Here is an 86,620-nt window from a genome sequence, read left to right on the forward strand (position 1 = left end):
CGGTGAGGGTGTCGAGGACACCGGTGAGGGTGAGGGCTTTACGGACGTAGCCGCGGGGTTGGATAGCGGTGAACACGATGCCCTGGGTCTGGGCGGCGCGGCGGGCGACGATCAGGGCGCTGATGCTGATGGAGTCGATGAACGTCAGGCCGAGCAGGTCGACGGTGATCCGGGCGGGCCGGCCGGCGGTGGCGTCGGCGAGGGCGGCGCGCAGGGCGTCGACAGTGGCGAGGTCGGCGTTGCCGGCGAGGGTGACGGTCACCTCGCCGGCATTGTTGGTAACAGCGCAGCTCAGGTGCACGGCCGGATCGTTTCCTTGTGTTCGGGTGGCAACGATTATGCGATGGCGGGTGACGCCATCGGTAGGACCGCCACCCAGAAGGGCTGGTCGTCGACCCGCGGGCAGCTTTCGATCCTGCCGGGAACGGCCGTTTCCGACACCCACGAGACCCTCGTCATCCGCACCCGTTTCGGCGGCCGTCCGATCGCGATCACGGCGGAGATCCTGTGCGCCGCGAGGGATATGCTGCCCAACCTGGATATCAGCGTGACCGCGATCGCCAGGCTGATCGACGTCAACCCCGGCACTTTCCGCAACATTCCCGACCTGCGGGACTGCGGGCGGCCGACCATGCCCGGGCAAAGGCACCCGAGGTGCGGTCAGCCCTAAGCAAAATCATCGCCGTTTGCGGCTGGTGATGCGTTTCTAACCGGAACCCCGAGGGCGGCGGACACGTGGCACACCAGCCGCCCGCCCGGCGTGGTGGCGTTGAGGTCCTCGTGCGGCGGGGTGACCCCGACGCCGCGGTGGCGCAGCTCCCCGACCTTGGCGACCAGGTCTTGCAGGCAGCGCGGTAGCCGGCCCCGGCCCGGGACGACGAGGCCGACGTCAAGGTGTCGGGTCGCGTCACAGTCCCAGGTGTGCGAGCAGGCCGCAGATGTCGAGCACCCGGTACACCGCGCGTTGCGGACGGACCACCCGCAGCCGGCACCCCGCCTCGACGGCCGCCCGGTGCGCGCGGAGCAGCGCGGCTATTCCGCTGGAATCGATGAACGCGACCTGGTGGAGGTCGACCTCGACCAGGTCGGGCCGTTGGGCGAGCGCGGCGGACAGCGCCTGGGCCAGCGGATCGACGGTGGCGACGTCGACCTCGCCGGAAACTCGGACCCGGATCGTGTCATCCATGATCTCGGTGTCGATGATCAGCGGCTCGGGTACGGACTGGGTCGCGAAAAGCTGGTGGGAGTGCATGGGCACTGCCTCTCCCCCGGTGTGCGGGGTGGAATCGGACCGCGCGGCTGGCGTCGCGTGGTGCCGGGAAGGCAAGACCCTAGGAAAGTTCCGATTGCTCGGTATGCCGCCTCGACGTGGTTCTCGTATCGGCCACGCTACACACATCGTCAGCGTCGCCCCACAGCGCAACGGGGTAAAACTCCTCAAACAGGACCCGACCGGGATGGGTCTCACCGGCGAACAAACCCGTCCCGGCGGCGAGTTCGGCCTCACGCGGCGAGACTGCGCAGGGCCCCCTGCGGGGGGCCTGTTTTCATCGACGGCAGTCGGGGTAGTACCGGGCCATGGTTGGACTGATCATCGCGCTTCTCGTGATCTGGTTGATTCTGGCCGTGCTCGGACTGGCACTCAAGGGCCTGTTCTGGCTGTTCGTGATCGGCGCGATCTTGTTCGTCGCCACGGCTGTCCTGGGCTTCATCCGGCGCAGGACATGAGCCCGAAGATGCGCCGGTCGTGACGGTCAAGCGGTGATCCGGCGTCTGGTGCGCCGAGAGGAACGCGCTACCAGCCGCCAACGCAGACGATCTTGCTTGTCGGGATACCGGTAAGAAGCGCGAGCCCGGTCGCACGCACGGCTGATCTCGCCTTGGGGCCGCGTGGTGCCGGGCAGCGCCGCGCGGACACGGCCAGCGGTGGGCGGCTGGCAGGGCCCGACAATGCGGTGACACGGCGTCGGGTTGCCAGGCGGTTGTGGTGGGTATCGGCAGGCAACGACTACCGGAAGGGACCGTCGTGACCGACTCCGCTGGAACTGCCGGTCGGCGGCTGCACGTCCTCGAGATCGCCGTGCTGGCCGACGACCAGGAGTTGAAAGATCTTCGGGACAGGATCGACGCACTGCTGCATGACCAGGCGAACCGCGGCGACACGCCGCCGGCGGCGATCACGTGCTACGACGGCGCCACCCTGCCCCGGCCGATGCAGGCCGAGCTCCTCGACGAGATCCACACCGCCCAGGCGGTCGAGGAGGATCGGCCGGTGCCGGACGGGTACCACGCCTGGCCGGTGGCGGTCCAGGCGAGCGCCTGACCAGCGACCACGCCTGTGCCCCGAGGCGCCACGCGGGAATACGGCTCCGCGGAGCGGCAAGCCCATCCATTGACGAGGGCCTATTCTACAGATCATGTAGAACTCCATCGATGGTGTGGTCGTGGTCGGCCGGGGCCAGTTGACGGACAAGGCATGGGCGGTGACCGAGGCGCTGCGGCCGCTGCCGGGTGGCCGTTACGGCCGGTGGCCGCTAACGACGGGCGCGTCCGCTCATCGTCACCCATGCTGGGGAGGTGGCGTTCGGTTGGCCGACCATGCGGCGCGAGATCAGCGCCGAGGGTCCACGTACCGCTGACGACGTCTGGGACCGCTACCTCCGGCCGCGGCGGTGGCCGGAGTGGTCCCCCCAGATCCGGTCGGTCGACTACGCCAGGGAACGCCTGGCGCCGGGAACCTCCGGCGTGGTGCGCGCACCGGTCGGGCTCCCGGTCCGGTTCCGGGTCGTCGACGTCCACGAGTCCGGGCCGGTGCGCACCTGGTCGTGGACGGCGTCGGCGATGGGCGTCGAACTGGCCCTGCGGCACACCGTCGAGGCCACGGCGGCCGGTACGCGCACCGTGCTAACGGTCGAGGGCTTCGCTCCCGTGGTGGCCGGCTACCTACCGGTCGCCAGGTGGGCGCTGCACCGCCTGGTGCACTGACCGCCGCACCGCGCGGTGCGCCGAGACACGCGCGGGTCACGCATGCGCCGTCGACAAGGTCCTACCCTACCGACGCGGCAGGGGTCTCGGTGTGAGGCGCGGTGTACGGGTCGGTATGCCTGTGAGATGTCGGAAGATACCGACGCGGGACAGGACCCGGTAGGCGTCGAGGGCGTGGCCGGGTTGGCGCTGCTGGTGGGGCGTTGGGCGTGGTGTTCGGCGATATCGGCACCAGCGGGCTGTGGACGTGCCCGCCATTGAGCCCGCAACTCGGTCCCCGTTGCCGGTAGGCCGGCCGAAATGGCACGCCGATACCGACGAAACTGATTGCTGACCCCAGTTTTTGGGGGATTTTCGGGGGGCGGTTTAAAATCCAATAGACATACGGTCGAAGCCCTGACCGGCGTTTCCGCTGGTCAGGGCTTCTTTGCCGTTGGGACGGCCGGATTTGAACCGACGACCCCTTGACCCCCAGCTATATAACGATTCTGCTACGCCATGTCGGGCAGTGTTGATAGGTACACAGAAGCGGACAGAACGGCAGTCTTCGACTCTTCGCTGCCTCTCCATGCCATCGCGCCCGCCACTTATCGATCTTTGTTGTTACCACGCCTGTGACCATGACCAGTCAAGTGCGGTGCCTGTCGTCCAGTCCGACCGCTCCCCTCGGAGCGGCCCGGGGCCATGTCCAACAATCTGGCCGGTCCCGTCCTCTCGCGGGCCGGGGTGAGGTCGATGATCGCCGTAACGTACTTGTCTCCGAAGCGAGTGTGACGCCAGGCATGCTCGTCGACGCCGATCACGCGGACTCCGTCGAACCGGGCGGGGTCATCGATCAGGCGCCGACGTCCTTCGGCGATGACGGCGTCATTCGCGGCGCTCCAGGACACCCCGAGACCGGCCGCGACGCAAAGACCGTAAGGTGGCTGATCACGAGCGCTTCCAGTGCCCAGCGCAGCCCGGTCCGGGAGATCTTCGCCCGTGGTTGGGCCGCCGTGGTGGTGTCCTGCCGCGAGACGCGCCCGCAACCGGTGCGCTTGTAGCGACGCACGCGGATCAGCAGCGTGGTCGGCCGGCGACCGTACGGCGCATGGGCCAGACTCCGCGCGACCGTTCCTCGCGGCACTCCCTCGGCGCCGCAGTGAGAGCACCACTCGTCCGGCTCGACGACGCGGCACTCGATCACCGCCCGGCCCGGTTCAATACACTGCTCGACAGCCCGGAGGCCGAGCTCCTCGATGCGGCAGAACGTGGTCAGGTCAGGAGCCTGGAAGGTAGCGTGGAGCACATCGAGGGCTTTCGACGGAAGGCGTAGGAACCTCCATCGTGGAAGACCTCGACCCCTACCCGGCAACCGGACTCACCCCACCGCTACACCCCATTTGTGAAGAGCTTGACACAGCAAGGGGCCAGGCGTTGACTCAAGGCTATGGGCCCCGCCTCAGCAGAAGAACAAGAATCGTTCGCCCGGTCGAATGTGGCTGACCGACAGATTGTCGTTCCGTGGTGGTACTACGCGATAACCGGAGTAATCGCAGGCGCTGCAGTCGTGGCAACTGCTTTTCTGCCGCAGCAGATCGCGGGTCTCTTTTTCGTCGCCGCAGCCCTATTTGTGGGAGTGACTAGCCGTATCGCGGGGAAAGCCTCGGGAACTCGTCTGCGTATTCCGGCCAGCGCTGTCGGCGTCGGTTATCTGGTTGCCCTGGCGGTCGTGCTGATCGGGTCCGTGATCGTTGTATGGACCGTGGTGCGTCCTGGCGGTCCTTCCTGGCTCGCCTGGATGCTTGCCGCTCTCGTGTTTGTGGTCACACTCAGCGGGACATGGGTGGCGAAGACGGGGCGTGCGGCATAGACCTTGAGCCCGTTGAATAACGAGGTGATCGGCGCGCCGACTCGTCACGCCGGCCACGGTCATGCGTTGGCACTGGCGGCTGGTCGCCCGCCATTGGACCTACCCCCACCGGTCCGGCCGGCCACCCATCGACCCGGCCATCACCGCCCTGGTCGAACAGATGGCCCGGAACAATCCCGGCTAGGGCTACCAGCGCATCCAAAGCGAACTACGCGGCCTCGGCCACCGCGTGGGCGCGTCCACGATCCGCCGGATCCTCAAACGCCTGCGCATACCACCAGCCCCGGTGCGCCGAGACCACACCACCTGGCGACAGTTCCTATCCACCCAGGCATCGACCATGCTCGCCTGTGACTTCTTCCATGTCGACTGCACGCTCACCCTCAAGCGCCTGTACGTGTTCTTCGTGGTGGAGGTCGGCAGCCGCTACGTGCACATCCTCGGCGTCACCACCAACCCCGACGGGCCCTGGACCACTCAGCAAGCCAGAAATCTGCTCATGGACCTCGGTGAGCCCGCTGACCAGTTCATATTCCTCATCCGCGACCGGGCCGGGCAGTTCACCGACGCCTTCGACGCCGTGCTGATCGGGGCCGACGTCACCGTGTGCAAGATTCCTCCGCGCAGCCCGCGGGCGAACGCGTATGCCGAACGGTTCGTGCTCACCGTCCGCACCGAGGTCACCGACCGCATGCTCATCTTCAACGAGCGACATCTACGCCGAACACTCAGCGAATATGCCCGTCACTACAACGGCAGGCGTTGAGGTGTACTAAGGATCTTGGACACGTCCTCCGACCTGAGAGGATGAGTCCATGCCCGAGCAGCGTCGCCGGTACAGTCCACAGTTCAAAGCCGAGGCCGTGCAGATGGTGATCGAGACCGGCAAGCCGATCGCCGTGGTGGCCCGTGACCTGGATATCCACGACGGCACCCTGGGCAACTGGGTGAACGCGTGGCGCCGCGAACACTCCGAGCCCGACCAGCCCGTCAATCCGGTGGAGCGTGCCCGCATGAAGGAAATGGAAGAAGAACTCCGCCGGCTGCGGATGGAAAACGAGTTCCTGAAAAAAGCCGCGGCCTTCTTCGCCCGGACGCACCCGTAGCGGTGCGGTGCGCGTTGATCGACGCGGAGAAGGCCACCTATCCGATCGTGTGGATGTGCCGGCTGCTGGGCGTGCCCCGGTCGACGTTCTACGCCTGGCGCAGCCGGGCCGAGACCGCCACCGCGGCTCGCCGCCGGGAGCTGGCCGCCCACGTGCGGCGCGTGTTCGATGCCTCGCGGGGCACCTACGGCTGCCGGCGGGTGGCCGCCGCGCTCAACCGTGCCGACATCGCCTGCAGCGTCGGCCTGGTCGCCGACCTGATGCGAGAGCTGGGCCTGCGGGCCTGCCAGCCACGCGCCTACAAGCGCACGACCGTGCCCGGCGACCAGCCGGTGGCAAGTCCGGACCTGATCGGACGCGAGTTCGCCGCCGACCGACCGGGCACCCGGCTCGTCGGCGACATCACCTACCTGCGCACCGGCGAGGGCTGGCTGTACCTGGCCACCGTCATCGACCTGGCCACCCGCATGGTCGTGGGCTGGCAGACCGCCGACCACCTGCGCACCAGCCTCGTCGTCGACGCCCTCGCGATGGCCAAACGGCACGGACACGTCCGCCCGGACGCGGTTTTTCATAGCGATCGCGGCTGTCAATATACGTCGGCCGAGTTCGCCCGGTTCTGCACCCGCAATCAGGTGCGCACCAGCGTCGGACGCACCGGCGTGTGCTGGGACAACGCGGCCGCCGAATCGTTTTTCGCCACCCTCAAAAACGAGATGTATCACCGGCAGCGCTTCGATACCCGCGCCCGCGCCAGGTTCGCCGTCGCCGAGTACATCGAAGTCTTTTACAACCGGCAGCGGCTGCACTCTGCGCTCGACTACCGCACCCCAGCCGAAGCCCTCACCGACTACCAGATCCGCATCGCCGCCTGACCAGCAAACCCACGAGGACCTGTCCAAGATCCTTGACACAGCTCAGCGTCCCCATCGGGCCCTGCAGTTGCAGCCCCCGCGCTCCGACCGTCCCGTCGTTGACCTCACCCACGAACGGATCAAACGCCGCCCCGTCCTCGGCGGGCTCATCACCGAGTACGAACGAGCCGCGTAGAAGTCCAGGTCACTACCGGTTCAGGGCTTTTGGAACCCCACACGCCCCGCAGCCGGCGGACCAGCAGCCGTGCCAGGCCGGCCAGCACCGCTCGGTCGGCCCAGTCCACCCCGGCCGGGCGACCTGCCGCCGCAGCACCGCCACCTCATGCCGCAGCACCAGCAGTTCGACGTCTTTGGCCGCCGAGTCCCGCGCCAGCAACACCGCCCACTGCATCAGCCGCGAGAACAGCAGGTAGGCCAGTCGTAGCGCCACTCACCGATCATCCCGGCAGGTATCGGCCCACGAAACCCCAGCCCGGCCGCGACGGGCGACTTTCCGGCACCCACAGGGTTCGCGCTTCAAGCGAGGCCAGCGGCCGGGGGTGGATCAATCCCCTGGGACCGCCGGCGGTCAGGCAGGAACGCCAGAACGACAGCGACTAGTTGGCAGGCGACACCGAGCGTGAGGAACCCGCGCAAGACGATCACCATGTAAGCGGCCCACGGCGCGGTCATTGCGGTATCTGTCCCCCCGCTTATGAGGTAGTTGCCGGTGATCACCGCCGTCAGTGCCGTCACCGGCAGCATCAGCACCAACCCGAGGCTGGCGATGATCGCGATCAACCGGCACCTGGCCGCGGACCGGATCGTGGCCATCCATGCAAGCATGGCCGCACCGAGCCAACCGACCAAGAGCCCGATCAACCCGCCGGCGGCGATCGGTAGCCGAGTGCCAGGAGCCGGCATGCGGTGAATGGAAGCGGCGACGGCGGGCTCGTAGCTGCCTGGAAGCACCCCGTCGGCACCCACCTGGTTGGTGATAGTCAAGGACAGCGCCAAGTCGCCGTGGGCAGCCACCAGTTGGCTGCCGTAGCGGTCCGTTTCGCGCATGCCGACACTCCAGCCCGCTGATCGCAGCAGAACGCTTGCACGGCCTAGTGCCGCTGACGGGTCGGCGACCGGATTGAGCGTGATGTCGACGGCACCGGGGCCATAACCTTCGCCACCCAGTACCGGCACCAGCCAGCGGTCGGCGCCCTTGTCTGCGGGTGGGTTGTAGCCGAACGCCACATCCCGACGGGCCAGCAACACCACCGGTTGCCCAGGCAGCGCGGATGCCACAATCGCCTTTGCCTCCTCATCGGTCGGCAATGGCCCCCCACGCCAACCGAGTCGGCCACCTACCGCTGCGCCGACCGCGCCGACGGTCAGTGCGGCCAATACGGCGAGAACGGCTACGGCCCTGCCGGGCGGCTGACCCAGCCTGCGCCATGAGAGTCCTGGACGCTGCCTGGGCCTCCCCGGCGGAGGCATCTCCGCCGAGGTGGCTCCCTCGGTCATGCCCTTCCCTTCCCTCAAGAAATACGGGCGTTCGGTCGCGGCGAAATCAGGACCAGCCCCACCAGGGGATCGTCACATTCGAGGTCCGGCCGTCCCATACGATTATCCATCTGCCGAAGTAGCGGTACGAGTCCGTGTCGCGCCAGAAACGTCGTGACGACTGGCCGGGATACAGCCACCGCAACGGGCTTGTGGGGCTCGAATACTCGGTTCGGCCGTCTGAAGTGGAGTTCTGTGCATGCTCGAGCCCTACGCAGCCGTCATGCTCGTGGCCATGAGCGCATCAAGACCCCGCCGCGGGCGCCCCGAGCGAACTCATTCGCGGAGCGCTGGGTGGGCACCGTACGCCGCGAACGCACCGATCGGATGCTCATCATCGGCGAGCGACACCTGGCGGCCGTACTTGCCGGGGACACCTCGCACTACAACGGCCACCGTCCACATAGCTCACTGGGACAACGGCCACCGAACCCACCAACGAGAATCGTTGACCTGAACGCCGCCCGCGTTCAACGGCGACCAATCCTGAGTGGGCTGATCAACGAGTACTCGCAGGCCGCGTAGCCCGAACCGACTTTACGAGCCCCACACGTCGCGACCGTCTGGCCGCGCACGATCGTACAAACCTGCGTGGTCCATCTGCTGCGCAACTCGTTTCGTTACGCGGCCCGCCAGGATTGGGACAAGATCGCCAAGGCGTTGCGGCCGGTTACACCGCCGCGACCGAGGACCCGATGACCGAACGGTTCCTCGAGTTCGCCGAGACCTGGGGCAAGAGGTACCCGGCGATCGTGAAGCTGTGGGAGAACGCCTGGGCCGAGTTCGTGCCGTTCCTGGACTACGACGTGGAGATCCGCAAGGTCGTCTGCTCCACGAACGCGATCGAGAGCGTCAACGCGCGCATCCGTAAGGCCGTCCGCGCTCGCGGGCACTTCCCGAACGAGACTGCTCCCTTGAAGTGCGTGTACATGGCGTTGATGAGCCTGGACCCCACCGGTGCCGGCCGCCGCTGGCGGACCATGCGCTGGAAAGCACCGTTGAACGCGTTCCAGCTCGCCTTCGAAGGCCGGCTCACCGCGGCCAACCACTGACCAACTCGACAACCAAGATCAGCCGTTAACTTGACACTCCCTCGCCGGGCGCTACGCCCCGCGGGTCAGGCCGGAAACACCATTAGATCCACAGTCCCTCAGCGGGCCACCACGTGGAGTGAAGGGACACGGACGGAGGGCATCGACGTTTATAATAGCTGGGCCCGCCTCGGCCGTGGTCCTGAGCCCGGCTGGCCGTCGTTGACGCCTAGGGGAAACAACGGTGAATGTCGTGTCAGTCGATCGTGCCCGGCTGCTGCGTGCGCGAGTTGCCACCTCGGTGGCCTTCTTGTTGTTCGGGACCGCGCTCGGAGCTTGGACGTCGCGGGTGCCGGCGGTCAAGGAGCGGCTCGGGCTGAGCGATGGGCGGCTCAGCTTCGCGCTGCTGGCGTTTGCGGCGGGGTGCATCGTCGGGATGTCCGTGCTCGGGCGGCTCTCCGATCGGTTCGGCAGCGATCGGGTCATGGTGCCGACGGCGCTCGGTGAAGGCGTCCTGCTGGTGCCGGCGGCGTTCGCGCCCAACCTCGCGGCCCTCTGCCTCGCGCTGTTCGTGTTCGGCACCGTGCACGGCACGCTCAACATCGCGATGAACGCCAACGCTACCGAGGTGCAGCGGGTCTGGGGCGCGCCGATCATGTCGTCGTTCCATGCGGCGTACAGCATCGGTGGGTTTCTCGGGGCCATCGTGGGCGGGATGTTCGCGCGGGCGGGGCTGGGGGCGGGGCCGACGTTCATCGGCGTGGGGGCGGCGGTCGTGGTCCTGGCGCTGTGGGTGACCTGGTGGCGGCTGCCGGCCTCGGCGGCGCCGCCGGGTGAGCCGGCCGCGACCGCGGACGGTGACGACGACGGGCGGTCGATGCGGTCCTTCGCGCTGGTCTTCCTCGGCGTACTGGCGATGTTCGCGCTGGTCGGTGAGGGTGCGGCGGCAGACTGGAGCGCCGTCTACCTGCGGGACAACCTGCACAGCAGCGCCGGGTTCGCGGCGTACGCCTATGCCGCCTTCTCCATCGCGATGACGGCCGGGCGGCTGTGCGGCGACTGGCTCACCCGGCGGCTCGGGCCGGTGCCGCTGATGCGGGTCAGCGGCGTACTGGCCGCGGTGGGGCTGGGCACGGCGCTGCTCGTCGCCGAGCCGATCGCCGGGGTCATCGGCTTCGGGTTCCTCGGCGGGGGCATGGCCTGCGCGGCGCCGCAGATCTACTCGGCCGCCGGCAACCGGGACCCCGCCCGGGCCGGGCGGGCGCTGTCGCTGGTGGTGACGATCGCCTATCTGGGGTTCGTGCTCGGGCCGATCCTGATCGGCGCCGCCAGCACCGTGGTCGGGCTGCCGGCCGCGCTGGGCATTCCGGTGGTGCTCGCCCTGGTCATGTCGGCCAGCGCCGGCGTACTGCGGCCGCGGCCGGCCGGGACCGGCAGCCATCCGGAGCCGGCGTCCGTGCCGGCGCGCCGGGCGGACGAATCCTGAGCGGGGGGAAGAGCAGGCGTGCACATCGTCGAGTGCCACTTCGAGTTCAGCGGCTACGACGATCATCTCGTGAAGGCGGGCACCTCCGTCTACCTGTGGAACCTGGTGCGCCAGTTCCGCGACCGCGGGCACCGGGTGACGGCGGTGACCGCGTCCCACGGACTGCTGCCGCGGCTGCGCGGGACGCACGAGCTCATCGACCTCGGCTGGGAGCGCACCGAGCGCATCCCGGTGCGGCTCGACCCCGCGGTGTGGCCGTCCCATCCGGGCGAGGTCACGCTCACCGTGACCGCGCGGGCCTGGCGGATGACCATCGACGGCATCGACATCGTGCTGCTCGACGGCGACCTGCTCAGCAACCACCCCGACTCCTTCTACCCCCCGCGCCGGCTGGAGGGCGAGGACCTGGCCTACCTCAAGCCGCTCGCCTTCCAGGTGCTGGCCGCCCGCTACCTGACCGACCGCGTCGAGTCCGACGCCGTGGTGCACCTGCACGAACCCGTCTACCACTATCTACTGCCTGCGGCGCTCTCCGCCCGCGGCTTCACCGTGGTGTCGACGGTGCAGACCAATCTGCCGGTCAATTCGCAGGTGTACGGCCCGCAGACCCGCCGCCTGCTCGCGCACCTCGGCGTCGATCCGGGCGCGGCCGACGGGCTGGCCGACCCGCCTCTCGACGGCGACCTGCACCGGGCGATGCGCGCCTACCTGCCGCGGACGCTGCTCTACAGCGATGGCCCGGGCGGCCCGGGGGCGGACTACGTCAGCGTGCTGGCGCTGGTGGTGCGCACGGCGGCGGCGATGGACTTCCTGTCCGAAGGGCAGCTCGAGCACGCCGTCACCCAGGGCGGTACACCGTTCGAGCAACTGTTCCGCGAGCTGGCGGTGCGCCGGGAGCTGGTGGCGCACCGGGACCGGCTGGTGGTCGGCGGCTGCGCGATCGGCGACGAGTGGCACACCGTCGAGCGCAGCCCACGGCGGCGGTGGGCGACGCTGACCGGGCTCGGGCTCGATCCGCAACTGCCCACCGTGTACCACAACGGGCGGTACCAGATCGAGCACAAGGGCATCCGGGAACTGCTGCGCGGCCTACGCCTGCTGCTCGACGGCGGCGTGCGGGCCAACGTCCTGGTGCACCTGCTGTCCCCCGGGCCGATCGTCGACGAGGACCTCGCGGCGCTGACCCGCGACCATCCGGACCTGGTGCGCACCAGCGATGCCCCCATGACGTCGGCCGAGCTGATGGACTGGGCGACCGCCGCGGACGTGTGCGTGTTCCCGGCCAAGTTCGAGATGGACACCTTCCTGATGGCGCAGGGCGAGGCGATGGCGGCCGGCGCGATACCGCTGGCCACCGCCCAGCTCGGCACGCGCCACTTCGGGCACGCGTTCGACCTTGCCGACTCGGCCGCGACCGGGCTGGCGCTGCCCCGCTCGTTCCGGGTCGACGACCGACTGCTGGCCGCGGCGATCCACGACGGGCTGCGGCGGCTGGTCGACCTGGTCGCGGCCGACGACCCGCTGGCAGCGACGCTGCGGGCCCGCTCGGTGGCGACGGCCCGGCAGTTCACCTGGGGCCGGGTGGCGGAGCGGTTCCTGGCCGTCTTCGCCGCCTGCCTCGACGGCCGGCGGCCGGCCGACGCCACGCCGCTGGACCGGCCGCCGGTCCTGGGCGAGGCGCCCGAGCCGATCGGCCGGGCCGTGCTGCGGGCGGCGGCGGACGGGGCGACCGTGGTCTGGTCCGGTCCGCCGGTGGGCACTGTCGAGGCGGTCGTGCCGACCGCGGACGGCGGCGTGGAGGTGATAGCGCTGACCGTCGGGCCTGACTCTCAGTACACCGGAAACGTGACGGATCCGCGCGGGCCGGTGGCGGTGCTGGTCACCGGCCGCGACGGGCGCTCGGTGTGGGATCAGGCGCTGGACGAGGGCGGGGCCGCCGACGGTGGCGGCCCCGCCCGGGGATTGCAGGTCAGGAGAACGTCGGCGTCAGCGTGACGCCCACCTTCTCGAGGATGTTCTCGCCGGCGATGACCGGCTCCATACCTGCCCCGCCGCCCGTCGGCGACGGGAGCGGCTCGATGCGCGCGTCGGGGTCGGCCTCGAAGAAGAACACCAGCGACACGAGTTCCTCGTCGGGCGCACTAGCCGGCGGGGCGAGCACGCGGTGGCGCAGGGCCTGCCAGCGCCCGTCGGTCCACCGGTTCATCAGGTCGCCGAGGATGACCGCCAGGGTGCCTTCGATGTACGGCGGGGTGAACCAGCCGTCCCGCTCGTTCCACACCTGCAGGCCGCCGACGCCGGGCTGCCGGTCGAGCAGGCTGAGCGTACCGAAGTCGGAGTGCGGGCCGACCCGCATCTGGCCCTCCTCCACCGAGCCGACCCGGTTCAGCGAGGGGTACCAGTTGACGTTCTGGGTCCAGGTGGCCCGCTGCGAGCGCTCCGAGAAGTACGTCTCGGGCAGGCCGAGGACGGTGGCGAACACCTCCTCCATGGCCAGCGCCACGCGGGTCATGTGGCCGGTGTACTCCGTCGCGGTCGCCTGGAACTCCGGGATCTCCCGCGGCCACTTGTTGGCCGGGTAGTAGGCGTGGTCGAAGGCCGCGTTGCCGGTCCGGTGCTCGGGGCCCATGTGGAACGCCTCGTGCAGGTCGGGCGACATCGTCACGCCGTCAACGGCGCTCGCCTGCAGCGCGCCGAGGCCGCGCCAGCCGTTGTCGTACGGCCGCTCCACCTGATACTGCTGCTTCTGCTCCTCCGGCAGCTGCATCAGGGCGTAGCCCTGGCGGCGCATCCGGCCGGTCAGCTCGGCCGGGACGCCGTGGTTGCGCAGCAGCAGGATCCCGGTGAGCCGCAGCGCCGCGTCGAGCGCGGCGGCGAGCTCACCGCGCCGCCGCGCGTCGGCCGACGCCCACTCGGCCAGGTCGAAGACGGGTACCGCGTCGTTCATCTCTTTTCCTCCCCACTCGTCGGACGGGTCACACTCCCGCCGGGGCACCGGCCCGGCGCGCGAAGCGGTGCAGATCGCCGATCGGCCCGTCGGGTCGCCAGCTCAGCGCCGGGATGTGTGCGTTGATGAGCTCGCCGTCCTCGCGCAGCGCGGAGGACGACGGGTGGTACATGTGGAACAGCGGGTCGTCGTAATGGTCGAACGCCGAGTTGATATCCATGCGGTAGGCGAAGTCGTTGTCCTCGCCGCCCCAGCCCTCGAAGCGCTCGTCCATGCCGCCGATGCGGTGGTACGCGCTGGTGCGCACCCAGACGCAGCAGCCCGGCGGCCGGCGCAGGACGAACGCCCGCAAGTGCGCCGGATCGACGGCGCCCTCCCCGCGGCGCAGCCGGGCGTCGATCGCATACGCCGTGGACGGCTCGTCGAGGCACCACATGTCCCGGTAGCTGAGGTGCCCCATCGCGCCAGGCCGGCGGAACCGGGCGGCGTTGCGGCCGATGAAGTCACGGTCGACCAGGACGTCGGCGTCGAGGATGCAGATGACCTCGGCGTCGCCGGGGCAGTTGACGACGCCCGCGTTCACCGCCCACGCCTTGTTGAACAGGCCGCCCTTCTCGGCGAAGAGGTAGTGGTCGGTGTACGGCTCGATGACCTCCCGCCACCGCGGCACCTCATCGCTCTCCACCACCGCGACCTGGTAGGAGGCGCGCGGCGCGGACTGGTCGCGCAGCGCGGTCAGGCAGGCCAGCAGGTTGCGCAGCCGGCTGCGGCTGGCCGTCTGGTCGCGGAACGGCACCACGACCAGGACCTCGCAGTCCCCGCCCGCCTCCCGCGCCGGACCGGCCGGCAGGCCGCGCAGCGCGTCGGCGTCGACCGGGTCGACGTCCGACTCCGTGCGGTAGCGGGCGCCCAGGTGAATGCCGAGGCGGCAGTTGGACTCGGCGTCCCAGGCGCGCACGAACAGCGGCTCGGCCGCCGCGGCCGGGTCGGCGGCGACGATGTCCACCAGCGCGGCCCGCAACGCCAGGTAGGCGGCCGGGTCGCGGGTGTCGGCCATCAGCCGCGCGGCCAGCGCGGCCACGGCCGGGTCCGGGTAGGCGCGGGCCGCCTTCGCCACCGCGCGCAGGTACGGTCCGCCCCGGTCCCAGTAGAAGATGCTCGCCTCGGGGGTCTGTGGGTCGGTCGCCAGCACCAGGCTGTCCACCACGGCACCGGCGAGGGTCAGCGGATCGGACGGATGGATGAGCGACATGCAGCAAGCTCCCTTCCGGTCAGCGGTCGATCGCCGCGACGTGTGGTTCGACCATCTCGGCCCGCCGCAGCAGGCCGCGGATGACCCGCATGAGGACGACTCCGGCCAGCGCGAGCACGCTCACCGCGCCGAGCGCGGCCGGCAGCCCGATCAGCTCGGCCAGGAAGCCGATGATCGGCGGCAGCAGGATCGGGCCCAGGCCAGCGACGCTGGACACCAGCGTCACGCCGGCGCCCGCGCTGTCGCCGCCCAGCCGGCCGGCGAGCGAGAACGTGACCGGGACGACGAGCGACAGCCCGAGGCCGAGCACGATGAAGCCGGCGATAGCGGCGGCCGGGTCGTCGGCGAGCAGGGCGGCGGCGAAGCCGAGGCCGCCGGCCGCGCTGGCGGACATGATGACGGCCCATTCGCCGTAGCGGGCGACGAACCGGTCCCCGGCGAGCCGGCCGGCGACCATCGCCAGGGAGTAGACGGCGAATCCGCTGGACGCCACCCCGACACCGGCGCCGAGGTTCTCGTGCAGGTAGACGGCGCCCCAGTCGCCGACCGCGCCCTCGCCGGCCAGGCTGAACAGCCCGACGATGCCGATCAGCAGCAGCGGCAGCCGGTACCGGGGGTCGAGCCGGCCGCTGCGAGCCGGCTCGGGGCCGCCGCCGGCCGGGTGCGGGACGGTCGCGGGCGGCAGCATCCACAGCGTGGCGGCGACGGCCAGCGCGCCGAGGACGAGCGCGGCGAACGCGTAGTGCCGCAGCGGCGACAGGCCCAGCCCCGCCGCTCGGCCGCCGAGCACCGCGCCGAGCAGGCCGCCCATGCTGTACACGCCGTGGAACGCGGACATGACGGGCCGGCCGTAGGCCGCCTCGACCGCCACCGCCTGCGTGTTCATCGCGATGTCGATGGAGCCGAGCATGGCGCCCAGCACCGTGAGGGCGATGCCCAGCTCGACGGCGTTGCGGGCCAGGGCCGGCAGCACCAGCGCCAGGCAGCAACCGGCGGCCGCGCCGCGGGCGACGACCCGGCTGCCCCACCGGTGCACCAGCCGGCCGCACGGCGGCCGGGCCAGGATCGCGCCGACGGCGATGCCCAGCAGCGCCGCGCCGAGCGGCCCGGTGCCGGAGCGGATCTGGTCCTTGATTTCAGGCACCCGCGACACCCAGGTGCCGAACACCATGCCGATGCTCATGAAGACGACCGCGGTCGCCACCCGGGCCGCGACCGGGACCGTGCGGGCCGGACGTTGCGCCGTCGGGGCCGTCACCGTTCGGTCCACCGCAGGTTGCCGGCCGCGCGGCGCCGGCCCGCCGACTCCCGCTCGTAGGGCAGCGCGCCGTCGGGCATCCGGACCAGCTCAATGTGCAGGCCCAGCGGCGAGCGCACGTAGACCCAGCGGTCCCCGGCGATCGGGCCGTCCTCAATGGTCTCCGGGGTGCCGAGGACGGCGAAGCCGGGCCGGGCGGCCAGGTACGCGGCGGCGGCGTCCACGTCCTCGACGTGGATCGCGAGGTGCCGGCCGCCCACGTCGCTGTTGCGGGGCGGCTCGCCGGCCGCCCCGGCAGGCGACCACAGTTCGACGTTGTCGGTCGGGCCCATGCGCAGTGCGGCGTGCGCCACCGGCCGGCCGGCGTCGAGGCCCGGCTCGTCGTCGACGCGGTACAGCAGCTCGGCGCCGAGCACGCCGGTCCACACGGCGAGCGCCGCGTCGAGGTCGGCGACCGTGTAGCCGACGTGGTCGACGCAGTGCAGCCCCGGCACGGGCGTCGGCTCGGGCGGCCCGTCGTCGTGGTTCGTCCAGTACGGCGCCGGGCTGTGCCGGCGGGCGGCGGTGTCGCGCTCGTACGGCAGAGGCTCGGGGGTGGTGCGCAGCTCGATCGGCAGGCCCCACGGCGCGACGAGCCGGGTCCAGCGGGTGCCGGCCCGCGGCGAGGAGGGTGGCGCGGTGACCACCGGCCCGGCCGCCCGCGCGCCGCCGGCGACGAGCGCGGCGGCGGCCGTCTCGACGTCGTCGACGGCCAGCCCGAGGACCTGGCAGCCGGGCCGGGACGGGGGCGGCGGCACCGGGTCGTGGTCGGGCGCGGTGTACTCGAACAGCTCCAGGTTGGTCACCGGGCCCAGCCGGACCAGCGCGATCGTCGCCGACGCACGCGGGTGCACGTCGAGCTTCTCGCGCATCCAGTCGTCGTCGCGGGTCAGCGGCGGCAGCCGGTACGCCACCTGCCCGCCCAGCGTCTCGACCGCGAAGGCGACGGCGGCGTCCAGGTCGGGCACGGTCAGCGCGATGTGGTCGACCCGCTGGGCGCCGGGGATACCGGCCGTGGCCCACGCGGTCAACGGTTGTGTGGCGCTGGTCAACCGACGCTCCTTTCCCGAGGGGTATGCAGGTCGTAGAGGGCTAGGGCGGCCAGCGACGCCGCGTCGGTCATTCGGCCTTCGCGCACGAGCGCATCGAGCTCGGCCCGGCTCACCAGCCGCTGCCGCATGTCCAGCTCGGTGGCCTCGCGCTCGGCCGGCCCGGCGGCGAGGTCACCGGCCAGGAAGACGTGGCAGCCCTGGGAGGCGTAGCCGTAGGCGACGTGGATTCGTCCGAGCCGGCGCAGCCAGCCGGCCCGCAGCCCGGTCTCCTCCCGCAGCTCCGCGGCGGCCAGCCGCAGCGCATCGGCGCCCTCCTCCTCCGCCGGTGCCGGGCCGGCCCAGGAGCCCTGCGGGAATTCCCAGAACCGACCGCCGACCGGGTAGCGGTACTGCTCGACGAGGTGGAACCCACCGTCCTCGACCGGGACGACGAGCGCGAAGTCGGGCTTGTCGACGACGCCGTAGGTGCCGGTGCTGCCGTCGGTGCGGCGCACGTCGTCCTCCCGGACGCTCATCCACGCGTTGCGGTAGACGGTGCGGCCGCCCAGCCGTCGCACCGCCGGCTCCGCGGTGACCGGGTCGGGGATCACGGCGCGACCTCCGTCGGCTCGGGCTGGGCGGGTGCCAGCAGCGCCCGGGCGCCGGCCGCCACGCCGTGCACCGCGACGCCGGCCGTGGCCGGGTGTCGGTGCAGCAGCGTGCTGGCCAGGCAGCTGTTGCGGGGCCGGTCGGCGTAGCGGCCACCGGCGCGGGGAACGCCGGTCACCAGGTCGGCCGACGCGCCCAGCCCGGCGGCGATGGTCCGGGCCCAGTCGGCCCGGGACAGCCGGTCCGGGCCGCCCAGGTGCAGCAGCGGCAGGTCGGCCGCGCCGAGCACCGCTGCGGTGACCGCAGCCACGTCGTCGACGAGCACCGGCGTGGTCCACTGGTCGTGTGGCGCCGCCACCGGCTCGCCGCGGCGCAGCCGGTGCGCGCAGGCGGCGAAGAAGTTGAGCCACTTCTCGCCGTCCGCTGGCTCCCAGCCGTAAATCAGGCTGACCCGCAGGACCGTGGCTCCGGGCACGCCGGCCAGTGCCTGTTCGGCGGCGAGCTTGGCCCGGCCATAGGCGTTGGCCGGGGCCGGCGGGGTGGCCTCGACGGGCAGCTCGGCCTCGCCGTCGAAGACGTTGTCGGTGGAGATCAGCACGAGCCGCCGGCCGGCCGCCGCGCCGGCGAGCCGTTCGGCCGCGCCGGCGTGTACCCGCAGCGCCTCGTCGGGGTTGGCGGTGCACCACGTGACGTCGGAGGGGCCGTGCACCAGCACCATGGCGTCGGCGCCGGCCCGGTCGGGGGCGCGGCGGCAGGCGTCGGCGTCGGTCACGTCCAGCGGCGTCCACGGGATCGGGGTACCGCCGGGGGCGGGTCGCGCCGGCGGCCGGCGCGAGGCGAGTACGGCCTCGCCACCGGCGCCGACGAGCCGTGCGGCCAGCGCCCGCCCGACGAACCCGCTGCCCACGATCAGCGTCCTCATCCGGCCGCCCCCGCGGTCTGCGCCGTCAGCCGGTGCGCGAGCAGCCGGCCCATGCCGATCAGGCTGTGGTCGTCGTCGGCGGCGCCCAGGGCCAGCATCGCCCGGATCTGCGCCGCGGTGAGCCCGAAGCAGCCGGCCTGGACCAGGTGGTCGCCGAGCACCTCGATGAACCGCGGGCCGACCGCGACGGCGAAACCGCCGATGAAGAGGTACCGCCGGATGCCGATCGCGGCGAAGACGGACCCGACCGCGGTGGCGAGCGGGCGCAGCGCCGCGACGAGCACACCGGTGGCGAACGGGTCGCCGGCCCGGATGGCGGCGGCGAGGTCCTCGTTGGCGATCCGTTCGGGCCGGCCGCCGGCGCCGGTCCACAGCGCGGATCCGGCGAAGTCGTCCGGGCGCTCGGCCGCGGCGCGCCGGGCCGCGGCCAGCACGCCCCGGCCCGAGGCGATGCCGCCCAGGTGGCCGCGGCCGCCGCAGTCGCACCGCGGTGCGGTGGCGGCCGGGTCGACCTGCCAGTGGCCGAGCTCCCCGCCGTAGCCGCCGGCGTCGACCAGCACCTCGCCGTTGCGAAACACCTTGCAGCCGATGCCGGAGCTGACCGTGAACAGGCAGAACGGCTGCGCCTCGGCGTCGGCGTAGCGCCAGGCGGCGGCGGTGATGTCGTTGGCCACCACGACCGGCACGCCGACGGCCGCTTCGAGGACCGGGCCGACGTGCAGCGGCGCCCCGCCGGCGCCCCAGATGGTGGGTGCGGCCAGGGCTACGCCGTCGGCGGACATCGGCCCCGCGAAGGACAGGCCGACCGCGCGGGCACCGTCGCCGGCCGGTGAGTCGAGGTAGGCGCGCAGCTCGCCGGCCAGCTGTGCGACGACCCGCCGCTGCAGCTCGCCCGCGCCCGCGTTGGGGTGGCGGCCCAGCCCCTCGGTGGGCACGCGGCGGGGGTCGGTGACCGCGGCGGCGCCGCGCTCCAGCCGGGCGATGCGCAGCGAGGTGCCGCCGATGTCCGCGACGACGTCGAACTCGGCGCTCATCGCCCGGCCCCCAGCACGGCGGCGGCGTGCTGGACGAAGCCGTCCTCGAGCACGATCGCGCCCTCGATGTCGGCGCCGGGTGGCACCTGCGCGCCGGGCAGCAGTACGGCGTCGCGGACCCGGGCGCCGGCGCCGACCCGCACGCCGGGGTACACCACACAACACTCGATCCGGCCGTCGTTGACCAGGTCGGCCGGGACGATGCTGGCCCGCACGCCGTCCTCGTCGGCGACCCGCCGGCGGGCGACCTCGGGCCGCAGGGTCCGGGGCAGCGCGTCCAGCCCGATCGACGGCGGGTCGTCGAGCAGCAGGCCGTGTGCGCGGTGGTACCGGTCGACGGTGCCGATGTCCTCCCAGTACCCCGGCACGAGGTGGCCGCGGATCCGCTCGCCCGCGGCCAGCATCGCCGGGATCACGTCGCGGCTGATGTCGTGCTGCCAGTCGGTGCCGTCGAGCCGCTCCAGCCAGCGGTGCAGGATGCCCGCGTCGAACAGGCAGAATGCCGCGAACACCAGGTCGCTGGTTGGCTTGTCGGGCTTCTCGACGAACTCGGTGAGGTTGCCCGCGGCGTCGAAGCGCACCATGCCGAACAGGTGCACGTAGCGCATCTCGATCCGCTGGTACGCGATGGTCAGCGCCGCGCCGGACTCCCGGTGCTCGCGCAGCATGCCGCGGTAGTCGAAACGGTAGACGTGATCGGCGTGCTGCACGAGCACGTCCCGCGCGTCGTCGAACACGTACCTCGCCTTGCTGATCAGGGCGTCGGCCGTGCCGCGCTCGGCCGGCCAGGTGCGCTCGGGCAGCTCGGCCGGCAGCCGCCCGGGCGGCGCCGAGCGGTAGGCGGCGTCGTACGGGCCGAAGTGCGCCCGGAAGCCGGGCTGCGAGTTCCACACCGTCTGCAGGTCGTCCATCAGGCGGCGCTCTTCGTACTGCGAGAGGATAAGCACCTCCCGCAGGCCCGACGAGCGCGCGTTGAGCAGGCTGAAGTCGATCAGCCGGGCGGTGCCGCCGAACGGCACCAGCGGCTTGAGCCGGCCCTGGCCGAGCCGGCCCATCCGGCGGCCCTCCCCGCCGGCCAGCAGTACCGCGCGCACGCCTTCCATCACGCCTCCAACTGGGCCGGAACGACTGCCGGACGGTCGAGCTCCGGCCCGGTCTCGGCGAGCTCGGCCAGGGCTCGCTCGATCTCGGCGGGGGTGACGTCGTCGACGAAGCAGGCGGCGCCGATGCCCGCGGTGAGCGGCATGAGCTGGCGGCCGTCGCGGTGGCGCACGGTGTCGGCCAGGGCCGCCACGAGCAGCTCCGGCGAGCAGACCCGGTGCCAGGTGGGCAGGCCGAGGGCGGCCATGACGTCCCGGACCCTGGCCGCCTCGTCGCCGGACAGCAGCCCGCGGTTGCGGGCGATCACAATCGTGAGCGCCATGTCGACGCAGACCGCCTCGCCGTGCAGCAGCTCGGGCAGCGCGGCCATCTCGACGGTCGGCGAGAACGAGTGGCCGTAGTCGACGACCCGCTGCAACTGATGCTCCCACAGGTTGGGCTGCAACTCCTGCAGCATGCAGTGGATGGCACCGTGCATCACGGCCATCGCCACCGCCCCACCGTCGGCGGAGTCGCGCCGCTGCATGCGTTCGGTCACCAGCCGCGGCCCGTGCTCGGCCAGGAGCCCGAACAGGCCGGCATCCTTGACCAGAGCGATCTTGAGGATCTCGGCGAGGCCGTTGCGCAGGTGCCGGGCCGGCAGGGTGGACAGGAACGAGGGGTCGACCAGGGTCGCCTCGGCCGGATGATAGGTGCCGAGGCGGTTCTTGTACTCGTGGAAGTTCACGCCCGTCTTGGCCCCGATGCCGGCGTCGACCATGCCGATCAGCGTCGTCGGCACCCGCACGTACGGGGTGGAGCGGCGGTACAGGCTCGTGGCGAGCCCGACGATGTCGGTCAGCACGCCGCCGCCGACGGCGATCACCGGCTCACGGCGCCGCCCGACGCCGAACGCGTCCATCGCCGCGACCACCTTGAGCACCGAGTCCATGGTCTTGACCCGCTCGTGCGCGTCGACCAGGCAGAGCTCGTAGGTGACGCCGTGCGCGTCCAGGTAACGGCGCAGCCGGGCGCCGAACAGCACGCCGACCCGCTGGTCCACGACGACGAGCCGACGCCGCGTCGCGTCCGGCGTGCCGGTCGCCAGCAGGGTGGGGTTGTCGAGGTGCAACAGGTCCTGGCAGAGCCGTACCTCGTAGCTGACCAGCCGGCGTGCGGTGACCCGCCAGTGCGGATCGCCGCCGTCGCCAGAGGCGAAGAGTCCTTCGGGCGCCGTCTGCGCCGGTGACAGCATCGAAATGGCCATATTGGTTTCGGTCTCCTCCCCATGGTTGATGTCGGTCTCCTCCCCATGCCCACGGCGAGGCCCGCCGCGCACCGGCCGACGTGCAGCGTCATGGTTGCCGTGTCGAGAACATCGCTCGGTGGAGCCGGGATGATGGCCGGACGGACGCGCCCACGGGCCCGTACGAGCCACCGCCGTACACCCGCGACCCGGCCGGAGGTCAGGACGGCCGTTCCCGATCTTCACGTGATCGATTACTTCTGACTTAAATAGCCTCCTGCGGTGCTCGCTTGAGACGGAGGTTTCGCCCGGGCAACACTCGCGCGGCCCCGTGTTACGGCACCCCGTCCAGCGCGCGGAGCAGGTGGATCTCCACACTTGTCGGGTCCAGTGACGGCGACATCCGGAAGCCCGCCCGCCGCTCGTCAAAGACCCGCATCGTGTCGTCGATGTCGTCGGACTCGATCGTGTAGACCGCCGCGAAGCGGACCGGATCTTCCGTGGCGTACCGTCCGGCGGCGACGAAGCCCGGCACGCCGAGCACTTCGGCGAGATGGACCTCGTCGTACCAACGGTGGTAGTCGGCCTCGAGTCCGGAGACGGGACCGGTGTAGATCAGCATCTGGTGCACAGCCATGTGACGATCAGGCTCCATCTCCGTTGAAATCTGCGGCGTGGTCGTGGGCTCACGGCGCTCCCGCACCGTGTCCGTCACCGACTCCGGGCGTGGCGACCGGCGAGGTCCAGCAGGCAGGGCGACGTCGGCGGACGAGGGGTCGGTCTTCGGGCATGCACCGTCACCCCCGGCCGCCTGCCCGACCACCCACCCGGTCCGGCGCGGCGCTCAGCGGTGTCCGAACTGGAAGCCGACGCCGCGGACCATGATGATCCAGCCACCTGACCCCGGTTTGTGCCACGAGGCTGTTGAGGTGGGTGTCGAGCGTCCGGCCGGCCGGGCCGGGCGTCGACCATTCATACAGTCAGCATTTCACGTGATCCTCCCCTTGTAGCAATTAACGGCCGGTCGAGCCGGCAATGCTCTTTCCCCGTAAGGTCAGGCATGGCGGCGACGCTGTGCGGACGTTTCGAAATGCTGGCGCCCAGTCAGCCTGAGATTCGCGGATCGGGCGAGCCGTCGATGTGGGCTCCTCATTAGTTTCGAGCAATCCCAACTGCAACTTTCGTCGATCACCGTACATTTATACCCTCGAATGTACCGGCGGCGCTACTCCCGGAAGCGCAGCACCTCGAACGCCACGCCGTACCTGCAGCCCAACCGGGAACCGGCCGCCCACAACAAAGCGTCGAGGAACTCCTCCTGGTCGAACGTCGTCGACAACCCCGCAGGTACTCCCGATGCTTCTCCAGGGATCGCACCCACCTCGAAGGTCTCGGTCACGTCGACACCATGGGTCGACTGCGGCGAGTTCACCGCCCACACCTGACGCACTCCGCTCCACGGTTCGAGATCCTGAACGAGCAGGTCGGTGAAGACCCAGCGGTTTCCCGCGTCACGGACGGCATCGAGGACGGCCCGTCCCGTAGCAATGTGGTCCGCCTGGTTGAGCGCGATCCCGTTCCCGATGTCCCGGAAATTGTTCGTAATGACAATCTCCGGTCGATGACAGCGAATCGCGGCGGCCAGGAACCGGCGCAGGCTGGAGCGTGCGCCAACGCAATCGTGCGTCGGCGACCGCCGCGGGTGCTATGCGGTTCCGGTCGCGAGGTCGTCACGCCAGGCGACCCAGTCCTTCAGTACGCCGAGGTCGTAGTCGGGCCCGTGGGCGCCCACCGTGAACAGGGAGACGCCCAGCGCGCGCATGCGTTCGCCGAGGACGTCGGGTGTTCCGGGCGGGGTGGGGCCTCCGGCAACCGCCGTGGAGATCTCGATGTCGTCGATGTCGCGGCCGATGTCGGCGCAGTGCCGGCGCAGCACGGTGATCTTGTGTGCGAGCGTTTCGACGTCGCCGAAGCAATGCCATATGTCGGCGTGCTCGGCCACCAAGCGCAACGTCTTGCGTTCGCCGCCGCCACCGATCAGAACGGGAATCGGTCGCGTCGGCGGCGGGTTGAGCCGGGACCATCGCGATCGGATGCGGGGCAGATCTCCGGCCAGGGCGTCCAGGCGCTGTCCCGCCGTGGCGAACTCGTAGCCGTACTCCAGGTAGTCCCGCTCGAACCAGCCCGCTCCGATGCCAAGCACCAGGCGCCCCTCACTGATGTGATCCACCGTGCGGGCCATGTCGGCGAGCAGATCTGGGTTGCGGTAACCGGTGGAGCTGACCAACGTGCCGATCTCCACCCGAGACGTCGATTCCGCCCAGGCGCCCAGCATGGTCCACGCCTCGAAGTGCCGTCCGTCCGGGTCGCCGTCGAGGGGGAAGAAATGATCCCAGTTGAAAACGATGTCGACGCCGAGTTCCTCGGCTTCGGCCGCGGCGCGACGTATCTGGCGATACTCCGCATGTTCCGGCTGAATCTGCAAACCAATCCGTACGGGTGTATCAGTCATGGTCTCTCCTAGACATGCTGCCGGTGGACCGGGCCGCCTTCGGGCGACCTCTGGACGAACCGCTCTAACGGCGTCGTCCCGGCAATGGCGAACAGATTTCCGGCGAGTGCTGCTGCGCGCGTGTAGTCGCGGGCGAGGTCGCTGCCGGAGCCGTTGGACAGGTAAACCGTCAGGGGGCTGGAGGGCAGGTCGACGGTAGGCCGGATCCGTCCGCCGCGAGCGACCTTCGGCGTCAGCGAGCGGACCGATTCGATGGCATTGAGCTCGGCCAGCAGTGCGCCGTTGAGCCGGGTCACCGTGCCGTTCAGGCCGGTGGCTACGTGAAAGACGTACGCCTCTCGGTGCTGCCGGTATCTGCGGCCCGCGAATTGGGCAAGGAACTGGTCCGGGCGCAGGTAGGCCAGCGCCGTTACGCTGGCCTGCTCCGCGCCGCAGCACTCTGCGTCGAACTCGGGGTGCATCACGCCGTTCAGACGGGCGCCGATCTCGACCAGGGCCGGCCCGTCGGCGGTCATCATGACCTCGGCGTGGGACGCGCCGAACTCGATGCCGAGTGCGTCGAGGACACGGTGTACGTACGCGGTGAGCACGTCGACGGCCGGGTCGCCGGGCGGAACCAGCACATTGCGGTGGTAGACGTTCGGGTTTCCCTGCCGGCGCTCGTCCTTGCGCCACACGGCGCAATCGTAGCGCTGCCCGCGGCATGACACTGTATCCACAATGTACTCGGTGCCGCAGAGGTATGACTGCACCAGCACGCTGGTGTTGGTCTCCGCGTACATCGTCGTGGTGTTGAGGACGGCCTCGGCGGCGCGGCGCAGCTGCGCGGCGTCCGAGCAGATCGAGACGCCTTGGGAACCCGAAGCGGCCAGGGGTTTGACCACCACGGGATAGGTGCCGCGGCGCTCCGCCCACGCTACGAGCGCGGCGGGCTCACTGGAGCAGAACTGGGCTGCGCAGGAAAGCCCGGCCTTGCGCACGGCCTCGATCATCAAGTACTTGTCGCGGCGTGCCGCGGACAGCGCTGAACCGTTGGTCGGCACGTGCAACAACTCGGAGAGGATGTCGGCGAGCGTCACCCCCGGCTCCTGGCCGGCCACCACAGCGACCGGGTTCAGCGCAGCCAGCTCCGCCGCGGTCTCCGCCGGGTTCGTGCACACCAGGCTCGCCGAGTATGCGCTCAGGTCGGGGGCCGTCATGCTTGGCAAGGGTTCCGGCGTACTCGACACGTGCACGACGTCGGCGCCGAGGTCGGCGAAGGCGGCCCGCAGATGCCGCCCGGTGCCGTAGGCGTCGACGAGGACGACCACCGCTCGATCAGTGCGCATCATGGCCCCTTCGCGCCGACGGGGAGCGTGGACAGCGAGGACGCTCGGCCGGACGTTCGCTCGGCCAGTGTGACCAGCGGCAGGCTGATCACCCCGACCGTGAACAGGCCGGCGCCGATCAGCAGCCAGCCCCACACGCCCCCATGCAGGCATATCGTGAGCACCAATGGCCCAAGCGCCTCGGCGACGCCCGTGCCGAGGCCGAACACGCCGGAATACTGTCCCTGGGCGTGGGCGGGTGCCAGTCCGAAGGACCACTCCATCTCGGCCGCGGCCTGCCACAGCTCGCCGAAGGTGTACGCAACCATGCCCGCGATCAGCAATCCCACCGCCGCCCATTCGCCCGGCCGGCCGGCGGCGGCCATCAGGGCGAGTCCCGTGCACAGCGCCGCACCGGCCCAGCGCATCCGCATGCCGGCGGCCCGATGGTCGTTCACCCCGCGGCTGACTGGAACCTGGAACATGACGATCAGTAACGTGTTGATCACGAGTATTCCTGACACGAGCCACCGGGGTGAGTCCGTGTGGCCCACGATCCACAACGGCAGCAGGAACGTCGGCACAGCCATGTGCAGCGTCATCACGCTGCTGAGCACGGCCGCGGTCAGATACGTCCGATCGCGCACCGCCGCCCATCGCCCCTGTTGGGCCGGAGCGGGGATCGGGGGCAGCTTGGGCAGGCGCCACTGGATGAGTGCGCTGCCGAGGAATGCAGCGACCCGCGCGGCGATCAGGGCCCGGTAGGCGGCCGGCGTGTCGAGCTGGATGCCGATGCCCGCGGTGAGTGCGCCGCTAGCCAAGGCGAGGTTGATGACCGACCGGATGTAGGCGCGGTAGACGGTCGGATCGTCGCCGGCAAACCGGCGGATCAGCGGCGCCCTGCTGGCCTGCCCGGCCGCGTAGGTCATGCCGACGCACACGCTGACCAGCACGAACGGCACGAAGGAGCGAACCAGCAGAAAGCAGGACATCGATGCGGCGCCGAAGAGCATGACCCCGACCTGAGTCTCGCGGGGCCCGTGGCGATCGGCGATGTGTCCGAAGACGATACCCACGAGCAGGCCCGCCATGGACCCGATGGACAGCCCGAGCGCAACCTGGCTGGCGGAGAACTTCACCACACGCGTGAAGTAAAGCGTGCTGCTCGCGACGAAGATCCCGCCGCCGAAGCTATTGACGAACAGGGCGGCCGCCAGCATGCGCTGCGGGCCGGTGGCGGGCAGGAGCCGCTCACTCAGCGCCACAGCCGGTCCCCGAAATCGTCCTGTGGCGCGGTCCGGCGTTGCCAGGCGCGCAGCTCCCGTGGGCGCGCGCTCTCCGGCACGGTGACCACCCGGTCGGTGAACCAGGTGCGGACCTCGGCCAGCCTGGCGTCGAGCTCCTCAGGGGAGTCGGCGGCAATGAGGACCTGGCCGATGCGCTGGTTCGTGCTGGCGAGGTCGTCCGCGATCCGGGTGCCATACGGAAACTCGATGCGGGCGAACTCAACGCCGGGGAGTTCGAGCAACTGATCAGGGGTCGGACACCGGATGAGGATGCCCGGGCTGCCCGTGAGGAATCCAGAGCCGATCACGCCGGGGCGTTGCTTGACCACCAGCTCGGGCGTCCTGCCGAGCGCGCACTGCAAAGTGGCCTCGCCGAGGTTGACGTCGAACTTCGCCTGGACCTCCTCGTGTACCAGGCCGCCGCCACGCCGCGCCGCGCACTCGCCGAAGGTCAGCGCGCCTGTCCCGGGGTCGTAGAACAGCTCCATGTGGAAGACGCCGTAACGCAATCCGAGTGCCTCGATCGCGGCCGCGGCGAACGGCACCGCTTTGTCGTACGCCCACTTGTCCGTCTCGGTGTCGAACCGCCGCATGGACAGCGGCATGTCCTCGTCCACCGTGGTCAGGCAGGGGGCGCCGTAGGCGGCCAGCGCGGCGAACACCAATTTCCCGTCGAACAGGACCCCGTCGACGATCCATTCCTGCCCGACGACGAACTCCTCGAGCAGGAAGGTCCGGTCCGCCACTCCCTCGGCCGTGTAGGCGCGGCTGCGCTCGCGCAGCTTGTCGATGCTGTCGACCACGCTCGTCCGCGTGGTGGCGGCACCGGCGATGGGCTTGAGCACCGCGCGTTCGTACGGCAGCTCGGCAAGGCCGGACACGTCGTAGATATCGTCGATCACGGTGTGGCGTGCGGTCGGGATTCCGGCCGCAGCTACCGTCCGCTTCTGCACCGCCTTGTCCCGGAAACGCACCGCCGTCTCCGGGCCGATGCTTCGGCAGCCGAGGTGCTCGGCCAGGAGGGCGACGACGACCAAGGCCCACTCGTCGCCGGTGTGCACGGCATCCCAGGTGACGTCGCCGAGTCCGGCACGGGACAGGGCGGCCAGGATGTCCTCTACGTTGGTCTGGTCATCGACCCGCAGTACCCGCAGCTGTTGCGGCACCTGAATCAACCCGTTGTCCCAGGCCGCCGATCCGACCACGACGACCGCATCAATGTCCAGACGCGCACACGCCTCCACGAAGTACCGGTCGGTGCCGATCACCAGCACCTTCGGCCGTCCGCCCGTGTCCATGCCCCTCACCTCTCCCTTGCCAGCTCCACCCGACCTTGTCACAGTGCTGGCAATTTTGGCAATACGCGGTCGTCGCCCGAGTCACCGACAGCATGGGATCGGGCGTGGCCCGGCCGGCGTGGTCCCTTTGGCGGGCAGGCAGACGTCACCGTGCGCTGGGCGAACTTTCGCCGAGCCGCTGCGGGTTCCGGGTAACCGCGCGGCGCGGCCGCGGCGGTGTTCCCGCCGCGACGGCCACGCTGGCGTCCGGCTTCGGCCCTGCGGCCCAGGACCTCCAGGCGCTGCGCACCATCTCGGACATGCCGTGACGGGCGCGCCAGGCCAGGTCCCGCCGGATCTTGTCGACGGCCGCCACGACCTCCGGCGGGTCACCGGCTCGACGCGGGCCCGCGGTGACCGGCACGGCCAGGCCCGTCTCGTCGCGGACCGCCGCGATGACCTCGAGAACGGAGTGCCCCTTCCCGGTGCCGACGTTGTAGACCTCGGCGATGGGGCCCCGCTGAAGACGCCGTACGGCGGCGGCATGCGCGTCGGCGATGTCGGTGACGTGCACGTAGTCGCGGACGCCGGTGCCGTCGCGGGTCGGATAGTCGGCACCGGTGATGACAACGGGCCGGCCCGTGCTGATGTTCTGGAACAGCTTGGGGAACAGGCCGCTGCCATTGCGCTCGGCGAGCTGCGCGTCCTCGCTACCCACCACGTTGAAGTACCGCAGCGCGATCCACGAGATGTCGTGTGCCGCCCCCGCCGCGCGCAGCATCCACTCGCACACCAGCTTGGTTTCGCCGTACGGGTTGATCGGCGCCGCCGGGGTGTCTTCGGTGACTTTCGGCTGCCGCGGCATGCCGTACACCGCGGCGCTGGAAGAGAACAGGATCCGGGACACTCCGGCGTCGACCATCGCCTCGAGCAGCACCCGAAGCCCGTCGACGTTGTGCCCGTAGTACCGCAACGGATCCTCGACCGACTCCGGCACCGATTTGACCGCGGCCAGATGCACGACGCCGTCGACATGATGCGTGCGCAGCGTACGCGCCACCGTGCGGCGGTCGGTGTCGGCTCCGACCACGAGCGGCACGTCGGGAGGGATCCGGGTCGCCATTCCGGTGGACAGATTGTCCAGCACGACCACCGGTAGGCCTTCGGCGCGCAGATGCCGCACCACATGCGATCCGATGTATCCGGCACCGCCGACAACCAACCACGTCATCGGTGCTCGGACATCGTGATCGCTACGCAGGTCTGTTCGAACGGTCACGACACACCTCTCGCCGGGCGTCACGCGGACCAGGCAAGTGTGCACGCCTTGGCAAAGATAGGCAATGCGATGTACCAAAACTTTGGCAATTCGATCGCCGCCCGCTGCGACCGAATCGCGGTTGACGAGAGCCCCGGCGGGCAACAGAGTTGTCATGCAGTTCCTCACACCGCCATCACGTCCGGTCCACGTGACAGACAACGAGGCCGTATGCGCTACCTGAATCTCGGCGTCCTCGCGCACGTCGACGCCGGCAAGACCAGTCTGACCGAGCGGCTGCTGCACACCGCCGGGGTCATCGACGAGGTCGGCAGCGTCGACGCCGGCAACACGCAGACGGACTCCCTGGAGCTGGAACGCCGGCGTGGGATCACCATCAGGTCGGCGGTCGTCTCGTTCGTCGTCGCCGACACCGTGGTCAACCTCATCGACACGCCCGGGCATCCCGACTTCATCGCCGAGGTGGAGCGCGTGCTCAGTGTGCTCGACGGCGCCGTTCTCGTGATATCCGCGGTGGAGGGCGTACAGGCACAGACCCGGATCCTGATGCGGACGCTGCAGCGGCTGAAGGTCCCCACACTGATCTTCGTCAACAAGGTGGACCGCGGTGGCGCCGATGTCGGCCGCACCCTGCACGACATCGCGGAGCGGTTAACTCCGGCCGCGGTGGCCATGGGCACGGTGACCGAGCAGGGTGCCCGTGCCGCCGCCTTCGTCCCGTGGCCGCCCACCGGGGTCGCGTTCATGTCCCGGATGGCAGACGTGCTGTCGGTCAACGACGACGCGTTGCTCGCCGCGTACGTCGACGATCCGGACTCCTTGCGCCCGCGCCGGCTCTACCGGGAATTGCGCAAGCAGACGGCGAGCGGGCTGGTGCATCCGGTGTTCGCCGGATCGGCGATCACCGGTGCGGGCGTGGAGGACCTGGTGGCGGCATTGCCCGAGCTGCTGCCCGCGGCCGCCGGCGATGCCGATGCCGCCCCCGCGGGGCGCCTGTTCAAGATCGAGAGGGACGCCGCAGGCGAGAAGGTCGCCTATGTCCGGATGTTCGCCGGCGCGGTCCGCACGCGAGATACCCTGACGTTCGGGACATCCGCCGGCCGGATCACCGGCATCAAGGTGTTCGACAACGGCGGGGCGATCGCCTCCGACTCGGTGGTGGCCGGCCAGATCGGCACGTTGCGGGGGCTCACCGGCGCCCGGGTCGGCGACGCCTTCGGCATGGCCGGCCAGGAGGCCGACGGGCACCGGTGGTTCGCTCCGCCGACGCTGGAAACCGTCGTCGAGCCGGTGGCCGCCGGCGACCGTGGTGCGCTGCACGCCGCGCTGACCCAGCTCGCCGAGCAGGACCCGCTGATCAACGTGCGGCAGGACGCCGTCCGGCAGGAGATCTCCGTCTCGCTCTACGGGGAGGTGCAGAAGGAAGTCCTGCAGGAGATGCTGCGCAACGACTTCGCCGTGGACGTCCGATTCCGCGAGACGACCACCATCTGCGTCGAGCGGCCGGCGGGCACCGGCGCCGCCGTGGAATTCATCGGCAAAGGCGACAACCCGTTCCTGGCGACCGTCGGACTGCGGGTGAACCCCTGCCCGCCCGGCACCGGCGTGCGGTTCGGCCTAGAGGTGGAGCCCGGCTCGATGCCGGCAGCCTTCTTCAAGGCGGTCGAGGAAGCGGTCCGCGAAACGTTGCACTGCGGTCTGCACGGCTGGCAGGTGACCGACTGTGCCGTCACCATGACCCACGCCGGCTACTGGGCCCGGCAGAGCCACTCCCACGGCACGTTCGACAAGAGCATGTCGAGCACGGCCGGCGACTTCCGCAACCTGACACCGCTGGTGCTGATTGAGGCGCTGCGCGGGCCCGGCACCCGGGTGTACGAGCCGATCGAGCACTTTCGCGTGGAAGTTCCCGCCGACACGCTGGAGTTCGTCACCTCGGCGGTCACCCGGCTGGCCGGGGTCATCACCATGACGACGCCGCAGGGGCGTTCCTATGTGGTGCGCGGCGAGGTCCCCGCGGCCCGGGTACACCGGCTGCACCGGCACCTACCGGCGTTGACCCGGGGCGAAGGCGTGATGGAGAGCAGTTTCGGCCATTACCAACCCGTACGTGGACCCGTCCCGAGTCGTCCGCGTACCGATGCGAACCCTCTGAACCGCAGGGAATATCTGCTGCACGTGGTGCGGCGGGTGTGAACGTGCGCTGACGTACGGTTTGGCCGTGGTGGCGGTCTTGGCGCTCGCCGAGATGACGTTCCAGCCGATGATGAGCACCGCTTTCGCGGCACTGCCCATCCTGTCGCGGATAGAGTCCTTGGCCGTACGCCAGATCGCCTGGACACTCGGCTCCGCGCTCGGCTCGTGGTGCGGCGGCGCCGTGTTCCTCTCGTGCCACCACCGCGGTCACGACCGGCTCTACTGGCTGGTACTCGCCGCTGTCACCTCGCTCAGCACGACGTTGTTCATGGCGCAAGCGCGTCGGTCCGCGCCACAGACGGCATGAAGAAGACGCCCATGGCCGCAGCGCCGTACGTCGTGATCATAGGTGGCTACTCGGCCGGCAATCACCTGCCGTCGGCGTTCGCGCAACTCGGCGTGCAGGCCGTCCACCCGCAGCGCTCCCCCGCCCTGCACGATGCCCGCCGAGCTGCCCGAACGCACCCGCCGAGACGTGGAGACACAGGTCATCGCGGCGCTGCGGGCACTGAACCTGCCGTTCGGCGTCTTCCATGTGGGGCTCTGGGTGACCCCACGCGGCCTGGTGCTCGGCGAGGTGCACGTGCGCCCGGGTGGTGACTGGCTGCACCGGCTGCTCGCCCACGTGATACCCGGCCTGGAACTGTTTGGCCTAGCCGGCCCCGGCGATCGCCCGGGACATGTAGACGGCGCCCGGACCGTAGCCGGCCGGCAGCGAGATCTCCGGATGGGGATGGTAGCCCCGGGCGGACCAGAAGCCGGCCGTCCCCCCGACCGCGACCAGGGAGATGCGTTCGAAACGCAGGGATCTCGCGGTGTCGGTGAGGTAGCGCAGCAGCCGTTTTCCCCAGCCGCGGCCACGCAGGCCGGCACCGACGACGATGTCGTGCAGGTGCAGGTTCGAGGATGCGAAGACGGTCTCCTCGGGACGCGCGGGCTCGGGGAACCGGAACCGCGGATACGGCAGCGCGAGCAGGTAACCGCCGACCTGCTCGCCGGCATCCAGCACGAACGAGGTCGCCGGCGAGACGCGGCCGCGCGACTCCAGCACGGCGTGGCCCTCGGAGAGCCCGAGCCTGGCGTACGCGCCGGCCTCCAACTCGGCGATGCCGGCCCAGTCGTCTGCGGTGATCGGGCGGACACGCTCCAGTCGGACGGTGACGCAGGGCAGCGGGTCGTAACCGTTGAACCCGCGGGTGGTGTAGCTGGTGGCGTAGGCGCCGGCGGAGTGGATCCATACCGGATCGCCGGAGGTCAGGTCCGCCGGTACGGCGACCGGCGCGCTGCCCAGCCTGTCATCGCTATCGCAGGTCGGGCCCGCGATCACGGCGCGGACGCTGCGGCCGCCGGCACGGGTCGGGAACTCCAGCCGGTAACCGAGCTGGTCTCCCTCGAACAGGCCGTTGAACCGGCCGCAGCTCAGGTAGAGCCAGGTCTGCCCGCGCCGGGTCAGCCGGGTGACGTGTGCCCGGATCGAGCCGTGGTCGGCCACCAGGTAGCGACCCGGTTCGATGACGAACTCCAGGTCCCCGTGGGACGCCTTGCGCAGCCGGCGCATCCCGGCCCGGATCGCGGCGAAGATCTCCGCGGTCGGCGGTCGGAGTGGGCGGCCGGCAGTGTCGAGGTAGCCGTGCGCGGGCAACCCGCCGCCGAGGTTGATCAGCTCGAGGTGGATACCGCGCGCCCGCAGGTGGCCCAGGGCGGCGGCAAGCGCATCGAAGGCCCGCTGCCACGTGCGAACGGTCATCTGCTGCGATCCGACATGGATGGACAGTCCCGCCGGTACCAGCCCGTGCCGGCGCGCCGTGTCCAGCACGGCGACCGGATCGTCCGTGCCGCATTTGCCGGTGAGCCCCCACAGGGCGCCCTCGCCGCTGGTAGCGACGCGGCAGAACACCCGGGCTCCGGGGGCGTGCCGGGCGATGGCTTGCACGTCCTCCACGCAGTCGGTGGCGAACATGGTGATGCCCAGCCGGTGGGCGGCGGCGATGTCGGCGTCCGACTTGACGGTGTTGCCGTAGTGCACCTTCCGCGGCGCCGCCCCGGCGCGCAGAGCCTGCCGGATCTCGCCGGGGCTGGCCGCGTCGAAGCCGGCACCGAGGTCGGCGACGCAGGTGAGCACCTCGTCCACCGGGCATGCCTTCATGGCGAATCGCACCGCGACGCCCGGCAGCTCGCCGCGCAGCGTTTCGTACTGGCTCTCGATGCCGGTCAGATCGTAGATGATCCGGTCCCGTTCCGCCGCGGCGAGGGCGGAGCGTACGTGCGCCGGCTCACCCATGGCGGACCTCCGTGGCGCGAGCGGCTTCGACCAGCGGCGCCCAGGCGTCGATGAGCAGCGCGAAATCATCGACGTCGCGGCGGGCCTCGAGCAGCAAACTCGTCCGGCGGTCCCGGATCCGGTCCGCGACGCCGGCGAACCGGCCGCCGAGGCGGCGGTACGCGCGCTCCAGCTCGACGATCTTCGTCGAGCTGGGTTCGTCGGCCCGTCCGGCGCTCTCCCGCACGATCGCGGCGATCGCGGCCGGGTCGTCGTCGGTCATCCGCTCGTAGATGAAGTGCAGGTACGGCATGGAGAGAATGAACTTCGCGAACCGCATCTGATACGCGAGGAATCCGGCGTCGGTCTTGCGCTCCTGGGTGTGGAAATTGACGATGTGCCGGTTGTGCATCACGCCCGGCAGGTGCGCCCGGTGCGCGACGTGGATGAGGAAGTAGTCGCTGCCGATGGTGTCGGTGGCCGGCGGCAGCGGGACCCGCTCGTGCAACCCGTGGAAGCTGATGTTGTGCATGTCCACGCGCATCGGGTCGACCACGGTGAGCACGGAGTGGTCACCGGTGAACGGTTGGCCGCCCATGAACGAATCCGCGACGAGCGCCCGCCTGTCCGCCTCCGGCAGGCCGTCGGCGGCCCACAGGCTCACCAGGTCGTAGTAGGCCTCATGGTCACGGACCTCGCCGAGGTCCACGGACATCTCGCCGACGAACGACCCGCCGACCATGGCCACGGTGGCGTTCCGCAACGCCGGGTCGAGCCGGTCCTCCACCGCCACCGCGCGGTGCGCGGGCTTGCCCAGCGCGAGCAGCTCCGCGTAGATCGGGAAGATCTTATTTCCCAGGTACGTCTGGAAATAGCTGTCCGAGTCGCGGCGGTGCACCGACTCGCATCCCAGCGCCGCCGCGATCAGGAAGGCGCGGTTGGTGCACGCGCCGTAGGACAGGGCCGACGGAAGCATCAGGTCGGCGATCAGGTCTGGCTTGCCGACGCCGGCGCGCCGGATCACACGATGCAGGAAGTCCCGCTGGGCCGGTTCGTCCAGGTGCCAGACGTTGTCCGCTCGGCTCAGCACGCGCGCGTGCGCCGCGAAGTCAGCCGAGGAGTCCAGTACCAGCAGGCACACCTCGACGCCGAAGCGCTCGGTGGCGTAGGCCGCCTCGGACATCACCTCCGCGAGCGTGGCGGTGCACTCGCGGTTCGTCGGCACGGTCAGGCATACGCGGCGCGCGTCCGGCTGAGGTTTCATTCGCATCACATCCGTACGGGGTCGAACGCCGGGGCGGTGGACCGGCACGGTGTCACGGGCGGCGGTACTCGGCGAAGTGCTCCTCGCGGAACAGCTCCGGCCACCGGCCGCGATCGAGGCCGAGCTCGCGGCCGAGCCGCAGCATGTGCCGCCAATACGGCTTGACCGGCGGCCAGATGCTGCCGGCCTGGCAGTACGAGGTGTCGATGAAGTAGCGGTCCCTGGTACGGCCGTCCGGCCGAGGCCGCCGGGCGTGGAAGAGCGCGGAGTGCAGCACGACAGTCGACCCCGGCGGAAGCTGCTCGAGGTTGACCTCACCGGGTAGTTCGGCGGTGCCCAGGTTGGCCCGGGCGGTCTTCGTGACACGCTCGCGATGCGATCCGGGCAGCACCACCAGGCTCGACGTCTCCTCGTCGAGACCGTCCAGGTAGTGCAGCGTGTGGATCATTCGGTGGGTCGGGTCGACGCTGGGCCCGTACTCGTAGTCGTGATGCCACGCCTTGCCGGGAAGTCCGGGCGCCTGGCGGTCGGTGTGCAGGTGGTGGAAGGCGAAGGCCGGCCCGAGCAGCTGGGTCAGGATGTTCATCAGGGGCGGGTGGGCGATGAGCTCACCGTGCGCCGGCATCTCGAGTTCCATCAGCGGCGGCAATCCGTGTTTGTCGGGGTCGACGCAGCAGTCGATGGAGCGGGCGCGCAGTCCCTCGTCCACCCATCGGTCCACTTCGGGCCTCAGCCGGTCGGCCAGGTCACGCGGGAGGAATCCGGGCAGGACCAGGTATCCCAGTTCGTCGAACTCGGCCAGCTGTGCCTCGGTGAGCACCGGCAGTTGCGGATCCGCCTCTTTCGCCAGTACGTGGGTCTGCGGGGTCACGTCGTTGACTCCTTTCTGTGCGCGCTGCGCGTCGTGCCGCGACGCGGCATCGCCGGGATTCGCGGGCCCGGTCGCGCGGCACACTTCGGGCTGGAGGTTGATGCGACCTCGCTAGTGTGCACACGTTTGGCAATATTCGGCAAGGCCATCTGCCCCTTGAGGCAATAATCTTGCCAAGAATCGGAGCCGCACTCCTGTTGCCGGTGCCTGCCAAGTTGGGCAACATGCCGGGTATGGGCTCTCCAATGATCAGCATCGTGATTCCCTACGGGCAGCGCCTCGACAACGTACGGCTGGTGTTCGCGTCGCTCGCGGAGCAGACGCTGGACCGCGACGCCTTCGAGGTGGTCGTCGGCGCTATCGGATACGACCCCGACTACCTGCGGCTGTGCCAGGAGTACGCCGACCGCCTGAGCATCGTGTCGGTGATGGTGGAGCGCGACTGGAACACCAGCCACGCTCGCAACCTTGCGTTGCGGCAGGCTTCCGGCGACGTGATCGTGCTCCTCGACGCGGACGTCATGCTGCCTCCACGGTGCCTGGAGTCCTTGCATCGGCGGTACTTCGCCGACGGCTCGGCCAGGTGCGTCGTCGGCCAGTTGATCGGATACGACAACTACGCGACGACCGAAGCGGTGGACAGCACCCCGTTCAGCCGCCATCGCGACGCGCTCGCCCGGCTCGAGGCTGTCCGGGGACTGCGAGAGGACCAGCGCTGGCAGTTCGAACCAGTGAACTTGCCGTGGACGCTGGTGTGGACCGGTTTCGTCGCAGTCTCCGGCAACGTCGTGCGCCGGCACGGACTCTACTTCGACGAGAACTTCCGCGGCTGGGGCGCGGAAGACCAGGAGTGGGGCTACCGCGTGGCCGCCACCGGCACCCCGATCGTGCTCGGTGAGGACCTCTACGGCCTGCACCTGCCGCACGTGCGCAATGCGGAAGGCAACTTCGCGGCGTTCGCCGCCAACAAGGGATATTTCTTGTCCAAGTGGCCCCGGCCGGACGTGGAACTGTTCCGGGCCGGCGACTCCTGGATCGCCAACCGGGAGATCCCTGCGCTGCGTGCCGCGCTGCGCGCGGCGCTCGACGGAGAGGGGCACACGCTGGGCGTCGCCCGCGGCACTTCGGACGGCGTCGACGTCCTCGTGGTGGGCCTCGCGCTGGACGAGGCCGGCAACCTGCCAGAGAGCGAGCAGGACCCGGTCGGCGCCGGGACACCGTGCCAGGTGCTGCCGTTGATCGGCCTCGCTTTGCCGTACGCCGACGGCGAGGTGGCCGAGTGCCGGGTGCTCCCACGCGTCCTGCGGCTGACCGAGAACTTCCGGGCAATGGTGCTGGCCGAGGCGGCCCGGGTCGCCCGCCGGGTGGTGGCACCATCGCCGGCCCCGCACGGACATTGACGGAGTAGACAAGGCTTGGCAATCATTGGCACACGCATGACGTCGTACTGAGAGGGGCTTCCCGATGTCGCCAGACTCGATCGGTGTCGTGACGCTGACCCGGCACCGACCCGACATGCTGCGGCGCGCAATGGCGTCCGTGTTCGCCCAGGATTACCCGGGCGACATCGAGCACGTCGTCGTCATCGACGACGACCCCGACTCGGTCGCGGTGGTGGAGTCCGCGCCGACCCGCCCCGGCCTGCGCACCGTCGCGCATCTGGTCGAGCGTTCGCAGCGCGAGCGGGAGGAGTCGCCGCGCGACCGTCGCTACGTCTATCCCCGGCTGTCCCGGTTGTTCAACGCAGGAACCCGGGTCTCCTCGGCCGATTGGATCGCCTTCCTCGACGACGACAACGAGTTCGAGCCGCACCACCTCAGCAGCCTTCGGGAGCGCGCACAGGAGACGGGCGCCGACGCCGTGCACTCCGGTCGCACCATGTGGCACGCCGACGGTACGCCGTACACCGACGAGGTCTGGCACACCGCGTTCACCTACGAGGAAGGCCGGCGCCTCTACCAGCTCATGGTGGATCGCGGGGTCCGCTTCCCCGGATCGAACGTCGTCATGGACCGAGCCGATCCCGGCGTCCGCACCGCGTCGTTCCACCCGAGCACCGTCACCGGTCCCGACGATCCGATCATGACGGTCGACCAGAGCGTCTGGCTGCTGCGCCGCGAGCTCCTGCTGCGGCTGCCCATCCCGGAACAGTTCACCGACGACGACCACCGCAACAACGCCGCTCCCGACGACAAGCTGCTCGGCGTGCTGGTGAGCCACGACGTCCCGATCTTCTCCACCGGCCAGGCGACGGTCCGTTACTACCTCGGCGGCGTATCCAATTGGAAACAGCAGGAAATCGTGGCGGCGGCGCTCGCGGCCGGCACACGCTGACGGAGGCACCCCGCGCGCCCGCTGGCGGACGGGGCCGCCCGATGATTCACTGGCGCGGGCAGCCGCGCCGGCAATACCGAAGGGATCGCTGACAGCTGTGAGGATGCATGCCGATCAGGTGGACATCACCGCGGAGGCCGTGGCCGCCCTCGTGGCCGAGCAGTTCCCGCACTGGGCGGACCGCCCGGTGCGCGCGCTGACCTCGCACGGCACGGTCAACGCGCTGTTCCGGCTGGGCACCGACGTCGTCCTGCGGTTCCCGCTACTGCCGAGCGCCGACGCCGCCATGCGTGAGTCACTGGCGCACGAGCAGGACACCGCCCGCCTGATCGCACGGCACACCCGGTCGCTCGTCCCCGAGCCGCTCGCGCTGGGCCGCCCCGCGGAGGCCTATCCGGGCTGGTGGACGGCGTACGCCTGGATACCGGGCGAGACGGCGGGGCCGGGCGCCGCCGGTGACCCGGTGGTCCTCGCCCGCGACCTGGCCCGGTTCGTCGGCGAACTGCGAGCCATGGACACCGGCGGCCGCGCCTGGGACGGGCGCGGCCGGGGTGGTCCGCTCGCCGGCATGGCCGATGCCGTCGACGCGGCGCTGGCGCAGAGCGCCGGGCTCGTCGACGTGGCGCGGGTGGCACGGGCGTGGCAACGATGCCTGATGGCCGACCGGCACACCGGCCCGGAGGTCTGGATCCACGCCGATCTCATGCCCGGCAACCTGTTGCTGCGCGACGGCCGGCTGGTCGCCGTCATCGACCTCGGCTCGGCCGGCATCGGCGACCCCGCGGTGGACCTGATGCCCGCGTGGAACCTCCTGGACGACGCCGGGCGCCGGACGTACCGTGCGGCGCTGGACGTGGACGACGCGACCTGGGAGCGTGGGCGCGGCTGGGCCATCGCCCAGGCCATCATGGCGCTTCCTTACTACCGGCACACCAATCCGGTGATGGCCGACACCGCCCGGCGGACCCTCGCCGCGGCGGTTGCCTGACCGGCACACGACGGCGCTCCCGGCGCGACCCGCACCGGGAGCGCCGCTGCGTGCCCGCGTCCGGGCCCGAAACCATGGTTACCAACCTATGCCAAACGGGTTGCCAATCTGGCATAGCCGTGGCAACGTTGGCCGTCGATGACCGACGCGCCACGGATGGCGAAGCGCTCTGCGCACCGCGTCCTGGCCCCACGTCCGCTCGGAGGACCTATGCCCTATGCAGGAGTCTCCTGGGATGAGGATGGATATCGCCTCGCCGTACTGGACGACGCCGGCGAACCGGTGACCGCGCCGGCGCGGTTCGGCGCCGCCGACACCGACGCCATGATCGACCACCTGCTGGCGATCGGCGCACCGCCGGTCGTGGTGGACAGCACCAACGGCATCCTGGACGGCCGCATGATGGCGGCGGGCCTGCGCGCCTACCGGGCCGATCCGCACCTGCTGCCGCCGCGGCCCGGCTTCGGTTCCGTTCCTGCCGAGGTCCTCGCCCGCGCGGCCTGGCGCGACCTCGGCAGCCTGGCACGCCTGGAACCCACCCGCGGCACCCAGACCGGCCGGGAGCACCTGCTGGAGCAGGACGAGCGGGACAGCACCGCCGCCCTCGCCGCCATGGTGGACAGCCATCGCTGCGTCACCCACGGCGACCGGAACCGGCCGGCCGTCGCGCTCACCTTCGACGACGGCCCGGTGCCCCGGTACACCGGCCTGATCCTCGACGTGCTGCGTCGGTACGAGGTCCCGGCAACGTTCTTCTGCGTGGGGATGAACGCCGCGGCCCACCCCGACGCGTTGCACCGGATGGTGGACGAGGGGCACACCGTCGGCAACCACACCTGGTCGCACCCGTTCCTGCCCGAGTTGACCCGGCCTCAGTTGCTGGAGCAGTTGGAGCGGACGAACGAGGCCATCGAGAAGGCGACCAGTGCGACGCCCACGCTGTTCCGCCCGCCGTACGGCTCGCGCACCCCGGAGGTGCTCGAGTGGCTGCATCCGGTCGGCGCCACGATGGTGCTGTGGGACGTGGAACCGGTCGACTGGGCGATGCCCGGCACCGAGACCATCGTCCGGCGGGTCCTCGACACCACGCGGAACGGCTCGGTCATCCTGCTGCACGACGGCGGAGGGAACCGGTCCCAGGTGGTGCAGGCACTGCCACACATCATCGAGGGACTGCGCGAGCGTTCCTTCCGCTTCGTCGCAGCCGACGAATTCATCACGGACCGGAGGTGAGTGCCATGCCGACGCAGGGGCGGCTCACGAACTGGGCCGGCTCGGTGACGTTCGGCGCGGCCCGGGTCCATCAGCCGGCCACCGTCGACCAGGTGCGGCGGCTCGTGGCCGCCAGCCCGCGCATCCGGGCCCTGGGGAGCGGCCATTCCTTCAGCCTGGTCGCGGACACCGCTCACGATCTGGTCCGCCCGGACGGCCTCAAGCCGACGTTGAATCTCGACGAGCGCAACCGGACGGTCACCGTCGGCGCCGGGATGCGCTACGCCGAGGTGGCCGAGGCGCTGCAGCGAGCGGGATACGCGCTGCCCAACATGGCCTCGCTGCCACATATCTCCGTGGCGGGCTCCTGCGCGACTGGCACGCACGGTTCCGGGGACGCGCTGCGCTGCCTGGCCGCCGCCGTGCAGGCCGTGCAACTGGTAGGACCGGACGGGGAACTGCGAGAACTGCGGCGCGACCACGACGCGCGGATCTTTCCCGGATGCGTCGTCGCTCTCGGCGCGCTCGGTGTGGTGACGGCCCTGACGCTCAACGTCGAGCCGAGCTTCCAAATGAGCCAGCGGGTTCACGTCGGCGTCCCGCTCGACGAAATCATCGACAACCTGGACGCGGTGTTCGGCTCGGCGTACAGCGTCAGCGTGTTCACCACCTGGCACAGCGGTACCGGCATGGTGTGGCGCAAGCGCCGCGCCGGCGCGGCGGAGTCCGATTGGGACGGTGGCCGGCACGCCGACCGGCCGATGCACCCGGTCGACGGCGTGTCGCCGGAGTTCAGCACGGAGCAACTGGACCGGGAGGGACCATGGCACGAGCGTTTGCCACACTTCCGCCCGGAATTCGTGCCGGGCGCCGGGGAGGAGCTGCAGTCCGAGTTCTTCGTTCCCCGCGACCGCGCGGCGGCCGCGCTGACCGCCGTGCGCGAGCTCGCCGGCCGGTTGGCGCCCGTGCTGCAGGTCGCGGAGATTCGCACGGTACGCGCCGACGACCTCTGGCTTAGCCCCGCGTACGGCCGTGACTGCGTGACGGTGCACTTCACCTGGATCAAGAACTGGCCCCTCGTGCTGCCGGTGCTGGCCGAGGTGGAGAAGGCGCTGCGGCCCTTCGACGTACGGCCGCACTGGGCCAAGCTCACCACCCGGGCCGGCTCCGACATCGTCGCCGGCTATCCGCGCGCCGCGGAGTTCGCGGTCCTGATGCGTGAGTTCGACCCGGCCGGAAAGTTCCGGAACGCCTTCCTCGACGATCTTTTCCCGAACGACCGCGCGACGGACACTCCGGCCCCCGGAGAGGTCCAGGCCGCACAATTCGGCTGACCATCGAGGGGTCAACCGGCGCGGTGATGCTCGGCCGTGGACACCGCGCCGGCTCCGTCGGAGCCCGGCTCGCCACCGGCGATTCGGGCAGCTTCCGCCTGAGCTGCGTAACCCACGATCCCGATGAACGTCCATCATGGAGCCGCGCTCGGTGGTTCCGGAACCATAATCCTTCGTTCGGCTCGTTTCGATACCACCGAAGGGGGAACGTAACTGCCATCGGGAATCGACACTGGTGATTCCATCCGACCCGCCACACGGATCCGGCCGTAACGGCATCGCACGACAGCGCGATTGCTTCCGCCGGACCGTCGGGCAACCTTCAATCACGGGGAGATCAACATGACACACCGCATCCGACCGCACGCTGCCGTCCGGCGCACCATGCTGCAGGCCGGCCTCCACATCGCCTCACTGAGCGCGGCGGCTTTCCTCGCGACTGGCGCGCTGGCCGGACTGGCGGCAGGCTCGCACGCGAGCGCCCGGCATACGTTGACGGTAGCGACCGCCTCCGACATCGACTGGCCCTGAGCGCGCACATTGCACGACGACGTTCGATGCGCCGCCGCCCGCGAGGGCGGCGGCGCATCGTCGCGTGCAAACAACTCGTCGGCGCTTCGCCGACATTTCCAAAACTTGTCGAGTGTTGCCAAAGCTTGCCAGTGTGCCTAGCCTCGGTACGTGCCTGCCGACCAGGCCGCCGACGATCGGAGGAGTTCTATGGCGCCAGCTCCCTCTCAACCGTTGATCACCGAAGGCCGCCCTGACCGGACCCTGGACGACCCGCTGCCGCTCGGTGTGGGTTCGCCCCTTCCCGACGCGCCGCTGCCCCTGATTCCCGAGTCCGTCGCCGAGCACGTCCGTACCCGGCCGGACTCCATCGCGGTGCAGTGCGGGGAGGACAGCCTCAGCTACCGCACCCTTGACGCGTGGGCGGCCGCGATCGCCGTACGTCTCGCCGCGGCCGGCGTGCGCCGCGGTGACACCGTCGCCGTGGTGATGGGTCCGTCGGCCGCCATGGTGGCCGCCACCCTCGGCGCGTGGCGCGCCGGCGCCGCCTACGTGCCGATCGACCTCGCGCAACCCGACCGGCGGATCTCCGCGGTGCTCGACGACGCCGCCGTGGCCGCCGTGCTGACCTGCCCCACCGCCGAACCGCGGCTGCGGGCGGCCGGCCGCCCGCTGGTGGTCGTCAGTTGCGCCGAGACCGCCGCCCGGCCTGGCCCGGCCGTCGAGCCGGCACAGGACGACCCGGCCTACGTCATCTACACCTCCGGAAGTACCGGCGAGCCCAAGGGCGTGCTCGTCACCCACGGCCAGCTGGCGGCGTCCACGGCCGCCCGCCGCCTCGTCTACCCGGGCGCACCGACGTTCCTGCTGGTGTCGCCGCTGGCCTTCGACTCCTCGGTTGCCGGGCTGTGGGGGACGCTGAGCACCGGAGGCCGCCTGGTCGTGGCCGGCGCCGACGAGGTACGCGACCCGGAGTGCCTGGTGCGGCTCGTGGATCGCCACCGGGTGACCCATCTGCTGGGCGTGCCTTCGCTGTACGCGGTACTGCTCGACGCCGCGGACCGCGCCGGCCCCGGTGCGCTGCGGTCGCTGGACACCGTCATCACCGCCGGCGAGGCTCTGCCCGAAACGCTGCTGCGCCGGCACTTCACCGTGCACGGTCACGGAGTGTGCCTGGTCAATGAGTACGGCCCGACGGAGGCGACGGTGTGGGCCACGTACCGGCGGTTCACCGGTCCGGGCCCGGTGAGCATCGGCGGCCCCATCCCCGGTGCCCGGGTGTACGTCCTCGACGGCGACCTGCGCCCGGTGCCCCGCGGCGCCGAGGGCGAGCTGTACATCGGCGGCGCCGGGGTGGCACAGGGCTACGTCGGCCGGCCGGAGGCGACCGAGCGGGCGTTCCTGCCCGACCCGTTCACCGCGACGCCGGGCGCGCGCATGTACCGCACCGGCGACACGGTGCGGTGGAACAGCGAGGGAACACTGGACTTCCTGGGCCGCCACGACGACCAGATCAAGATTCGGGGGCACCGGGTGGAACTGGGCGCGGTCGATGCCGCGCTGCGGGCCCTGCCCGGGGTCCGCGACGTCGTCGTCCTGCCGGACGAATCGCGGACCGCGATGGAGGCGTTCGTCGTCGGCGACCCTGCGGTGAGCGAGGAGACCGTACGCCTGGAGCTGTCGCGGCAGTTGCCGGCGGCCATGGTGCCCGGCCGCATCCGCGTGCTGCCGGAGTTGCCGCTCAGCGTCAACGGCAAAGTGGACCGCGAGGCGCTACGCCGTGCCGCGGCGGAGCCGGCGAGTGAACCCCGGCCCGCCGCAGGCGGGGCTACGGCGCAGGTGGCCGCCGCGTGGGCGGACGTGCTCAAGGTTTCCGACGTCCCGCTCGACGTCAACTTCTTCGACCTCGGCGGTCACTCACTGACCATGTTCCAGCTCCAGGACGCGCTGGAGCGGCGAACCGGGACCCGCCCCTCTGTGGTCGCGCTCTTCCGGCACACCACCGTGGCGGCCCAGGCCGAGCTGATCGGGCGCGGGGGCACGGACAGGGGGCTCGCCGGCAACCCCCGTCAGGCGGTCGTGGAGCGCGCACGGGCGGCGCGGGCGCGGCGGGAGCGGGTGAGGGAATAGTGCAACGCGACGTGAACCCGGCCGTCTGGCTGCAGAGCGGCGCCGCCCCGGCGGACGCCCGGCGACGGCTGATCTGTTTCCCCCATGCCGGCGGATCGGCGGCGATGTTCCGGCACTGGCAGCAGCACCTGCCGGACAGCGTGGTGCATGCCGTCCGCTATCCCGGCCGCGCCGAGCGGATCGACGAGCCGGCTCCCGACGACCTGGTGGAGTTGGCCGCGCAGATTGCCGCGGCGGTGCGTTCGCTGGCCGATCGGCCGCTGGTCCTCTTCGGGCACAGCATGGGCGCGGCCGTGGCCCTGGAGACCGCCCGGCACCTGGAGGGCGCCGGGGTGCCGGTGGAGCACCTGTTCGCATCCGGCTCGCGCAACGCTGCGCTACCGGGACCAGAGGAGCTGGCCGACGGCGACACGGACGACGACCCGGTGACCATCGCACGGCTGATCAGCCTCGGCGGCACCGACCCTGAAGTGGCCGCCGATCCCTATTTCCAGGAACTCGTCCTGCCGTACATCCGCAGCGACGGGCGGATGTTCCACGCATACGCCCGCGGCTTCCGGCCCCAGCCGCGGCTGCAGTGTCCCATCACGACGATCGTGGGGCGCGACGACGCCGACGCCGACCGCCGGCCGTGGCCGGAACTCACCCAGGGCTCGTTCCACGAGGAGGTCGTCGCGGGCGATCACTTCTACCTGACCGAGAATCCGCCGTTCGGGCTCATCCGGGCCGGCACGGCGGTCGGCTGAGAGGAACAGCATGACCACAACGTCCGCATCGCGGCCGCCCGCCGCGGACCCGCCGCCCTTCGACCCGCAGCTCGACGCGCCGCTGCACGACATCCTCGCCGGCCTGCCGAGCATGACCGCGGACCAGATCGGCTTCCGGCGCGAGCGATCGGCGGCGGCCCGGATGACCGACGACCAGATCCGCCGCGACGGGGCCTTCGACCTCGAGGAGCTGAGCGTCCCGGGACCCTCGTCGGCGCCCGGCATCTCGCTGCTGGTCTGCCGCCCTACCGCGACGGCCGGCCCGTACCCGGTCATCTACCACATTCACGGCGGCGGCATGGTGGCCGGCACCAACCGCAGCCGTGAGCTGGACGGTGACCTGGATCGCGCGCAGGAACTGGGGTGGGCGGTCGTCGCCGTGGAGTATCGCCTGGCACCGGAGCATCCCGCCCCGGCAGGGCTGGAGGACTGTTACGCCGGTCTGTCGTGGATCGCCGAGCACGGTCCCGGACGGGGACTCGATCCGGCTCGGGTGGTAGTCAGCGGCAACAGTGCCGGCGGCGGATTGGCGGCCGGGGTGTCGCTGCTGGCCCGCGATCGCGGCGGGCCGCGCCTGCTGGGCCAGATGCTGCAGTGCCCGATGCTCGACGACCGCTGCGAGTCGCCCTCGGCCCGGCAGATGGACGGTGTGGGCCTGTGGGATCGCACCTCTAATCTCACCGGCTGGACCGCGCTGCTGGGCGAGCGCCGAGGCACCGAGGACGTCTCGCCCTACGTCGCGCCCGCGCGGGCCACCGACCTGTCCGGTCTGGCGCCCATGTTCATCGACGTGGGCTCGGTGGAGGCACTGCGGGACGAGGCGGTCGCCTATGCCGGCCGCGTATGGCAGGCCGGCGGCCAGGCCGAGCTGCACGTCTGGTCGGGCGCCTTCCACAGCTTCGACGAGTGGGTTCCGGACGCGATAGTCTCGCGCGCCGCCCGGCGCGCCCGCGTGGACTGGCTGCGCCGGCTGCTCACCGCGCGCGCGTGAACCATGCGCAGGCGGGACGTCCCGGTTGCCGGGCGGCCCGCCTGCGTGCCGGGTACGGGTCAGCTTCGCCCGGCGCCGGCGACCTGGCCGGCGACGTTCATGGCAGCATCAGCCAGGAATTTCGCGGCCCAGTTGGGAAACGCGAGCGGTTCGAAGCCCCCGGTGAGCGGGAACGAGCCCGGCAGCGCGCCTTGCGCTGCCGGTTCCAGCGGCTGGCGCAGTTGCAACTCCGCCAGGCGTGCCAGGACCTGTTCGCAGCGTGCCCGCAGTTCCTCGTCGCCGTTGCGCCGCCCCAGGTCCCACCAGATCGTCACCATCTGGGCATCCCCGGTGAGACACGCGTAGTCGGCCCGCGGCGTGAAGCCGGGGCCGATCTCGCCCGGCAACAACGGGTACAACGGGGTGCGCAGTTCGGCCAGGCGGCGCGCGCATCGGTCCGCCGCGGCGCGGCACTGCTCGGCGAGCTCCTCGTCGAGCAGGTCGGCACAGCGCGACAGCCCGCGCAAGGCGTAGGCGATGGTGTGGGTCCACGGCGTGTGGTCGGCCGAGAACGCCATGCCGTCGATCCACCCGTCGGGACGAACCTGCTGCAGGATCCACTCCAGCGAGCGGCGTACCCCGGCCAGCACCGCTGGGTCTGCGGTGGCCCGCCACAGCTCCGCCAGGGCCCACGTGACGCGGGACGAGTATGTGTTGGCGAAGCCGAGGTGGGACAGCCAGGCACCGTCCGGCCGCTGTTGTGTGAGCAGCCATCGGCCGGCGCGTTCGGCGGAATGCAGAAATGCGGGCTCGCCGGTGGCCGCTTCGAGCGCGAGCAGTCCCAGCATGATCTGCCCGACGTCGAAGACGACGGGTGGACCGTCGACGCCCATCCCGCCGGGGAACGCGCCGCCGGGCGACTGCAACTCCAGCAGCCAATCGCCGACCTCGCGGGCGCGTTCGGTCAGGGCGGGCCGGTCCAAGACGCGGCCTGCGCGCAGCATGGTCGGTACGAGGTAGCCGCTCGTCTCGGGGTACGGGGGCTGCCAACCGTGCCGCAGGTCGTAGCCGGCCGAGATGCCACGCCGCCCGGTCGCGTCGTGGGCCTTCTCCACCCAGCTCAGCGCGTCGGCGGCGACACGAAGGATGTCGTTGGTCATGCATTGATTGTCCAGCCCCACTGTCCACCCTGGCAAATTCTTGGCATACTTTGGCAAGAGATAGGTAAGCCGTCGGTAACCCAGAAAGGCCAGCCATGACTGACACACTGCTGCCGTCGACAACGGTCACCGTGACGCCCCTGGCCGGGAACATCGGTGCGGTGGTCGCCGGCGTCGACGCCTCGGCCCCGCTGAGCGACGAGGTGATCGCGCAGGTGCGCAGGGCCCTGCTCGACCACAAGGTCATCTTCCTGCGGGAACAGCAACTCGACTACGACACCCAGGTCGCCTTCGTTAAGCGCTTCGGGGAGCTGACGCTCGGGCACCCCATCTACGAAAACGCCAAGGAGCAGCCGCACCTGCGGGCGATGGACTCCACTCACGGCACCCGGGCCAACCACTGGCACACCGACCTGTCCTTCATCGAGCGCCCGCCGGCCGCGGCCTTCCTGCACGCCAAGGTCATCCCGCCGGTGGGTGGCGACACCATCTGGGCCAACACGGTCACCGCGTACGAAAGCATGCCGCCCGAGATGCGTGACCTCGCCGATCGGCTGCGCGTGGTGCACAGCAACGACTCCGACTTCACCGATGACACGGTCGACTGGCGCGGCGACTACATCGCCAACCGATTCGAGACCGAGCACCCGGCGGTCCGCGTACACCCGGAGACAGGTGAGCGCGCCCTGTTGCTCGGCGGCTTCGCCCGCAGCGTCGTGGGGTACAGCCCGCAGGTGTCGCGTGAGCTGATCCACGCGATGCAGGAGTACGTGACCAAGCCCGAGCACACCGTGCGGTGGCAGTGGCGCGTCGGCGACCTGGCCATCTGGGACAACCGCTCCACCGAGCACTACGCCATCTACGACTACGGCACGGCGCACCGCCGTGCGGAGCGGCTGACGCTGGTCGGCACGGTTCCGGTGGGCGTCGACGGGCGCACGAGCATAGTGCGCAGCGGCGACACGCGTGCGTACAGCAACGGCGCCTAGCAGGCCCGGCGTCCCGCCGCCCGGCGACAGCGCCGGGCGGCGATCACCGCACGGCCCGCATTCCCCGGGGTAGCCGTCGGCCGCGCCGCCTCCGGGATCAGGCCTCGGCCAGGGCCGTGGCCAAAGTACGCCATATCTCGGCGACGAGCTCGACGTTGCGCGCGTCCTCCGCCTCCTTGGCGAGCTCGCGCATCCGATGCAGGCCCGCGTCGCGCTCGCCGCGCCGGATCTGCAACCGGGCGCGCGTGGCTTCGAACTTCACGCGATCGTGGAACGAGAGCAGGGACTGCTCGGCGGCGATCTGTTCGCACATGTCCCACGCCTCGTCCAGGCGGCCCTCCTCCACCGCGAGGTAGGCCCAGAGCGTCCGGATCTCCTGCTGGTGCAGATCTGTGCCGAGCAGGCTGACCACCGGGGCCGCCTCCTGCAGCCGGGCCCGCACCTCGTCCAGCGGTGGCGGGTCCACCTGCAGGTACAGCGAGGCCGCGGCGAGCCGTAGCCGCATCCACAGCACCAGGTCGGCACGGCTGTCCAGCAGGGCGAGTGCGCGTTCCAGTAGCTTGCGCCCGCCGGCATGGTCACCCTGGCGGGTGCTGACCGTGGCCGCCGCCCACAGCGCCTCGACGTGCGCTGTGCCGGCCATGTCCTCGGTGAGTTGGCAGAGGCGGACGGCGTGAACCTGCGCCGTAGCCAGCTCTCCCGCCTCCGCCTCGATCGAGATGAGCGCTTGCAACGCTCCGGCCTGCGCCGCCCGCGAGGCCTGCTCCGCCAGTTCGTACGCCTGCTGCGCGTACTGCCGCGCCTCGGCGGTGTGGCCCAGCGTGCGCGCGCAGCAGGCGAGCCCGGTGCAGGTACGGGACCGCAGCTCCGGCGAGGTCAGCGATTCGCTGAGCGTGACCAGCTCCTTCAGTAGCCGGTACTCCTCGTCCTGGCGGCCCTCGCCGCGACGGACCTGGGCCAGCGTCCAGAGCGCCTGCCACCGCAGCGCCGGGTCGCAGTCGGGTGCCGCGCGCAAAGCCTCGGACAGCAGCTCGGCCAGGCCCGCGTCGTCCGCCGCGACCACAGTGGCGAGGACTTCGGCGATGACGGAGGGACGGGCCGGTTCGGTGGCGTCGGACTCGGCGCTCTCGAAGGCGGAGAGCGGCACCCCGAGCCGGCGTGCGAGCGTCTCCACGGCCCGGGGGGTCGGCGGCCGGGCGCCGGATTCCAGCCGGGACAGGTATCCGGCCGACATGACGCCGTCGGCGAGCGCGGCCTGGGACAGGCGGCGTTGAGCACGAAGTGCCCGGAGGCGCTGGCCGAAGGCAGGTTGTTCGAGCATCGTGCTTCCTCGGCGTGTCAAAAGTCCGTCAATGATGTTGCCTACCGGCACACGGTAGCGCCACGCACTCCTTTCCGCGAGAGAGACATACCACGTTTGACCAGACCGACAATGCGCCATAACCGCGTGAATTGACTAACGGTGGCCCGGAAGGCACGGAATGGCACCGGCCGGCGGCCGGTGCCATGATGCCGGCGTCGCTCAGCCGGCGGGGACTTGCACGCTTTCGCTCGCCTCGTCGTGGGCGCGGCCGCGCCGGGCGGCGGCGGCGGCGAGGAGCATCGTGGCCGCCGCGGCCAGCACCGCGCAGACGAAGAAGACGTTGGTGAACCCGAACCACTCTGCGACCACGCCGGCGGTGGTGCCGCCGAGCAGGATGCCGGTCTGGAATGAGCTGGTGTAGAGCGAGGACGCCACGCCGACCCGATCACCCATGGCGTCCTGCAGGATGGTCACCGGAATGCTCAGGACAATCGCGGTCCAGAATGCGTTCGGCAGCTGCAGCAGCAGCAGCGCGGCCTTGGAATGGGCGAACGGCAGCGCGGCGAAGAACACCGTGGCGCAGGCGGTGGCCGCCAGCACCAGCCGCCACTTGCCGATGCGGTCCGCGTGCCGGCCCAGTAGCAGGATCACGCTGACCTCCAGCGCGGCGCACAGCCCGAGCAGCAACCCGGTGAACCCTGCGTCGAGACCGAGGTCACGGGTGACGAAAAGAGCGATGTTGATCTGATAGATGTTGTTGACCGTCAACATGAGCATGACGGCCAGGATGAGTAGCCAGAGCGAGCGGCCGATGCCGGCGAACGGGTTTCCCTTGGCCGTAGTTTTCGTCACCGTGCCGGTGAGGTCCGGCAGCAGCCAGCGGCAGAGCACGCCCGAGGTCATGTAGAGCACCGCCGTGAGCAGGTACAGCGCCGCGAACCCGCGTACGTCGATGAGTAAGAAACCCAGCGGCGGGCCGACGATCCAGCACGCCGACGTGATCGAGCGCAGCACCGAATTGAGCAACGTCGGATTCAGCGCGCGCGCCGAGGCGAAGTCGCGGTTGTACGCGAAGATCTGCGCGAAACCCGATCCGCCGATGGCGAAGAGGACGGCGCCGATGGCGAACAGCACGTAGTAGTTGCGGATCGTCGTATAGGCCAGCGCGCCCGAGGCCGAGAAGAAGGGGCAGAGCGTCAGCAGCGCGCGCCGGTTGCCGGTACGGTCCGACAAGGCGCCGAGCGTCAGCCCGGACACCACCTCCAGCAGCCCGCGACCGGTGAAGTACATCCCGATCATCAAGGGGGTGGCACCGATCGCCGTGGCGAGGAACAGGCTCGTCGACGTGTTCACCAGCGCGCCGCCGACACCGACGATGGCCGTGTTGACCATGAGGCCGCGGAGGGCACCGTCCTTGATGAGTTGGGCGAAGCCCGTGCTCTTGCCTTCCAACGCCGTCACCTGGTCCCGGTGGAGGCCGGCGTTTCCCCGCCGGCCGGCCGGATTCCGGGCGGGGCGTCGCCATTCTGGCGCGCGGCGAGGTACTCCGCGCAGGATGGCAGGCCACGGTCGCGGATGACCTGCTCGATCAGAAAGATGTCGTGGTCGGGACGCAGGCGAGTGATCGGGGTGTCGTACTTGGCGGCGAAGTAGCGGTGGTTCGCCTTGGCGCTGCGGGTGTCCTCCTTGGGGTGGGGGCAGTGCACGGCCGCCGCGTCGCGGCTCAGCAGGAACCGCGCTCCGCCGCGATGCAGTCGGTACGCCAGGTCGACGTCCTCGCCGCCCCAGGACCGGTACGCCTCGTCGAACATCCCGACCGCACGGGCCTGCGCCGTGTCCACCGACACGTTGCAGGTCCAGAAGATCAGCCACGGTGCGGCCAGCTTCCACAGCTCCTCGCCGTACCGGTCGTAGTACCACTCCCGGACGTCGGGGAGCGAGTGGTCGTGCGCGAGCCGGCGGATGGTGCCGTCCGGATCCGCCGGGTCGATCCGGTCCGCGGCGGCGCGCACGTCGTCCGCGAAGCCCCAGACGTAGCCGACGACCGCGGCGGGGCCGGCCGTACTCTCGTGCGCGGCACAGTGCGCCGCCAGCGCATGCGACCCGAGCACCACGCCGGAGTCAACGAAGACGCTCACCGGCCCGCGCGCCTCCCGCAGACCCATGTTGCGGGCCTTCGCCACCCGGAAGCCCTCGTCCTCCTGGTAGAAGTAGCGGATCGGCAGCCGGTCGGTGTAGCTCGCCACCACCGCGTCCGTGCCGTCACTCGATCCGTCGTCGGCCACGATGACCTCGAAGTCGCCGGGCGGCATGTCCTGCCGCACGAAGGAGTCCAGCGTGTGCCGGAGCAGGCCTGCCCGGTTGTACGTCGGCACGATGACGGTGCAGCGCGGCAGTGTGGTCATGAAGTCTGTCCCTCTTCGGATCGCGGCCCGGGCGAGCGGACGATGCCCCACCCCGGCGACCGGTGCGAACAAGCCCGAGTGTGCCGGTCCCGGCAACTCGTGGCAACTGGCGCGGATTGCGGGTACGTCGTCCGCCCCATACCCGAAACCGGCCGGTCGGCAACGCGGCACTCTGGGCGAATCTCCCACTTCTGCGACGCGCGGCGCAGCACCTATGTTGCCATTGATTGCCAAAGGTATCCAGCGATATTGCCACATCTTGCCTCCTGGTGCAGACTGGACGGCCTATCTGCCGATGCAAAGGGAGGCACCTCATGACCGACGCCGATCGCCCGGGGCAAACACCCACCGTACCGACCCGGCGTGTTCTCGTCGGCGCCTGCGGCATGGGCAACGGGCACGCCTCGCGCCAGCTGAACCTGGTGCGCCGGCTGCAGGAACGCGGCCACCGCGTCGCCCTCGTCACGTTCGGCGACGGCGTCGCCGCGCTCGACGACGCCTTCCCGTCGCACGTGCCGATCGCGGAGCCCACCCACTACCCGGGGGGCTGGGTCGCCATGACGCCCACTGGCATCGACATCCATCGCAGCGCGGAGAACGGCCGGGCGCTCGACCCGCGCGGCGATGCGTGGAACTTCGCGCTCTGCGAGCGGGTCGTCGAACAGCTCGGAGACGTGCCGGACGTGGTGCTGACCGACTACGAGCCGGCGAGCGCGCAGATCGCGTACATGGTGGGCGCTCGGCTGATCACCACCGAGCAGCAGAGCAAGTTCCTCCTGTACCGCACGCCGGACGCCGGCGGCTACACCCGCTGGCACGAAGCCGCCAAGCTGCGGTACTTCTTCCCCGCGGCCGACGAACGGATCGCCTCGTCGTTCTTCCCGCTGGAGTGGGAGCGCGACGAGCGCTACCACGGTCAGGTGATCGAACCGATCCTGCGCCCGGACGTGCTGTCGATGACGCCTGAGCTCGACGAGAAGTCCGTGGTCGTCTACATGTCGCCGTACGCCGCGATGCGCCAAGAGCCCGCCGAGTTCCTGCGCGTACTCGCCGGCTTCCCGGAGGTGACGTTCACCGTCTTCAGCAAGACACCCATCGGCGACGCTCCGCAGAACGTGGTGGCCTCGCTCTTCGACCGGCCGAAGTTCACCGAGGCCCTGCGCAGCTGCTCGGCAGTGGTCTCCACGGCCGGCCATCAGCTGCTGTCGGAGTGCCTGTACCTGCGCAAGCCGGTGCTCGCGCTGCCGTTCGACGTCTACGAGCAGCAGTTCAACGCGATGATGCTGGACCACTGCGGTATCGGCATGCGGGCCGACGGGCTGTCGCCGGAACTGCTGCGGCGGTTCCTGGACCAGCGTGCCGCGTTCGCCGAGACCGCCGACCGGCTCGCGAGCCGCCAGTTCACCGGTTCCTCGGCCGGACTGCTGGAACGCCTGGGCCTTTGATCGTCTCGTACGTCGACGACTGCGCAACCCGGCGGTCGGCCCCGGCCCGGTCAGCACGACGGCACTTTCACGTCGGACCGTGGCCGGCGCCGGCATCCGCGAGAACAGGACATTCCCGCTTGATGGAATTTCAAAGCCGAGAGAGAAAGGCATACTTCCGTTTCCACTGTGCCCGGTCCGTGTGACTCGGACGCTTCAAGACGAGGGCGAGATGCTCGAACAACCGGCTTTCGGTCAGCGGCTACGGGCCCTGCGCGTCAAGCGAGGGCTCTCACAGGTCGCGCTGGCCGGCGACGGAATGTCCACCGGATACCTCTCCCGCCTCGAGTCGGGCACGCGCCGGCCGAACAGCCGGATCGTCGAATACCTGGCACAGCGACTCGGTGTACCGGTCACGGAGCTGGCCGCACCATCCGTCGCGCAGAGCGGTCCGCCGTCGTCGCAGACCTCGTCGCTCGTGCAGTTCCTCGCCGCGGCCATCTCCACCTCGGCCGACGACGAAACGACCGAATCGCTCGCCGCCGCGCTGCGCAACTCCGACAGCTGGGACTCGGCCCTGCGCTGGCAGGCGTTGTGGCTTCTGGCCCGCACGCTCGACGGCAAGGGGCGGCACGAGGAGGAGCACGCCCTGCTCACCGAGCTCACTCAGCTCAGTGACGAGCTGGGCGCGCCGGAGCTGCGGGCCCGCGCTTACACCCGACTGTCACGCTGCGTACGGATGCTGGGCGACAACGACTCGGCCCGAGACCACGCGATGACGGCGTGGCAGGCCGCCGAGGGGCTGTTCGTAGCGGACCGCGCCGGCGCGTTGCACGCCCTGGTTTCCGCGGAGGCGGAACTTGGCCACCTCAACGAGGCGTGGACCCACGCCGACCGGCTCTGCGCGCTGACCGAGCAGTCGACGGGCACCCTGCAGGTCGAGGCATTGTGGGCGGCGGCGACGGTACGCCTCCGGCAGGGTGACTACCGCGGCGCCCGCGAGCTGCTGGAGCGCGCGCTGCTCGGGCTCGACGGTCGGCAGAACCTGATGCTGTGGACCCGGCTGCGACTGGCCGCCGCCTCCCTTTATCTACAGCTCACCGAACCGCTCACGGACCGCGCGCAGGCCCTGCTCGACGAGGTCACCCCGGTTCTGCGGGTGGTCGGCACCGAACTGCACGACCAGCAGCTACAGACCCTGCGTGCCCATCTCGCCTTCGAGCAGGGCCGTCTGGACGAGGCCCGGGCGATCTGTGGCCAGATCGACGAGTGTGCGCTGCTGCTGTCATTCCGGGACCGGATCCGTTTCCAAGCGCTGTGCTGTCGGCTGCGCATCCTGGACGGCGACCACGAGAACGCCGTACGGGAGCTGCAAGAACTAGCCCGACAGGCGCAGGAGGCGCGCAACCCGGAACTCACCGCGGAGGTGTGGCGCACCATCGCCGAAACGCTCGCGCAGCGATTCGCCCCAGCGCCCACAGGATCGCCGCCGCGCAGCGGTCACGCCTGAGGTTGCCGCTCCTGGCAACTGGTGACAACATTGCACTGGCTCTTGGCATCAGGTTTGCCAGTGTTGCCAGTCGACGGGAGGCGCTCCGTGCAGACAGATTCGATCCCGCCCGCGGGACCCGCCGTTCTCGACGAGGGCCTGCACCAGCGCGTGGCCCGGCTCGCCCGGCGACGGCCCGATGCGCCGGCACTGATAGCGCAGGACCGCCTGATCAGCTACGGCGAACTGAATGCCACGGCGGACGCTTGGGCGGCCCGGCTCGCCGCCGAGGGGGTGACGGCCGGCCACCAGGTCCCCATCGCCCTGCCTCGCGGCACGGACCTGGTGCTCGCGCTGCTGGCCGTGCTCAAGACCGGTGCCGCCTACGCGCTGCTGGACCCGGCGTGGCCCGCGGCGAGGCTGCGCGAGGTGATCGCCGTGCTGAACGCGCCGTTGATGATCGGCGCCGAGCCGGTGGCGGGATCGGATCTGCCGGTGTGGCGTACGCCGGCACGCGACCTCACCACACCGTCCGGATTCCGGCCGGCTGAGGTGGACGGCGACGCGCCGTGCTGCGTCTTCTTCACCTCCGGGACCACCGGGCGACCGAAAGGCGTCCTGACCCCGCACCGGGCCACCGCCCGGCTCTTCCAGCCCGGCACCTTCGCCACCTTCGACGAGCACACGGTGATACCGCTCGCCGCGCCGGCACCGTGGGACGCATTCTCGCTGGAGCTGTGGGCGGCACTCGCCAACGGCGGCACCTCGCTGATCATCACGGAGCCGTATCTGACCGCCGGTGGGCTGCGCGACGGCATCGCCCGGCACGGGGTCTGCACCGCCTGGCTGACCAGCAGCCTGTTCAACATGATGGTCGACGAGGACCCGGACGCCTTCCGCGGGCTGCGCCAGCTGATGATCGGCGGAGAACGCCTCTCCCCCACCCATGTCGGCGAGTTCCTGCGCCGGCACCCCGGCATCGTCCTGCTCAACGGGTACGGGCCGGTGGAGAGCACCGTGTTCGCCACCACCCACCGAATCACACCGGCCGACGCCGAACGTCCCGGCGGCGTGCCGTTGGGACGTCCCGTTCCGGAGACCGGCGTGCACGTGCTCGACGGCGACCGGCCGTGCGCCGACGGCGAGGTCGGGGAGATCTGCCTGACCGGAGCCGGGCTCGCGCTCGGCTACCTCGGCGACGAGGAGCTCACCGCTCGCGCGTTCGTGCCGATCCGGTCCGGCGGACGGACGGTTCGCGCGTACCGCACCGGCGACCTCGGCGTCCGCGACGCCGACGGGCTGCTGCACTTCCGCGGCCGCGCGGACCGGCAGGTGAAGGTGCGTGGCCATCGCATCGAGCCGGCGGAGATCGAGCGCCGCATCACGCAGCTGCTGCCGGTGCGCTCGTGCCGGGTGGTGGTCGACCGGACCGGCGGTTCGCAGCCACGCCTGATCGCCTGGTGCGTCCCGGACCGGCCCGGTGATTCGCTGGAAGCGGCGGTGCCGACACTGCGCGAGGTTCTCCCCGCTTACCAGATGCCCGCCGACGTCCGGGCGGTCGACGCGTTCCCGGTGACGCCCCAGGGCAAGCTCGACGAGCGGGCGCTGCTGGCCACCCTGCACGGCACGGTGCCGACTCCGGCTGCCCGCCAGGCGGACGACCCCTGTCGGCCGGAAGGTCTCGCGGCGGTGGTCGCCGAAGTGTTCGCCGAGGTGCTGGGCCGCGACCGCGTACCTCTGGACGTGGCCTTCGGCGAGCTGGGCGGCACCTCGCTGGACAAGGGACGCGTCTGCGCCCGCCTGGCTGCCCGGCTGGGACGGCCGGTGCCGCTCGCACGATTCCTCGACCATCCGACCGTCACGGCGCTCACCGGCTGGCTCGGGGCCAACGAGCCGACCGCGCGGCCCGGCGGCGGCGCCGACGTGGGTGTCGTTCCGCTCACGCCGATGCAGCTGATCTACCTGGCCCGGCATCTGCTCGACCCCACCGACCTGACCTCGCACTGCCTGCTGACCTGGGTGGTCGAGGGCGAGCTCGACCATGCGGCGCTCGAGGCGGCGGTCGCCGCGGTACATGCCCGGCACGAGCCGCTGCGCGCCGCGTACCTGGGCGATCCCCGGCCGTTGGCGCGACTCGTCGAGATCGGACCGCCGCCGCTGGAGGGCTTGCCCGAACAGCCGTCGGTGGAGACGGCGATAGCCGCGCTACGGGCGCTCTTCACCGGCGAGCTGCTGATCGAGGAGGCGGACGTATGGCGCGTGGCCGTGGCGCCGGCGGGCGACGTTACCGTGCTCGGATGCGTGGTGCACCACATCGCGTTCGACGGCTGGTCGGAGTCGGTGCTCGCGCGGGACCTGGCCGCCGCCTACAACGCCGCCCGGCGTGGCGAACCGCAGCCGAATCGGCCCGCCCCGCCGTCGCTGGCCCGCGCCTACGGCGACTACACCCAGCGGATCGCCGCGAGTGGAACGGACCAGCAACGCGAACGGTTGCGCGCGGAACTGGCCGGCGTGCCCGCCCTGCACTGGCCGGCCCCCGTCGACCCGGACGAGGGAACGGTTTCCGGCCTCGTCGAGGTGCCTATCGAGCCGGACGTCGTCGCCGCGGTGGACGCCGAGGCGGACGCCGCCGGTGTCAGCCGGTTCGCGGCCCTGCTCCACCACTACGCCGCTTCTCTCGCCGAGGTCACCGGCCAGCGGGACTTCGCGGTGGGCATTCCGGTCGCCCAGCGTCACGACGCCGGTTCCGAGCTGGCGGTAGGCTGCCACATCGCGATGCTCTGCCTGCGTCTGCGCGGCGTGGCGCTCGACGACGGGCCGGCGGCTCTGCACGCGACGTGGCGCCGTTTCACCGAGGCGTTCGCCGCGCAGGACGTGCCGTTCCAGGATGTGCTGCGGTCGCTCGACCTGCCCGGTGGCAGCCGGCCGCCGCTGTTCCAGAACCTCTTCGCCGTGCAGGACAACGCGTCCGCCGAACTCGCGCTGGACGGGGCACGGGCCACCTTCGTGCGCCAGCCCTACCTGGACCTGCCGCTGGAGTTGCACGCGGAGATCTGGCCGCGCGAGGACGGCGGGCTGCGGCTGACGGTCTGCTACCGGCGCGACGTGGTCGCCGGGTCGACCGCGGAGGAGTTGGCCAAGCGCATCGGCGAGCGGATCCGGACCGCCGGCGCGGTCCGGTGAGCCCGCCGGTCACCGCAGCACGAACCGCACCGGCAGCGTCTCCGGACCGCCGACCGCGATGGATCGCACCCGGTGCACGGGACCGGCGAGCTCGATGCACCGCGTACGGTCAAGAAGCTCGGTGTAGAGAATCCGCATTTGCGTACGGGCGAGCGTCGCCCCGAGGCAGAAGTGTTCACCGATGCCGAGGGCCAGATGGCGGTTCGGGCTGCGGCCGATGTCGAAGCGACCCGGCTCCGCGAAGATCTCTTCGTCTCGGTTGGCCGACGGAACCCACAGCACCACCCGGTCGCCGGCCGGGATCCGCCGGCCGCGTACGGTGCAATCGCGGGTCGCCGTGCGCATGCTGTGCGTGGCGCTGGAGGTCCAGCGCAGCACCTCCTCGATGGCGGAGGGTAGCAGCGACCGGTCGGCGTCGAGGCGGCGCCACTGGCCGGGATGGCGCAGGAAGGCCTCCATCCCGCCGGCGATCGCCAACCGCCCGTTCTCGGTGGCGCCGACGATGTTCTCGCAGTTGAGCAGCACCTCTTCCTCGGTGAGCAGGTCGCCGCCGAGCGTGCCGCCGAGAAGCGCACTGACCAGGTCGTCGGTCGGAGCGGTGAGGCGGCGTTCCATCATGTCGATGAAGTAGTGCATCAGCTCCTGGTGCGCGGCGAGTGAGACGCCGGCCTCGAACGCCTCGTTGGTCCAGCGGAACAGATTTTCGTGGTCGCGGTCGGGCACGCCCATGATGGAGCCGATCACGTACATCGACAGGCGTCCCGCGACGTCGTGCACGAAGTCGACGACCGGCTCGTCGCACACCCGGGCGAGGATGGCGCGTACCGAGGCGCGCATCGACTCCTCCAAGCGGCGGACCGACCGGGTGGTGAACCAGTCGGCGACGACCGCGCGCAGCTGCTTGTGCCGCGGCGGGTCGGTGAGCGCGAGCGTCATGCCCCCGCCCGGGTCCTCGCCCCGGTCGGCGGGGCGCAGCAGTACACCGCGGCGCGACGAGAACGTCTGCGGGTCACGGTAGGCGGCGCGGACGTCCTCGTAACGCGTCAGCGACCAGAAAGGTGGCAACTCGCCCGCCGGATGGCGCAGCACCGGCGCGTGGTGACGCATCCAGTGCCATACCCGGTGCGGGTCCCCATCGGCGTGCAGCGCCGGATCGGTGAGCCGGTCGACGCCGACGGTCTCGTCCATGAGGCCTGAGTCCGCGACCGCGGCGGTGAGGCGGTCGAGATCTGCCGGCACGGCCGGTGGCCGGGCCTGTATCGCGGTGATCCGCTGCGACGCCGATTGCATCGTCTTCTCCGTCCCATGCGGCCGAACGTGTGCCCATTATTGTCAAGAGGTTGCCACACGCTGCCAAACGCGGCAACGTTATGCCAGACGCTTATCGCCGCATCGCCTCCGGAGGTCGTCCATGGACCGAGACCGAGCCCTCGACGTCGCCGTGACCGGGATGGCCGCCCGCCTGCCCGGCGTCGCCGATATGGAGCAGTGGTGGAAAGCGATCCTGAGCGCACGGGTGCTGATCCGCCGCCTGACGCGCGACGAGCTGCTCGACGCCGGGGTGCCGGCGGAGCTCGCGGACGCGGAGGGCTACGTCCCCGTGCGGGGCGTGCTCGCCGATGCGGACCGGTTCGACCACCGCCTCTTCGGTATCAGCGCCCGCGACGCCGAGCTGATGGACCCGCAGCACCGGCTGATGCTCGAGGTCGCGTGGTCGGCGTTGGAGGATAGCGGCCTCGCGCCGCAGCCGACGCCCGGCGCTGCCGGCCGCGACGTCGCCGTCTACGCCAGCGGCAGCGGTAGCGGCTACCTGCGGGCCATGCTCTCCGGCGGACCGCTCGACCCGCTCACCCTGGACCAGGCGCTGCACGGCACTGAACCCGACTTCATCGCCAGCCTGATCTCCTACAAGCTCGGGCTGACCGGGCCCGCGCTGGGCGTACAGACCGCCTGCTCCTCGTCCCTGGTCGCGGTACACCTCGCCACGCAGGCCCTGCTGAACGGCGAGTGCGACACCGCGCTGGTGGTGGCCGCCGGCATCGACTTCCCGCAAGGCGGCCACCTGCACGTCGATGGCGGCATCCAGTCGTCCTCCGGGATGTGCCGGCCGTTCGACGAGCGATCCGACGGCGTCGTGGCCGGCTCCGGCGTCGTGGCGCTGGTCCTGCGCCGGCTCGCCGACCTCGGCGACGACCCCGAGCCGTACGGGGTACTGCTCGGCACCGCGGTCAACAACGACGGCTCGGCCAAGGCCGGCTACTACGCACCCTCGGTGACCGGTCAGGAGGCGGTGATCCGGGCGGCCCTCGCCGCCGCGGACGTGCCCGGGTCCTCCATCGGCTACCTGGAGGCGCATGCCACCGGCACCCGGGTCGGCGACCCGATCGAATGGGCCGCGGCGAGCGCGGCGCTGGCCGCCACGGGCGCCGCGCCCGGGCAGGTGGCCGTCGGCGCCCTCAAAGCCACCATGGGCCACCTCGACGCGGCGTCCGGCCTGGCCGCAGTGGTCAAGGCGATGCGGGTCGTCCGGGACGGCGTGATCCCGGCGATCGCCGGGTTCACCGCGCTCAACCCGCTGCTGGACACCGCCGGATCGCCGTTGCGGGTGCCGGCGGCGGCGGAGCCCTGGACCGGTCCGCTCCCTCGCCGGGCGGGCGTCAGCTCGTTCGGCATCGGGGGCACGAACGCCCACGTCGTCATCGAGGCACCGGAGCGCGTACCGGCGCGAGCCGCCGTACCCGCCCGGGACCGGTTGATCGTCCTGTCCGCCGGTGATCCGGAGGCGCTCGACCGGACGGCCGAGCGGGTCGCCGGCCACCTGCGCCGCGAACGACCGGACCTCGCCGACGTCGCCACCACCCTGGCCGCCGGACGCGCCGCGCTGCCGGAACGCCTGGCCGTGGTCGCGCGGGACAGCGCCGAGGCAGCCCGCCAACTCGACCGTCGGCCGCGAGGGGCGCGCGGCCGGGCGCCGGCCGGACCGGTCGCCGTGGCCTTTCTGCTGCCCGGCCAGGGCTCGCAGCGCCCGGGCATGGCCGCCGGGTACACCGCGGCGCTGCCCGGATTCGCCACAGCGCTGGACGAGTGCCTCGCCGCCCTGCCCGGCGAGCTGGCCGTCCGGCTGCATCGCGCGCTCTTCGACTCCGCCTTCCCCGCCGCGGAACTGGCCGCCACCGAGCTGGCGCAGCCGGCGCTGTTCGCGGTCGGGTACGCGGCCGGACGGGCGCTGACCGGCCTCGGCGTGAGGCCGTGCTCGCTGCTCGGCCACAGCCTGGGCGAGATCGCCGCGGCGTGTCTCGCCGACGTGCTCGACCTCGCCGACGCCGCTCGCTTCGTCGCCGTGCGGGGACGCGCCATGCAGGCCTGCCCGCCGGGCGCGATGGTCGCCGTCGGCTGCGACCCCGGCACCGTCCGGGACCTGATCGCCGAGTCGGGCGCCGAGCTGACGCTGGCAGCCGTGAACGGGCCGGCCAGCTGCACGGTGGCCGGCACCGAGCAGGACGTGGAACGCTTCCGCAGGCACGTCGGCGACCGGGTTTTCGCCCGCCGCCTGCATACCAGCCACGCGTTTCACTCCAGGCTGATGGAACCGGCGCTGCCGGAACTGGCCGAGGCGCTCGCCGGTGTGCCGCTGCGTCGGGCGGCGACGCCGCTGGCCAGCAATCTGACCGGGGAGTTCGTCGCGGAGGGCGGCGCCGTGACCGCAGACTCGCTGGTGGAGCAGGCGCGCCGGCCCGTACTCTTCGGTGACGCGCTGGCGGCACTGGCCCGAACGTATCCGCACTGCGTGGCCGTCGAGGTCGGACCGGGGCAGGCCCTAGCCACCCAGGCCGCGGCCGCCGGCCTGACGGCGGTACCGCTCGACCCGGGCGGCGATGACGATCCTGGCCGTGCCGTGCTGGCCGCCCTGGGTAAGTTGTGGACGCTGGGCGTGCCGGTTCCGCTGCAGCGCCTCGGCGCGGGCGAGGGCCGCCGCATCCACCTGCCCGGCTACGCGTTCCACGGCCCCCGACTGCTGGCCCCGGAGGTGGGCCGCGGCCCGTCGGTGACGGCGACGCCCCGTCCAGCTCCCGCAACCACGGCCACCGCTGCCGGCGCAGGCGACCCGGATCCCGACGTGATAATGCCCGAGCTGTGGGCCGAGGTGCTCGGCCAGACGGACCTCGACGGTGACGCGGACTTCTTCGCCCTCGGCGGAGACTCTCTCCTGATCACCCAACTGGCCCGGCGCATCCACGGGGAGTTCGGCGTCCGCGTCCCGCTGCGCGACATGCTGGCCGGGCGGACCCTGAGCCGGCAGACCGCGCTCGTGCGGGACGCGCTCGACCGCCGTGCGGCATGACTGTCTCCGGACGGGCGCGGCGACGCACCACCCAGATGAGGCCGTGGCCAGCGAGGGTCTGGACGAGGCCGTCGGCGATCGTGTCGAAGCCGTCCAGCGGCCCGGCTGCCGGCGGGCAGGCACGACGCGCAGCAGTCGTCACAACCCCCTGAAGTGCGCAAACAGCCCATACCAGCCGTCCTCTACCGCACCACCCTCAACAAACCACCGTTAGTCGTGTCGCAGCAACAGCGCGCCTTGCCCGTCAGCGGAATTGCGGGCACGCGCTGCCGACCGCCGAAGCGGCAACCACGCCCACGGCGGGGACGGGTGCCCCCGGCGGGGGCCCGCCGTGCAGTCACGGCCAGTCGATGTCCGCGCCGACGGCACGCGCCGCGACGCTCGGCGCGGTCGGCGACAGCAGACCGCCCGCGGAGCTCGCGGCGAGTGCCAAAGTGACGAGCAGTGTGAACCCGACGGAACGGATCAAGAAGTTGACAACGAGCAATGCCGACATGGACGTCCTGCCCCCGTAGCTGGAACGCGATGATGATGCTGATGCTGTCCGGCTTGGCGCTCGTACCTGGCCGCGCCTCAATCACGGCTTTTGAAATGTGACCCAATTGACCGGGCGCAGCCAGCGTCCACCCGCTCAAAGTGTTCATCAGGCGTCACGCCCTATATGGCCAGATCGCACTGTCCATATAGGGCATAGCGTCCGTACCTGTGTGACTCCCCTTCCGCTACGGTCCGGCCATTACCGCGGCGTACGCGCCGCGACAGTCGTCACCATCGGTGATGCACCTGGTCGCGAATTCGGCGGTCGTAGATGTCCTGGATCGCTGCCAGGACCGCCGCCGGCAGTTCGGGCAGCTGGGCGACCGCGGCGTTGGCCCGCGCCTGCCCGACCGTACGCGCACCGGGGATCACCGAGGTGACGCCGGGCTGCTGGATGACCCACCGCAGCGCCATCTGCGCCGGCTGCACGCCCTCCGGCGCCAGTTCGGCGAACTCCCGGGCCGCGTCGACGCCGGTGGCGTAGTCGACGCCCGAGAACGTCTCCCCCACGTCGAACGCCTCACCGTGGCGGTTGTAGTTGCGGTGGTCGTCAGCCGGGAAGACCGAATCGCACCCGTATTTGCCCGACAGTAGGCCGGACGCCAGCGGGACGCGGGCGATGACGCCCACGCCGGCGGCTCGCGCGGCCGGCAGAACGCGCTCCAGCGGCTTGCGCCGGAAGGCGTTGAGGATGATCTGGACGCTGGCCACGTTCGGCCGGGCGATGGCGGTGAGAGCCTCGTCGCAGGTCTCCACGCTCACACCGTACGCAGCGACGCGCTTCTCGGCTACGAGCGCGTCGAGCGCGTCGAACACCGCGTCGGAGCCGTACACCGACGTCGGCGGGCAGTGCAGCTGGACCAGGTCCAGCGTGTCGACGCCTAGGTTGGCCCGTGACCGGTCAGTCCACGCACGGAAGTTGTCCAATGTGAACTCGGCGGGGCGCTGCACACCGCGCCGACCCATCTTGGTGGCCACGATGACATCGTCCGCGCCGCTGCCGAGCCCGCGCAGGAACCTGCCGATGAGCCGCTCGCTGCGCCCGTCGCCGTACACGTCCGCAGTGTCGAGCAACGTGACACCGGAGGCCACCGCCGTATCGAGGATGGCCAGGGCCTCACCCTCGTCCACCGTGCCCCAATCCGCACCCAGCTGCCAGGTGCCCAGGCCGACGACCGAAGCCGACCGCCCCATTCTGCCGAATGGCCGAAGCTCCACTAGAACCACCTCACCGTTCGCGTCACCGTTATGCTTACGAAGTTCGATTCGATTGGCAAGCCTGTTTCCAACATGGCAACCGGCCGCAACGGTCACCCCGGCGAGCGTCGGCACCACCGAGTCCGCCCGTCGGGTTCGCGCTGTCCGCGCACCACGACGCCGAGCCGGCCCACGCTGCCCTCGCGATGGCCGTCGCAGTGCGCGGCGGCCAGGTGGTCGGGGTGATGCCGCACACCGATCAGGGCAGCGAGTACACCGCGGATGTGCCACCAGGGCTGCCGCCGGCTGGACATCCGCCAGTCCATGGGCAGACCCGGCTCCGCGTTGGACAACGCCGCCATCGAAGCCTGGCACTCCATGCTGGAGTTCGAACTGCGCGCGCGGGAGTCCTTCCGACACCGGCCGCGTCGCGGGCCGGCCCCTGCTGTTCGAACTGCGTGCGCGGGAGTCCTTCGCCACCCAGGCAGCCACCCGCGCCCAGGTCGCGGCCTGGATCGATTCGTACAACCGCGAACGGCGTCACTCCACCCTGGGCATGCAAAGTCCGATCACCTACGCACTGGTTCACGCCCGCCGGGCCGCACCGCCGCCAGCCCGCCGGGCCGCACCGCCGCCAGCCCGGCGGGCGGCCTAATCAGCGATTCAACTACAAGATCGGAGTCTCCACGGTTTCAGGGGATTGCCACCTCCGCGCGTGGACAGCCGGCATGCAACGACAACCCAAAGCCGTCATCTCGACCAAGACCGCCAACGAGATCGGCAAACGCCTCGCCTCATATCTTCAACGAATTCCTGGCGCGGGACGCAAGTAAGGAAATATCCTCCCGGTACCTATGTCACAGTTATGTGACCGGGATTTCCAACTCTGGCATTCCATTGTTAGAATCCCTTGCGGCCCGGCGCAATCGTCGAAGGGTCCAACCAGGGACCGGCTAGAACTTATCTGGTGAGTGACGGCCGACATACTGCTCCGGCGACGACCCCGTCGCGGGCGACAATAACGACCAAACACCCCACGAGGATGAGATGCTCGAACAACCGGCTTTCGGCCAACGCCTCAGGGCAATGCGGGTGAAACGGGGCCTTTCTCAGGCAGATCTCGTGGGGGACGCACTATCGCCCGGTTACCTGTCCCGACTGGAGTCCGGCTCGCGTCGGCCCACTACCCGAGTTGTAGCGCATCTGGCGCAGCGGCTCGGCGTATCGGTGTCGGAGTTCGAGTCGGCGGAGGATCACGGGTCCGGTAGGACGCAGGCGTCGGCGCTGTCGCAGGTCCTCGCCGCGGTCGTCTCCGCGACCGACGGCGAGGACCTGGCCGACACTCTCGCTGAAGCGTTGCGCGCCGAGGGCCGGTTGGATCCGGTACTTCGTTGGCAGGCGCTCTGGTTGCTGGCCCGGATGTACGGCACCCACGGCCGCCACGAGGAGGCGCGCCCGTTACTCGCCGAACTCGTCACGCTCAGCGACGAACTCGGGACACCGGTGCTGCAGGTCCGTTCCCGTACCCAGCTCTCCCGCTGCCTGCGTGATCTGGGGGACAACGCCCGAGCCCGGGAGTACGCCTCGGAGGCGTACCGATCGACCGCCGACCTGTCGGTGGTCGATCGGGCCGCGACAATGCAGGTGCTGGTTTCCACGGAAGCCGAGATGGGCTTCCTGGCCGAGGCACGGGTGCACGCCGACGAGCTATGCGCGCTTGCCGCGCCGGTCGGTGGCACCCTGCTGGTCGAGGCGCTGTGGTCCTCGGCGACCGTTCGCATGCGGCAAGGCGATCACGTCGGCGCGCAGCAGGCACTGGAGCAGGCTCTACTCAGGCTGGACAGCCGAGACGATCTGATCCTGTGGATCCGGCTGCGACTCGCCGCCGCTTCGCTGTACCTGCAGGCCAATCCATCCATGACCGAGCAGGCCCGGGCTCGGCTGGATGAGGTTTCCCCGCTGCTCGACGTGATCGGCACGGAGCTACACAAACAGCAACTACTGACGCTGCGGGCACACCTCGCCTTCGAAGAGCACCGAATCGACGAGGCGCGTGCCCTGTGCGCCGGGATCGACCAGCAGACGCTACTGCTGTCTTTCCGTGACCACATCCGGTTCCGGGCGCTGTGCGGTCGGTTGATGATCATCGACGGGGACCGGGATGGCGGCATCAGCCTGCTCCACGAACTGGCCCAGCAGGCCCAGGACGCGCTCAACGTCGAACTCGCAGCGGAGATCTGGCGCGCCCTCGCGGAGACCCTCGCCGAGGACCACGACCGGCGACCAGTACGCCGATCCCGGCACCGCGACGAGCCGTCGGCGGCACAACTCCAGCGGCGCTGAGGAACAGCGCACCATCACCAATCAGCGGGCCCGGGCAGGCTCCGACCGCCGGAGCCTGCCCGGATCCGCCCTACCGGGTCTTCTCCGCCGTACCGCACGGCAGACCACTGCGCTCCAGCAGCCGACGCAGCCGGTCCGCACGCGTCTGCTTGGCGGTACGGGTGACCACAGCGTCCGGTACCCACTCGTCGAAACTGTGGAAGGCACCGGACCATACGTGCAGTTCAGCCTCCCACCGGCCTGCCAAATCCGGGCGGCGTACCCGACCCCCTCGTCGCGCAGCGCCTCCACCGAGCCCACATCGATAAAGGCAGGCGGAAGGCCGGACAGATCGTCCGCACGTGCCGGCGCGGGGTAGCACGACACGTCGGCGGCGCCCCGGCGCTCCCCCAGGAGCGCCGTCCAGCCAGCCCTGTTGGACTCACCGTCCCACGCCCGACCCGGTCAGCCGGGCCGCACCGTCTCCGGCGACCACCACGCCACCGACCTGGGCGTCGGCCGGCACGTCGGCGATCCGCCGGTCAGGCCAGGCATGGTCGACCGGGACGTACGCCGGGTGGATCCGCACCACAGGGTCGCCCCGTACGCGTCGGCGGCGTAGGCGAACACATCAGCCAGGGTGCGCAGTCGAACTCCGCTGGGCAGGGCACATCCTCGGCCGGCCAGCAGTGGTCGGATCTGCCCGATCGCCCGGGTCACCGTCGAGCGGTCCACGGCGAACGCAGCCGCCAACGCCTCGTGCGGCAGGCCCAGCCGCAGATGCGTCAACGTCAGCAGCAGTCGGTCGGCGAACCGCAGCATCGGCGCTCACCCGGCGCCCGCGGCACGACGCCGGTTGCCGCCTCGACGCGCGTGCAACCGGCCCTCCCGCTGCGCCAACCAGGCCGGGTGTAGCTCGGCCCGCAGCAGGTGCAGGTGCCGCCGAGAGATGCCGGTGAACGCAGGATGGCTGAACACTCGACGGGACCACCGCACCGACATCCGAAGATGATCGACCACGCCGCGCGAGATCAGGGCGCCGCCCTATTGCGCACGAGATCGTTAGCTGCCGGCGTCGCACGTCTCGGCACACGTCCAAGCCGGCGGCAGAGACCTGGGACAGCTCGATGCCGTGGAGCTCACGGACACCTCCCGTACCAGCCAGGGATGGCGGCAGGACACAAGTTGCCACCTTTGGCAATCAGACAGCAGCCCGCTGCCCGGCGTTCCGCCAGCCGGACTGGCGTCGGTGTGGCACAACGCCAAGCCTCGACCGGCACCCATCAGACGCTCCGCCGTGACGCGGCGATAGTTGCCAAGAGATTGCCATCGATGGCACACTCATGTGACAGATCCGGTGCGGGGAGGTGCCATGAACCGCTGTGGTCGCTGCCCGAAGAGGGCCCGGGACGCACCAGCGGATCCGCTCCAGCTGCTGGACGCGACGCTCGCCGGCTTCGACTCGCGGATCGACGACCTAGCCGAGTACGAACCGCAGACGTCGATCCACCACTTCCCGCAGCCGGGCGTAGTGGCGTTTCGCGACCTGATCCTGACCGCTTTCCCCACCACCGGCAGCTTGGGCATCACCCGCGCACCGGACGTACCCGGCCTCAGCGAGCACAAGGAGGGCCGGGCGTGGGATTGGCAGGTGTGCCGCAACTGCCAGAGCGGACTCGCGGAGACGCTGCTGTTGTGGTTACTCGCGCCGGACCTGCACGGTCACGCCCACGCGGCGGCCCGCAGGTTCGGGATCATGTACATGATCTGGGACTCCCGCATCTGGGGCGCCTATGCCGCCGAGGCCGGATGGCGTCCGTACACAGGTCTGAACCCGCACGTCGACCACGTGCACTTCTCGTTCAGCAGGCTCGGCGCCCTGGGACGCAGCTCGTGGTGGACGAGCACCTCGCTTGACGTTGCCAGTCCCAGCTAATCCCAGCGGAGGAGCCATGGAGCACGCACCACCGGCCGCACCCGCCGAGCCAACCACGCGGACGCTGCACGGCGAGACCGTCATCGACGCCTTCACGTGGATGCGCGATCACGAGGACCCGCGGCTGGCGCGGTACCTCGCCGAGGAGCGCCGCTACTTTGACCGGTACGCCTGTGGGCTGGCGCCCCTGATCGCGGAGTTGTGCGGCGAGATCGGAGATCGCGAGGTCAGCTCGTCACAGGAGTTCACGTGGCGCGTGGGAGACCACGAGTACTTCGTCCGCGCCCCCGCGGGCAGTAGGCATCCCCGCTACCTACGCAGGCGCGTCGGCACCAGTGCGGCCGAGGTCGTGCTCGACCTCGGGGAGCTCGGGGGTGACCGGCCCTTCACCCGGATCGGAGTGTTCGAGCCGAGCCCGGACGGCCGGTGGCTCGCCTACTCGGTCGATCACCTGGGATACGAATCCTACGAGCTGCGGTTTCGCGATCTGCGCACCGGCGAGGACCTGCCGGAGACCAGAGGACGCACCTATTACACCGGGGCATGGAGCGCGGATTCTTCCACGTTCCTCTACACCGTCCACAACGACGCCATGCGGCCATACCAGGTCCACGCGCACGTACTGGGCCGCCGGCGCGACCGTCTGATATGGACCGAGAACGACGAGCACTTCAACACCACCCTGCGCACCACGCGCAACCGCGCCTGGATCGTCATCTCCAACAACAGCCGGGTCACCAGCGAGGAGTTGTTGATCCCGGCGCACAATGTCGACGCCGAACCCGTTGCGGTCGAGCCCAGGCGGCATGGCCGGATCTACTTCACCGAACACCAGCTGACCGCGTCGCTGGACCGGTTCGTGCTCCTGGTCTCCGAGGACGGCGAGGAACGGCGACTGGTGAGCACGCCCGCGGAGAGCCTGGCCGAGCGGGACTGGCGCGAACTGGTACCGGCCGACCCCGCACTGCCGTGGTTGCGGCTGGACGCCTTCGCGGACGGCCTCATGCTGAGCGGCCACCGCGCGGGCACCCTGGTGTTCCAGATATTCGGCGTGGACGGTTCGATCCACGAGGTCGTGCCCGAGAACCCGGCGGCCTGCCTCGTCTTCGAGGGCAGGCGTGACGCCACGCGTGTGCAAATGGACCACCGCACGGCCTACGACAGCCCGGTCATCGCCCTCACCGAGCACTCGCTCGTCGACCCGCCCGCACACCTGCGCGTCGAGTTGCGCACCGGGACCGTGACGCGCATCGGCCAGGACGAGGTCAACGGGTACGACCGCGGCCGTTACCGCACGGAACGTTTGTTCGCGCGGACGCCGGACGGAGTCGAGATCCCCGTGACCATCGCCCACCGCGACGACGTCGTCCCCGACGGCACCAACCCGTGCTTCCTCACCTGTTACGGCGCCTACGAACGCCCGTGGGAACCGGTGTTCTCCCCGCCCGTCGTGAGCGTGCTGGACCGCGGCTTCGTCTACGCGATCGCGCACGTGCGCGGTGGAGGGGAACTGGGACGCAAGGGCTGGGTCGACGGCAGCATGGCCGCGACGCAGAACTCGTTCATCGACCTGGTCGCGGCCCGACAGCGGCTGGTGGACCTGGGCTGGGCCGACCCCGGCGGCGTCGTCGGCCACGGCAGCTGCGCGGGCGGCATCGTGATCGGCCAGGCGTACACCGATCATCCGGACCTGTGGGCGGGTCTCCTCGCAGAGACACCCGCGGTGGACCTGCTCAACGCGCTGCTGGACGAGAAGGTGCCCCTCACCGTGAACGAGTGGGAGGAGTGGGGCGATCCCCGCGACGAGGCGACGTACCGGGTGATGCGCGAGTACGTGGCGTACGAACGGGTCCACGACCGCCCGCGGCCTCCGATCATGGTGACCGCGTTCTTCCACGACCCCCGGGTACTGGTGCACCGGCCCGCTCGCTGGGTCGCGGCACTACGCTCGGTCGACACCCGAGGCAACCTGATCCTGTTGCGGACCGAGCTCGGTGAAGGCGGCCACCACGGCCCATCCACCGCCGAGGCCGTGCGCCTCGCCACCGCCGAGCAGTGGGCGTTCGTGATCGACACAGGCACGGGCGGCCGGTGGCGATAGACGGCACCCGCCTGTTGCGGATCAGGGACTCCGTCCGCGACGTCTCGTCCGGCGGCGGAGGTTACCTGCTCGGCGCCACGCTGATCCAGTCGGTCGGGCAGGGCACCGCGATGGCGTGCAACGCGGTCTTCTTCGTCACGATCATCGGCATCCCGCCTGCCGAGGTGGGCGTCACCTACAGCGCCGCGACGCTGGCTGCCATGGGGTTCGCCCTGGTGGTGGGCTGGGCCGCCGACCAGTGGGGCGCCCGCGGGGTGACGGTCCGACTCTCGGCCGCCGCAGCCTGCGCCATCGCGTCCTACGCCCTGGTGGCCGACCTGATCGTTTTCGCACTCGTGCAGGTGCTCGTCACCTCGTTGCGGATGGGCAAGCGCATCGGGGAGAACGCGCTGATCAGCGCGATGGAGGGCGACAGCACCAGATTGCGCGCGGTGCAGCGTTCGGCCCAGAACATCGGCATCTCCGTCGGCACGCTCATCGGCGCACTGCCGTTGCAGCTAGGTACCAGAAGTGCTTATGTGGCCGCGATCTTCTTCACCTCCGCGACTCTGGCGGTCGGGGCGGTGCTGCTGCGGAAGGTCCCCGATACGGCTCGAGTACCCCTGCGCACGACGACCCGGCGGCACGCGTTATGGGACCGGCGGTATGTCGCCGTCGGCCTGCTGATCGGTCTGCTCGAGGTACGTGACAGCGTCCTCGTCATCGCCATGCCGCTCTGGGTGGCCGCCACCGTGCCGACCGCCCGGCCGCTGATCGCCGTCCTGCTCTTGATCAACACGGTGATGGTCGTCGTCCTACAGGTGTGGTCAGCGCGGGGCGCTAGCGGGGTGCGCGGAGCAGCGGTGACCGTACGACGAGGCGGAGTCGCCTTGGGCCTGAGCTGTGCGGTGATCGGTTCCACGGTAATGCTGCCCCCGCCCGCAGCCGCGGCCGCGCTGATGCTCGCGACCATCTGTTTCACGCTCGGCGAGATGTGGGCCGCCGCGGGCGGCTGGACGTTGAGCTACGACCTTGCGGATCCGCGCTCGCCCGGCCAGTACCAGGGCGTCTTCCAGACGACATCCGGCATCGGACTGCTCGTCGGACCGATCGTTGCGACCGGTGCGGCGGTGTCCGGCGGGTTCCGGGGATGGGTCGCGACCGGCCTCGGGTTCGCCCTCGTTGGCGTGCTCACCGCGCGGGTGGCACTCAACAAACGAGAAGGGATCCTGACATGCGACACCTGAAACGACTCGCCGTGCTGGCCGACGACGAAATCCTGCCCGCACCGTCCAAGACGCTCACCGCTCTCCTGCGTTACCGCCGAGACCACGTGGTGACGGTGATCGACCGCAACACCGCGGGCCGTGACACTGGCGACGTGCCGGGGCTGGCGCTCGGCGCGGGCATCCCTGTCGTGTCCGACGTCGCCGCGTCGCTGGCGTACCAGCCGGATGCGTTGCTGCTCGCCGACGAACCGGTGGGTGCCGGGCTGCAGCCGTACTGGCGGGAGCAGGTGCTCATCGCGCTCGAGGCCGGGCTCGACATCGTCAACGGTTTCCACCACATCTTGTCTGATGACCTCGAACTGGTCGCGGCGGCGAGCCAGACGGGTGCACGGATCTGGGACCTCCGAGAGCAACCGCGCGAGCGCTACCTCACCGAGTTCTCGGCCGACGGGCGGCCGATCGTCGCCTTCCGGCCGCACCGGCCTGGCAGCCGAACCGTGCTCGCGGTTGGAACCGACTGCGGCAGCGGGAAGATGACCACGATGCTCGAGTTGCAGCGTGCAGCACGCGCTCGCGGGCTGGACTCGTCGTTCGTGGCGACCGGTCAGGTCGGGATGATGGTCTCCGGTGAGGGGATCGCGGTCGACGGGATCGTGGCCGACTTCGTGAACGGCATCGTCGAGGACGTGGTGTTCCACCAGGCCCAGTCGCACGACCTTGTGCTCGTCGAAGGCCAGGGCGCACTGAACCACCCCCGCTACTCGGCAGTAACCCTCGGCCTGCTGCACGGCTGCCGTCCGGACTCGATGGTGCTGTGCCACGTGCTCGGCCGCGACACCGTCAGCCTGCTGAGCCACGTTGCGCTGCCGTCGGTGAGTCGCGCCGTGGAGATCAACGAGCAGGCAACGCGGTGGACCGTGCCCGATCAGCGCTGTCCCGTCGTGGGGATCTCCGTGGTGACGCGGAGCGTGTCCGACGCCGATGCACGGGCCGCGCTCGCCCGGATTGAGGAGGACACCGGGCTGCCCACAACCGATGTGCTGCGCTACGGGCCGGCACGCCTGCTCGACGCGGTGCTGGCCGGCCCGGCCGCGGGCGAGGTGTGGGCATGATCCCCGATTCGGTCCCTCGGCGTGATCCGGGACCACCTCGATGAGATGGTGTATGAGCTGATCACCTGCGGACCTCGCTCACCCTCGGGCCGTCCGGGACGGAATCTCTCGACTTCGAGACGCTCAGCGCGCTCGTCTCTGGACTCGGTCCGCCGCCCTGCGCTTCACCTGCATGCCAACGCGACTGCCCGCTGTCCACCAGGGGCCGAGGCGCCCGCCAGCCGGCCGTGACCCCGTCGAGACGAGGTCGATACTGGCCACTTGTGGGGCTCGAATACTCGGTTCGGCCGTCTGAAGTGCAATTCTGTGCAAGCTCAAGCCCTGCGCAGCCGTCATGCTCGCGGCCATGAGCGCATCGCTGGTGTACCTGCTCCTGCGCCAGATCCTGCAAATGTTGACCCAGCTCGCCCGGGACGGCGGCGCCAAGGATGTCGAGATCCTGGTGCTCCGCCATGGTGGCGGTGCTGCGCCGCCAGGTGCACCGCCCCGACCTCCAACCCGCCGACCGGGTGGTGCCGGCAGTGCTGTCGCGACTGCTGCCCCGCCCACGCTGGTCGGTATTCCTCGTGACTCCGGCGACGCTTCTTCGTTGGCATCGTGAGCTGCTCGCCCGACACTGGACGTACCCGCACGCACGACCCGGCCGGCCACCGGTCGACAAGCAGGTCCGTGACCTGGTGCTGCGCCTCGCGGCGGAGAACCCCTCGTGGGGGCACCGACGGATACAGGGTGAGCTGGTCGGGCTGGGCTACCGGGTGGCGGCCAGCACGGTCTGGAAGATCCTCAGCCAGGCCGGGGTCGACCCGGCGCCCCGGCGGTCTGGGCCGACTTGGAAGCAGTTCCTTGCCGCCCAGGCGCACACAATCCTGGCGTGCGATTTCTTCACCGTCGACACGGTGTTGTTCAAGCGGATCTACGTGCCGTTCTTCGTGGAGATCGCCACCCGCCAGGTCCACGTCGTCGGGGTGACCGCACATCCGACCGGCACCTGGGTAGCCCAGCAGGCACGGAATCCACTCATGGACCTCGACCAGCGCGCGGCGGGGCTGCGGTTCGTGCTCCGCGACCGCGGCACGACGTTCACGAGCGTGTTCGACGCGGTGTTCACCGCCGAGGGCATCGACGTGCTCAAGACCCCGCCGCGGGCGCCCCGAGCGAACTCATTCGCGGAGCGCTGGGTGGGCACCGTACGCCGCGAACGCACCGACCGGACGCTCATCATCGGCGAGCGACACCTGGCGGCCGTACTTGCCGGGTACACCTCGCACGACAACGGCCACCATCCACATCGCTCACTGGGACAACAGCCACCGAACCCACCAACGAGAATCGTTGACCTGAACGCCGCCCGCGTTCAACGGCGACCAATCCTGAGTGGGCTGATCAACGAGTACTCGCAGGCCGCGTAGCCCGAACCGACTGTACGAGCCCCACAAGCCCGGGATCCGGGTCAGGCGGGTTCGATTCCCGTCCGCCTCCGCCACCAGTACGTGGGGTTCGTCGCGCACGGCTGGCGCCCGCCCGTGCCCGGGCGATCTACGCCTGCGGGGCAGGAAGAATGCTCTCCTCGTGGTCAAGTTCGCGTTCCAGAATGCGCATGTCAGCGTCGGAGAGCCGGCCCGCGTCACGCCAGGCGAGCAGTTCCTCCCGCTCGGCGGCGATCATCTCGCGTCGTGCGTGGAGCGCGGCGTGGTAGTGGCCGTTCACGGGTAGGGTCTCGTCCTCGATCGAGGACAACAGTGCCACCCGGTCGGTGTATCGCTTGTGGCGGGCCTCCGCGGCGCGGCGCAGTGGCGTGATCACCGGTTGCAGCTCGGGGTCGGCGTCGGACAGCTCCGTCAGCCGCTCCAGGGCAGCTCGCACCGCGGCTGCTCGGGCCTGGTTGCGTGTCAGCGCCCGGGTCACCTGGGTTCCGGGCAGGTTCAGGCGGCGTACCAGCGGAGCGAAGGTCAGGCCCTGGCCGATCAGGGTGACCAGAACGACCAGGTAGGCGCAGAACAGCAGCAGGTCGCGGGCAGGGGTGGCGGCGGGCAGCGTGAACGCCGCGGCCAGGGTGATCACACCTCGGGTACCGGCCCAGCTCAGCGCGAGCAGTTCACGTCCGGACAGCGGTGGGTTGCCGCCTTGTGGATCGCCACCGAGTCGGGCGTGCATCCTGGCGGGCAGGTGTGCGCTGACCAGCAGCCACAGCGGTCGTACGAGCAGCACGATGCCGACGGTCACGGCGGCCGCGGAGACGATGGTGCCGGTGGAGTAGGCGCCCAGGCCGCGAATCACCGCTGGCAGTTGCTGGCCGATGAGCACGAACACGTAGCCCTCGAGCAGGAACTCCACCAGGTGCCAGACGGCGCGCGTCTGCAGCCGGGCGCGGCTGGACTGCAGTGACGGGCTACGGTGGCCAAGCCACAGGCCAGCCACGACGACGGCCAGTACGCCCGAGGTGTGCAGCTCCTCGGCCACCAGGTAGACGGCGAACGGGGTGGCCAGGGACAGCACGTTGTCGATCAGCGGATCCGTGATCAGGGCCCGGACGCGGGCGATGAGGAGCGCCGCGATCGCGCCACAGGCCAGCCCGCCGGCCGCGACGAGCAGGAACTGGCCGACCGCATGGCCCACGGAGAAGGAACCACTCACTGCCGCGGCAACCGCGACCTGCAGGATGGTCAGGGCGGTGGCGTCATTGAGGAGCCCTTCCCCTTCCACCAGGGTTATCAGCCGTGGGGACAGGCCAGCGCGCCGGCCGATCGACAGCGCCGCCACCGGGTCCGGTGGGGCGACCGCAGCGCCGATCGCGATCCCCACCGCCAACGGAATGGTGGCCACGACCGCGTTGAGCCCGGCTCCGACAATGAGCGCGGTGGCCAGCACCAGGCCCACCGACAGGCCGATGACCGTGCGCGCGTTGTTGCGCAGTGCGGTCAGGCTCGACTCCAGGGCAGCGGCGTACAGCAGCGGGGGAATGACGACGTAGAGCACGACATGCGGGTCGAGCGGGAGATTCGTACCCGGGAGGAAGCCGTAGGCGATGCCGGCGACGACCAGCAGTACCGAAGCCGGTAGGCCGCTGCGCTGCGCCACGGCGTTGGCCGCCATCACCACGACCAGCCCGCCTAGTACCAGCGCTATCGTCTCGACCATCAAACCATCCTTCCGATCGAACTTCAGCACTGGCATGCGCCGAACTGGCGCGTCGGCGTGCTGCGGGGGTCGGGTTCTGCGTCTATGAGGCACGGCAGGCGCCGGCCGCGCTCCGTGCGCTCGCCCGGGCCGGCGTGAGAGCGCACGTGGCTCTGCCCACCGCCCGCAGCGGTGAGCCGGCGAAGATGTTCAGACCAGACGCGGCGGGGCGCGCCCGCGCGCTGCCGCCGCCCACGACGCGGCGGGCAGCAGCCACGGCGATGACGCCGTCTTTGACCAGACCCGGGAGAGCAACGCGGCCAACAGCGCCGACAGGACAGCCATGAACAGCAGTACCGGGCCGTTGTCGCGGCTCGTCGTCAGCCGCGGTTGACCGTCTCCCATGCCGGCGCCCGGGGAGGCGCTGACCGTATCGGCGAGCATGACGGCTGACAGCGACCGAGAGGTGTCACCGGGCCCGGTTCGGCCGCCGCCAGTCGGGCGGCATACGGCGGTGACGAAGGCCAGCAGCAGCACCAACAGTACGGCGGACAGCCTCCACCGTACCTGCGTGCGCCGCACCAACGGCTCCCTTCGTCTATGTCGCTGTTGATCCCAACCCTACCGAGTCGTTGACGGGATCGATGGCGTCACCACCGATCGTGTCGGCTGCGACCGCCGTGCCAGGGGCGCATCGGGCGTGTACCGGCAGCCGGGTCCAGTACCGTTTGGGGTTCGAGGTGGAGGTGGGGACGGTGGCGGAGCGGGTGGCGCGGCAGCGTCGGCGGGCGGGTCGTCTGCCGATTCTGTTGGCTCTGCTGCTCGCGATGGTGTCCGCGACCGTCAACCCCAAGGTGGTGGACGCGCAGTCCGCCGCCCCGGCGGGTGTTGCGCTCAGCGGCGTGGTGGCTCCCGTCCAGCCCACCGCGACCGGCGGCCGACCGGACGTCCGGCTGGTGGCCAAGCGCGGAGGTACCTGGATCTCGGTGGCCTTCGCGGCCGCCGGATGTGTGGCCGCCTACCAGCCGTCGCCGCCCAAGGGCCGGTGGTCCGCCCCAGCCACCGAACATCACCGGTGCAATGCCGGCCGAAGCGACACGTATCGGGGTCGGGGCCCGCCCGCGGTGGGTGACTCCCGCGTCCTGACCTGATCCGGGCACCTTCCCGACGCGCGGGGCGGCGCCCGCCTGCTCTCTTCGAGGAGACCATTTTCGTGTCGCGCGCTACTGCCGTGCGCGCATTTCTCGCCCTTGTCATACTCGCCGTGTCCGGGTGGCTGGTCGCCACCAGACCGGCGCGGCTGGGGCTGGATCTGCGTGGCGGAACTCAGATCGTGTTGGAAACCCGTGACGGTGAGCTGGCCAATGCCACCGCGAAAACCACCGATGACGCCTTGGAGGTGCTGCGCCGGCGCGTCGACGAGCTCGGCGTGGCCGAGCCGACCCTCGCGCGCTCCGGCGAGCGTCGCATCATCGTCGAGCTCCCCGGCGTCACCGACCCCAAAGAGGCCGTCGACGTCATCGGTCGTACCGCCCAATTGACGTTCCGGCCCGTGCTCGGGATCGCGCCGCAGCAGCCCGACCCGACCCCCGCACCCAGCGGTGCCCCGACGCCGGCCCTGAGTGAGAGCCCGACACCGGCCCCGAGCGGGACCCCGACGCCGGCCCCCGCCGGCACGCCAGCACCGGACACCTCGACGAGTCCGGGCACCGCACCGGGGTCCAGCGGCGGCGAACTGGTGCTTCCGGACGAGAGCGGGCAGCGGCTCCGGCTGGGCCCGGCGGCCCTGTCCGGCCAGCAGATCAAGGGCGCCGAAGGCCAGCCCGGTCAGTTCGGCGGCTGGCAGGTGACGATCAACTTTGCCGGCGCGGGAGAGCGCGCCTGGCAGCAACTGACCGGCAAGGCCGCCTGCGCCCCGGCCGGCGACCCGACCCGTCGCGTCGCGATCGTCCTCGACGACAAGGTGATCTCCTCACCTCAGGTCGAGCAGACCGTCGCCTGCGACGTCGGGATCACCGGCGGCTCGACGGTCATCACCGGATCGTTCGGCAAGGAGGAGGCCAAGGACCTCGCCCTGCTGGTCCGCGCCGGGGCGCTGCCGGTCCCCGTGGAGGTCATCGAGCAGCGTACCGTCGGCCCGACGCTGGGCAAGGCGGCCATCGAGTCCTCCGCGCAGGCCGCCGTCATCGGCGTGATCGCCACGATCCTGTTCATCGTCGCGGTGTACCGCATCGTCGGCGGGCTCGCCGCGGTGGCACTGGTCGCGTACGGGCTGATCTCCTACGCCGCGCTGCTGGCGCTCGGCGCCACGCTGACGCTGCCCGGCCTGGCCGGGTTCGTCCTCGCGATCGGCATGGCCGTCGACGCCAACGTGCTGGTGTTCGAACGAGCCAGGGAGGAGTACGCCGGCGGCAAACGCACCCTGCGCACCGCGATCCGGGGCGGGTTCGCCAACGCCTGGTCGGCGATCATCGACTCCAACATCACCACCCTGCTCGCCGCCGGCCTGCTGTTCTTCCTGGCTTCCGGTCCGGTACGCGGCTTCGGAGTCACGCTGAGCATCGGCGTGGTCGTGTCGATGTTCACCGCGCTGGTCCTCACCCGCGTGCTCGCCGAAGTGACGCTGAAACAGGGCTGGCTCGTCAAGCGGCCCGGTTGGAGCGGGCTGGGCAACGTCGGCTGGGTACGCCGCACCCTCGAGCGGAAGAACCCCGACCTGATGGGCCGCGGCCGGTTGTGGATTGCCGTCGCCGCGGTCGCGGTGGTGCTGGCGGTGGCCGGCATCGCGGTACGGGGACTGAACTTCGGGGTGGAGTTCACTGGCGGCCGGCTGGTGGAGTACAGCACCAGCCAGCGGATCTCGGTCGACCAGGCCCGCACCGCGGTCACCGGCGCCGGTCTGTCCCAGGCGGTGGTCAACGAATCCGGCGACGGCAACATCTCGGTGCGCGCGGGCGGCTTCGACGACACAGGCGAGCAGAAGGTACGTGACGCGCTCGCCAACGCGGGGGCCGGCACGGTGGAGCGGCTCCGCGACGAGCAGATCGGCCCCAGCCTCGGCGACGAACTGTGCCGCAAGGCGTTGATCGCACTGACCATCGCGTTGGCGGCCCAGCTGGCCTACCTCGCGTTCCGGTTCCGGTGGCAGTGGAGCGCGGCAGCCGTCCTGGGCATGGCCCACGACGTGCTGATCCTCGTCGGCATCTTCGCCTGGCTTGGCAAACCCGTCGACGGGGTCTTCCTGGCCGCTCTGCTCACCGTGATCGGGTACTCGGTCAACGACTCGGTGGTCGTCTTCGACCGGGTCCGCGAACTCGTCGGCGCGGCGAAAAAGGAGCGGCGCGACCGGCGACCGACGTTCGCGCAGCTGGCCAACACCGCCTGCCTGCAGACCGTGCCCCGTACGGTGAACACCGGCATGGGTGCGCTGTTCATCCTGATCGCGCTGGCCGTCCTCGGCGGCGAGTCGCTGCTCGACTTCGCCCTCGCCCTGCTGATCGGCGTGATCGCTGGTACCTACTCGTCGGTGTTCGTGGCCACCCCGCTGGCCGTCACGTTCGAAAACCGCCCCGGCGGTCTCGGTGCAGTCCTGGGCCGCCCCGGCACCACGAGAGGGCGGAAGTCGACGCGGACGCCGGACGCGACCTCCGAGCCTGCGGCGGCGGAGACGGCGGAGACCGCGGCGACGGTGGTGGAGAGTCCGACCGGGGCGGCCGGCCGCACCACCGGCAAGGCGACGGCGGTCAAGCGAAAGAGGTCCAGACAATGAGCCACGACACGGTCGAACAGCGGCTCAGCTAGTGCTCTGACCACAAACGTTGGTGGTATGGGTCAGGCTGCGGTCCGGGTCGGGGTCTGACCCCATCGTCGTTGGCGTTCAGAGCGGATGCGGGCGCGTTCGCGGCGTTGTGCGGCCAGGACGTCGGGGTGGCGGGCGTTGGCGTTGCGCCAGCGCAGATAGGCGTGGATGGCCTTTATGGACGCCGGGTGGTTGCCGGTCCCTCGTCGAGTGATCCGCAGCAGCTGCTGCCCTTCCTGGTCAGTCAGCCGCCGTACACGCACGGGTTCCGCCACCCGCACAGCCTGCATCGCGCAGCGGCTGTTCCTCAGCGAGAGCGCCGTGGGCAAGCACATCGCGAGCATCTTCGGCAAGCTCGACCTTCCGCCCTCAGACGATGACAACCGCCGGGTCCTCGCCGTCCTCGCCTACCTCAACAACGCCTGACCGCTCCGCTGCTCTCGCACCGCCTGTTCCTCTTCGCGCTCCCGGTCGGGCCGAACATGAGCTGAGGGCTGATCGCCCTTGACACGGCGCTGTCACCGCGCGGCGGGCCGTGCCAGCGCGCGGTGCGCGTCCTGCCAGCGGCCGGGCGCAATCTTGCCCGCAGGCCCGGCGTCGGACGCCGGGCCACGTGCAGGAGGTGACGATCGTGTCCGATCTGGTGGTACAGGCGGAGGGATTGCGCAAACAGTTCGGGCGTACCCGCGCGCTTGACGGCGTGGACCTGGCGGTCCGCCGCGGTACGGTGCTCGGGGTGCTCGGCCCGAACGGGGCAGGCAAGACCACGGCCGTACGAATATTGGCGACGCTGTTGAGACCGGACTCCGGCAGCGCGCGGGTCGCCGGCATCGATGCGCTGCGCCAGCCGGAGCGGGTGCGGCGGCGCATCGGGCTGACCGGACAGTACGCCTCGGTGGACGAGGATCTGACGGGTTTTCAGAACCTCGTCCTCATCGGGCAGTTGCTCGACCTGACCCGCCGCGACGCCCGTCGGCGCGCCGAGGAGCTACTGGAATGGTTCGGGCTTTCGGAGGCCGCGAGGCGGCCGGCCAAGACGTACTCCGGTGGGATGCGCCGCCGCCTCGACCTGGCGGCGAGCCTGGTCGGCCACCCTGAGGTGATCTTCCTGGATGAGCCGACCACCGGCCTGGACCCCGCCAAGCGCGAGGACATGTGGGGCGTGGTGCGAAACCAGGTGGCCGAGGGGGCGAGCGTACTGCTGACCACGCAGTACCTGGAGGAGGCCGACGCGCTGGCCGACGAGATCGTCGTGGTGGACGCCGGCCGGGTCATCGCCCACGACACCCCGGAGGGACTCAAACGCCGGGTCGGTGGACAGACCCTGCGGGTACGCCCGACCGACCCGGCCCGACTCCCGGAGGTGTGCGCGCTGCTGGACGCCGTGGCCGCACCCGGCACCTCGGCGTCGCTGGACACCGCCACGGGCTCCCGGCCCGGCGCCGCCGCCGTACCGGTGACCGGCGACGCGGCCCTTGCCGAGCTGGTCGCCGCCCTGGTCCGCGCCGGCATCGAGGTGACCGAACTGGCCCTGCACCTGCCCAGCCTCGACGAGGTCTTCCTCTCCCTGACCGGAGCACCCACCCGCACCGCCGACGAGGACATCCGCGCACGCGACAAGGAGCTTGTATGACCGCCCTCGACACCGCCCGGCGCGACGCCGTCCGCGCCCGCACGGCAATCGACCGGCCCCGCGGCGGACGACTGGCCGCGCTGGCCCGGCACAGCGTCGCGCTGGCCCGACGCAGTCTCATCAAGACGCTCCGTACTCCGGAAGCGCTGATCGACGTGACCCTCCAGCCGGTGATCTTCCTGCTGCTGTTCACCTACATCTTCGGCGGCGCCATCAGTGGCGGTGACCGGCACGGTTACCTGCAGTTCCTGCTCCCCGGCATGCTCGGGCAATCACTGGCGATGGGCGGCATCGCGCTCGGGCAGAACCTCAACGCCGACATCGAGAAGGGAGTTTTCGACCGGTTCCGCTCCCTGCCGATCTCCCGGTCGGCTCCGCTGGTCGGCGCGGTCGTCGCCGACGTCGTGCGCTACCTGACGGTGTGCGTGGTGATGCTGGGCTTCGGCGCGGTGATGGGCTTCCGGATCGGCACCGGGGTGCTGCCCACCATCGCCGCAATCGCCGTCTCGGTCGGATTCGGGCTCTGCTTCTGCTGGCTGTCGGTCCTGGTGGGAATGCTGGTCCGTACCCCGGGCGCAGTTCAGGGGATCATGTTCCTGCTGGTCTTCCCGCTGTCCTTCGGCAGTAACGTCTTCGTGCCGACGGAGACGATGCCTGGCTGGCTGCAGGCTTTCGTCCACGTCAACCCGATGACCCCGCTCGTGGCCACGGTCCGTGGGCTGCTGGTGGGCGGGCCGGTGGCCGGGCATCTGTTCTGGACGCTGGTGTGGATGGCCGGCTTCCTCGCGGTGTTCGTACCGCTGGCGCTGCGCGCCTATGCCCGGCGCGCCTGAACGCCCGTCACCGCGGCGTCGGCCGTCGTTGTGGCAGCGTCGGCCGTCGTTGTGGCAGCGCCGGCCGTCGTTGTGGCGGCGGCCGGCGCGACGGCACCTGCGTCCGGCGCCGGGTCGACCCTGGCCAGCGCGGCCTGGGCGTCCAGCGACCAGCCGGCGGTGTACGCCTCGGCGAAGGCGGCGGGTCCGAGCGCGGCCTCGCCGCGCCGGGTCAGCGCGGCGATCCGCAGGTCGGTGGGGTCCTCGGAGCCGCGCAGCCGGTCCGCCGCGCCGAGCAGCAGCGCGGCTTCGCGGTGCCACCCCCGGGCGTCGGCCAGCTCTGCCGCACCGACCGCGACGAGCGCGAGGATCGGCATGTCCCGAGTGGTCACCGCGGCGGCGTACGCCTGGACCAGCGCCGCCTCGGCGGCAGTCAGATCGCCTCGGGCGACCTCGAGCGTGGCCCGGATGCTACCGACGATGGCGGCAGCGTGGTCGCCGGCCACCAGCGGCGGCCCGTCGACGGCGGCCCGCTGCTCGGCGCGGCACAACAGCCGCTCGGCGCGGCCGAGCTCACCCCGCCGGACCAGGAAACCCGCCTCCAGCGCGTCGACGAGGACCAGAACCTCCGGCGACGTCGCGCGCTCGGCCCGGGCCCGGGCGACGGCGAGCGCGGCCACGGCCACCTCCGGTTCGCCACGGCGCAGGTGCAGATCGACCCAGCGGAACTCGAGGAAGACCTCGTCGGCGACGTCGAGGCTGCCGAACTCCCGCGACAGGGTACGGGCGGCGCGCAGATCCGCCACCGCGCCGTCGAGGTCACAGCCGTACTGGCGGACCAGCGCCCGCAGCGGCAGGGTCGTCGCCTGTCCCCACCGGTCGCCGGCGGCCTGGAAACCGGCGAGCGCCGCTTCCACGTCGTGGCGTACCTGCGCGACGTCACCCTCGTTCTCGGCGAGCCGGGCCCGGAAGAGCAGCGCCAGGGCCGACAGCCAGCGGTCGTCGCCGGCTATCACGGCCTCCACCCGCTGGGTGGCACCGGCGGGGTCGCCGGCGAAGTACAGCAGCACGAACGCCAGCACGCCGGCCAGGCCGGGCAGTTCGTCGTGGGCGGCGAGCCGGGCGGCGAGGGCGCGTAGCCGGTCGCGCCGGGTGTCGGCCGACTCGGTTAGCGCGGCCGGATCGACGCCGAAGGTGTTCAGCAGCTGCAGGGCCCGGGCGCAGTCCAGGGTCACCGGGTCGTGCTCGCCGGGCGCCGCCATCGCCTCCCGCAGCCAGAACACCGCCTCGGCGTGGTGGCCGAGGATCTGCCAGTACCAGCACAGGTCCAGTGCAAGCTGGACGGCGGCCGGGCCGTCGCCGGAGTCGCAGAGGTGGCGGAGCGCGGCGAGCGCGTTGTCGTACTCGGCGCGCAGCAGCCGCAGCGCCGGCAGCTGGTCGGCGGTGCGCAGCAGCGGGTCGGTCGTGGCGACGAGCGCCGCGACGTGCCGGGCGGCCAGCTCCCGGACAGCGGTCAGCTCGCCGCGTTCGGCCAACCGCTCGACGCCGTACTCGCGCAGCGTCTCCAGCATCCGGTAGCGGGGGCCCTCGCCGGCCAGTTGCAGCAGCGACCGGTCGACCAGGGCGGCGAGCAGCTCAGGCACGTGATCGGGGTCGATTCCGGTACCGGCGCAGACCGCGGTGGCCGACCGGGGCGTCACCCCGGCCGGCAGCACCGAGACGCGTTCCGCCAGGGTCCGCTCCGCGGCGCCGAGCAGGTCCCAGCTCCAGGCGATCACCGCGCCCAGCGTGCGGTGGCGCGGCAGCGCGGTGCGGTTGCCACCGGTGAGCAGCCGGAACCGGTCGGAGAGGCCGGCCGCCAGTTCGGCCAGCGGCAAGGTGCGCAGCCGCGCCGCGGCCAGCTCCAAGGCCAGCGGGAGGCCGTCCAGGCGGCGGACCACCTCCACCACGTCACGTACGGTCGTCGCGTCCACGGTGAAGCCGGGGCGGACGGCGGCGGCACGCTCGACGAAGAGTCGTACGGCCTGGGTGCGCGCCGCGGTGTCGGCGTTGGCGTCCGCGGGCGGCAGCTCGAGCGGCGCCAGCGGGACGAGCGCCTCGCCGTCGGTCACGAGGGGCTCCCGGCTGGTCGCCAGCACCCTCAGCCGGGGGCATCGGACCAGCAGCGCCGTGGTCACCTGCGCGACCGCCTCGATGAGGTGCTCGCAGTTGTCGACGACGAGCAGGACATCCTGGGGTGCCAGCCGCTCCACCAGGACGTCCAGCACGTTACGGCCGTCGGGCAGACCCCGACCCCGCCGCTGCTCGAACAGCGCCGTGCCGCGCATGCCGAGCGCCGACACGATCGTCGAGGCGACCTCGGCCGGCTCGGTCACCGGGGCGAGGTCGACCAGCCAGGTGCCGCCCGGGTAGCGGCCGCCCAGCCGCCCCGCCGCCTCCACCGCCAGCCGGGTCTTGCCGGCCCCGCCCGGCCCGAGGACGGTGACCAGGCGCCCGGTGTCCAGCAGCACCTCGACTCGGGCCAGGTCCTCGTCCCTGCCCACGAAGCTGGTCACGGCGGCGGGCAGGTTTCCCGGTGGCGGTGCGTCGGCAGGCGCCGGGGCGGTGTCCGGGGCAGGGGAGGCGCCAACGGTAGCGTCCCCACCCGGTCCGGTGCCGGCCTGCAACAACCGCAGGTGCCGGTCGCGCAGGGCGCTGCCGGGGTCGGCGCCCAGCCGGTCGGCGAGGTCGTGCCGCACCCGTTCGTAGACCGCGAGCGCCTCCGCCTGCCGGCCCAGCCCGGCGAGGGCGTCCATGTACAGGCCGGCGAGGCGTTCGTGCAGCGGCTGCTCGACCAGCAGTGCCGGCAGCCGCGCGGCAACCTCCGAACTGCGGCCCAGGAGCAGATCGGCTTCGGCCAGGTCGGCAGCCGCCTCGGTACGGGCGTGGGCGAGGCGTACGGCGGCCGCGGGCGCCACGGCGGCGACCTCTGCGGCCACCGGTCCGCGCCAGAGCGCCATGGCCTCGGTGATGAGGGCCGAGGCCCGGGCCGGATCGCCGGCCCGCAGCCGGACCTGACCCTCGCCGACGAGGCGTTCGAAGTGCGCCAGGTCGACGGCGTCGCCGGAGACCGCCAACCGGTACCCACCCGACACCTGCTCGACGGTGTCAGCGGAGCCGAGCGCCCGGCGCAGCCGGGACACCAGCGACTGCAGCGCGTTGGCCGGGTCGGCGGGGCGGGCCTCCGGCCAGAGCGCGTCGACGAGCGCCGTCGTGTCGACCGGGCGGCCCGCGCTCAGCGCGAGCCGGGCCAGCAGGCCGCGCAGGCGGGTCCCCGGCAGTGGTACCGCCGCTCCGGCGCGGCACACGCGTAACTGACCGAGCAGTTCCACCTCCACCCGGTACGCTCTGCTGTCGCGTTCGTCCACCCGACGATCCTCTCGTGTCGGCGCACCGTCCCCAAACCGGTAACCGCTGGGGCGGCCCGCGGGATGAGCAGCGGATCCGACGAGAAGCTGGATCGCGCCCGCTGCCGCCGGCCAACTGGTATCCGGACCCGTCATGGCGCCACCAGTTCCGCTACTGGGACGGCTGCGTCCTCAACGACGTCTACCGGGAGGCGCGCGAACTCGGCGTCCAGATCGACGGTGCGCGGGTGACTGAGGTGTACTAAGGATCTTGGACACGTCCTCCGACCTGAGAGGATGAGTCCATGCCCGAGCAGCGTCGCCGGTACAGTCCACAGTTCAAAGCCGAGGCCGTGCAGATGGTGATCGAGACCGGCAA

General features: G+C 70.8%; 75 protein-coding genes and 5 pseudogenes (1 of these 80 running past the window's edge). 40 read left to right on the forward strand and 40 right to left on the reverse strand.

The annotated features are described in order from the left end of the window. A protein-coding gene (locus ACNTMW_RS24215) for an STAS domain-containing protein (RefSeq protein WP_426636067.1) crosses the window boundary here: on the reverse strand, positions 1–301 show its 5' portion. The gene continues 26 nt to the left of window position 1, outside the view; 301 of the gene's 327 nt are visible here — the first part of the coding sequence; its start codon is at positions 299–301; its stop codon lies off the left edge, out of view. A 42-nt stretch (positions 302–343) separates the two neighbouring features. Between ACNTMW_RS24215 and ACNTMW_RS24220 the strand changes: the two genes are divergently transcribed. After that, positions 344–670, forward strand: coding sequence for a hypothetical protein (locus tag ACNTMW_RS24220; RefSeq protein ID WP_426636068.1), 327 nt, complete (start codon positions 344–346; stop codon positions 668–670). Between the two features lie 237 nt (positions 671–907). On the opposite strand, the gene ACNTMW_RS24225 is transcribed toward ACNTMW_RS24220, so the two are convergent. Then, positions 908–1,252: an STAS domain-containing protein gene (locus ACNTMW_RS24225; RefSeq protein WP_426636142.1), complete on the reverse strand. Its 345-nt coding sequence runs from the start codon at positions 1,250–1,252 to the stop codon at positions 908–910. A 326-nt stretch (positions 1,253–1,578) separates the two neighbouring features. Between ACNTMW_RS24225 and ACNTMW_RS24230 the strand changes: the two genes are divergently transcribed. The 3 genes from ACNTMW_RS24230 to ACNTMW_RS24240 all read left to right on the forward strand — a co-directional run bounded on the left by ACNTMW_RS24230 (position 1,579) and on the right by ACNTMW_RS24240 (position 2,985). Further along, positions 1,579–1,728 carry a hypothetical protein gene (locus ACNTMW_RS24230; RefSeq protein WP_426636069.1) on the forward strand — a complete coding sequence of 50 codons (150 nt, stop codon included), beginning with the start codon at positions 1,579–1,581 and terminating at the stop codon, positions 1,726–1,728. A gap of 298 nt (positions 1,729–2,026) precedes the next feature. Continuing rightward, positions 2,027–2,323 carry a hypothetical protein gene (locus ACNTMW_RS24235; RefSeq protein WP_426636070.1) on the forward strand — a complete coding sequence of 99 codons (297 nt, stop codon included), beginning with the start codon at positions 2,027–2,029 and terminating at the stop codon, positions 2,321–2,323. 254 nt (positions 2,324–2,577) lie between these two features. Then, the gene (locus tag ACNTMW_RS24240; RefSeq protein WP_426636071.1) at positions 2,578–2,985 is read left to right on the forward strand and encodes an SRPBCC family protein; all 408 of its coding nucleotides are present in this window, start codon (positions 2,578–2,580) and stop codon (positions 2,983–2,985) included. A gap of 665 nt (positions 2,986–3,650) precedes the next feature. Here the strand turns inward: ACNTMW_RS24240 and ACNTMW_RS24245 are convergent. Beyond that, a pseudogene (locus ACNTMW_RS24245) lies at positions 3,651–4,273 on the reverse strand (transposase); the annotation flags it as partial. A 261-nt stretch (positions 4,274–4,534) separates the two neighbouring features. Between ACNTMW_RS24245 and ACNTMW_RS24250 the strand changes: the two are divergent. The 3 genes from ACNTMW_RS24250 (at position 4,535) to ACNTMW_RS24260 (ending at position 6,818) form a co-directional block, all read left to right on the forward strand. Further along, positions 4,535–4,837, forward strand: coding sequence for a hypothetical protein (locus ACNTMW_RS24250; protein WP_426636072.1), 303 nt, complete (start codon positions 4,535–4,537; stop codon positions 4,835–4,837). A 286-nt stretch (positions 4,838–5,123) separates the two neighbouring features. Beyond that, positions 5,124–5,603, forward strand: coding sequence for an integrase core domain-containing protein (locus ACNTMW_RS24255; protein ID WP_426636073.1), 480 nt, complete (start codon positions 5,124–5,126; stop codon positions 5,601–5,603). 49 nt (positions 5,604–5,652) lie between these two features. Beyond that, positions 5,653–6,818, forward strand: a protein-coding gene (locus ACNTMW_RS24260) for an IS3 family transposase (protein WP_426636074.1) whose coding sequence is annotated in 2 segments (ribosomal slippage) — positions 5,653–5,911 and positions 5,911–6,818 — 1,167 coding nt in all. Because the reading frame shifts where the segments join, the coding sequence is not laid out codon by codon here. Between the two features lie 187 nt (positions 6,819–7,005). Here ACNTMW_RS24260 and ACNTMW_RS24265 read toward each other — a convergent pair. Together ACNTMW_RS24265 and ACNTMW_RS24270 are read right to left on the reverse strand one after the other, a co-directional pair. After that, the gene (locus ACNTMW_RS24265; RefSeq protein ID WP_426636075.1) at positions 7,006–7,248 is read right to left on the reverse strand and encodes a hypothetical protein; all 243 of its coding nucleotides are present in this window, start codon (positions 7,246–7,248) and stop codon (positions 7,006–7,008) included. A gap of 86 nt (positions 7,249–7,334) precedes the next feature. After that, positions 7,335–8,096 (reverse strand): hypothetical protein, encoded by a 762-nt coding sequence (locus ACNTMW_RS24270; protein WP_426636076.1) that lies wholly within the window; start codon positions 8,094–8,096, stop codon positions 7,335–7,337. Positions 8,097–8,549: 453 nt separating this feature from the next. Between ACNTMW_RS24270 and ACNTMW_RS24275 the strand changes: the two genes are divergently transcribed. The 4 genes and pseudogenes from ACNTMW_RS24275 (at position 8,550) to ACNTMW_RS24290 (ending at position 12,866) form a co-directional block, all read left to right on the forward strand. Further along, complete coding sequence (locus ACNTMW_RS24275; protein WP_426636077.1) at positions 8,550–8,879, forward strand: integrase core domain-containing protein; 330 nt, start codon at positions 8,550–8,552, stop codon at positions 8,877–8,879. Positions 8,880–8,906: 27 nt separating this feature from the next. After that, a pseudogene (locus ACNTMW_RS24280) lies at positions 8,907–9,406 on the forward strand (transposase); the annotation flags it as partial. Positions 9,407–9,638: 232 nt separating this feature from the next. Further along, positions 9,639–10,871 (forward strand): MFS transporter, encoded by a 1,233-nt coding sequence (locus ACNTMW_RS24285; RefSeq protein WP_426636078.1) that lies wholly within the window; start codon positions 9,639–9,641, stop codon positions 10,869–10,871. Between the two features lie 18 nt (positions 10,872–10,889). Continuing rightward, a complete protein-coding gene (locus ACNTMW_RS24290) occupies positions 10,890–12,866 on the forward strand; it encodes a glycosyltransferase (RefSeq protein ID WP_426636079.1) in 1,977 nt (658 codons plus the stop codon). On the opposite strand, the gene ACNTMW_RS24295 is transcribed toward ACNTMW_RS24290, so the two are convergent. The 16 genes from ACNTMW_RS24295 to galE form a co-directional block, all read right to left on the reverse strand. Beyond that, on the reverse strand, positions 12,841–13,818 hold the full coding sequence (locus ACNTMW_RS24295; protein ID WP_426636080.1) for an isopenicillin N synthase family dioxygenase: 978 nt from the start codon (positions 13,816–13,818) through the stop codon (positions 12,841–12,843). The two genes, ACNTMW_RS24290 and ACNTMW_RS24295, sit on opposite strands and share 26 nt — an antisense overlap. A gap of 28 nt (positions 13,819–13,846) precedes the next feature. Then, positions 13,847–15,070, reverse strand: a complete 1,224-nt coding sequence (locus ACNTMW_RS24300; protein WP_426636081.1) for a glycosyltransferase family 2 protein — start codon at positions 15,068–15,070, stop codon at positions 13,847–13,849. Positions 15,071–15,089: 19 nt separating this feature from the next. Next, positions 15,090–16,328, reverse strand: a complete 1,239-nt coding sequence (locus ACNTMW_RS24305; protein WP_426636082.1) for an MFS transporter — start codon at positions 16,326–16,328, stop codon at positions 15,090–15,092. Then, positions 16,325–17,419, reverse strand: a complete 1,095-nt coding sequence (locus ACNTMW_RS24310) for a VOC family protein (RefSeq protein ID WP_426636083.1) — start codon at positions 17,417–17,419, stop codon at positions 16,325–16,327. Before ACNTMW_RS24310 ends, ACNTMW_RS24305 begins: the two co-directional genes overlap by 4 nt. Next, positions 17,416–18,009 carry an NUDIX hydrolase gene (locus ACNTMW_RS24315; RefSeq protein WP_426636084.1) on the reverse strand — a complete coding sequence of 198 codons (594 nt, stop codon included), beginning with the start codon at positions 18,007–18,009 and terminating at the stop codon, positions 17,416–17,418. Before ACNTMW_RS24315 ends, ACNTMW_RS24310 begins: the two co-directional genes overlap by 4 nt. Beyond that, positions 18,006–18,929, reverse strand: a complete 924-nt coding sequence (locus ACNTMW_RS24320; protein WP_426636085.1) for an SDR family oxidoreductase — start codon at positions 18,927–18,929, stop codon at positions 18,006–18,008. The genes ACNTMW_RS24315 and ACNTMW_RS24320 overlap by 4 nt, the downstream gene beginning before the upstream one ends. Then, positions 18,926–19,963 carry an ROK family protein gene (locus ACNTMW_RS24325; protein ID WP_426636086.1) on the reverse strand — a complete coding sequence of 346 codons (1,038 nt, stop codon included), beginning with the start codon at positions 19,961–19,963 and terminating at the stop codon, positions 18,926–18,928. The genes ACNTMW_RS24320 and ACNTMW_RS24325 overlap by 4 nt, the downstream gene beginning before the upstream one ends. Beyond that, positions 19,960–21,066 (reverse strand): sugar phosphate nucleotidyltransferase, encoded by a 1,107-nt coding sequence (locus ACNTMW_RS24330; protein ID WP_426636087.1) that lies wholly within the window; start codon positions 21,064–21,066, stop codon positions 19,960–19,962. Before ACNTMW_RS24330 ends, ACNTMW_RS24325 begins: the two co-directional genes overlap by 4 nt. Further along, positions 21,066–22,310: a sedoheptulose 7-phosphate cyclase gene (locus ACNTMW_RS24335; protein ID WP_426636088.1), complete on the reverse strand. Its 1,245-nt coding sequence runs from the start codon at positions 22,308–22,310 to the stop codon at positions 21,066–21,068. The genes ACNTMW_RS24330 and ACNTMW_RS24335 overlap by 1 nt, the downstream gene beginning before the upstream one ends. A 313-nt stretch (positions 22,311–22,623) precedes the next feature. After that, the gene (locus ACNTMW_RS24340) at positions 22,624–22,926 is read right to left on the reverse strand and encodes a type 1 periplasmic-binding domain-containing protein (protein WP_426636089.1); all 303 of its coding nucleotides are present in this window, start codon (positions 22,924–22,926) and stop codon (positions 22,624–22,626) included. 588 nt (positions 22,927–23,514) lie between these two features. Then, positions 23,515–23,688, reverse strand: coding sequence for a hypothetical protein (locus ACNTMW_RS24345; RefSeq protein WP_426636090.1), 174 nt, complete (start codon positions 23,686–23,688; stop codon positions 23,515–23,517). 306 nt (positions 23,689–23,994) lie between these two features. Continuing rightward, complete coding sequence (locus ACNTMW_RS24350; RefSeq protein ID WP_426636091.1) at positions 23,995–24,801, reverse strand: LLM class F420-dependent oxidoreductase; 807 nt, start codon at positions 24,799–24,801, stop codon at positions 23,995–23,997. Positions 24,802–24,809: 8 nt separating this feature from the next. After that, positions 24,810–26,132, reverse strand: coding sequence for an ATP-grasp domain-containing protein (locus tag ACNTMW_RS24355; RefSeq protein WP_426636092.1), 1,323 nt, complete (start codon positions 26,130–26,132; stop codon positions 24,810–24,812). Beyond that, complete coding sequence (locus tag ACNTMW_RS24360) at positions 26,129–27,373, reverse strand: MFS transporter (RefSeq protein ID WP_426636093.1); 1,245 nt, start codon at positions 27,371–27,373, stop codon at positions 26,129–26,131. Before ACNTMW_RS24360 ends, ACNTMW_RS24355 begins: the two co-directional genes overlap by 4 nt. Next, positions 27,364–28,692: an ATP-grasp domain-containing protein gene (locus ACNTMW_RS24365; protein ID WP_426636094.1), complete on the reverse strand. Its 1,329-nt coding sequence runs from the start codon at positions 28,690–28,692 to the stop codon at positions 27,364–27,366. The genes ACNTMW_RS24360 and ACNTMW_RS24365 overlap by 10 nt, the downstream gene beginning before the upstream one ends. A 145-nt stretch (positions 28,693–28,837) precedes the next feature. Continuing rightward, positions 28,838–29,902 carry a UDP-glucose 4-epimerase GalE gene (gene galE, locus ACNTMW_RS24370; protein ID WP_426636095.1) on the reverse strand — a complete coding sequence of 355 codons (1,065 nt, stop codon included), beginning with the start codon at positions 29,900–29,902 and terminating at the stop codon, positions 28,838–28,840. Positions 29,903–29,917: 15 nt separating this feature from the next. On the opposite strand from galE, the gene ACNTMW_RS24375 reads away from it, so the two are divergent. Together ACNTMW_RS24375 and ACNTMW_RS24380 are read left to right on the forward strand one after the other, a co-directional pair. Beyond that, the gene (locus ACNTMW_RS24375) at positions 29,918–32,146 is read left to right on the forward strand and encodes a GTP-binding protein (protein ID WP_426636096.1); all 2,229 of its coding nucleotides are present in this window, start codon (positions 29,918–29,920) and stop codon (positions 32,144–32,146) included. Between the two features lie 25 nt (positions 32,147–32,171). Then, entirely contained in the window at positions 32,172–32,453 is a 282-nt protein-coding gene (locus tag ACNTMW_RS24380) for a hypothetical protein (RefSeq protein WP_426636097.1), read from the forward strand. A gap of 345 nt (positions 32,454–32,798) precedes the next feature. Here the strand turns inward: ACNTMW_RS24380 and ACNTMW_RS24385 are convergent, their stop codons facing one another. The 3 genes from ACNTMW_RS24385 to ACNTMW_RS24395 are packed head-to-tail and all read right to left on the reverse strand — an operon-like array spanning position 32,799 to position 36,541. Next, entirely contained in the window at positions 32,799–34,427 is a 1,629-nt protein-coding gene (locus ACNTMW_RS24385) for a GNAT family N-acetyltransferase (RefSeq protein ID WP_426636098.1), read from the reverse strand. Continuing rightward, positions 34,420–35,670: a DUF6271 family protein gene (locus ACNTMW_RS24390; RefSeq protein ID WP_426636099.1), complete on the reverse strand. Its 1,251-nt coding sequence runs from the start codon at positions 35,668–35,670 to the stop codon at positions 34,420–34,422. Before ACNTMW_RS24390 ends, ACNTMW_RS24385 begins: the two co-directional genes overlap by 8 nt. A gap of 52 nt (positions 35,671–35,722) precedes the next feature. Further along, positions 35,723–36,541, reverse strand: coding sequence for a phytanoyl-CoA dioxygenase family protein (locus ACNTMW_RS24395; RefSeq protein WP_426636100.1), 819 nt, complete (start codon positions 36,539–36,541; stop codon positions 35,723–35,725). Between the two features lie 245 nt (positions 36,542–36,786). Here ACNTMW_RS24395 and ACNTMW_RS24400 point away from each other — a divergent pair, with 245 nt between their 5' ends. From ACNTMW_RS24400 to ACNTMW_RS24440, 9 genes are all read left to right on the forward strand, one after another. Next, positions 36,787–37,941: a glycosyltransferase family 2 protein gene (locus tag ACNTMW_RS24400; RefSeq protein ID WP_426636101.1), complete on the forward strand. Its 1,155-nt coding sequence runs from the start codon at positions 36,787–36,789 to the stop codon at positions 37,939–37,941. A gap of 64 nt (positions 37,942–38,005) precedes the next feature. Further along, a complete protein-coding gene (locus tag ACNTMW_RS24405) occupies positions 38,006–38,875 on the forward strand; it encodes a glycosyltransferase family 2 protein (protein WP_426636102.1) in 870 nt (289 codons plus the stop codon). 103 nt (positions 38,876–38,978) lie between these two features. Continuing rightward, complete coding sequence (locus ACNTMW_RS24410; RefSeq protein ID WP_426636103.1) at positions 38,979–39,863, forward strand: aminoglycoside phosphotransferase family protein; 885 nt, start codon at positions 38,979–38,981, stop codon at positions 39,861–39,863. A gap of 210 nt (positions 39,864–40,073) precedes the next feature. After that, positions 40,074–41,096: a polysaccharide deacetylase family protein gene (locus ACNTMW_RS24415; protein ID WP_426636104.1), complete on the forward strand. Its 1,023-nt coding sequence runs from the start codon at positions 40,074–40,076 to the stop codon at positions 41,094–41,096. Between the two features lie 5 nt (positions 41,097–41,101). After that, positions 41,102–42,409 (forward strand): D-arabinono-1,4-lactone oxidase, encoded by a 1,308-nt coding sequence (locus tag ACNTMW_RS24420; protein ID WP_426636105.1) that lies wholly within the window; start codon positions 41,102–41,104, stop codon positions 42,407–42,409. Positions 42,410–42,751: 342 nt separating this feature from the next. After that, positions 42,752–42,940, forward strand: coding sequence for a hypothetical protein (locus ACNTMW_RS24425; protein WP_426636106.1), 189 nt, complete (start codon positions 42,752–42,754; stop codon positions 42,938–42,940). A 189-nt stretch (positions 42,941–43,129) separates the two neighbouring features. Further along, positions 43,130–45,049 carry a non-ribosomal peptide synthetase gene (locus tag ACNTMW_RS24430; protein ID WP_426636107.1) on the forward strand — a complete coding sequence of 640 codons (1,920 nt, stop codon included), beginning with the start codon at positions 43,130–43,132 and terminating at the stop codon, positions 45,047–45,049. Then, on the forward strand, positions 45,049–45,795 hold the full coding sequence (locus ACNTMW_RS24435) for a thioesterase II family protein (RefSeq protein WP_426636108.1): 747 nt from the start codon (positions 45,049–45,051) through the stop codon (positions 45,793–45,795). The genes ACNTMW_RS24430 and ACNTMW_RS24435 overlap by 1 nt, the downstream gene beginning before the upstream one ends. 10 nt (positions 45,796–45,805) lie before the next feature. Further along, complete coding sequence (locus ACNTMW_RS24440; protein ID WP_426636109.1) at positions 45,806–46,807, forward strand: alpha/beta hydrolase; 1,002 nt, start codon at positions 45,806–45,808, stop codon at positions 46,805–46,807. Positions 46,808–46,866: 59 nt separating this feature from the next. Here ACNTMW_RS24440 and ACNTMW_RS24445 read toward each other — a convergent pair whose 3' ends face one another. Beyond that, positions 46,867–47,946 carry a hypothetical protein gene (locus ACNTMW_RS24445; RefSeq protein WP_426636110.1) on the reverse strand — a complete coding sequence of 360 codons (1,080 nt, stop codon included), beginning with the start codon at positions 47,944–47,946 and terminating at the stop codon, positions 46,867–46,869. Between the two features lie 95 nt (positions 47,947–48,041). On the opposite strand from ACNTMW_RS24445, the gene ACNTMW_RS24450 reads away from it, so the two are divergent. Further along, a complete protein-coding gene (locus tag ACNTMW_RS24450; protein ID WP_426636111.1) occupies positions 48,042–48,935 on the forward strand; it encodes a TauD/TfdA dioxygenase family protein in 894 nt (297 codons plus the stop codon). A gap of 97 nt (positions 48,936–49,032) precedes the next feature. Here the strand turns inward: ACNTMW_RS24450 and ACNTMW_RS24455 are convergent, their stop codons facing one another. The 3 genes from ACNTMW_RS24455 to ACNTMW_RS24465 all read right to left on the reverse strand — a co-directional run bounded on the left by ACNTMW_RS24455 (position 49,033) and on the right by ACNTMW_RS24465 (position 52,643). Further along, positions 49,033–50,256 carry a helix-turn-helix domain-containing protein gene (locus ACNTMW_RS24455; RefSeq protein ID WP_426636112.1) on the reverse strand — a complete coding sequence of 408 codons (1,224 nt, stop codon included), beginning with the start codon at positions 50,254–50,256 and terminating at the stop codon, positions 49,033–49,035. A gap of 201 nt (positions 50,257–50,457) precedes the next feature. Next, on the reverse strand, positions 50,458–51,699 hold the full coding sequence (locus ACNTMW_RS24460) for a sugar efflux transporter (RefSeq protein WP_426636113.1): 1,242 nt from the start codon (positions 51,697–51,699) through the stop codon (positions 50,458–50,460). Continuing rightward, positions 51,696–52,643: a glycosyltransferase gene (locus ACNTMW_RS24465; RefSeq protein ID WP_426636114.1), complete on the reverse strand. Its 948-nt coding sequence runs from the start codon at positions 52,641–52,643 to the stop codon at positions 51,696–51,698. Before ACNTMW_RS24465 ends, ACNTMW_RS24460 begins: the two co-directional genes overlap by 4 nt. A gap of 314 nt (positions 52,644–52,957) precedes the next feature. Between ACNTMW_RS24465 and ACNTMW_RS24470 the strand changes: the two genes are divergently transcribed. From ACNTMW_RS24470 to ACNTMW_RS24480, 3 genes are all read left to right on the forward strand, one after another. Next, positions 52,958–54,088, forward strand: a complete 1,131-nt coding sequence (locus tag ACNTMW_RS24470; protein ID WP_426636115.1) for a glycosyltransferase family protein — start codon at positions 52,958–52,960, stop codon at positions 54,086–54,088. 211 nt (positions 54,089–54,299) lie between these two features. Beyond that, positions 54,300–55,577: a helix-turn-helix domain-containing protein gene (locus ACNTMW_RS24475; protein ID WP_426636116.1), complete on the forward strand. Its 1,278-nt coding sequence runs from the start codon at positions 54,300–54,302 to the stop codon at positions 55,575–55,577. An 87-nt stretch (positions 55,578–55,664) separates the two neighbouring features. Continuing rightward, on the forward strand, positions 55,665–58,739 hold the full coding sequence (locus ACNTMW_RS24480) for an amino acid adenylation domain-containing protein (protein WP_426636117.1): 3,075 nt from the start codon (positions 55,665–55,667) through the stop codon (positions 58,737–58,739). Positions 58,740–58,748: 9 nt separating this feature from the next. Here the strand turns inward: ACNTMW_RS24480 and ACNTMW_RS24485 are convergent, their stop codons facing one another. Then, positions 58,749–60,029 carry a cytochrome P450 gene (locus tag ACNTMW_RS24485; protein ID WP_426636118.1) on the reverse strand — a complete coding sequence of 427 codons (1,281 nt, stop codon included), beginning with the start codon at positions 60,027–60,029 and terminating at the stop codon, positions 58,749–58,751. Positions 60,030–60,150: 121 nt separating this feature from the next. Between ACNTMW_RS24485 and ACNTMW_RS24490 the strand changes: the two genes are divergently transcribed. Next, positions 60,151–63,081 (forward strand): type I polyketide synthase, encoded by a 2,931-nt coding sequence (locus ACNTMW_RS24490; RefSeq protein WP_426636119.1) that lies wholly within the window; start codon positions 60,151–60,153, stop codon positions 63,079–63,081. A gap of 337 nt (positions 63,082–63,418) precedes the next feature. On the opposite strand, the gene ACNTMW_RS24495 is transcribed toward ACNTMW_RS24490, so the two are convergent. From ACNTMW_RS24495 to ACNTMW_RS24505, 3 genes are all read right to left on the reverse strand, one after another. Continuing rightward, positions 63,419–63,577 carry a hypothetical protein gene (locus tag ACNTMW_RS24495; RefSeq protein ID WP_426636120.1) on the reverse strand — a complete coding sequence of 53 codons (159 nt, stop codon included), beginning with the start codon at positions 63,575–63,577 and terminating at the stop codon, positions 63,419–63,421. A gap of 269 nt (positions 63,578–63,846) precedes the next feature. After that, positions 63,847–64,836 (reverse strand): aldo/keto reductase, encoded by a 990-nt coding sequence (locus tag ACNTMW_RS24500; RefSeq protein WP_426636121.1) that lies wholly within the window; start codon positions 64,834–64,836, stop codon positions 63,847–63,849. A gap of 92 nt (positions 64,837–64,928) precedes the next feature. Then, positions 64,929–65,177, reverse strand: coding sequence for a hypothetical protein (locus ACNTMW_RS24505; protein WP_426636145.1), 249 nt, complete (start codon positions 65,175–65,177; stop codon positions 64,929–64,931). A 92-nt stretch (positions 65,178–65,269) separates the two neighbouring features. Here ACNTMW_RS24505 and ACNTMW_RS24510 point away from each other — a divergent pair, with 92 nt between their 5' ends. Continuing rightward, positions 65,270–65,470 carry an integrase core domain-containing protein gene (locus tag ACNTMW_RS24510; RefSeq protein WP_426636143.1) on the forward strand — a complete coding sequence of 67 codons (201 nt, stop codon included), beginning with the start codon at positions 65,270–65,272 and terminating at the stop codon, positions 65,468–65,470. Between the two features lie 392 nt (positions 65,471–65,862). Further along, a complete protein-coding gene (locus ACNTMW_RS24515) occupies positions 65,863–67,158 on the forward strand; it encodes a helix-turn-helix domain-containing protein (protein WP_426636122.1) in 1,296 nt (431 codons plus the stop codon). 70 nt (positions 67,159–67,228) lie between these two features. Here ACNTMW_RS24515 and ACNTMW_RS24520 read toward each other — a convergent pair whose 3' ends face one another. From ACNTMW_RS24520 to ACNTMW_RS24535, 4 genes and pseudogenes are all read right to left on the reverse strand, one after another. Beyond that, positions 67,229–67,405 carry a hypothetical protein gene (locus tag ACNTMW_RS24520; protein WP_426636123.1) on the reverse strand — a complete coding sequence of 59 codons (177 nt, stop codon included), beginning with the start codon at positions 67,403–67,405 and terminating at the stop codon, positions 67,229–67,231. A gap of 32 nt (positions 67,406–67,437) precedes the next feature. Continuing rightward, positions 67,438–67,551, reverse strand: a pseudogene (locus ACNTMW_RS24525) (alpha/beta hydrolase); the annotation flags it as partial. A 51-nt stretch (positions 67,552–67,602) separates the two neighbouring features. After that, positions 67,603–67,959, reverse strand: coding sequence for a transposase family protein (locus tag ACNTMW_RS24530; protein ID WP_426636124.1), 357 nt, complete (start codon positions 67,957–67,959; stop codon positions 67,603–67,605). 6 nt (positions 67,960–67,965) lie between these two features. Further along, positions 67,966–68,139: a hypothetical protein gene (locus tag ACNTMW_RS24535; protein ID WP_426636125.1), complete on the reverse strand. Its 174-nt coding sequence runs from the start codon at positions 68,137–68,139 to the stop codon at positions 67,966–67,968. A 370-nt stretch (positions 68,140–68,509) separates the two neighbouring features. Between ACNTMW_RS24535 and ACNTMW_RS24540 the strand changes: the two genes are divergently transcribed. The 5 genes from ACNTMW_RS24540 (at position 68,510) to ACNTMW_RS24560 (ending at position 74,903) form a co-directional block, all read left to right on the forward strand. After that, positions 68,510–69,073, forward strand: a complete 564-nt coding sequence (locus tag ACNTMW_RS24540; protein WP_426636126.1) for a VldE C-terminal domain-containing protein — start codon at positions 68,510–68,512, stop codon at positions 69,071–69,073. Between the two features lie 16 nt (positions 69,074–69,089). Then, entirely contained in the window at positions 69,090–71,174 is a 2,085-nt protein-coding gene (locus tag ACNTMW_RS24545) for a prolyl oligopeptidase family serine peptidase (protein ID WP_426636127.1), read from the forward strand. Next, the gene (locus tag ACNTMW_RS24550; RefSeq protein WP_426636128.1) at positions 71,165–72,400 is read left to right on the forward strand and encodes an MFS transporter; all 1,236 of its coding nucleotides are present in this window, start codon (positions 71,165–71,167) and stop codon (positions 72,398–72,400) included. Before ACNTMW_RS24545 ends, ACNTMW_RS24550 begins: the two co-directional genes overlap by 10 nt. Further along, on the forward strand, positions 72,388–73,494 hold the full coding sequence (locus tag ACNTMW_RS24555; RefSeq protein ID WP_426636129.1) for an N-acetyltransferase DgcN family protein: 1,107 nt from the start codon (positions 72,388–72,390) through the stop codon (positions 73,492–73,494). Before ACNTMW_RS24550 ends, ACNTMW_RS24555 begins: the two co-directional genes overlap by 13 nt. Before the next feature lie 428 nt (positions 73,495–73,922). Then, entirely contained in the window at positions 73,923–74,903 is a 981-nt protein-coding gene (locus ACNTMW_RS24560) for an integrase core domain-containing protein (protein WP_426636130.1), read from the forward strand. A gap of 127 nt (positions 74,904–75,030) precedes the next feature. Here the strand turns inward: ACNTMW_RS24560 and ACNTMW_RS24565 are convergent, their stop codons facing one another. Both ACNTMW_RS24565 and ACNTMW_RS24570 read right to left on the reverse strand, forming a co-directional pair. Beyond that, complete coding sequence (locus tag ACNTMW_RS24565; protein WP_426636131.1) at positions 75,031–76,632, reverse strand: cation:proton antiporter; 1,602 nt, start codon at positions 76,630–76,632, stop codon at positions 75,031–75,033. A gap of 189 nt (positions 76,633–76,821) precedes the next feature. Continuing rightward, the gene (locus tag ACNTMW_RS24570; protein WP_426636132.1) at positions 76,822–77,151 is read right to left on the reverse strand and encodes a hypothetical protein; all 330 of its coding nucleotides are present in this window, start codon (positions 77,149–77,151) and stop codon (positions 76,822–76,824) included. A gap of 215 nt (positions 77,152–77,366) precedes the next feature. Between ACNTMW_RS24570 and ACNTMW_RS24575 the strand changes: the two genes are divergently transcribed. After that, the gene (locus tag ACNTMW_RS24575) at positions 77,367–77,762 is read left to right on the forward strand and encodes a hypothetical protein (RefSeq protein WP_426636133.1); all 396 of its coding nucleotides are present in this window, start codon (positions 77,367–77,369) and stop codon (positions 77,760–77,762) included. A 113-nt stretch (positions 77,763–77,875) separates the two neighbouring features. Beyond that, positions 77,876–80,380 (forward strand): protein translocase subunit SecD, encoded by a 2,505-nt coding sequence (secD, locus tag ACNTMW_RS24580; RefSeq protein ID WP_426636134.1) that lies wholly within the window; start codon positions 77,876–77,878, stop codon positions 80,378–80,380. Between the two features lie 62 nt (positions 80,381–80,442). Here the strand turns inward: secD and ACNTMW_RS24585 are convergent. Then, positions 80,443–80,574 (reverse strand): annotated as a pseudogene (locus ACNTMW_RS24585) (IS630 family transposase); the annotation flags it as partial. Between the two features lie 118 nt (positions 80,575–80,692). On the opposite strand from ACNTMW_RS24585, the pseudogene ACNTMW_RS24590 reads away from it, so the two are divergent. From ACNTMW_RS24590 to ACNTMW_RS24600, 3 genes and pseudogenes are all read left to right on the forward strand, one after another. Beyond that, a pseudogene (locus tag ACNTMW_RS24590) lies at positions 80,693–80,836 on the forward strand (DNA-binding response regulator); the annotation flags it as partial. A 205-nt stretch (positions 80,837–81,041) separates the two neighbouring features. Next, positions 81,042–82,043, forward strand: a complete 1,002-nt coding sequence (locus ACNTMW_RS24595) for an ATP-binding cassette domain-containing protein (RefSeq protein ID WP_426636135.1) — start codon at positions 81,042–81,044, stop codon at positions 82,041–82,043. Beyond that, on the forward strand, positions 82,040–82,876 hold the full coding sequence (locus tag ACNTMW_RS24600; protein WP_426636136.1) for an ABC transporter permease: 837 nt from the start codon (positions 82,040–82,042) through the stop codon (positions 82,874–82,876). The genes ACNTMW_RS24595 and ACNTMW_RS24600 overlap by 4 nt, the downstream gene beginning before the upstream one ends. Here the strand turns inward: ACNTMW_RS24600 and ACNTMW_RS24605 are convergent. After that, entirely contained in the window at positions 82,858–86,262 is a 3,405-nt protein-coding gene (locus tag ACNTMW_RS24605) for an AfsR/SARP family transcriptional regulator (RefSeq protein ID WP_426636137.1), read from the reverse strand. The two genes, ACNTMW_RS24600 and ACNTMW_RS24605, sit on opposite strands and share 19 nt — an antisense overlap. Before the next feature lie 14 nt (positions 86,263–86,276). On the opposite strand from ACNTMW_RS24605, the gene ACNTMW_RS24610 reads away from it, so the two are divergent. Continuing rightward, on the forward strand, positions 86,277–86,507 hold the full coding sequence (locus ACNTMW_RS24610; protein WP_426636138.1) for a hypothetical protein: 231 nt from the start codon (positions 86,277–86,279) through the stop codon (positions 86,505–86,507). Positions 86,508–86,620 lie beyond the last annotated feature (113 nt).

The sequence above is a fragment of the Planosporangium spinosum genome, assembly GCF_049999945.1.
Classification (GTDB): domain Bacteria; phylum Actinomycetota; class Actinomycetes; order Mycobacteriales; family Micromonosporaceae; genus Planosporangium; species Planosporangium spinosum.

Bases quoted from the DNA above. Each gene is read 5' to 3' on its own strand.
- ACNTMW_RS24220 (WP_426636068.1), top strand. From the start codon at position 344: ATGGCGGGTGACGCCATCGGTAGGACCGCCACCCAGAAGGGCTGGTCG.
- ACNTMW_RS24225 (WP_426636142.1), bottom strand. From the start codon at position 1,252: ATGCACTCCCACCAGCTTTTCGCGACCCAGTCCGTACCCGAGCCGCTG.
- ACNTMW_RS24230 (WP_426636069.1), top strand. From the start codon at position 1,579: ATGGTTGGACTGATCATCGCGCTTCTCGTGATCTGGTTGATTCTGGCC.
- ACNTMW_RS24295 (WP_426636080.1), bottom strand. From the start codon at position 13,818: ATGAACGACGCGGTACCCGTCTTCGACCTGGCCGAGTGGGCGTCGGCC.
- ACNTMW_RS24300 (WP_426636081.1), bottom strand. From the start codon at position 15,070: ATGTCGCTCATCCATCCGTCCGATCCGCTGACCCTCGCCGGTGCCGTG.
- ACNTMW_RS24320 (WP_426636085.1), bottom strand. From the start codon at position 18,929: ATGAGGACGCTGATCGTGGGCAGCGGGTTCGTCGGGCGGGCGCTGGCC.
- ACNTMW_RS24325 (WP_426636086.1), bottom strand. From the start codon at position 19,963: ATGAGCGCCGAGTTCGACGTCGTCGCGGACATCGGCGGCACCTCGCTG.
- ACNTMW_RS24330 (WP_426636087.1), bottom strand. From the start codon at position 21,066: ATGGAAGGCGTGCGCGCGGTACTGCTGGCCGGCGGGGAGGGCCGCCGG.
- ACNTMW_RS24335 (WP_426636088.1), bottom strand. From the start codon at position 22,310: ATGGCCATTTCGATGCTGTCACCGGCGCAGACGGCGCCCGAAGGACTC.
- ACNTMW_RS24340 (WP_426636089.1), bottom strand. From the start codon at position 22,926: ATGGCTGTGCACCAGATGCTGATCTACACCGGTCCCGTCTCCGGACTC.
- ACNTMW_RS24350 (WP_426636091.1), bottom strand. From the start codon at position 24,801: ATGACTGATACACCCGTACGGATTGGTTTGCAGATTCAGCCGGAACAT.
- ACNTMW_RS24355 (WP_426636092.1), bottom strand. From the start codon at position 26,132: ATGATGCGCACTGATCGAGCGGTGGTCGTCCTCGTCGACGCCTACGGC.
- ACNTMW_RS24365 (WP_426636094.1), bottom strand. From the start codon at position 28,692: ATGGACACGGGCGGACGGCCGAAGGTGCTGGTGATCGGCACCGACCGG.
- galE (WP_426636095.1), bottom strand. From the start codon at position 29,902: ATGACGTGGTTGGTTGTCGGCGGTGCCGGATACATCGGATCGCATGTG.
- ACNTMW_RS24385 (WP_426636098.1), bottom strand. From the start codon at position 34,427: ATGGGTGAGCCGGCGCACGTACGCTCCGCCCTCGCCGCGGCGGAACGG.
- ACNTMW_RS24390 (WP_426636099.1), bottom strand. From the start codon at position 35,670: ATGAAACCTCAGCCGGACGCGCGCCGCGTATGCCTGACCGTGCCGACG.
- ACNTMW_RS24400 (WP_426636101.1), top strand. From the start codon at position 36,787: ATGATCAGCATCGTGATTCCCTACGGGCAGCGCCTCGACAACGTACGG.
- ACNTMW_RS24405 (WP_426636102.1), top strand. From the start codon at position 38,006: ATGTCGCCAGACTCGATCGGTGTCGTGACGCTGACCCGGCACCGACCC.
- ACNTMW_RS24410 (WP_426636103.1), top strand. From the start codon at position 38,979: ATGCATGCCGATCAGGTGGACATCACCGCGGAGGCCGTGGCCGCCCTC.
- ACNTMW_RS24415 (WP_426636104.1), top strand. From the start codon at position 40,074: ATGCCCTATGCAGGAGTCTCCTGGGATGAGGATGGATATCGCCTCGCC.
- ACNTMW_RS24420 (WP_426636105.1), top strand. From the start codon at position 41,102: ATGCCGACGCAGGGGCGGCTCACGAACTGGGCCGGCTCGGTGACGTTC.
- ACNTMW_RS24425 (WP_426636106.1), top strand. From the start codon at position 42,752: ATGACACACCGCATCCGACCGCACGCTGCCGTCCGGCGCACCATGCTG.
- ACNTMW_RS24430 (WP_426636107.1), top strand. From the start codon at position 43,130: ATGGCGCCAGCTCCCTCTCAACCGTTGATCACCGAAGGCCGCCCTGAC.
- ACNTMW_RS24440 (WP_426636109.1), top strand. From the start codon at position 45,806: ATGACCACAACGTCCGCATCGCGGCCGCCCGCCGCGGACCCGCCGCCC.
- ACNTMW_RS24445 (WP_426636110.1), bottom strand. From the start codon at position 47,946: ATGACCAACGACATCCTTCGTGTCGCCGCCGACGCGCTGAGCTGGGTG.
- ACNTMW_RS24450 (WP_426636111.1), top strand. From the start codon at position 48,042: ATGACTGACACACTGCTGCCGTCGACAACGGTCACCGTGACGCCCCTG.
- ACNTMW_RS24455 (WP_426636112.1), bottom strand. From the start codon at position 50,256: ATGCTCGAACAACCTGCCTTCGGCCAGCGCCTCCGGGCACTTCGTGCT.
- ACNTMW_RS24465 (WP_426636114.1), bottom strand. From the start codon at position 52,643: ATGACCACACTGCCGCGCTGCACCGTCATCGTGCCGACGTACAACCGG.
- ACNTMW_RS24470 (WP_426636115.1), top strand. From the start codon at position 52,958: ATGACCGACGCCGATCGCCCGGGGCAAACACCCACCGTACCGACCCGG.
- ACNTMW_RS24475 (WP_426636116.1), top strand. From the start codon at position 54,300: ATGCTCGAACAACCGGCTTTCGGTCAGCGGCTACGGGCCCTGCGCGTC.
- ACNTMW_RS24485 (WP_426636118.1), bottom strand. From the start codon at position 60,029: ATGCAATCGGCGTCGCAGCGGATCACCGCGATACAGGCCCGGCCACCG.
- ACNTMW_RS24490 (WP_426636119.1), top strand. From the start codon at position 60,151: ATGGACCGAGACCGAGCCCTCGACGTCGCCGTGACCGGGATGGCCGCC.
- ACNTMW_RS24495 (WP_426636120.1), bottom strand. From the start codon at position 63,577: ATGTCGGCATTGCTCGTTGTCAACTTCTTGATCCGTTCCGTCGGGTTC.
- ACNTMW_RS24505 (WP_426636145.1), bottom strand. From the start codon at position 65,177: ATGGCGGCGTTGTCCAACGCGGAGCCGGGTCTGCCCATGGACTGGCGG.
- ACNTMW_RS24515 (WP_426636122.1), top strand. From the start codon at position 65,863: ATGCTCGAACAACCGGCTTTCGGCCAACGCCTCAGGGCAATGCGGGTG.
- ACNTMW_RS24530 (WP_426636124.1), bottom strand. From the start codon at position 67,959: ATGCTGCGGTTCGCCGACCGACTGCTGCTGACGTTGACGCATCTGCGG.
- ACNTMW_RS24535 (WP_426636125.1), bottom strand. From the start codon at position 68,139: ATGTCGGTGCGGTGGTCCCGTCGAGTGTTCAGCCATCCTGCGTTCACC.
- ACNTMW_RS24540 (WP_426636126.1), top strand. From the start codon at position 68,510: ATGAACCGCTGTGGTCGCTGCCCGAAGAGGGCCCGGGACGCACCAGCG.
- ACNTMW_RS24545 (WP_426636127.1), top strand. From the start codon at position 69,090: ATGGAGCACGCACCACCGGCCGCACCCGCCGAGCCAACCACGCGGACG.
- ACNTMW_RS24555 (WP_426636129.1), top strand. From the start codon at position 72,388: ATGCGACACCTGAAACGACTCGCCGTGCTGGCCGACGACGAAATCCTG.
- ACNTMW_RS24560 (WP_426636130.1), top strand. From the start codon at position 73,923: ATGTCGAGATCCTGGTGCTCCGCCATGGTGGCGGTGCTGCGCCGCCAG.
- ACNTMW_RS24565 (WP_426636131.1), bottom strand. From the start codon at position 76,632: ATGGTCGAGACGATAGCGCTGGTACTAGGCGGGCTGGTCGTGGTGATG.
- ACNTMW_RS24600 (WP_426636136.1), top strand. From the start codon at position 82,040: ATGACCGCCCTCGACACCGCCCGGCGCGACGCCGTCCGCGCCCGCACG.